Here is a 114481-nt window from a genome sequence, read left to right on the forward strand (position 1 = left end):
CGGCGCATTCGCCGGCAAGCCGAAGAACCTCGACGCGATCGAAGCGATCCTCGACGAAGTCGGCGACGAAATCCCCGTACAGCTCGGCGGCGGCATCCGCAGCCTCGAGACGGTCGAGAAGTATCTCGACGCCGGTTTGTCCTACGTGATCATCGGCACGGCGGCCGTGAAGGACCCGGGTTTCCTGCGGGATGCGTGCACCGCGTTCGCGGGCAACATCATCGTCGGCCTCGATGCGAAGGACGGCAAGGTCGCGACCGACGGCTGGAGCAAGCTGACGGGCCACGAAGTGATCGATCTCGCGCTGAAGTTCGAGGACTACGGCGTCGAATCGATCGTCTACACCGACATCGGCCGCGACGGGATGCTGCAAGGCATCAATATCGAGGCGACCGTGAAGCTCGCTCAGGCGGTCGGCATTCCGGTGATCGCCAGCGGCGGCCTGTCGAACCTCGCGGACATCGACAGCCTGTGCGAAGTGGAAGAGCACGGCGTCGAAGGCGTGATCTGCGGCCGTGCGATCTACTCCGGCGATCTCGATTTCGCGGCCGCGCAAAAGCGCGCGGACGAACTGAACGGCGAACTCGACAACGCGTAAGCGCGGTTGTCCCGTTCGCCGGGGCCGCCTGCGGGCGGCTCCGACCGGAAGCCTCGCGCGAGGCTTCCGTAACCGGCCGTTCCATCGCGGCCTTTGGCGCAACATCATGGCTCTAGCTAAACGCATCATCCCCTGCCTGGACGTGACCGCCGGGCGCGTCGTCAAGGGCGTCAACTTCGTCGAGCTGCGCGATGCCGGCGACCCGGTCGAAATCGCCCGCCGCTATGACGACCAGGGCGCCGACGAACTGACGTTCCTCGACATCACCGCGACCTCCGACCAGCGCGACCTGATCCTGCCGATCATCGAAGCCGTCGCGTCGCAGGTGTTCATTCCGCTGACCGTCGGCGGCGGCGTGCGCGCCGTCGAGGACGTGCGGCGCCTGCTGAACGCGGGCGCGGACAAGGTCAGCATGAATTCGTCGGCGGTCGCGAACCCGCAGCTCGTGCGCGACGCGGCCGATAAATACGGCTCGCAGTGCATCGTCGTCGCGATCGACGCGAAGCGCGTGTCGGCCGACGGCGAGACGCCGCGCTGGGAAGTGTTCACGCACGGCGGCCGCAAGAACACGGGCCTCGACGCGATCGAATGGGCGCGCAGGATGGCCGAGCTCGGCGCGGGCGAGATCCTGCTCACGAGCATGGACCGCGACGGCACGAAGTCGGGCTTCGACCTCGCGCTCACGCGCGGCGTGTCGGACGCGGTGCCGGTGCCGGTGATCGCGTCGGGCGGCGTCGGCTCGCTGCAGCACCTGGCCGACGGCATCAAGGACGGCCGCGCCGACGCGGTGCTGGCCGCGAGCATCTTCCACTACGGCGAGCACACGGTCGGCGAGGCGAAGCGCTTCATGTCCGACCAGGGCATCCCGGTGAGGCTGTGATGAATACGGAAACGAAAGCGCTGCCCGCGTGGCTCGACAAGGTCCGCTGGGACGACAACGGCCTCGTGCCGGTGATCGCGCAGGAAGCGTCGACGAACGACGTGCTGATGTTCGCGTGGATGAATCGCGAGGCGCTCGCGAAGACGATCGAGACGCAGCGCGCGGTTTATTATTCGCGTTCGCGCAAGCGCCTGTGGTTCAAGGGCGAGGAGTCGGGCCACGTGCAGCACGTGCACGAGGTGCGGCTCGATTGCGACGAGGACGTCGTGCTGCTGAAGGTCGAGCAGGTGTCGGGCATCGCATGCCACACCGGCCGGCATTCGTGCTTCTTCCAGAAATTCGAAGGCACGGTGGACGGCGGCGACTGGGTCGCGGTCGACCCGGTGCTGAAAGATCCCGAACACATCTACAAATGACGCAATCGACCGAAGACACGCTGCTGCGCCTCGCGGCCGTGATCGATAGCCGCAAGGGCGGCGACCCCGATCAATCGTACGTATCGCGCCTGTTTCACAAGGGCGACGACGCGGTGCTGAAGAAGATCGGCGAAGAAGCGACCGAAGTCGTGCTGGCCGCGAAGGACGTGCGCCAGGGCGGCGCGCCGACGGCGCTGGTCGGCGAAGTGGCCGATCTGTGGTTCCACTGCCTCGTGATGCTGTCGCATTTCGACCTGAGCCCGGCCGACGTGATCGGCGAGCTCGAGCGCCGCGAAGGGCTGTCGGGCATCGAGGAAAAGGCGCTGCGCAAGCGCCGCGAGCGCGAGGAAAACGGCGGGTGACGGCTCGCAGCCTGCCGCGCCGGCAACAGTGCGGTAAGCTGTAAGAATTGTCATCTAACGGGGGTAGCATCATGACCGATACGCCGAGCGAGTTTCCGACGCCGTCGGTGCCGGGCGCAGCGGACGCCGAGCGGTTGAAGGGCTTGCGCACGCTGACGCACGTGCTGTACGGCCTCTATGCGATTCATTGGCTGACGGGCGGCGTGACCGGCATCATCGCGATCATCATCAACTACGTGAAGCGCGACGACGTGGCCGGCACGCAGTACGCCGACCATTTCGAGTGGCAGATCCGCACGTTCTGGCGCGCGCTGATCGCATACGTGATCGGCTTCGCGCTGATGTTCGTGGTGGTGGGATTCGTGATCATGTTTGTCACGTGGATCTGGACGCTGTACCGTATCATCAAGGGTTGGCTGTACCTGAACGACAACAAGACGCTCGATCCGCAGGCCTGGTTCTGACCGGCGCGCGGGGCGTTTCGCAGGAGCAACATGAGTCACGATCCGAATTGCCTGTTCTGCAAGATCGCGGCGGGCGAGATCCCGAGCGAGAAGGTGCACGAGGATGACGAATTCGTCGCGTTTCGCGACATCCGCCCGGCGGCCGAGACGCACGTGCTGGTGATTCCGCGCCGGCACCTGCCGACGCTGTCGGCGGCGAGCGAGGCCGATGCGCCGATGCTCGGCCGGATGCTGCTGCTCGTCGCGCGTCTGGCTGACCAGCTCGGCGTGGCCTACACGGGCGGCGAAACCGGTTTTCGCACGGTGATCAACACGGGCCCCGGCGGCGGGCAGGAGGTCTACCACCTGCACGCGCATATCCTGGCCGGTCCGCGCCCGTGGCTGCGGATGGGTTGACGTAGCGGGGCGTTTCCCCGCATCGATAGTCGAAGCCGGCGTGCCGCCGGCGATTTGCGCCGCCACGCGGCATGGTTGAGGAGAGGTTTCATCATGGGTGGATTGAGCATTTGGCACTGGCTGATCGTGCTGCTGATCGTCGCGCTGGTTTTCGGTACGAAGAAGCTGCGCAACATCGGCAACGACCTCGGCAGCGCCGTGAAGGGCTTCAAGGACGGCATGAAGGAAGGCGAGACACCGGCGGATGCGCAGCAACTGCCGCGCACGGGTACGGTCGACGTCAACGCGAAGGAAACGACGCGTTCCGACTCGAACAAGGCGTAACGCCGGCAAGCTGACAGGCATACGCGATGCTGGATCTCGGTCTTTCGAAGATGGCGCTGATCGGCGTCGTCGCGCTCGTGGTGCTCGGCCCCGAGCGCCTGCCGCGCGTCGCGCGTACGGCCGGCGCATTGTTCGGCCGCGCGCAGCGGTACATCAACGACGTGAAGGCCGAGGTCTCGCGCGAAATCGAACTCGACGCGCTGCGGACGATGAAGACCGATTTCGAGTCGGCCGCGCGCAACGTCGAGACGACGATTCACGACAACCTGCGCGAGCACGAGAAGGAACTGAACGACACGTGGCATTCCGCGGTCGGCGGTCTTAACGAAGGCTCGGTCGATGCCGGCACATACGGCTCCGACACCCCCGCGGCGCCGTCGTGGCGCGGCAGTACGGCGGCGCTCGCGCGCAAGCGCCGCAACTGGCGTGTGAAGCAGGCGGCGATGCCTGTCTGGTACAAGCGCGCGACGACCCGCCGCACGCACGTGCAGTCGGGCGCCGCGCGTGTCGCGCGCCACCAGCCGGCCAGCCTGCGCCGGCCGACGCGCTTTCTCTGAGCCGAGCGCATGCTCGCTCGTCAATCCTACCGAGGGCCGGCGTGAGCGACCCCCAGCAGAATCCGGGCGACGCCCCGGAAGAAACCTTCATTTCCCATCTCGTCGAGCTTCGCGATCGCATCATTCGCGCGGGGCTGGCCGTGATCGTCGTGTTCCTCGGGCTCGTGTACTGGGCGCCCGACATCTTCCGGCTGCTCGCGCGGCCGCTGATGGAAAACCTGCCGAAGGGCGGCAGGATGATCGTGACCGACGTCACCGGCTCGTTCTTCGTGCCGATGAAGGTCACGATGCTCGTCGCGCTCGTGATCGCGTTGCCGATCGTGCTGTACCAGATCTGGGCGTTCGTCGCGCCGGGCCTGTACCAGCACGAGAAGAAGCTCGTCATGCCGCTCGTCGGCAGCAGCTACTTCCTGTTCCTGTGCGGGATGGCGTTCGCGTACTTCCTCGTGTTCCCGACGATCTTCCGCGTGATGGCGCACTACAACGCGCCGCTCGGCGCGGAGATGTCGACCGACATCGACAACTACCTGAGCTTCGTGCTCGGGATGTTCATCGCATTCGGGGTCACGTTCGAGGTGCCGATCATCGTCGTGCTGCTCGTGCGGATGGGCGTGCTGACGCTGAAGAAGCTGAAGGAGATGCGGCCGTATGTGATCGTCGGCGCATTCGTCGTCGCGGCGGTCGTCACGCCGCCGGACGTGTTCTCGCAGCTGATGCTCGCGCTGCCGCTCATCGTGCTGTTCGAGGTCGGGCTGCTGGCCGCGCGGTTCTTCGTGCCGAAGCCGACGACGGAAGAACCCGAACCGGAGAACGGCGCCGCCAGCTGAGCAGGAAACGGGGCGCGGTGGCCGGCATGCTGGCTGCCGTCGCTGCGGCCTTTCGGCAAGCAACATCGCAGCCGCGCGAGCGGCCCGAAGGGCAGGCGGTGAGGGAGAGAACACGGCTTCACCACGACGAAAGCGTTTCGTTGCAAAGCGGAAGGGCCGCGAATTGAGTCGACCCCCAGGCGTTGGACATCATTCCAGCGCTTGGGGGTTTTTCGTTTCCGGCTGCTGCGTGCGAGCGGCGCGGACGCGCCGCCCGCCGGAGGTCACTCGCTGTCGCTGTCCTGTTCGTCGAGCGCCTGCTTCGGCGGCGGCGGCCGCTTGCCGATCACGACGTTCACGTCGAACTCCTTGCCCTTGCGCACGACGTGCACCTTGGTCGACGTGCCCGGCTTGATCTGCGCGACGGTGTTCAGCAGTTTTGTGGTGTCGGTGATTTCGTCGCCGTTCACGCTCACGAGGATGTCGCCCGGCTTGATGCCGGCCTTGTCGGCCGGACCGCCCTGCAGCACGCCCGCGACGATCGCGCCCGTCTTCTGCTGGAGCCCGAACGACTCGGCGATTTCCGGCGTGACGTCCTGCGGCTCGACGCCGATCCATCCGCGTGTGACCGAGCCCGTCGTGATGATGCTTTCGAGCACGGTGCGCGCGGTCGACACGGGGATCGCGAAGCCGATGCCGAGCGAGCCGCCCGAGCGCGAATAGATCGCCGTGTTGATGCCGAGCAGGTTGCCGTTCACGTCGACCAGGGCGCCGCCGGAGTTGCCGGGGTTGATCGGCGCGTCGGTCTGGATGAAGTTCTCGAACGTGTTGATACCGAGGTGATTGCGGCCGAGCGCGCTGATGATCCCCATCGTGACCGTCTGGCCGACGCCGAACGGGTTGCCGATCGCGAGCACGACGTCGCCGACCCGCGACTGGTCGGAACGGCCGAGCGTGATCGTCGGCAGGTTCGTCATGTTGATCTTCAGTACGGCGAGATCGGTCTCGGGGTCGCTGCCGATCACCTTCGCGGTGGCCGTGCGCCCGTCGGCGAGCGCGACTTCGATCTGGTCGGCGCCGTCCACGACGTGCTGGTTCGTTAGAATGTAACCTTCAGGGCTCACGATGACGCCGGAGCCGAGGTTGGCGGCCGGTTCGTCCTGCTGCTTGCGTGCGTTGCGGTCGCCGAAGAAATAGCGGAACAGCGGATCCTTCGCCCGCGGATCGGGCGGCAGTGAGCCGTCCTTGCTGGAGAATACGTTGACGACGGCGGGCATCGCCTTTTGCGCGGCCTCCGCGTACGACGTGGTCGCCGGCGCTCCGCCAATGCCCGGCGCCACTTCCCGCAGCGCGACGATCGGCGTGGCGAGCTGCTTGCCGAGCTGTCCTTGCCGTTGCAGCCATTGCGGCTTGAGCGTCACGACGATGAACATCAGCGCGAGCAGTACGGTCACCGCCTGCGCGAAGAACAGCCAGAAGCGTCTAAGCATCTGAATGGATTAGAGGTTTATATGGATCGGATCGAACTTGAATTGTACTTGAACAATACCCTTGAAACCGCGCGCTTCAAGGACTATTGCCCGAACGGCCTTCAGGTCGAGGGGCGCCGCAAGATCGAGAAGATCGCCACCGGCGTGACGGCATCGGTCGCGTTCCTCGAAGCCGCGCTCGAATGGGGGGCGGACGCGGTGCTCGTCCATCACGGCTATTTCTGGCGGAACGAGGCGCCGCAGATCACCGGCCGCAAGTACCAGCGCCTGAAGCTGCTGCTCGCGAACGACCTGAACCTGTTCGCGTTCCACCTGCCGCTCGACGCGCACCCCGAACTCGGCAACAACGCGCAGCTCGGCCAGAAGCTCGGGCTGATCGGCGATCAGCGTTTCGGCGACGGCGACCTCGGTTGGATGGCGACGCTGCCGATGCCCGTCACGCTCGAGCACTTCGTCGCGAAGGTCGAGCGCACGCTCGGCCGCACGCCGCTCGTGCTCGGCGATGCGGACATGCAGCTGCGCCGCATCGCGTGGTGTACCGGCGCCGCGCAAAGTTATTTCGATGCCGCGATCGATGCCGGCGCCGACGTGTTCCTGACCGGCGAGGTGTCGGAATCCGTCACGCACGCGGCCGCGGAGAGCGGCGTCGCGTTCGTTGCGGCAGGGCACCATGCCACCGAACGCTACGGAATCCAGGCACTGGGGCGCCACTTGTCCGAGGAATTCGATATCGAACACCTTTTTATCGATATTCATAATCCGGTCTGAACGACGGATTTGCGGCAGCGCATCGAAATTTCACAATGTAGCAAGTGCTTAAAAGTGAAATGATTTAATTGCTCCGATAGTGGGGGAAAACCCTTAACTATCAACCACTTCGAAGGGATTTTCATCTCCGGGCCTTGTAAATGACGACTCCATTCGAGCAAACTAGCGGCGGAATGGAAAGTCGTGACGGAAAATCCAACTCAGAAGTGGGGCGTGTGATGCGAGACAAGGAAGAGAAACGCGTCGACAGCGGCCGCCGTACCTGGCTGATTGCGACATCCGTAGCAGGTGGCGTGGGAGGTGTCGCCACCGTTGTACCTTTCGCGGCGTCGCTTGCGCCGTCCGCGAAAGCGAAAGCGGCCGGTGCGCCGGTCGAGGTCGACATTAGCAGCCTGAAGCCCGGCGAGATGGTCACCGTGCCGTGGCGCGGCAAGCCCGTCTGGATCCTGAATCGCACCGATTCGATGCTGGCCGATGTGGTCAAGGCCGACAAGGAAGTGGCCGATCCGACCACGAAATCCCCGTATTCGATGCCGTTGCCCGCGTATTGCGCGAACGAATATCGCGCGCGCACCGATCGCAAGAACATTCTCGTCGTGATGGCCGTCTGTACGCACCTCGGCTGCACGCCAAGCCAACGCTTCACGCCGGGTCCGCAGCCGAACCTGCCGGACGACTGGCCGGGCGGTTTCCTGTGCCCGTGCCACGGTTCGACCTACGACCTCGCCGGTCGCGTGTTCAAGAACAAGCCGGCGCCTCAGAATCTCGACATCCCGCCCTACATGTTCACGTCGGCGACGACCCTCGTGATCGGCAAGGACGAGAAAGGAGAAGCGTGATGGCCGTCGACAACAAGGAAGTCTCCACCACAGGTCTCACCGGCTGGATCGACCAGCGCTTCCCGCTCACGTCCACCTGGAAGAAGCACGTTTCCGAGTACTACGCGCCGAAGAACTTCAACTTCTGGTACTTCTTCGGCTCCCTCGCGCTGCTGGTGCTCGTCAACCAGATCGTCACGGGCATCTTCCTGACGATGAACTACAAGCCCGACTCGACGCTCGCGTTCGCGTCGGTCGAGTACATCATGCGCGAGGTGCCGTGGGGCTGGCTGATCCGCTACATGCACTCGACCGGCGCATCGATGTTCTTCGTCGTCGTGTACCTGCACATGTTCCGCGGGCTGATGTACGGGTCGTATCGCAAGCCGCGCGAGCTCGTGTGGATCTTCGGCTGCGCGATCTTCCTGTGCCTGATGGCCGAAGCGTTCTTCGGCTACCTGCTGCCGTGGGGCCAGATGTCGTTCTGGGGTGCGCAGGTGATCGTCAACCTGTTCTCGGCGATCCCGTTCGTCGGGCCGGACCTGTCGCTGTGGATCCGCGGCGACTATGTCGTGTCCGACGTCACGCTGAACCGCTTCTTCGCGTTCCACGTGATCGCGATTCCGCTCGTGCTGGTCGGCCTCGTGATCGCGCACCTCGTCGCGCTGCACGAAGTGGGTTCAAATAATCCGGACGGCATCGAGATCAAGGCGAAGAAGGACGCGAACGGCATTCCGCTCGACGGCATCCCGTTCCATCCGTACTACTCGGTGCACGACTTCTTCGGGGTCTGCGTGTTCCTGATGGTGTTCGCGCTGATCGTGTTCTTCTCGCCGGAAATGGGCGGCTACTTCCTCGAGTCGAACAACTTCGTGCCGGCGAACCCGCTGCAGACGCCGCCGGAGATCGCGCCGGTCTGGTACTTCACCGCGTTCTACGCGATGCTGCGCGCGACCACCGACCCGTTCAAGATCGTGCTGATGATCGTGATCGCGCTGCTCGGCGTGCTCGCGTTGGTCCGCGCGCGCGGCAAGTGGAAGATCGGCCTGCCGGTGCTGGCCGCCGCGATCGTCGTGTTCATGTTCCTGACGGAGTCGAAGTTCTGGGGCGTCGTCGTGATGGGCTCGGCGGTGATCACGCTGTTCTTCCTGCCGTGGCTCGACCGCAGCCCGGTGAAGTCGATCCGCTACCGGCCGCTGTTCCACAAGGTGTTCCTCGGGATCTTCGTCGTGGCGTTCCTGACCCTCGCGTTTCTCGGCACACGGCCGCCATCGCCGGCCGCGACGCTGATTGCGCAGGGCTGCGCGCTGATCTACTTCGCGTTCTTCCTCGGCATGCCCGTCTGGACGCCGCTTGGCACGTTCAAGCAGCCGCCGGAGCGGGTGCGCTTCAAGCCCCATTAATGTGAGCGAGGAGAGAACGACATGAAGAAACTGCTTTCGACGCTCGCACTGATCGGCGCGACGGCCGTTGCGCTGCTGGCGGCGCCGGCCGTACGCGCGGAAGGTAATTTTCCGCTCGACCGGGCGCCCGATAACACGGAAAATCTCGTTTCGCTTCAGCACGGCGCGCAATTGTTTGTAAACTATTGCCTGAACTGCCACAGCGCGAACCTGATGCGCTACAACCGTCTGACGGATCTGGGCATATCCCAGAAGGAGATCGAAACGAATCTCCTGTTCACGACCGACAAGGTCGGGAACACGATGTCCGTCGCGATGCGGCCCGAAGACGCGAAGAACTGGCTCGGCACCATGCCGCCCGACCTGTCGGTCGAGGAGCGGGCGCGCGGCCGCGACTGGCTGTACACGTATCTGCGGAGTTTCTACCGCGACGATACGCGGCCGACCGGCTGGAACAACGCGGTGTTCGAGAACGTCGGCATGCCCCATGTATTGTGGCAACTGCAGGGGCAGCGCACTGCCAAATTCGAAGACAAGACGGACGAGGAGACGGGCGAGAAGGTCCACACGCTCGTCGGCTTCCAGCAGGTCACGCCGGGGACGTTGTCGCCGCCGGACTATGACGCTGCGGTGGCCGACCTGGTGGCCTATATGACATGGATGTCCGAGCCGGCCCAGCAGACCCGCAAACGCCTCGGCGTGTGGGTGCTGATCTTTCTCGGTGTCCTGACTTTCCTGGCCTGGCGGCTCAATGCCGCGTACTGGAAAGATATCAAGTAAACACGCCTGACCGGCGTGGGGCCGGCGCAAGGCGGAACCCGTGAAAGGGGTTGCGCCGCGTGCCGGCCCTCGGCTTTTTTGAGGAAACGCAAATATGATGGTTCTGTATTCCGGCACAACTTGCCCGTTCTCCCAGCGTTGCCGGCTGGTGCTGTTCGAGAAGGGCATGGATTTCGAGATCCGTGACGTCGACCTGTTCAACAAGCCGGAAGACATCTCGGTGATGAACCCGTACGGTCAGGTTCCGATTCTGGTCGAGCGCGACCTGATTCTGTACGAATCGAACATCATCAACGAATACATCGACGAGCGCTTCCCGCACCCGCAACTGATGCCGGCCGACCCGGTGCAGCGCGCCCGTGCACGCCTGTTCCTGCTGAACTTCGAGAAGGAGCTGTTCGTTCACGTCAGCACGCTCGAGAACGAGAAGGGCAAGGCGGCGGAGAAGAATCACGAGAAGGCACGCCTCGCGATCCGCGATCGCCTGACGCAGCTCGCGCCGATCTTCGTGAAGAACAAGTACATGCTTGGCGAGGAGTTCTCGATGCTCGACGTCGCGATCGCGCCGCTTCTGTGGCGTCTGGATCACTACGGCATCGAGCTGTCGAAGAACGCCGCGCCGCTGATGAAGTATGCCGAGCGGATCTTCAGCCGTCCGGCCTATATCGAAGCACTGACGCCGTCCGAAAAGGTCATGCGTCGTTGATGATGCAATGAAGGCATGACGGAGCGGGCGGCGCGGCGTGCCGCGTGCCCGCTCCGGGTTCGAGGATTGTGATGCAAGAGATTTCAACGAAGCCATATCTGCTGCGCGCACTGTACGAGTGGTGCACCGATAACGGTTACACGCCGCATATCGCGGTGAGGGTCGACAACTCGACGCGCGTGCCGCGTCAGTTCGTGCGTGACGGCGAGATCGTGCTCAACATCAGCTTCGAGGCGACGAGCCAGCTGCAGATGGGCAACGAGTGGATCGAGTTCACCGCCCGGTTCTCCGGGAAGGCGCACAAGATCGAGATTCCGGTGGCCAACGTGCTCGCGATCTACGCGCGGGAGAACGGGCAAGGAATGGCGTTCCAGGTCGATGCGGTGGCGGGTGAGGGCGAGGATTCGGGTGCGTTCGAAGACGATGCCGCGCCGGCCGACGAGACGTCACGTGACGAGTCGCCTGCCGTATTGACGCCTGTCGTCGATGTCGGCGCGAACGAGGAGCCGTCCGAAGGCGCCGACGAACCGCCGAAAACCGACGGCGATGGCTCGAAAGGCGGTAGCAGACCTCGCCTCAAGATCGTGAAATGAGGTAGAATCTCGCGCTTACGCCGGCTTAGCTCATCTGGTAGAGCAGTTGATTTGTAATCATCAGGTGGCGGGTTCGAGTCCTGCAGCCGGCACCAAATACTAGTATCAAGTAGTACCGGGAAGTCCCAAAACCCGCGTCCAGCCTAGCGCTGACGCGGGTTTTTTGTTTCTGGACGTGCCGAGTGGAACCGGGGCATCCCGGAAATTTGGGGGTAAGATTCGGGGTATGACTTCCCGGATTTGGGGGTATGCCGTACCCCCGACGAATAATGAAAACCAAACCTCTTACCGACGCCAAGTGCCGCAACGCTAGATTCGATGAGGCCGGGGGAAACAAACTCTTCGACGGCGGCGGCCTGTATCTCGATCTGCGCTCCAGTGGTTCGAAGAAATGGCGGCTCAAATACCGGTTCAATGGCAAAGAAAACCTGCTGACGTTCGGCGACTATCCCGCGACGTCGCTCGCTGATGCTCGGTCGAGGCGTGACGAAGCGAAGCGGCTGTTAGCGGAAGGGAAGAACCCTGCGTTCGAGCGTGACGTCGAAAAGCAGACTCGCGCCATTGCCGCACAGAACACCTTCGAGGCCGTCGCGCTGGAGTGGTACGAGGCGCAGCAAGCGACATGGAGCGCTTCGCACGCGAACCGAGTCAAGAAACAGCTCGATCGCGAGGTGTTTCCCCTGATCGGCCAGCGCCCGATTTCTTCGATCGGCGCCCCGGATTTGCTCGCGGTCATTCGACGAATCGAAGGACGAGAGGCGTTCGAGACGGCGCGCAAGACGTTGCAGACATGCGGCCAAGTCTTTCGCTATGCCGTTGCAACGAGCCGTGCCGAGCGAGATCCGTCGCCGGACCTGCGAGGCGCATTGAAGGCGGTGCCCGTCAAACATATGGCGCGAGTCGGCGAAAGCGAGCTGCCGGAGCTACTTCGCTCGATCGCTGCCTATGAGGGCGAGCCGGAGACTCGGCTCGCTCTGAGATTCCTGGCATTGACGTTCGTTCGTACCATCGAACTGCGGCAGGCGGAGTGGACGGAGATTGACGTGGAGCGCCGAGAGTGGCGAATTCCGGCTGAGAAGATGAAGATGCGCCGCGTGCATATCGTGCCGCTCGCTGACCAGACGATCGCGCTGCTTTCCGAGCTGCGCGCGCTGACGGGCCACCGTCGCTGGCTGTTCCCGAACAGCCGTAGACCGTTGCAGCAGATGAGCGAGAACACGATTCTGTACGCTCTGTACCGTATGGGCTATCGCAGCCGCATGACCGGGCATGGGTTTCGGGGTCTGGCTTCAACGATCTTGAACGAGAAGGGATTCAATTCCGACTGGATCGAGCGCCAGCTTGCCCACTCGGAGCAGGATGGCGTGCGGGCGGCATACAACCATGCCGAGTATCTTTCTGAGCGCCATCGCATGATGCAGTGGTGGGCGGACTATCTCGACAAACAGGGTGGGGCGAAGATCATCCCGATCGCGGCGGCAGGATAGATCCGTGCCGCTGCGAGTATGACCCCCTTCCGTGCGTCCTCCACCGGTAAAACGGAAACGGACTAGGCAGAGGGCAAGGCGATGATTTGGCCCCTTATTATTATGTGCCCCCCTATATCCGTCGTCAGTAGAGAAAAGACGCGGGTGTGAGCCCCCGCGTCTTTGCCCTAGACGCAGGGTCCCCCGCTTGCCGGCGATCCCGACACTTGCGGCAGGCGCAACAATGCCCGATCGGTGCGTGTCGGCGGACACCCCCTTCAAAACGCGTTGTCGACACCACTTGAATCCCGGAGAGCCGCGTCCGGTCTAGCTTCGCGGTCGGCGCAGACGGTCGACGCCTGTCCGCTCAGTGCAAAACGAGTTGGAGATTTGGAGATAAACGCCTGAATCGGCCGCAGAGCCTTGTGAGGTAAGGCATCACGTGTCTCCAAACGATTTGGAGAACGCTGGAGATACTGGAGATAAACCAGCCCGGATTGTTACGGCTACGGCAAGATTCGCGGCAATCGCCGACCCTGTTCCGTCTGGCGCGTATCCGCCCAAAGTAACTTTGAAGTGCGGGCCAAAAATGCCGCGCAAAGGAATGCCCGCCACCACCCTACCGGACGGCGGCGGCGTCTTTCACAGCTCAAGCGTGAAGATGGACGGCAACACGCGATAGACCATGAACTTGCCGTGACCGGGGATGTACTCCTGCCGGTACGGATAGCCGTCGCTACGCGGCATCAGCACGCCCCGCTTCATCAGTGCCTTGGCGACGATCTTGTGATCGAAGCCGGCGCACACGTCCTTGCGAAACACGGCCGCTTCGATCAGGTATTCCGTCTCGACGCTTTCCGCATCGTCGGCGCTCATCTTGCCGCCGAACTCGGCGTAATACTCCCGATCGGATGCGATGGGCGTGCGGCGCTCGTCACGCTTCACGTGCTGCTTGAAACCCGCTCGATGCGGCACGTTCGGCCGATGGTCGTCCTGCGCCCGGTTCATCCACACGAAGCGGTTGTCGCCGTGTGCGGCGAGGAAGTGCTGTACCTGCCGCACGGCTTCCGCCTCGTCCGAGTTGCCGGTGCCGCCGCGCAGTTCGAGCCAGCCTTCGAAGCAGCGACGGGCGGCCTCGACCGCTTCGCCCCGCGGCCAGCCAGTCAGCCCGTGCGCCGTCGCCAGCTCGCCGGCCACCGCAACGAGGCAGAACCGTTTAGCCACGCGCGCGACCTGCGAATGCGATCCGTCCGGCACCCATTGCCCGACCAGCTCATCGACGCGCATGCGCAGATGCTCGGCCAGCTCGCCCGCCTGCGACGACACCCATTCGATGAACGCGGGGCCGGCCGTGCCGTAGTGCATGCCGGCGTGCCGCTCTAGATGCTCGATCAGCGCGGCCGGCGTCGGGAAGCCGTGCAGCTTCTCCACGACGCCCATTTCGCCCACCTCGGCCGGGATCGCGGGCAAGCGCACCTCGATACCGCCTTTCATCGGCTTGTTGCCCTCAGCCATCAGCGCGGACACGCTCTTTTCGCCGTTCGACAGGAACAGCAGCCGCCACGTGAGCACGGGCTTGGCCGAGCCACTACGAGACGCGCGGGCCTTGCCCGACTCGTTCGCGAGCATATAAATCACATCGCCGACCAAGCGCGGCTCGACCTGTCCGATTTCATCGAGGATCAGCAGCGCGTCGCTATGCTGCGTCGCGACCGCTTCGAGCGCGTTGTCGGTCGCCTTCCAGCTTCGCACATAATCCGGCGAGCCGAATACGGACGCGGCGATGACGCCGCCGGTCGACTTGCCCTTGGACGTCGTGCCGAGCAAGTGAAAGCCGCCCGACTGAAGCCCGGAGAAGTGCAGCAACGGACCAGCGAAGGCGGTAGCAACGCAGAACAGCAGCCGGCTATTGCCGACGCAGTAGGCCGCGACCTCGCGTTGCCAGTCGTCCAGCGTGCCGCGCTCCTTGAACTGGCTCTGGATCGGCGTATCAGCCTGATAGATCAGCGCCTCTTTGCCGGTACCGATGACGCGATCGGGCAGCACGAACGCGCCGTGATGCCAGCCGACGCGCGGCACGCAGCGCACGCGCTCGTCCGGCTGTGCCATCTGCACATAGTTCGCGATCTGCGTGCGGGCGATCTGCGTCACACCGAGCTTCACGCCCATATCGAGCAGCATGCGGCGCAGCTCCGTACCGTCGCCGGCAAAGAGGCCGGCCGGCACCGCCCATCGTTTCAGGATGCCGTCGCGGTCCGTGAATTCGAGCAGGTAGCCCCACTCGCTGTTCATCTCGTTCCGGGTCTCCGCAATCACATCGATCCGCGTGCTGACCCAATGCGGCGGCAGCGGATCGCCCTGATTGTTGAAGCCGTGAAACCACACGCCCTTGTCGTCGACGACGAACCGAGACTTGCCGTCCTGCGCGCGGGCCGTTTTGGGGCGTTTGGCGGGCTTCGCGGTGACTGGGGCGGCCTTGCCCTTGCCGGCATCTGCCGCGCCGGCCGTCGCGAGCGCAGCGCGCACGGCGGCGGCCACCGCGTCCGGGCCGAGGTGGACAGCCAGGTCGTTGAAGTCGGTGCCGGCTGCCGGGCGGTTCGGACCGAAGTCGGGCACGGCCACGATGCCGGCGACGGCCTCGGCCGCCGCGCGGGCCTTCGTCACGCCCGGATTGCCCTTCGTCGTGTGGTCGTCATCCGCGCATACGACGATGCGGACGTCCGGATACTGGCCGCGCAGCGCCGTTGCCACGGCGTGCAGGTTGCCTGCGTCGAACGCGACGGCGGCCGGATAGCCGGTCGCGGCCGCGAGCGTCGCGCACGTGGCGTAGCCCTCGCCGATCAGCAGCGTGGACGGCGCGGAAGATAGCGGGCCGCCGATCAGCGAGAAGCAGCCCGCCTTGCGGCCGTTCGGCAGATAGCGTTTCTGGCCGTCTGTCAGGACAAACTCCAGCGTCCACAGCTTGCCTTCCGCGTCACGCGCCGGGATGACGAGTGCGCCGTCGCATGCGGCCGTGCCGATGCACAAACCGCCGCGATAGACGCGCAGCGCGTCGACCGGGATGCGCTTGCGAATGAGGTACGGGTGATCGGCCGGCGCAGGCTCGGCCGCCGACCATATCGATTCAGCGAGCGCCGACGCGGCTTGCTGTTTCTCGGTCAGCTCGGCCAGCTCGGCCGCTTCGCGGGCCGCGCGCTCGGCCTTCTGCCGCTCGCGCTCCGCTGGTTCGACCGGCTTCGCTCGATGCGCGCGCGGATCGAAGCCGCCTTGTTTGGCGACGTGGAACAGCGTGTTGATGGTGATCTTGCCGCCCTTGAACGACTTCCACACGTCGCGCGTGTCTTTGGCGTTGTAGTTCTGCGCGCCTTGGCTCCATTCGTTCCAGAGCGCGAAGCCCTCTTCGCCAAACTCGGCCTTGAGCGCCATCCCCACCTGACTCCACGTGTCGCGGTCGTCAGGCGGGACATAGCCGAGCGCGACTCTCGCCCGCTCGAATTCGGATAGGGGTGCGTGACTCATAGGTTCCCACTGGACGCGCGTCGGTCGGCTTCCGATTAGTAGTCCATATCGGGAAAGCACCTACCCGACGCGCGAAGAATTGAAGATGCGATGCCTAACGGCGGACTGTCAGCCGGCCGCGCGAGGCACCGACAGAACCGCCCCGCCGGCCGTGACGTCGTTGCTGTAGACGTAGCGGCCGAGCCGCGACTCGCCGAGGGCGTCGTTGGCCGCCTCCAGCGCCGCGCCGATCGACGGCAGGGACGCGCGGAACAGGCTCAGCACAAGCCAGTAATCGTCATCGGACATGGCCTTGTCAGCCGCCCAATGCAGGCTGTCCAGCAGTTCCATCGCATCGCTGATCCGTGTGCCGACGCGGTTGTGATCGGGGCGATTCACCTCGGCCACGAAATGCGGCGCGAGCGGTTGCACGGCATTCTTGTTCGTCTTTGCCATGGCCGCCCCTCAGTGCGTTATGCGCGGTTCGCGCGTGACGAGGCCGAGCGCCGCGAACAGATGCTGCTGCACGCGCCCCATCAGGCCGGCCGCGAACGCTTGGCGGCTGATCGTCACGCGGTGCGCGTCGACGTCGCCCGAGTCCTGCATGGCGGCTTCCATGCCGCGCGCGAACGCGGCGGCTTGATGCGCTGCGTAGTCGTGCAGCCGCACATCGCCTTTCAGGTCGAGCCATGCGTCGGCGCAGATCGCGCCCAGGTCGACAGCGAATTGCAGCTCGATCGGTGCGCCCGTATCCAACGGCGGTGCGTTGTCGAATCCGTCGACAACCGCGGTTCGGATGCGCTGGTCAGTCATGGCACACCTCCGGCTGCGCAGTGCGGCGCATTTCGGCCGAATACCGGCTCGCAACGCTTTGCCCCATGTCGACGAGCGCCCGCTCGTAGGTGCCCTCCGCAAGATGCGAACGGACAGCATCGAACAGGGCTTCGAGCTGGGCGAACTGATGGGCCGCACACATGGCGATCATCGTGACTTCGTTCGGCAGGCGGAATTTAGACATGGCGCACCTCCAGAATCGATGCGAGGAGTTGCCGGACGTCGACCGTGCAATCCAGCTCCGCTTCGCCGCGAATCGGCGTGAGGTTCCAGTCATGGGCGGCTGCGTGCGTGAAGTCGCCAGACCGGCGACCGCAGACGCTACGCCCCGAGACGGGGCCGCCCAAGATCCGCACACGCCAATCGTGATCGGGCGTCGGGCGAGCCGATGCCACCTCGACCAGCATGCCGATACGCGAGCGAGCATCGCACTTCGTGACGATCGCCAGATCGCCAATCTTGCAGCGCAGGTCAGCCATGACGCACCTCCGCACGGACGAGCGCTGCGATTGCGGCCAGTGCCGCGCCGGTCGCGTCGAGCGCATCTTGATACGTGCTGGCGGTTGCCGCGTCGCGCAGTGCTGCGCGGACGATGGATTGAATAAGGTGGGATTGCTGCCCGGTACGGGCGTGCGACGACTGGCGCATTGGGTGCGACCTCCTTTTGCTGGGTTCGGAACCCGGCCCCCAACGCCAATTGGGGTGGCCGAGCACATGACGGAGTTGGCGTACCGGCGCAAAAGGAAACCGGCGTGCCCGAGGGCACCCCCGCCAAGGCCCGACCATTGAAGGCGCTTAGCGTGCGGACGTAAAAAAACCGCGCTGCGGCGGTTGTCCGCCTTTTGCATGTTCCGGACGCCAATCCGGGTCGCTGTTGTCTCAGCGACGTGCACAGGATACTGCGCGATGCTGGACGACGCAAATCGCGACGCCCCTCGCCGTGTATTGCCAGTGCAAAGCGACTTTGGGCGAGCATCAGGCGGCCTCCCCCTTGAGCACAGCGGTCGCCAGCTTGAGCTGTTCGATATCCAGTCGCGAGCTGCCCTGGGCCAGTGATTGGCCGAGCGCCACGCCCCGCAGCAGGGCGCTAACTTGCAAGCGGCGCGTCCTGTCCGTGCACTGCGCATCGATGTCGTTGTAAAGCGCGCGATAGGCTTTCCGCAGCTGTCGATACTGCCGACGACGATAGTTCTTCGAATCCTGTTCAGCAGCGGCGATCGCCTGGACGAACTTCTCGCAGGCGGTGCCAAGTTGCTTTGTCGTCAGACGCGGGGCTTCGAGCGCGAGCGTCGAGGCAAGCGTGACGGCGATCGCAACGAGCTTCCCGGCGTCGTCGCCACGGTTCCAGAAGCAGCCCTCGATGTCATCGAGGATTCCTGCGAGCTTGCGGAGTCGGGCGTCGCGGCAACGCACGAACACGGCGTCGCGGGCCGTGACGGCCGCGCCCATCGCCCGACCATACGGGCCGCCGCGATCGATCATAAGGGAGGGCGCGCTCATGCCTGCCCCCGTGTGGACTGACGGGATTCGAGCCATTGCTGGACGTCGGTCGCGCGCCAGCCGACGCTACGAGCACCTAACTGGACCGGTGCTGGAAACTTGCCTTCGCGAATCCAGCGATACAGCGTTGTTTTCTTGACGCCGACGCAATCCAGCACACCAATAAGTCGAAGAATCTTAAGAGCCATTTTCTGTTCAGAAATGGCCTGTTCCGCAAGAAGGAGGAAAGCGGCGGCAATAAACCACGCCGTACTATCAAAGTACGGGCACAATGAAGTTTGCGGAAGACGCACAAAGTAATCTTGCAAAGTTACTTTGCACGGCGCGCCGCGCGCGGTATCATTCGTCCTAACAAGAGCTATGCGTTTCCTAGGCGCGGTGGCTCTTGTCGTTCCTCCAATTATGGAACAGGCAGCCAAGCCAAAAAATCGCCGGCGGGATGTGTTGGTAGCACACCCCCGGCACCCTCTCGTCAGCGCGACGAAATATGCTCAACGACTGAGCATTCCCCGCCTTTTTTCCTTGCATCGCCCACAGATTCCTGCAGCCGTGTTCGATTAGGTGCTAACAAGTACTGCAATTATATCGAAAGGTCTGCCCCCAAAAAAGATTTGTCTCGGATTATCTAAGACCGCAATACATGGTGTCACTGTTCAGCCAGTGTCGGACATCGGATTCATCGTCAGACAGTCGCTCGAAAGGCCGTCCCATGTGCAGAAACGGCAGTCTCAATCGTACTGCCGCAGCGGTTGCGCACCTTGATCGGCTTAGAAGCTCGCTCGCGAACCGAGAAACGACCGCCGTCGGGCGAGCTTGATGGCCGGAACTAACTCGCAGCTGAAAAAGGAGGAATCGTCATGTCTCCATGAACAACAATTGAGGCTAGTTCGCAGCGGTCACCAACTTCCCAGTAGTGAAGATGATATTCATGACCCACATCCCTTCGCCAAGCCACCGCGTCACCGTCTCGCCGGCGACCACTATTGCCCCCCTCATTGAGGCGCAACAAATGGGTCTGTGGCAGGTTCATCTTCAAAACCGTCTCTGTGATCGAATCGATTATTGCCCGTGTCGCGGTCAAATCATTCTGAAGATGCAGTGACTCCATGCTTTCAAAAAAATGTGGACCCAAACGCCATTCTCTAGTAATTGCGTTGTTTTCGAGTGCCTTGCGTTCGATCGCAATCGACACGACCGCGGTCAGTTGGTCCGAATTTCGACATCGACTAGCCTCTACCGTCGTATCGATCTCATTTGGTAGTCGCGATATTCGACGTACAAAAGGGAAAAATTCTGCAAATTCCAAAGGATATTGAACTGCCGTTTTTCCATCAAATGATACCGCATCGCCCTGAGCAGCAATTCCTTCTACTTGCGTAATCGCTTCGACTTCAGGTGGATGGGCGGCAAAATCACCAAAGATCAAAAGCTGCTGAGAGCTGAGCCAACCAGATGTCTTCGCCACGGCCGCGCGACCCATTTCAGAATGCTGTGCCGCCCGGATATCTTCATTTTCCAGATCGTTAAGCGATGGATTTATTGATATTTTTGAATATCGAATAGTTCCTTCGATTGGAATTTGCGAGAATGGCATTTTATTATATATAACATCGTATATCTTATTTACGTCTTTCGGCTGATATATTTCAGCCAGTCCTGTTTCGGTCAGAATGTGAGCTAAATCGTTGAAGGCTGGGTACAGGCCAGAATCAAAAAGTGAATCGGCAAGCGTTGGCGAGCTGTAGAACGCGTAAAGCTCTGACTTTATATTATCTCTCAAAAAAACGAGGTCTTCGATGTAGTGCTCCATATCGACCATATCACTCGCATTTTGCACTCCAAGCGGGCACGCAAGAGAGGAAACGTCAATGTAAATATTTATGGTCATTTTAATTATTATTCAAGTTTTTATTTCTCTTTCGCTTAATCATCGCGGCGCGAATGGTCTCGGCCGCAAGCTCTTCGCTTTCGTCAAAAAAACCATCCGGCCAATTAGATATGGCGCCATACTCATTGAAGCGCAGTGGCTCATAAACCGAACCGTCTGCGTGTTTCTCTACGAAATAAACGGTAGTCAATTTCGACACCTCGTCGTCTTTTGCGAGAGCTGCAAGATAACGTAGTTCGTTGATGAGATATTCGCTATGAGTCTCAATAATGCATTGCTTGCCCAAGACGGAGACAGAAAGGAAGAAATCCGCCAGCCTCGTTTGAACTTTCGGATGCAGGTGCAATTCTGGCTGTTCAAAGATGAGGCAGGCACCAGGCTCAACTAAGAGAGCTTGTACCAAGATGGGTAGAACTTGACTAACTCCGACGCCGACGTGTGTGAGATCGTGTAAGCCTCGTGAATTATTGGTCAAGACCCGCAACTCGTGGCCCAACTTGCCTTGGTCTCGCGTATCTACCCGTCGCGCTACTCCCATGTAATCGAGCCAGTCTGAAACCGCAGCCAGTAGTGTTGCCTTAACCGGCAGGACGGAGCCGGGTGCCGTCTTAATCAATTTGCTGGGGATGTAATAGATCTCCGTATCCTTGTGAAGATCTAGCACCGCCGCTGTCGACTCCCCTTTTGTGCCCACGTCTTGTGAGTCGATTGAGCCACCATAAGGATAAATCGGCTTTGGTTCATCCCTCAACGGACCAAGATACCGAATTCTTTCGGAAAAGAATGAATGCACGTAGTTTGCGGAAAAATCAAGATTTTCCGGTAACGGTCCGCTTCCTATCCGCCGATCCTCTCTCTGACCACGTTTAAGTGCCTCAAAAAGTTTGCTTTTGAATGAAGGTTCACTGAAAGCCGCAATGAAATTTTGACGGTAGGAAGACGGTATTTCAGAAAAAAATCCGGCAACTTGTTTCGCGGAAAAGTTATTTTTGAGCTGAGAGAGACTTTTCGCGGTTCTCTGTTTAAGGAAAGTGCTTATACCCTCTCGACTATTTAGTCGCTCGGTATGTTCCGTGAGGACGCCCAAAATAAGGCCGCACGCTTCAGGATTTGAATACAAGAAATCCCCTGCGTCGTACGCCATATAGTGACCGGAAGCCGTCGTCAACGTCTGATAGACAGCATTGCACCGAGCGCTAAGTGCGTCGTACGTGAAGGTCATTGCCCTTGGCAAAAAGTGCTGAAGGTGTGCTCCTAGCGTTATTGGACTTTGAACGGGAGCCCACCTCGGAGTGTAGGAACTTGGCTTTTCGACCTCGAACGCGAAGGATGCTCTTTCCGGCTGCGAGATAGTTCCCGGTTCGATTCTTTCTCGCTTAAATAGTTCGTCAACTTCAATAGGGCGGCGTCTTAGGACCAGTTGATCGTCCGTGTCCACGTCGAACTGTTCGCGCGGCATATAACTCAATGTGATTCTTTCCAGTTCCGGTTGCAACTGAGCAGCCCCAGAAGCGCCGGCACCACCGGAAAAGCGCATCTCAAAATGAATGCATTGAGTCCGAGTGAGTTGATCCTCTGAAAAGAATATGTTTCTTCTATTTTGACTGTAATTAAGTTCGTCGTGCTTCGGCTGCATATCAAAGCCGATGGTAATATATTTGCTTTCGCCGGCAGAGTCCGGTGCGGTATTCGCTGAAAAAATATCGCCAAATGTTCCTAGGCGGATGATTGCCCCGTTCAAAACGATCGATCTCCGATATACGTTGCTCTGAACGGTTTGCGCAAGTAGTAATATGCTTTGCAGAAGTGTGCTCTTTCCAGAGCTATTGGATCCTGCAAAAACAGTCAATGGAGATAACTCGACGGATGTCCTCTTGCCGATTGATTTAAAATTTTCGAGATACAGTTTTGTTAACATTTATTTAAGTCTCTCTCAGAACGGGGCGCGACGGAAATCGCAAGTATCCGTATCTACATCGTCGGCGAAGTATATGTCATTCGATCGCTTAGGAACACGTCAAGTAGGCTGCATCGACGCGCTCGCGGTAGATCCGCGGGTCAGAATTCCGGGCGGTGACGTCGCACGAATGACCGTTGTGTTGAGTAGCGGCCCTTTGGGTTGAAGCCCGGGCGAACGGCTCTTGTGGGTCGAGGCTGTGTGAAAACTCAAAACTTCTAGGTTTACCGGTGTCGCTTTACTCTTCCCGAACCGCTTCCAAGCCAATACACGCCGATCCGACGAGTCGAGTCCGTAGACTGGAGCATTCGGCCATAGCCTCGGTTGGTTGTTGTCGTTCGAATAGTGGCACCTTCCTGTCTGTGCCAGCGACCTACCAGAAAGCAATCGGCCTCCAATCAAATGAGCATGTCCAAAACCGATCCCTTGCGGACATGGGGGCTTAGCCATGTCCGAAAATAAGGCTTTCATATTTACGGACATTCGGTATGATTCGGACATCCTTTTCGAACATATTGAGAGTGCAGCATGTCCCGGACCTTCGCATACGCCCGCGTCAGCACGACCGACCAAACTGCAGCTAACCAACTCCGCGAGATTGAGGCGGCCGGCTTTGCGGTCGACAAGCGTCGGGTGGTTACGGAGAGCATTTCCGGTAGCGTCAGCGCGCAACAGCGCCCGGGGTTCGCCGAGTTGCTTCTCAAGATGGAAGAGGGGGATGTGTTGATCGTAACCAAGCTGGATCGACTCGGTCGGAACGCGATGGACGTGCGCGAGACGGTTGAAGTGTTGGCTGATCGCGGTATTCGGATTCACTGCCTTGCACTGGGCGGCGTTGACCTGACAAGCGCGGCCGGTCGTATGACGATGCAGGTCTTAAACGCTGTTGCGGAGTTTGAACGCGATTTGTTGATCGAGCGAACGCAGGCCGGCATCGCGCGAGCAAAGGCGGAGGGTAAGGCGATGGGCCGCCCGTCTGCGCTGACCAAGCAACAACGGGGCGAAGTGCGCCACCAATTGAGTCAAGGGGCGAGCGTGGCGAGTCTCGCGAAGTGTTATGGCACAAGCCGTCAGACGATCATGCGGGTGCGCGACGCGGCATAACGCGTAATCGAGCAAAGACTGTTTTGCGTGCCGCTTCCTCCATGCGCCTGTCTATATCGACGATGGCCCTGCTCACCAGTTGACGCCGTGATACATTTTCGTTAGCCATATTCACCGGAGTAGGCCAAATGACTTATCGCTGGGTGTCTTTGCTTGAGCCGGTCAACATCACATCGCCGACCAGCTTGTCGTTTCAGGGCAAGACGATTGACTACGTTGATCCAGCGACATCGGAAATCAAGAATGATGGCGCGGCCATTGGAGTTGCGCTGTCCGACGCAAGTTTTAGCGGTGGCACAATCAAAGCGACCTTCAACTTCACCCCTCAGGTGCCTAAGTGTGGTGCCGGGGTGATCATCGGCGCAAACGCGATGACCGGCGCGCACCTAACCGCAGTACTCGGGCTGTGGGGGCTTTGCAGTCTTCGAACTTGGACGGGTAGCGCAATGCCGGGAGCCGGTCTTTCGCCCGGCCGGTGGGTAGAACATGCGACCGTAGGCGCTCCGCAAAACTTGCTGCCGGAGCACCACTATGAGCTAGAGGTAGAAATGCTCGGCTCATTCATCAAAGTCCGGGTGGACGGCGTACCGGTGATCAACTTTGATGTGCAAGAGTCCCTGACTGCTCTGCGTCCTGGCGTTTGGTTCATGTCGCAAGGGAATGTCGATGTCACCGATTTCGCAGTGAAGTCGCGCCTGCCGTCGGCCTTTGTCGTCATGGAGTTTTCGCAAGCGTTCAACGACTTGTATGCGCACGTTATCAAACCAGTCTGCGCAAGTCTCAATGTCTCGCCGGTACGCGCTGATGAGCGCCACGGTCCCGGCATTATTCTCGCCGACATCGAGCGACAGATCCGAGAATCCAATGTGATCATTGCCGAGATAACCCCGACCAACGCGAATGTGTTCTATGAGGTTGGCTACTCGCATGCACTCAAGAAGCCGACTATTTTGCTTGCGCAACGGGGCACAAAGTTACCTTTCGACGTGTCGGGATTCAGGACGATCTTCTACGACAATACGATTGAAGGTAAGGAGCAAGTTGAGGCGGGTTTGAAGAAGCACTTGATCGAGGTGTTCAGCAGAATCGGATAGGTGTGCGTTGAAGCAGTCCAACGTTTCCTAGCCGTCATGATGCTTCGTGTCAGGAGGATCGATCGGTGTCGCCTCGACCACGGCGGTGAATGCAGTGATCCAATCGTACAGAAGGCAATCGTTTATCGCGGCTTGCGTCCGTACGGAAAGCCAGTAGCGCCCCGCCGGGCAGGTGGTGGCGGGGGGAGAGTTTTTGCGCGCAGCGTTCCAGAGCGCGGGGCAACTGTCGAAGGAGCGAGCCGCAGTGCCTTGTCCCGGCGTGTATCTCCAAACTTATCTCCAAGAAAAGAGGGTTTTTGGAGACATACTTGGAGATAGTCGGAGCCTTGCCAGTCGCGGCAGACAGGCAGAAATGAGCGCTTGTCTCCAAATCTCCAACAAAAATTCGTTCCGGCGGCGTACGGAGTGCATGCTTCCTTGGCGGTGCCTCATGGAAAGACGAAAGGAAATTCCGCGAAGCAGCCATCGCGCAATTTTTGCGATAGCTGTTCAGCGTGCTCCAGCTCACCCTCTTCGTGCGTGGCGAGATCCAAGTAATAGTTCGCGCCGTCGTGTTTCGCGTAGATGATCCAATCGCCAGTTAGCCCCCTTTGGGCTCGTTCCTCGAACCCGCCGACTACGAGGCGGTGCGTGAGGTAGGCTTGCCACAGTTCGGGATCTTCGCCGTACGTCTCCGCAACTTCGCGCAGCATCCGATCTAGATCTCTGTTCCCGCCGTCGGCGAGATTCCAGCGAATTCCAATATTTTGGACAAGGTGCCGGGCCGAGCTGAAGTGCTTATGCCAAAAGGGTTGGAGGTGAGGTCCCTTGAATCGTGATTCACGCTTTGTTTTGGATGTCGGGCGGATGCCTTCGAGATAGTCGAGTTCGTCCAACACGGCGAACGGGTCGAAGTACCGATCGCTCTTATCCAGGAGCCGGACAGCGAGGGCGATACTGATGCGCGGCGCGTATGGTCGTTCGCGTACTGCCGTCGTCTTGAGTTTGGCGATCTCGTCCGGGGTCAAACTGACCATCGTTCCTGAATTTTCCACTGTCGGCGTGTGCATGACCTTGACGCCTGAAGCATACACATTTGCTCCGTGAGGTCGCTCTCGCAGCTCTATCGATGTATGGGGGTACGTTTGGGGGGTGTATCGGATATTTGTCTGATACGATTTCTATTTGAATCAGATGGTTAAGGCGTAAATACCATTCCTGCAGCCGCACCAAATCCGAAAAAGGGGTTACGGAATTTTCCGTAACCCTTTTTTCTTTTTGGGCGCAATCCAATCTCCATCTGCCATGTCGCGCTGATGGCCGAGCCTCCCGCGCGCGAGCGCCTCAGCCTGGCGCTGCCTCCACCGCCGTCGACGTCCGTCTATCACTCCAGCTGTACGGTCCGCGAAGCGCTCCCGTCCCCGATTCGTCTATACTTCAGACGAATTTTCTACAGGCCGCTCGCAAGTCGGCAAATTTTCCATACCAACCAGGGCAGGCGACGCGCGAGGCCGCGTCCGGGGACCATCAGTTTCGATAAAACGAAGTGAAAAGGCGAGAATTCATCCTCGCAGCGGCGCTCACGCCGCTGCTCGGCGCGTGCAGCCGCGATCTTGCTGCCAAGCGGTTTCAGCCGCGATCAATTGCCGTTGGCCCTACGCCAAACGACGGTGACAAGCACACATTTGCTTTCGGGGAAGACGGCATCACGTTCTTGCTCGACGGTAAGCCATATCAGATTCGCAGTGGTGAAATGCATCCGCCGCGCATCCCGCGCGACTACTGGCGTCACCGTATTCAAATGGCGAAGGCTATGGGGATGAACACCATCGCCGTCTACGTCATGTGGAATTTTCACGAAACGAGCGAAGGCACATTCGAGTTCGACACTGACGAGCAAGACGTCGAGGCGTTCATTCGCCTCTGCCAGGATGAAGGCATGTGGGTATTGCTGCGCCCAGGCCCGTATATCTGCGGCGAATGGGATTTGGGTGGCTTACCGGCGTATCTGCTTGCGCACGACGACATCCAATTGCGCGTCAGTTCGCAGCGCGATCGACGATACATGGACGCGGCGAAGCGATATATCGCCGAGTTGGTGCCGCGCATCAAACCGTTGATGTCGGAAAACGGCGGCCCAATCCTCATGCTTCAAATCGAAAACGAGTATGCGACGTACGGCAACGACGTCGCGTATCTAGAAGAAATCCGCGACGCATGGGTGCAGGGCGGGATACCCGGCCCATTCTTTACCGACGATGGGGTTAAGCAACTCCAGGAAAGCCGGACAGCGCTTGAAGGCTGCGCAATCGCACTCAGTGGGCCGAAGGCACACGATGTCGCAAAAATCTGCGAAACGTTTCCCGGGTCGACCGTCATGGGCGGCGAACTCTACCCCGGCTTCTTTACGCATTGGGGTGACCGCGAATTCCAAGGCGCAAAGTCCGACATCTCGCGCGAGCTCACGGACTTCATGCGCTATGGCATCTCGTTCAGCATCTACGTGATCCACGGCGGCACGAACTTCGGCTATTCCGCCGGCGCAAACCTCGACTCAAAAACCGGTGAGTATCAACCGGACATCACCAGCTACGACTACAACGCGCCGATCGACGAGCAAGGACGAGCCACCGAGAGTTTCTCGAAATACAGGACCATAATTCAGGCACGTCTCGATACACCGCTCCCCGATGTGCCGGCCGCTCCACCAGCACTTGATCTGTCCGGCGACTACGCGCTGCGTCCGTATCTGCATTCGTCGGTATGGGACAACCTGCCGTCGCCGATCGTCGCGGGCGATGACGCACCGCTCAAGTCGATGGAGCACCACCGCCAGGCGTCGGGCTTCATCCTGTATCGCAAGGCCGACATGCCGGGCATCAGCGGCGCACTGACACTCCGCGACGTGCACGATTACGCAACGGTCTTCGCCGACGGATCGTATATCGGCGGAGTCAGTCGAGCGAAAATGCCTCGTTACTTGGCGGAAGCGTTGCGCGTTGTGACGAATGAGGACCGGCTGCCTATCGCGAGCGGATCGCCTACGCTCGACGTGCTTGTCGAAGCCATGGGGCGCGTGAACTATGGTGACGACATGATTGATCGAAAAGGGATAACAGACGCCGCATACCTCGATGGAACGGAACTCCGTGGATGGCATACATACTGCCTTCCCATGAGTCCCGAGTATGTCGCGGCACTGCGACCGATCTGCACTGATCCACGTCGCCCCGGCTTGTTCTTCAAGGCATCAATGATGCTCAACGAAGTAGGCGACACGTTCCTCGACATGCGCCAATGGATCAAGGGCGTTGTATGGGTCAACGGTCGAAACATTGGCCGTTACTGGAACGTTGGTCCGCAGTTTAGACTCTTCTGTCCCGCCCCATGGCTTCGCAAGGGTTACAACGAAGTGACGATCTTCGATTTGCACCAAGTTGACCCAATGCCGATCGATCTCCGCTCGACCGCCACTTAACCTTCATTGGCCGGCCGGCGTCTCATCGGGAGGAGCCGGCCAAGTCACCTTGAACGGGAAAACCCTCCTGCTCCGGGACGTTTCTTAGGGCCTCACGATACGTGGCCCATGCAACCGCGTGTGCCTTGATAGCGTCGGGAGCGTCAGGCGGCGCGATGGTTTGCTGTCCGTGCTGCGCAGGGCCATGTCCCGAAACAGCCGAACGTGTTCCGCGCGAATGGATTCCTCGTTGGCACGGAAGAATGCTTCGACGTCCGCATCATCCGGCTGTGCGACCGAGTCGCTCGCCCAATACGCAATAAATGGCGGGCCGTTTCTTACCCCGCATTTATGCGTGGCCTACCCCTGAAAAAAATAGCTCCATCAATTACTTACAGCAATAACGAAAGTGCCGAACCGAGAAGATGTACGCGTTTCGATTCCGGCGGATGGAATCGAAAGCCGAATTAATGAGATGTGCCGCCAGATCGGCGGGCGTGGCGCGGCGGCCGTCACGGTCAACATGGCTAAGCCACCGTCGGACTTCGCCATCATCGGGCGCGTGGTCTGGTTTGGCAGGCAGATATAGGCGGTGTGGATAACTTCCGTTTCCCGCTTATTCCGGTGTCAAAATCTTCACGAAATCCGCGCATTTCGCGGTCATTTCTCGCAGAACCTTTCGCGCGTCGCCGCGTTCGCTGAAATCGCCCAACGCCTTGTGACGGGTGTTCGCGCCGATTTCGAGCATGGGTCCTCGCCGTGCCAAATCGAGCATCTCCCCACAGCGCTGCAATTCCGCCGGGCAGAGCGCACCTCACTCCGTCCCCTTCCCCTGTCACGCCCGCGTCACGTTGCGCCCCTAACGTTGCACATTCCCGTCGCGGCACCATCGTCGCGATCCGGGCGTGCGCACCCCGCACGCGACGCCGTGCCCGCGTCGCGCAAGCGGCCAACCGGGATCTCGCTCCCGACAGCGCACCGACCATTTACCGCGCCATTCCATTCGAAAACACGATCGACGCCGATTGAGTTGAATCGCGGACGATCAGGAGACACGGACCATGCTGAGTCCACATGAATTTTCGATGCTGCTGCGCATTGCTCGCGCGCCGGACAGCGTCGACCCGTCGAACCCGGCTTTCGCCGTGCTCGTCGAAAAGCGGCTCGTCGACAATACGCAGGGACGCGTGAATGCGGTGGCTGCACGCCCGGCGCTGACGCCGATCGGACAGCTGCTGCTCGCGCGCTTCGACGAAGCTGCGTGAGGGCAAACGAACAGACCCGCGGAAGAGCGTCACGCCTTCGCCGCAGCGAAGGACGTGACGCGTTGAAAGCGCGGCGAACCGCTTACTGCGCGAGCGGCACCGTCACGTCGCTGCCGAACCAGTGCATCGAGATCTTCTTCAACGTGCCGTCCTTGCGCAGCGAATCCAGCGCATCGTTGATCGCCTTCTCGAACTTCGGATTGCCCTTGCGGAACGGAATCGCCATCTCCTGCTTGCCGCCGTTCAGCACCGCGCCCGAGCGCAGCGGCAGGTTCGACGTCTTGATCATGTACGGCAGCATCAGGCGGTCGTCGAGCGTCGCCTCGATCCGGCCCGCGGCGAGGTCGCGCAGCTTTTCCGGCGCACCCGGATACGTCTGCACCTCGATGCCCGGCACGCTGCGCGCCATCTGGTCGTAGTTGGTGCCGAGCGTCACGCCGAGCTTCTTGCCCTTGAAATCCTCGAGCGACTTGAAGTTGCGCGTGTCGTCCTTGCGCTGGATCAGCTGAGCGGCCGAATATGTGTACGGCTGGCTGAAGTCGAGCACTTCCTTGCGCTGCGGCGTGATCGTGACCTGGTTGACGATCACGTCGAACTTGCCGGCCTGCAGCCCCGCGATGATCCCGCTCCATTCGGTCGGGATGAACTGCGTCTTCACGCCGAGCTTGCCGGCGACCGCATTCGCGACGTCGACGTCGAAACCCTCGAGCTGACCCGAGGTGCCGCGCGAGTTGAACGGCGGATACGTGCCTTCGAGCCCGACGCGCAGCACGCCGGCTTTCTTCACCGAGTCGAGCAGGTCTTCCGCGTGCGCGGCGACGGCCGTGAAACCGAGAGCCGACGCGAGCAGCAGCCCCGACAGCAGAAACTTCGAACGTTTCATCGCAGATCTCCAGTGTTCAGTGTGGTAATGGTGCGCCGGGCATCGAGCGTGCCCGGGCTGGGCCGGAATACGGGCAGGTAGACACTACTCGCAACCAGCGCGCGCCGGAAGTCGAATTGGCCCTGATTGCAATCGATTTCAGCGGGCGGCGGTGGCCGTGCAGCGTGACGTCGCCGCATGATGCATTTAGAAATGCGCTTTTAAATCAGGGGCATTTTCCCTTTCGTGCCGTAATTTGTCTGTAAAATCGCGCAAGCGAAATCGCATCGCGCGCCATCCGAGGACGCGTCACAAGAAGAAAAGGCCGTCGCCATGAACATGCAGAATACGATTGCCGCATTGCGCGGCGGGTTGCTTCAGCAGGACCGGCTGCTGAAGCTCGATACGCCATTGGGGGCCAACGTGCTGACCGTGCAGCGTGCGGTCGGCCGTTCGCGCATCGGGCGCGCATACGAATTCACGCTCGACGTGCTGTCGGCCGATGGTGATCTGGAACTCAAAAAACTGATCGCGCAGCCCGTCACGTTGTGGATCCAGCAAGGCGATCGCAGCTACCGGCCGGTCAACGGCTACGTCCATACCGCGCGCCGCCTCGGCGCCGACGGCGGGCTCACGACCTATCAGCTCACGTTCGCCGATTTCACCCATTTCCTGAAGTTTCGTCGCGACCAGCGCCTCTGGAACGACACGAGCGTCGATCAGATCATCAGCGATGTGCTGAATCAGCATCCGCAGGCGCAGGGGCATTTTCGGTTCGCGCTGTCGAAGCCGCTGCCGAGCCGGTCATACACGCGTCAGCACGATACCGACTGGCATTTCGTGCACCGGCTGATGGAAAGCGAAGGCCTCTACAGCACGTGGCAGCAGGCCGACGACGGCAAGTCGCATACGCTCGTGATCACCGACAACCTGCAAGCGTTCGCGTCGCTGTCGCCGGAAACCGTGCGCTTCTATCGTGGCGGCGCGGCGAGCGAAGCCGACGCGTTCACGCAATGGTCGGGCACGCGCACGCTGCAGAGCGTGACGCGGACGACGCGCACGTTCGACTACAAGAATCCATCGCAACCGTCGAACCCGAAGGGCACGACGCTGCCGACGATGGGTGGCCAGGGCGAATTGCCCGATCAGCTCGAGGTCTACGAGTACACCGGGGCGTACACCTATCTGGACCAGACGCGCGGCGACCATCTGACGAAGATCCACATGGAGGAATGGGAGTCGCAGGCGAAGCGCTTCCATGGCGCGGGCGGCGTGCGCGCGATCGATGCCGGCCGGCGCTTCGTGCTGTCGGATCATCCCGAGCACGATCGCGATCCGGCCGACCAGCGCGAGTTCGCAGCGATCGGTGTCGAGTGGTGGATCGAGAACAACTTGCCCGTCGCGAGCAGCAGCGCGGACTTTCCGTACAGCCTGCGCGACGCGTTGACGCAAGCGCAGGAGGGCTACGGTGCCGATCCCGCGTTTCGCGTGCCGCATGACGATGGCTCGGTCGGCTTCTACCTTGTCGAAGTCGAAGCGCAGCGTGTGAGCGTGCCGTATCGCAGCCCGTTCGAGCACGAGAAGCCAAAGATGCATCTCGAGACGGCGATCGTCGTCGGGCCGCAGGGCGAGGAAGTCTATACCGACGCGTTGAACCGGATCCGCGTGCAGTTCGTGTGGGACCGTCTGAACCCGGGCAACGAGAACGCGTCGTGCTGGGTGCGCGTGGTGCAGTCGGATACCGGTGGCGGCTACGGCGGCGTGCATGTGCCGCGCATCGGCGAGGAAGTGCTGATCGACTATGTTGGTGGCGATTGCGACCGGCCGCTTGCGGTCGGGCGCGTGTACAACGGCGCGAACCAGCCGCAGTGGCACTCCGACGGGATTCTGTCCGGATACCGGTCGAAAGAGTATTCGGGCGGCGGCTACAACCAGCTCGTGATGGACGACGCGACCGGGCAGAACCGCGTGCAGCTGATGAGCAGCAGCGCGAACAGCCTGCTGCATCTGGGCTACATCATCGACCAGAACGGCAATTCGCGCGGCTCGTATCTGGGCAGTGGGTTCGACCTGCGCTCGGATGCGTATGGCGCGGTGCGGGCGAGCCAGGGCCTGTACGTCACCACCCATCCGAAGGCGCCGAACAGCCAGCCGCTCGACGTGAAGGAAGCGCAGCAGCAGCTCGTGACGGGCGAGAGCCTGGTCGAGGCGATGTCGGGCGTGAGCGAGCAGCATCAGGCGGAGAGCCTGAAGGACGCGCAAGACACGATGCGCGCGTTCACCGACGCAACGCAGAACAACGTATCGGGCAACACGTCCGGCGGGCGAACGGCAGGCGGCGGCACGGGCAGCGCGAACGCGTTCAAGGAGCCGGTGATGCTGTTCGGCAGCCCGTCAGGGATCGGGATGTCGACGCAGCAGTCGCTGCACATGGTCGCGAACGATCACGTGAACGTCGCGAGCGGACAGAGCGTACATGTCGCGGCGGGCAAGTCGCTGATCGGCAGCATCGGGCAGAAGCTGAGCCTGTTCGTGCAGAACGCGGGGATGAAGCTGTTCGCGGGCAAGGGCAAAGTCGAGATCCAGGCGCAGTCGGACAACGTCGAGGTGACCGCGCAGAAGGCGGTGAAGGTTGTGTCCGCAACCGACAGGATCGAGATCGCGGCCGATCAAGGGATTCTGTTGACCAGCGGCGGCGGGTATATCCGCATCCAGGGCGGCAACATCGAGATTCATACGCCGGGCGCGGTGGACGTGAAGGGCGCGTCGCATACGTTCGCGGGGCCGGCGAGCATGGGCTATCCGCTGCCGAGCCCGCGGCCGGATCAGCCGGGGCAGCTCGAACTGTTTCACAAGTACGTAAACGGCGAAGCGGTGAAGGGTGGGTTGTTCACGGTGAAAGACGTGAACGGCGCCGTGCTGAAGAAAGGTGCGCTCGACAACAGCGGCTATACGGTGGTGAGCGGCTTGCCGCCCGGCGCGGTACGCGTCGAGTTCGGGAAGGACCCGCGCGAGTCGGATCAGCCGGCGAATTACTTCAAGCAGGCGAAGTGGCCGGCAGAGCCGGTCGAACCGTCGCCGGAAGCCGCGCAGGCAGCGGCGAGCGGTCAGCTCGCGAGCCAGTTGCAGGGAATGGCGCCCGCGGCGACCACGGCGGCGATGGGGCTCGTGAGCGGCGGCAGCGCGGGCGCTGCGCTTGGCGGGCTCGCGAGTTCCGCATTGCCGGCTGCCGCGAGTGCACTCGGTGGAGCGGGCGTCGCGTCGGCGTTGCAGACGGCTTCCAGCCTGAGCGGTGCAGCGAAGCAGGTGGCCGGGATGGTGCAGGCCGCACGTCAGGGTGGGCTTGCGGCGCTGGCCGCGCCGGCCGGGAATGCCGCGTCGGGGGCGCTGCAGGGTGCGTTGCCCGGCGTCACTGGAATCGCGGGCAAGGGCGCCACGACGGTGGCGTCAGCCGCGGGCGGTATGAAACTGCCGACCCCCGGGTTTGGCGGACCGCTGAAATCCTGAGAGGGCGGCTTGTCAGCCGTCTAAAAAAACGAATCGAACGAAAAACAACATGGCACAACAACTTCCACCCGGCGCCGAGAAGGAACAGGCCGTTACCTGGCTCAGCGATGTTTCCCCCAAGGATGTCGCCGCGGGCGGCAACCGCTTCGATGCGTGGTTGCGACGGATCAGCGGCAACCACATCACATTCGAGGACGTGAAGACCTTTGCCGGCGCCGTGCCGATCGTCGGCAACATCATGGCGATGGTCGACGCGCTCGGCGATATCGCAGAGATCGTCGAGAAGCGCGGCGGTCAGGTGCTCGACTACATGAGCCTCGCGATCAACCTGCTCGGCATCATTCCGATTCCGCCGACGCTCGCGCCGTTCCGGATGTCGGCGCGCCCGCTGCTCGCGCTCGTCCGTCACGAATTGCTGGCGACACGCAGCAATCTCGGCGCGGCGATCATCTCGGTGCTGGTCACGCATATCAACGCGACTTGCGCGACCGAGATCGAGGATTTTCTTAACAAGCTGAAGGCCGGCCTCGTCGAGCTGCTCGACGGATGCGCATCGAAAGCCGAGGAGATCATGCTCGCGCTGGCGACGGGCATGGACAAGGCGCTGCACGGGCAGCTCTTCGACGCCAACGCCAATCTGAGGCGCCAGCAGCAGCTCGCCAAAAAGCTGGCGGACGCCCGGCCGTGGTACAGCCCGAGCCGCGTCGGCGACGGCATCCAGTTCGCGTACGAAGGCACCAAGGCGCTCGGGAAGAAGGCCGTGAACAAGACGGCGGGCACCATGGCGGCGCTCGCGCCCGATGCATGGCTCGAGCCGTTTCGCGGCACGGTGACGTTCCTGCGGACCGAGGCGCCGAAGATCGCGACGTCGATCCGTTCGCTCGCCGGCAGCGAAGAAGGCAAGATGATGTGGCTGGTCTTGCAGCTGATCGAGGCTGTCGGGCGCGTGAAGGCACGCGCGAAGCTCCATGAGCAGAGCGCGGACGTCAAGGCGGCAGGGACGAGCCAGGCGAAGAAGACGCGCGGCCAAGAGGGGCTGGAGAAAACCAACGGGCAAGCACCGTCCGAAGGGCCGGGGAAGAGCGCGTGCAAGTCTTGCGGCGTCGGGGCATCGCCCGCATCCATCGATTTCGCATTCGGCGACGAAACGTTCTCGCACGTGGATTTCGACCTGCCGGGCGCGCTGCCGCTCGTATGGGAGCGGACGTACCGTTCCCGGCTTTCCGCGTATGACGACGGCGAACTGGGTGCGCGATGGATCACCCCCTATACGACGCGCATCGACGTCAGGAACGGTCAGTGGATCTATCGCGATGCGGAAGGGCGCAGCATCGAGTATCCGGCGCTTGCGGCCGGCGCGGTGCACGACGACCTGTCGGAGAACCTGACGCTGTCGCGACTCGACGATACGTGGGTGACGATCGCATACGGTCATGCCGTGCTGCATGTGTATGAGCGCCGCGGCGATGCGTTCCGACTCGCGATGCAGAAAGACCGCGCCGGAAATACGATCACGCTCGACTACGATGCGCTTGATCGCCTGGCGCGCCTCGTCGACGCAAGCGGCAATGTGCTCGCGTTCGAGCACGACAAGCATGGCCGGATCCTGCAGATCGAGCACGTGCTCAAGGACGGTGCGCGCCGTACGCTGGCGAGCTACGAATACGATGCGGCAGGCGACCTCGTGCGCGCGGTCGATCGGCACGGCAATGCACGGACGTATCAATATCGCCGTCACCTTGTGACGCGCTATACCGACCGCACCGGCCGCGGGATGACGCTCGAATGGGATGGCGCGGATGCCGACGACAACGCGGACGCGAAATGCATCCGTGAATATGCCGATGACGGCAGCCTCGATCTCCGGCTCGCGTGGAACCCGAATATCCGCCTGACCTATGTGACCGACGCGCTCGGTCAGATGACGCGTTACTACTTCAATATCCATGGCTACGTGTATCGGATCGTGTATCCGGACGGTAATCAGGAGTGGTTCCGGCGCGATGCGCATCACAATCTGGTGCTGCATATCCGGCAGGACGGCAGCATCGAGCGGCGGGAATACGACGCGCGTGGCAATCTGGTCCAGCACGAGCTCGCGGACGGCAGCGTCGTCCAGATGGCATACGATGACAAGGATCAGATGATCCGGCTCGTCGATCCGAACGGACACGTGTGGCAGCGCAAGTACGACGATGCGGGCAATCTCGTCGAGGAAATCAATCCGCTCGAGCACGTGACGAAGTACGAATACAACGACAAGGGATTGCCGACGCAGATCACCGATGCGAAAGGCGGCTCGAAGGCGCTCGAGTACAACGAGGCGAGCCAGGTCACCAGCTATACCGACTGCTCCGGAAAGAAGACGGAGTGGCGGTACGATGATATTGGCCGCGTGATCGAGGCCAAGGACGCATCCGGTGGCGTGGTTGCGTACGGTTATGGTGCGAATGGCCAATTGACGGAGATTCGCTCGCCGGCTGGTGTCGAACACGTGCAGTACGACGCCGAAGGGCGAATGCTCAGGCATACGGATCAACTCAATCGATCGACGCGATATGGCTACGATGCGGTCGGCCGCATTGCGAGCCGCGCGGATGCGCTCGGGCAGACGATTGCGTATCGCTACGACCGTCTCGGCCGGTTGAGTGCGCTGACCGATGCCAACTTCGCGACGTACCAGTTCCACTATGATCCGGCCGGGCGGCTGATCGAGGAAGTTGCGTTCGACAGCAAGTCGACGCGCTATCAATACGATCCGGACAGCGGCCGCCTTGTTTCGGTCGACGAAGCGGGTTGCGTGACGTCGATCGACGTCGACGCAAACGGCCGTCTGCTGAAGCGGGTCGCGGGGGAGAGCGAGGAGCGGTTTGCCTACGACCCGAGCGGCCGGCTGATCGACGCGGCGAATCGATACAGCCGCGTGCAGTTCTTCTTCGATCCGGTCGGCAATCTGGTGCGCGAGCATCACGCGTACGATTTGTTCGGCGAACGACGCAGCTACGTGTGGCATCACGAATACGACGAACTCGGCAACCGGCGACGGACCGTGCGGCCGGATGGGCATGCCGTCGACTGGCTGATGTACGGTTCCGGCCACGTGCACGGGATGCTGCTCGATGGCGAGGAGCGCGTGCAGTTCGAGCGCGATGATCTTCATCGCGAGACGGTGCGCGTGCTGTCGAGCAAGATCGGTCAGCGCACGCATTACGATCCGGCGGGGCGCGTGCTGCAGCAGACGATTCAACGGTCGACATCGCCCGCGCCGCTTGCCGAGCGGCGGTATCGCTATGACGCGGCGGGGCAGTTGTCGCGGATCGAGGATAGCCGCAAGGGCGGGATCGACTATCGATACGATCCGGTCGGACGGTTGATCGAGGCGATCAGTCCGATCGCGAAGGAACGGTTCGCGTTCGATCCGGCGAGCAACATCATCGATCCGGTGCGGACCATGGAGACGCCCGCCTCTCGTCCGAGCCCGGTGCGGCCGGAAAGCACGTTGCCGGTCGAGGTGCCGAAGGTGCTGGGCAACCTGCTGAAGGCGTATGCGGGGATGCACTTCGAGTACGACGCGCGCGGGAATCTGGTGCGCAAGCGTACGCCGGCGGGTGAGCAGGAATACGAGTGGGACGAGTTCAATCGCTTGTTGTCGGCGCGGGTTGCGGAGACGTCGCGGCAGAGTCAGGCGCGGTATTTCTATGACGCGTTCGGTCGGCGCATCGCGAAGGAGGTGAACGGCGAGCGGACGGTGTTCGGGTGGGATGGGGACACGCTGGCGTACGAGAGCGATGGCGAGCGGGGCACGCACTATATCTACGAGCCGGGGACGTTCGTGCCGCTGGCGCAGTATGTGGCGGGGCCGGTCGACGGGATCGCGACGCCGGAGTGGAAGAGTACCGATCGGTATGTGCCGGAGGAGGATCCGCTGCAGAAGGTGCCGGAGCGGCGAGGTGGCGCGGTGCTGTTCTATTATCACTGTGACCAGATCGGCACGCCGCAGCTGCTGACTGATGGCGATGGTGACGTGGTGTGGGAGGCGTCGTACAAGGCTTGGGGGGAAGCGCGCGAGGTTATTGCGCGGGCGTCGAAGGCGGCGGGGATCGTGGCGAGGAACCCGTTGCGGTTTCAGGGGCAGCAGGTTGATGATGAGACGGGGCTGCACTACAACCGGCATCGGTACTATGATCCGAGTAGCAGCCGGTTCGTCAGCAAGGACCCGATCAGCCTCGCAGGCGGCATCAACGTTTATCAATATGCGCTCAACCCTGTTGAGTGGATCGATCCGCTCGGGTTGAGTCGCTTCAAGAAAGGGAGCTGGGGACCGTGTAAGAAGGGCACAGGTCTCGCATACACTGTTTTCCAGCAGGATATTGATTGGGATATGGAACATCGAGGGAAGACTAATTTGCAGCGAGCAATGGAAGGGGGCGCGCCATTTATGATGAAAGATGGTGTGCCACAGCAGATGCAATTGCACCACTCGCGTCAACAGTCGACTGGTCCCTTGTTCGAAGTCACAACCAGCACACATAGAGCCGCCAGTGGCGCCGGTCGCGAGGCATTACATCCGTATGGAAATCAAAAAAACCCTGATTTCCCTGTTGACCGCAGCGCCTTTGACATTGATCGAAAGCAATACTGGCAGGATCGTGCGGCAGAGGCGAACGCCTCAAAAAATGGAGGATGCAATCTGTGATTCCATCAACAGTCGACCAGTATCTGGCAGGATCTACGGGAGATATCGCTAGAGATGATCCGAAAGCAGCCATGAGGGCACTTCAGAATCTGGGCGTTGCTCCAGGTACTGATTTTGGGCAGTTCTACCTTAAGTATCAGGGCAGTTTTATAAGTCCTCGACCTGTTGCGGAGTTGCTTGATATCGAGGGGCCATCTATCCCCGCAATTCCGGACCAAACAGAGTATGTAAGGGATCGATACGGTATTCCGGAGCAGTATTTGGCTTTAACGTCGGATGAAAGCGAAGGGATGTACCTGTACGGTAAGAACGATGGTGCCGTCTATGATCTCGATATTTCTGTTTTAAATGATTTCCTAAAAGGCAAGATCCAAGCCCGTTGGGCTACATTTAACGACTTCTTGATTTGGTATTTTGAGCCCTCGGTATAAGTAAAAAAAGGGCCGCGCGAGCGGCCCTTGGTGTTATTCGGTGGTTGGGGCTGAAGTTGTGGCCGTAGCAACAGCCGCGTGCAGTTTCTTCTTCGATCCAGTGGGCGATCTCGGCGTGAGCATCACGCCTACAATCCGTTCGATGAACGACGTGGCTACGTGTGGCATCACGAATACGACAAGCTCGGCAATCGTCGACGTACCGTGTGACCGGACAGGCATGCCGTTGACTGCCTGATGTGCGGTTGTGGTCATGTGCGCGGGATGCTGTTCGACGACGAGGAGCGCGTGCAGTTCGAGAGTGATGACCTTCATCGCGAGACGGTCCGCCTGTTGTCCAGTACGGCACGACCCGTGCACGATGGGATGGAGGATCACCTACTACTTCAACTGTCGAAACAGGAAATGAATACGACAACGAAGGTGATGAATCCCAAGGCGATCACTTCAATTTATGGAGAATTTCCTTCCCTTGTCGGAACAGAGCTAACCGAGGTTCGTGTCGCTCGAGACGAGCCAAGGATATCAATTAGGCTTGCAACGGGGAAAAAACCAACAAAGCATCCTACGCGGTGGCCGCAGAATTACGATGAGGTTTATATCGGAATTTCGTTTATTGGGGTAAGCGATTTATCGTTTTGTCAGTGGGGATGCGAAAATATCGTTGACGAGGTCGATTTAAAGGATATTGATGATCGAGTGTTCGTTCGGTTCTCGTGCAAGAACAACGTTGCGTTGAAATTCTCGTGCGACTGGATTCGTATTGAGAGCGTTGCTTGCGGGTTCGTCGGGAGCCCTTAATTGATAAATCGAGCGATTCATCCGAGTAGCACCATTGAGCCGGTGCGGTCTGCGGAGACGTCAGCAATTCGTCCGAACCCAGTGCGACCGGAAAGCAGTTGCCGGTTGAGGTGCCGGAGTACATCCCCGCGCCAGGAGGTCTTCCACGTTTTCCCGGTGCCGGCGCGCGAAACCGAAGACGTCAGTGCAGGGCGGTGGTGGTTTACGAAAGCGTTGGAAGCGGGCGAAGGGGTGTATTTGTGAGTGAGACACGCAGCACGGCGAAGTTGAGATGTATAACAAGCGAGGTAAGCACATGGGCGCGTTCGATCCCAACACTGGCGAAGCCATGGCCGGCAACTGCGCAGACGCTACAAGGACTTTGAGCGATTCGAATATTTTCTTTCTTGTGATGCGGTGACGTAGGGCCATTGCACGGGGAAGCCAACAGGGCCGCGCCAGCGGCACGGACACCCGGTAAGGAGCTTGCTCGCGGGCGGGAGCGAAGCAAAGAATGGTCACTGCTACAGACACTCGGAGTTGCAACACGCCGACCTACATAAGACTCAGCATCAAATCGGAGGTTACTAATGTCAGCACATCCAAAGAAGATAGAGAACGTGCTACGACTCGATGCGCAATCCCGATGCGAATATTTCCTCCGTAAGGTCGCCGACTCTGAAGTTGTCTGGAGCCTCTTTGATCAGGGATGGGCCACGGCCAGCGCCGGCGCGACGATGGTGGTGCCTTTCTGGCCTGAGGAGGCGTTCGCAACGTTGTGCGCGACTGATCAATGGCAAGGATTTCGCCCAAAGGCGATTGCCCTAGAGGATTTTCTAGAGCGATGGCTGCCAGGGATGGCGAATGATCAGCGAAGTTGCGCTGTCTTTGCGGCACCGAGTGATCGCGGGACACTCATGTCGCCGATGGACCTCGAAAAATCGATCAGACGGGAACGCGAGCAATATGAGTAACCCCGCGAAGGAACACATCCTTATGAGACGAAGTTGCACCGAACCACATCGGTAGAACGTCCGCACTTGAGACCGTCTATCGCGAAGGATTCGACGTTCGGTCGCCGTATTGCGAAGGAGGCGTACGGCGAGCGGCCGATGTTCGGGTGGGATGGTGACACGTTGGCGTACGAAAGCGATGGTGAGCGGGGGACACACGAAATCTACGAGCGGGGACATTTGTACCGCTGGCGTAGATGTGGCAGAACCGGTTGAGGGGGCACCGCGCCGGAGTGGAACAGTACCGACCGCTATGTACCGGAGAACGATCCGCTGCAAAAAATGCCAATTAGGGGGTGTCAGTGAGTGAAAACCATGCAAGTGAGTACCGGAAGGAGCTTCTTTTCAGGAGGGCCACCGGAAAGAGGATTTGCGGCACTTACCTTTCCAAGGTGGCAGCGTTATTTCCATCGCTTGATCGTCCAGAATTGCTTTCCCTAGAGGAAACAGATTCGATTTTAGAGCGGTTCAGGCTGATTCGTGCTGGACTTAGTCAGGAAACAATACGCACTCCCGTGGAGGGTGTTCGTTCTGAATTTTCGCTCATTAAAAATTTTGAACGCGAATTTTATGTTCTGATTGACGAGGACTGGAAGTATTGCGGCTTGCTGAAGGTTGGGGTGATAGGGTTGCTAAACGTAGCGCTCGAATTTGGGGCTGAGATATTGGAGGATCTGGTTTTTATATCGGCCGACATGTCATTGGCTGTTGATTTCGATTTCTTCGAGATGGAAGGGGTTCGATTGATAGATATAAAAAGATGGAGTAAGGAGTAAAGGTAAAGAGCCGCAGTATGTGGAGTGCTACGCCTTACCGATCTGTTGGTGAATCTCAAAGGCTTGACGCTTGGGGGAGATGAGATCAGGACCGCATGCCCCCGCCGGAATCTCGGATGCTTGCCGCAAGCGTGCCTTGAAGAAGGCGGATAAATACTTCGATCGACTCGGAGCCATCAAATGACGGACTTCACCACATTGCTGGGCGCTGGCTTTCACAGAAACGCCCCGTCCACCCCAGCGGCCATCGGGAGCCTGGAAACGAGTCTAGGTGCTTCGCTCCCACCGAACTATAAGGATCTCCTCCTGTGGTCGGACGGGGGCGAGGGAGAGGTTGGTGACCTCTATCTGGCCCTGTGGACCGTCGTGCAGATCGTCGAACTTAATGCCTTGTATTCAATCACGAAGCGCATGGGGCAGGGGTTCGTGGGTATTGGTACGGATGGCGGGGATTACTGCTTTGCTCTCGATCTCAGAGGAGGCGAACGCTTCGTTGTTGTGCCGCTTGGCGCGCTCACAGAAGATGAAGTCAAGCCTTTGGCGCGCGACCTTGTCGACGGACTGACTAGCATTCGAGACGGCGGCATAACGGGAGATGGTCTATAACCAGCGCGTGATTAAAGTAACGGACAGTTCATCAGCAAAGACCCGATCGGGCTGCAGCAATCGAGGGCCGGTATTGAAAGACGACGATCGGGGATCTTGACTGCGATAAGGTACTTAACGATGCGGGAATTTAATTCGAAGGATTTGGACGCTCTGGATTTCGCGAGCGTTCGCGGTATATTGCTCGGCGGAAAGGGTGGAATTTCCCTCCAAAAAATCGTCTGTTTACCGGAGGCTGATGTTTTGTGTTGTGAGTATATGGGAAAGCAGTTCAATGTGAAATTTGATCTGGATTACGGAGTTTCTCTTGAGGCGGTGAGTGATTTTTCCGTTGATGAGCTTGAGTACATTGCTCGGATTTTGACGTGCTAGAAGATGATGGGCTTCCAAGGAGGTATCCGGAATTTCGTGTGTGAGGCGGATTGAGTTTCAGACTCCAATGTTGAATCGTTCCGGGTAAAGCAGCGCAAACTGGGTCATCGCGCTCTTCCAATCGTGCCGGGAACCGGTCCACTTGGCTACGACGTTGCGCAGCGCTAGCCAGATCAGTTTGAGCGCGGCCTCGTCCGACGGGAAGTGGCCGCGCGCCTTGATGATCTTTCGAAGCTGCATGTGCAGCGACTCGATGGCGTTGGTCGTATATACAATTTTCCGGATATCGGGCGCGAAGGCATAGAACGGAATCACCTGATCCCAGGCTCGTCGCCAGAGGGCGGCAATCGGTGGGTATTTCGTACCCCACGGGCTCGTATCGAACGCATCCAGCGCCACGGCGGCCGCTTCGGCCGACGGTGCCCGATAGACTTCCTTGAGCGCCGCCGCGACGGATTTCCGGTCTTTCCAACTGGCGAAGTCCAGCGAGTTCCGGATCAGATGCACGATGCAGGTCTGGACCGTCGTTTCCGGGAACACCGTGTTGATTGCTTCCGGAAAGCCCTTCAGGCCGTCGACCACGGCAATCAGGATGTCCTGCACGCCACGCAGCTTCAGGTCGTTCACCACCCGCAGCCAGAACTTGGCCCCCTCGGTCTGCTCGATCCAGAGGCCCAGCACGTCACGTGTGCCGTCGCGGCGCACGCCCAGCGCCAAGTAGATCGCCTTGTTGCGGACCACGCCTTCGTCGCGGATCTTGACGCGCAAGGCGTCGAAGAACACCACCGGGTACATCGGCTCGAGCGGCCGCTGTTGCCACTCACGCACTTCGTCGATCACCGCGTCGGTGACGGTGCTGATGAAGTCCGGCGACACCTCAATGCCGTACATCTCCAGCAAGAAGCCCTGAATCTCCCGCACGCTCATGCCGCGTGCGTACATCGCGATGATCTTGTCGTCGAAGCCGGTGAAACGCCGTTCGCCCTTGGCGATCAGCACCGGGTCGAAGGTGCCTTCGCGGTCGCGCGGAATCTCGACGTCGAGCAGGTCGTCATCGGTCGCGATGCGCTTGCGGCTGGTGCCGTTGCGATGGTTCGTGCGGCCGCCCGGTTTGGCTTCACCCTTCTCGTAGCCAAGGTGGTGCGTCAACTCGCCACCCAGCGCGCGCTCGAAGATCGCCTTCTTGAGCGCAGCGAGCTGCTCGTTGATCGTTGCGCGGTCCAACGTCCCGGGCACCAGTTGCTTGATCAGTTCCGGGTCCAGGTTCAAGCCCTTGCCCGGCTCAATCGTCACTTCTTCCTTGCGTTTGCGTGGCATAAAGTGGCTCCTTGGCCATCAGTTTATGCCTCACACACAAAGGTTCGGATAGGCTCGCTTCCAAGGGTGTTGTCGGCGAGCCGCTTCCCTCAGCACTCGCACGACGCACGATGATCAAGCCCGACCAATTCCCCCGTCGCGGAATCGGCATAATGACGGCCTGCCAACGTGACACTGCGGCGCCCAGCAAAACTCATCCTCGTTACAAACGCACTACCCATGTCGACCATCACCGCGACCACCGCGTCGCTGAAGCACATCCTCGAACACCCCGGCGACTTCTCCGGCTGGCTATGTCTGCCGCCGACGCCATGGACGCTCGATACAGAGGGTGCATTCACCGAAGACGCCGACCACACTGAAGCCGACATGCCGCCCGCCACGGCCCCGCAACCCGGCTGGCGCGTCACGCTGAACAGCGCGACGATCGAAGACATCGTGATCAACGCACATGACCAGGTCGACGAACCAACGGTCGCGCAATTGTTCGATGCATTCGTGTTCTACGTCGACAACGACGAGTTCATCCTGCTCTGACGGCGCGCGCAACGTGCCATGCGCCACAGTAAAAAAGGACCGCCGAGCGGTTAATGCCGTTCAGTTAAGCGACTGAACGGCATTTTTGTTTTTGGGAGGAGTGGTTGTAAACGGTGCGCAGAGGTGTTAACTTCTGGCGCGATGCTTTCCAGCCACCTCACCTATCTGAGTGCAGCCCAACAGCCCACGCCGGACCTGAGCCGGCTGGCGGAGCATTTGCCGCAAGAATGGATCGAGCATGCGATCGAGGCGACGGGCACCGCGAGTATCCGCCGTCGGCGCTTGCCGGCCGAACAAGTGGTTTGGCTGGTGATTGCCTTGGCCATGTACCGGCACTGGTCGATCAATGAGGTACTCGACAGTCTCGATCTGGCGCTGCCCAACGAGGTCGTCCCCTTCGTCAGCAAGAGTGCCGTGGCGCAGGCGCGCCAGCGTATTGGCGAAGCGCCGCTGGCGTGGCTGTTCGAACGGACAGCCTGGGCGTGGACCACGCAGGACGCGGCACGCCATGCATTCAAGGGATTGAGTCTATGGGCGATGGACGGCACCACGCTGCGCACGGCCGACAGCCCGGCCAATCGTGAGCACTTTGGCGCGCAACGCTATGCCAGCGGCAAGGTCGCCAGTTACCCGCAGGTGCGGGCCGTGACGCTGACTGCCATTCCGACGCATCTGGTGGCCGATATCAACTTCGGCGCTTATGGCACCAACGAAATGGTGTACGCCCAGGATCTGCTGCCGCAGATACCGGACAATTCACTGACGGTATTCGACAAGGGCTTTCTGGCCGCTCGGATCTTGTGCGGCCTGACGATGAATGGGCACAACCGCCACTTCCTGATTCCGGCCAAATCCCATACCCGATGGGACGTGATCGACGGCACGCCGGACGATGCGACAGTACGCATGCGCGTGTCCCCGCAGGCGCGCAAACAATCTCCCGAACTGCCGGAGTTCTGGCAGGTCCGTGCGATTCGCACCATCGATGCGCGCGGGCGCGAACGCGTGCTGCTGACCTCGCTGGATGATCGCCAACGCTTCAAACCGGCCGATATCGTCGCCTGCTATGGGCGCCGCTGGCAAATCGAAACCAGCTACCGAGAATTGAAGCAGTCGATGCTCGGTGCGGAGCTGAGCTTGCGTAGCCGGACCGTCGAAGGGGTCTATCAGGAGATCTGGGGCGCATTGATTGCCTACAATCTGATTCGCCGCGAGATGGCCACTGCCGCATGGCAGGCGAAACTCGATCCGACCGACATCAGCTTCGTACGGGCATTGCACGTCTTTCAGCACGAAATGATGTGGGCTGCCGTCACCCCGGCCTTCGGCAAGATACCGGCGTGGCTCGACCGCCTGCACGCTCGCCTTGCGTTCGAGACCGTGGAAAAACAACGGGGGCGTGAATGCCCCCGTGTGGTTAAAGCTCGCCCCAAGCGTTACGCCGTTCGGCACATCACTGTCCCTTAACTGAACGGCATTACCGCCGAGCGGTCCTTTTTCGATGAAGCATCAGCCCGGAACGAAGCCTGCCCCTCAAGGCAACGAAATCGTCAAATTCGCAGACTCCGGGCCGACCTTGACGACTTGCGAATAAGGCGCCAACGCCTGCAGCGTCTTGTCCTTCAGATACGTATTGAGCCCGAGATACCCCAGCAGCGCGACCAGCGCGAACACCGCCCCGATCGCCCAAACCGGCACCTCGCGCTTCAACCGATGCGCGATCTGGTCGGGCAGCGGCCAATGCGGCGCGAACGGCGCGCGCTTGCCTTTCATATGCGCGATCTCGTCGCCCAGCCGCGCGGTGAGGTAAGCCAGCTTCTCCGGCCCCTCGAGCAGATACTTGCCCTGGAACCCGAGCAGCAGGCACATATGAAACACCTCGAGCGACTGCAACCGCGCCGCGCCCTGCGCGCGACATTCCTCGAGATACTGAAAGAACTTCTCCCCCGCGAGCTGCTCGCCGAACAGCACGAGCTGCAGCGGCCGGCGCTCCCAGTCGGTCCGGATCTTGAACTGCGACGACAGCACCATTTCATCGACCGCCGCGCAATACGCGAACTTCGCGGCGTACACGTCTTCCGCGGCGATATTCAGCTTCTTCGCGCCGCGCTCGAAATCCGACAGGAATTCCTGGATCTTCGTGCTGAACTCGCTCGCGCTGTCCGGCTCGCGGCCGTTCTTGAGCAGGAACAGCATGAAGAACCCGTCGTACAGCAGGTCGACCAGTGAACGGGCCTGGAACGCGGCGTCGGTCGACGCCGGGGTCTGCAGCGGTGCCGGCGTGTTGTCGCCGAACAGGGAGGGCGCGTAGCTCATGAGGTGACCGCGATCAGTTCGAATTTCAGGTCATTGATGCCAGTCGGCGCGTAGATCATCGCGGACTGGGCCTGCAGCATGCGCTCGTACAGCGCGCCGCGCGAATCGAGCGAGAAATAGCACGCGCCCGGCCGCACGGGGATCGCGGGCGGCACCTGCGGCGTGTACGACAGCCGCACGCCGGGCATCGCAGACAGCACGAGCTTGTCGACGTCGTCGGGCGCACCGACCTTGAAGCGGGCCGGCACGGCATCGATGAGCTCGACGTTCGGCATGTCCGCGGACACGGCCAGGTAGAACTCGGTCTTGTCGTCGATCTTGCCGGAATCGAGGCGCCCGAGGTGGAACGACGGACGCACCTCGTCGAGCGTGATCGCGAAGTAGCGCGTCGAGATCACGGTGTCGAGCAGCTCGCGCAGCATCAGGTCGAGACGCGCGAAGCTCGGGCCCGGATCGTCGTGGCGATACACGGGGAGATCGGCGAGCGTATAGCCCTTCGAGAACGTCATCAATTGCCCCGCGAGGCGCAGCAGTTCCTGGAACAGTCGTTCCGGATGCAGCGCCGCATGCTGGTGCAAGTGCGCGAGCGTCGCGAACGCGGCGTTCGCGGTGTGCAGCAGCCAGAACGATGCGATGTCGCCCGAGCGGAACTCGATGATGTTCTTCGACGGCTCGCGGTGAAAACCGTACAGCGCGTTGACCTTCGCCTGCAGCGCGTCGACCAGTTGGCGCAACCGCTGGTGCAGGATCGGCGAAGCCTCGATCGCGAGGCACGGCGGCACGAAGCTGTCGTCGATCTCGAAGCCGGACGTCGCGGTGCGGCGCACGCGCACGAGCGGCACCGACAGCAACTGGTCGCGCGGCTCGCTGTGCGCGATCAGCTTGACCTGCGTCTTCAGGAACGTGATGTCGGCTTCGGCGGCGTCGGTGAAGTTGTCCGCGACGCTCGTCTGCTCGCTGACGAAACGCGTCATGAAGCCGGCGGCCGGATCGTCGCTGTAGTTGGCGCCGTTCTCGCGCAGCGGGTGCAACGCGAGGTAGAACACGAATTCGTTGATGCCGTCGGGCAGCGTGTCGAGCGCGATCGGCGGCGGCAGGTCGTCGGCCTGCGGCGCGGCATACAGCGCGCCGTCCGGGAACACGAGCGCGAGCTCGGCCACGCGCAGCACGTTGCTGCCGAGCGCATCGCGATCGATGCGCACCGAGCGCACGCCCCAGTTGTACGGCTGGATCGCCTGGATGGATTCGAACAGGCGCGCCTCGTGGTAGGCGTCCTGCCGCTGAAAGTGTTGAGGCCGGAGGAACAGCCCTTCCCCCCACAGCACCTTGGCCGAATAACTCATGTCAAATCCGGTTAATGTGGCGTTGCGATGTAATCGATTTGGTCATGCCCGAATTAACTCGCCAATTGTTAACTCTTGTTAATTGACATTCGCGCGTCATGTCTTTAACCGCAGCTGACGGACGAAAGCAAATTCAGCGGTTGCGAAGGCGCCCCTTGTTGCGGGGCGATCACGGAGCCATCGGTGACCGTCATCGCGCAATTATGCAGGCCGATGATTATGCCGGATTTCTCCGACTTCGCCGGGTCGAACGTCAGTTTCCATCGCTGGATGGCGGGATCGCGGAACAGCGCGACGATGCCGAATGCCTGCGCTTCGCGCGATACCTTTTCGGTCGCGGTATAGCGCTGGCCCGGAATCAGCGTGATTTCACGCACGTTCAGCAGATCGGCGCCCAGCGCGGCCTTTTCCTTGGTCGGATCGGTGAACGCGTCGAACGGCGCCTGCTGGAACGAAGTCGGATCCTTCAGCGCGTAGAGTCTTACCACTAATGCGAGCGGCTTGCGATCGTTCGCGGCATTCAGGTTGGGCGCGGCGGCGAGCGTGAGCCCGATGTTGCGCGGGGGCTTCTGGGCATCCGGCAGCTCGGGCTTGCCGACGCCGGCAGCCTGCAGCACGGCGCTCGCGGCAGAGCCGAGCAACGGGGCGGCCGCGCACCCGGCCAGGAGCGCGCAGGCAATCAGCGGCAGCGCATAGCGAATCATTGATCTCATCGTATTTCCGGCGTGCCGCCTTTAACTCCCCTGTCAAAACTACCGGGCCTTCCGCGCTCTCCGCGCCTGTCCGGCTTATCTGGTGTTCAACTATTAAGCAAACGTGCGGCGCATCGCGCCCCCGGAAAATTTTTCCGTCGCCCCGGCGACGCCTGGCTGGCCAAGTAAAACTTGCGCATTCCGGTCGATGGGAAAGCCGCCGCCGGGCCTTTGCCAGAGGCGTTTCGAGGGGGTAGCGCTCGGTTTTAAAAGGAATTACTCTGCACGCAGCGATTGAATTATGAAAAATTGATCGGTACTATACCCGCGCGCTTCATGCAAAGCAAAAGAACCAGATTCTCAACGATTTTAATACTCACGCGCCGGTGGATATAAGATGAAAGACCGTCTCTTCGCAAAACTTTCTGGGGTAGTGCTGGCTTGCGGCGTGATCGCCGGTTGCGCGAGCCAGCCGCCGGCGCCGACTGCCGAGGTGTTCAACAAGTCGCTGGCCGATGCGGACGCCGTTGCGAAGTCGGGTGACCAGGACAAGGCGCTCGGCCTGTACCAGCAGCTCGCGAAGGCGGATCCGACGCGCGAGGAGCCGTGGTCGCGCATCGCGCAGATCCAGTTTGCCCAGAACCACTATGGCCAGGCGATCGTCGCCGCGCAGGAAGCGCTGCAGCGTGACGCGACCGATCGCCAGGCGAAGAGCGTGCTGGCCGTCGCGGGCCTGCGGATCGCGACGCAGTCGCTCGGCGAGTTGCGCCAGGACGCGTCGCTCGCGGGCGACGCGAAGTCGGACGCGCAGGCGCTCGCGAAGCAGCTGCGCGACACGCTCGGCGAATCGGCGCTGTTCCCGCCGGAGCAACGCGTCACGAAGGCACGTACGCCGCGCCGTATCGTTCATCGTCCGAAGGCTGGTGCGGCACCGGCCGCTGAAGCGGCAACGACCGCGCCGACGCCGCCTGCGGCACCGCAGGCCGCCGCGGGGCAGAAGGGCGGAGCCGATCCATTCAGCGCGCTGCGCAACTGACCGCAACTGACGCGATAACCACAACTAACCTGGGAGCCGTCGAGATGGCCAAGAAAGAAAGCATTCAGAAAAGCTTGCAGAAAATTCGGCCGCCGCGCGTCCAATTGACCTACGAGGTCGAGAAGGGCGACGCGATCGAGGTGAAGGAACTGCCGTTCGTCGTCGGGGTCGTCGGCGATCTGGCGGGCCAGTCGGAAATCGAGCAGCCGAAGCTGCGCGACCGCAAGTTCGTCAATATCGACCGCGACAACTTCGACGACGTGATGAAGGCGATCGAGCCGCGCGCCGCGTTTCAGGTGGAAAACCGCCTGAGCCCGGAAGGCGGCAAGTTCGCGGTCGACCTGAAGTTCCGTTCGCTGTCGGATTTCAGCCCGGACGAAGTCGTCGAACAGGTCGAGCCGCTGCGCCGCCTGCTCGACGCGCGTTCGAAGCTCGCCGACCTGCGCAACAAGCTCGCCGGCAACGACAAGCTCGAGGATCTGCTGTCGGAAGTGCTGAAGAACACGCAGCAGCTGCAGGAGCTCGCGAAGGGCACGGGCGGCGACAAAGACGGCGAATGACGACGGAGTATTGAGATGAACCAGCAAACGGCTGCGGCCCAAGCGAGCGGCGCGGAATACGCCGCCGGGACTTCGTTGCTCGACGACATCGTCGAGAAGAGCAAGGTCGCGAAATCCGATTCCGAGCATGCGCGTGCGAAGGACCTGATCGGCGAACTCGTGCACCAGGTGCTCGACGGCACGGTGATCGTGTCGGACAACCTGTCGGCGACGATCGACGCGCGCGTCGCGGAGCTCGACCGCCTGATCTCCACGCAGCTCTCCGCGGTGATGCATGCGCCGGAATTCCAGCGCCTGGAAAGCACGTGGCGCGGGATGGACTACCTGGTCAAGGAAAGCAACACGGGCCAGACGATCAAGATCAAGGCGCTGCACGCCCCGAAGCGCGACCTCGTGCGCGACTTCAAGGGCGCGAGCGAGTTCGACCAGAGCGCGCTGTTCAAGAAGGTCTACGAAGAAGAGTTCGGCACGTTCGGCGGCTCGCCGTTCGGTGCGCTGATCGGCGACTACGAGATCTCGCGCCAGCCGGAAGACATGTACTTCATCGAACAGATGTCGCACGTCGCGGCGGCCGCGCATGCGCCGTTCATCGCGTCGGCGTCGCCGGAGCTGCTCGGCCTCGAGTCGTTCTCCGACCTCGGCAAGCCGCGCGATCTCGGCAAGGTGTTCGACACGGTCGAATACGCGAAGTGGAAGTCGTTCCGCGATTCCGAGGATTCGCGCTACGTCGGCCTCACGCTGCCGCGCTTCCTCGGCCGCCTGCCGTTCAATCCGAAGGACGGCCAGACCGCGGAGAACTTCAACTTCGTCGAGGATGTGGACGGCACCGAGCACGACAAGTACCTGTGGTGCAACGCGGCGTGGGCGTTCGCGGCACGCCTGACCGCCGCGTTCGACGACTTCGGCTGGTGCGCGGCGATCCGCGGCGTCGAAGGCGGTGGCCTCGTCGAGGATCTGCCGACCCACACGTTCAAGACCGACGACGGTGAAGTCGCGCTGAAGTGCCCGACCGAAATCGCGATCACCGATCGCCGCGAGAAGGAGCTGAGCGACCTCGGCTTCATCCCGCTCGTTCATTGCAAGAACTCGGATTACGCTGCGTTCTTCGCCGCGCAATCGGTGCAGAAACCGAAAAAATACAGCACCGACAGCGCGAATGCGAATGCCGTCCTGTCCGCCCAGCTTCAGTACATCTTCTCGGTATCGCGCGTCGCGCACTACCTGAAGGCGATGATGCGGGACAAGATCGGCAGCTTCGCATCGGCGCAGAACGTGGAGACTTTCCTCAACCGGTGGATTTCGCAGTACGTCCTGCTCGACGACAACGCATCGCAGGAACAGAAGGCGCAATTCCCGCTGCGCGAGGCATCCATACAAGTGTCAGAGATTCCGGGGAAGCCGGGCTCGTATCGTTCGGTCGCGTTCCTGCGCCCGCACTTTCAGCTCGACGAACTCTCGATTTCTCTGCGACTTGTCGCTGATCTGCCCAAACCGGCAAATTCATAAGCGAGCAAATCGCCCGGGCGGGCCGCCTGGGTAGGACGTTAAAACCACCTCTTTGGGGAGTCGAAGGGCCATGTTACATATGCACTTGCAGTTTGGTAGTCCCGCGGTGAAGGGCGAGTCCGCGGACAAGGACCACCAGGGCTGGATCGAGCTGAAATCGTGGGATCACTCGATCGTTCAACCGCGTTCGGCAACCGCATCGACCGCTGGCGGTCACACGATGACGCGTTGCGAGCACGGCGACATGATTTTCACGAAGGAAATCGATTCGTCGAGCCCGCTGCTGTACCAACACGCTTCGGGCGGCACCACGTTCGACGAGGTGACGGTCCATTTCTCGCGCGCTGACGGTGAAGGCAAGCGCGTGCAGTATCTGGAAGTCAAGCTCAAGTACGTGATCATCTCGAGCATCGCCCCGAGCGTTCGCGAAGAAGGTCTGCCGCTCGAGACGTTCTCGCTGAAGTACGCAGCTGTGCAGTGGAAGCAAACCCAGCAGAAGATCGGCGGCAACCAGGGCGGCAACACGCAGGGCGCCTGGAGTCTGACGAAGAACGACAAGACCTACGCGGTCTAAGGTCGGTTGCGGCAACGGGGCGCGCTGCGTCCCGTTGCCGTTTTCGCTGTGCGAGCCGGCTGATGAAACGATTCGAACCCAGTTTTCTCGACAAGCTGTTCGACGACGAACCGCACCTGCCGGCCTCGGCAGCGATGCGGCAATTGTCGCTGGACGAGCTCAAGAACACGGTTGCCCGCGACGTCGAGGCGATCCTCAACACCCGTATCGCGCACACCGAACTCGAACTGGCGGAGCTGCCGGAATGCCAGAAGTCGGTGCTGACCTACGGGCTGAACGATTTCGCGGGGCTGAGCCTCGCGAGTCATTACGACCGCGCGTTCATCTGCAAGTCGATCCAGCAGGCCATTGCGCGCCACGAGCCGCGGTTGCAGCAGGTGCAGGTGACGTTCGAGCTGAACGAGCAGTCGACCAACGCGCTTTACTTCGCGATCCAGGCGCTGCTCGTCGTGCATCCGGCCGAGGAGCCGGTGAATTTCGACGCGATGCTGCAGCCGTCGACGCTGCAGTATTCGGTCACGCGCACACGCGCGGCAAGAATGCTGTGAGTCAAGCCGCCGAGCGGGCCGGACCGCCCGGTGGAGGAACAGGGTCCGGCAGGAAATATTGAGGTTCGGGGTCGTCGATGGAAGAATTGCTGCCGTATTACGAGCGCGAATTATCGTTTTTGCGGCGCTATTCGCGAGATTTCGCCGAACGCTATCCGAAGATCGCCGCGCGGCTCGCGTTGTCCGGCGAGCACTGCGAGGATCCGCACGTCGAGCGGATGATCGAGTCGTTCGCGCTGCTGGGCGCGCGCATCAACAAGAAGCTCGACGACGACTACCCGGAATTCACCGAAGCGCTGCTGGAAGTGCTGTATCCACACTACCTGCGGCCGTTCCCGTCGTGCTCGATCGCGCAATTCACGCCGGCTTCGCCCGGCCAGCAGACCGAACCGGTCGTGATCGACCGCGGCACCGAGCTGAAGAGCCGTCCGATCCGCGGCGTGCAGTGCCGGTTCCGCACCGCATACGACGTGACGCTCGCGCCGATCCGCATTTCGGAGGCGCGCTACATGCCGGTCGCGCTCGCGCCGAGCGCGACGGTGCTGCCGTCCAACGCGACGGGCGTGATCTCGATCACGTTCGAATCGCTTGCCGCGCAGCTCGATCTCGGCGCGCTGAAGCTGCCGACGCTGCGCGCGCACCTGCACGGCGAACAGTCGTTCGTCGCCGCGCTGACCGACTGCCTGTTCGTCAACGTGCTCGGCGCGTATGTCGAGCCCGAGCGCAACGGCCGCTGGACCGCGCTGCGCAAGCTGCCGATCGCGCACGCCGGCTTCGACGAGGACGACGCGCTGATCGACTACCCGGCGAAGTCGCACCCCGCCTATCGCCTGCTCACCGAATACTTCGCGTTCCCCGACAAGTTCGATTTCGTCGATTTCGACGTCGCGGCGATCGCGCGCGCGGCGGGCCGCTGCCAGCGCGCGACGCTGCATCTGGTGCTGCAGGACGTGCGCAGCGATTCGCACGTCGCGCGGCTGCTCGAGCTGCTGACGGCCAGCCATTTCCGGCTGTTCTGCACGCCGATCGTCAACCTGTTCCGCCAGCACGGCGAGCCGATCCGCATCACGCACCGCGCGGTGTCGTACCCGGTGATCGCCGAGGCGCGCCGGGCGTTCGCGTACGAGGTGTATTCGATCGATTCGGTGAAGCTCGTCCGGCAGCAGGCGCACGAGGAATCGGTGATCGAGTTCCGGCCGTTCTATTCGCTGCATCACGGCGAATCGGCGCGGATCGGTCATTACTGGTTCGCGCGCCGCAACGACTGGGTCGCGCAGAAAAGCCCCGGATACGAAACGGAGATCTCGATCGTCGACATCGACTTCGAGCCGACGTCGCCGCAGACCGACACGCTGAGCCTCGACCTCACCTGCACGAACCGCGATCTGCCGTCGATGCTCGCGTTCGGCCTCGAAGGCGGCGACCTGTTCCAGGAAGGCGGCGCGCAGACGAGCGGCATCTCGCTGCTGCGGCGCCCGACCCAGAGCGTGCGTTTCGAGCGCGGCCGCGCCGCGCACTGGCGGCTCGTGTCGCACCTCGCGCTGAACCACGTGTCGCTGGTCGCGCACGGGCTCGCACCGCTCAAGGAAATGCTGACGCTGTACGACCTGCGGCGCACCGCCGTGTCGATGCGCCAGATCGACGGCCTCGCCGGCGTCGAGCAGCGCGGCGCCGTGCAGTGGCTGCCCGGGAAGCCGTTCGCGACCTTCGTGCGCGGCATCGAGATCCGGCTGACGATCGACGAGGAGCACTTCGTCGGCGCGAGCCTCGCGTCGTTCGTGCGCGTGCTCGACAGCTTCTTCGGGCTGTATGTCCACCTCAACAGTTTCGTTCAACTAGTCGTGGTGTCGAAGCGCACCGGCGAGGAGATCATCCGATGCAAGCCCCGAACCGGCGAATCGATCCTGGCGTAGTCGACGCGCTGCTCGACGAGCCGCACCGCTTCGAATTCTTCCAGGCGGTGCGCGTGCTCGAAGGGCTGTTCGCACGGCAGGCGTCCGATGCGCCCGGCGCATGGCGGCAGGGCGACGTCGTCGCGCAGCACATCGAATTCCGCAACACGCTGTCGCTCGGCTTTCCGCCGAGCGAGATCGAAGGCGCGCGCTCGTTCCACGACGGCGGCGCGCTGCTCGATTCGGGGGATGAACGCGACGCCGCGCTCGCGGCCGGCGAGCTCGGTCACGTCGAGCTGACGCCGGCGTTCTTCGGGCTGCTCGGCGCTCAGGGCGCGCTGCCGCTGCACTACACCGAGCAGATCGTCGCGCGCGAGCACCTGAAGCGCGACCACGCGGCGCGCGCGTTCTTCGACGTGTTCTCGAACCGCGCGACCGCGCTGTTCTATGCGGCGTGGAAGAAATACCGGCTGCCGTTCCATTACGAACTCGATCGCGACGAGCGCTACCTGCCGCTCTTGCTCGCGATCGCCGGCGTGCCGAGCGACGAGATCCGCGACAACCTCGCGGCCGGCGCGGGAGGCGTGCTCGACGAGGCCGTCGCCGGCTACGCGCTCGCCGCGCGGCACCGGCCGATGTCGGCCGCGTACCTGCAGCGCGCGCTGTCCGACTACTTCCGCGTGCCGGTGAAGATCGACCAGTTCGTCGGCAAATGGTACGACGTGCCGCCCGACCAGTTGAGCGTGCTCGGCGAGGTCAACGTGGTGCTCGGCGCGACGGCGCTCGTCGGCGAACGTGTGTGGCAGCGCGACATGCGCGCGCGGATCGTCGTCGGCCCGCTGTCCAAGCGCGACTACGAGGCGTTCCTGCCCGGCGGCGCGCACGCCGTCGCGCTCGAACGGATGCTGACGCTGCTCGCCGGCGTCACGCTCGAATACGAGGTGAAGCTCGTGCTGAAGCGCACCGAGGTGGGCGCGAGCGTGCTCGGCGCAGGCTCGCGGCTCGGCTGGGACGCGTTCCTCTGCACGCGCGACGCGCTCCACGACCGCTCGGACGCCCGCTACGAACTGCACGTGATTCACTGATTCCAAACGACAATAAACACCAATCGAACCTGAGATCGACGCCATGAGCACGCCTCTGAAGACCCTGATCACGAAACTGAACCCGCTGTGCCGGCACGCGACCGAGCGTGCGGCGAGCGCGTGCCTGGCGCGCGGCCATTACGAGGTCGATCTGGAGCACCTGTTCCTCGCGCTGCTCGACGAAGCGACGGGCGACCTGCCGCTCGCGCTGCGCGCAAGCCGCGTCGATCCGCATGCGCTGCGTGCCGACCTCGAGCGCGAGCTCACGCGGCTGAAGACGGGCAACACGCGCACGCCGGTGTTCTCCGTGCATCTGATCGCGCTGTTCGAGCAGGCGTGGCTGATCGCGTCGCTCGATTCGCAGCTCGGCCGCATCCGCTCGGGGCACCTGCTGCTCGCGCTGCTGACCGCGCCCGATCTCGCGCAGTTCGCGCAGCGCATGTCGCCGCAGTTCGCGGAAATGAACGTGACGGACCTGAAGCACAAGTTCGACGAGATCATGGGCGGCTCGAGCGAGGCCGAGCCGCGCCAGCCGGATGCGGAAGACGGCGACGTCGCGCCGGCTGCCAACGGCGCCGCGCCCGCGGCCGGCCCGTCGAAGACGCCCGCGCTCGACACGTACACGACCAACCTCACCCAGCGTGCGCGCGACGGCAAGATCGATCCGGTGATCGGTCGCGAAGCGGAGATCCGCCAGGCGATCGACATCCTGATGCGCCGCCGCCAGAACAACCCGATCATGACCGGCGAGGCCGGCGTCGGCAAAACGGCGGTCGTCGAGGGTCTCGCGTTGCGGATCGCGGCCGACGACGTGCCGCCGCCGCTCTCCGGCGTCGCGCTGCACGTGCTCGACATGGGCCTGCTGCAGGCCGGCGCGAGCGTGAAGGGCGAGTTCGAGAACCGTCTGAAGAGCGTGATCGACGAGGTGAAGAAGAGCGCGCATCCGATCATCCTGTTCATCGACGAGGCACACACGATCATCGGCGCGGGCGGCCAGGCCGGCCAGAACGACGCGGCGAACCTGCTGAAGCCGGCGCTCGCGCGCGGCGAGCTGCGCACGATCGCCGCGACGACGTGGAGCGAATACAAGAAGTACTTCGAGAAGGATGCGGCGCTGGCGCGGCGTTTCCAGGTCGTGAAGGTCGAGGAGCCGAGCGAGCCGCTCGCGGCCGCGATGCTGCGCGGGATGTCCGGGCTGATGGAGAAGCACTTCAACGTGCGGATCCTCGACGACGCGATCACCGAGGCGGTGCGCCTGTCGCATCGCTACATCAGCGGCCGCCAGCTGCCGGACAAGGCGATCAGCGTGCTCGACACCGCGTGCGCGAAGGTCGCGCTCGCGCACAGCGCGACGCCGGCGGCGATCGACGACACGAAAAAGCGCATCGAGCGCATCGACGCGGAAATCGCGTCGCTGGAGCGCGAATCGGCGGGCGGCGCGTCGCACGACGAGCGGCTCGGCGAACTGCGCGGCGCGCGCGACACGGCGCTCGCGCAATTGGCAGAGAACGAAGCGCGCTATGAAGCCGAGCGCGTGATCGTCGCCGAGATCACCGAACTGCGTGATGCGCTCGACAAGGCGCGTGGCCCGTCGGAAGACGGCGAGCCGGTCGACGTGCCGGCCACCCGCGAGAAGCTGGCCGAGCGCGTCGCTGCGCTGCACGCGCTGCAGGGCGGTGAGCCGATGGTGCCGCTGCAGGTCGACGGCCACGTCGTCGCCGAGATCGTCGCCGCGTGGACCGGCATTCCGCTCGGCCGGATGGTGAAGGACGAGATCGACACCGTGCTGAACCTGCAGCCGCTGCTGAGCGCGCGCGTGATCGGCCAGGACCATGCGCTCGACGCGATCGCGCAGCGCGTGCGCACCGCGACCGCGAACCTCGAGGATCCGAACAAGCCGCGCGGCGTGTTCATGTTCGTCGGGCCGTCGGGCGTCGGCAAGACCGAGACGGCGCTCGCGCTGGCCGACATCCTGTACGGCGGCGAGCGCAAGATGGTCACGATCAACATGAGCGAGTACCAGGAAGCGCACAGCGTGTCGGGCCTGAAGGGTTCGCCGCCGGGCTACGTCGGCTACGGCGAAGGTGGCGTGCTGACCGAGGCCGTGCGCCGCAACCCGTATTCCGTCGTGCTGCTCGACGAGGTCGAGAAGGCGCACCCGGACGTGCTCGAGATGTTCTTCCAGGTGTTCGACAAGGGCACGATGGACGACGCCGAAGGGCGCGAGATCGACTTCCGCAATACGCTGATCATCCTGACGTCGAACGTCGGGTCGGCCGCGGTGATGCAGGCGTGCCTGAACAAGCCGGCCGAGGAGCTGCCCGATCCGGACGCGCTCGCCGAGGCGCTGCGCCCGCAGCTGTACAAGACGTTCAAGCCCGCGTTCCTCGGCCGGATGAAGGTCGTGCCGTACTACCCGATTTCCGACGACGTGCTGGCCGAGATCATCGAGCTGAAGCTCGAACGGATCCGCCGCCGCATCGACGCGAACCACAAGGCCGCGTTCGAGTGGGACGAATCGCTCGTCGATGCGGTGCTCGCGCGCTGCACCGAGGTCGACTCGGGCGCCCGAAACGTCGACCACATCCTGAACGGCACGCTGCTGCCGGAGATCGCGGGCCACGTGCTCGGCCGGATCGCCGACGGCGCGGCCATCGCGCGCATCGCGGTGCGCGCGGACGAGGCCGGCGAATTCGCTTACACCGTCGAATGAGCACGGCCGCGCAACACGCATTGATGAACTGACCGAACCATGCCGATCAATCTTCCCGAGCTGCTGACGCCGATCAGCGATGCGTCGCCCAGCGGCGACGACCTGCTGTTCTCGAACGAATTCGACGCGATCCAGGACGCGCGGCGCTACGACGATCCGACGCTCGACCAGGGCGAGTGGGTGACCGAGATCAAGGAGGCCGACTGGGGCTTCGTCGTCGATCACGCGGGCGAGCTGCTGCGCACGCGCACCAAGGACCTGCGGCTCGCCGTATGGCTGACCGAGGCGCTCGCGCTGGAGGACGGCATCACCGGCCTCACCGAAGGCTATGCGCTGCTGGAAGGCCTGTGCCGCGACTATTGGGACACCGTACATCCGCTGCCGGAAGGCGACGACGTCGAATACCGGCTCGGCAACGTCGCGTGGCTGTCCGGCCGCACGGCCGAGTTGCTGCGCGGCATTCCCGTGACGGAAGGCGCGTCGAACGCGTTCACCACGCTCGACTGGGAAGTCGCGCAGCATGTGGCGCAGGCCGTGAAGCGCGACCCCGAACACGCGGACGACATCGCGCGCGGCAAACCGTCGGTCGAGCAGGTCGATGCGTCGCGGCGCGTGACGCCGATCGCGTTCTACACGACGCTGCTCGCGAACCTGAAGGCGTTCGAGTTCTCGCTCGATGCGTTCGAGGAGCGGCTCGTCGAACGCGCGGGCGATTCGGCGCCGAGCTTCCGGCAGGCGCGCGACGCGTTCGAGACCGTGTACCGGCTCGCCGAGCGCTTTGCGCGCGAGCAGGGCTATACGGGTAGCGCGCCGCATGCGCCGTCGGCACCGCAGGCGCAGCCCGAGCGCCTCGAGCCGAGCTTCGGCGACGCGTTCCCGATCCAGGAGACCCATGTGCAGTCGCAGACCGCTCCGCGTCCTCCGATGACGCAAATGATTGCCGGTATCCAGAACCGCGCGCAGGCTGTCGACCAGCTACGCGCCGTCGCGCGTTACTTCCGGCAGACCGAGCCGCACAGCCCGGTCGCGTATCTCGCGGACAAGGCCGCCGAATGGGCCGACATGCCGCTGCACAAGTGGCTCGAGAGCGTCGTGAAGGACGACGGATCGCTGTCGCATATCCGCGAGCTGCTGGGGGTGAGGCCCGACGAGCAGTCGTGAGGTAGTCGTGGGCGACGGGTTTGAGACCTGAGAGCGCGCGCCTGGCAGGCTCGCGATGAACGAGAAGAAAGGGTGACGCATGAACGTGACCGAACTGGCACAGGCGATTCGCGGCGGCCTGATTCAGCGCGACCGCCTGCTGAAGACGGACATCCCGTCGCTGCCGAGCAATGCGCTCGTGCCGCGCCGCGCGGTGACGCGTTCCGAGCTCGGCCGCGACTTCGGGGTTGTTCTCGACCTGGTATCCACCGCGAGCGACATCGAGCTCAAAATGCTCATCGCGCAGCCGATCACGCTGTGGATCCAGCAGGCCGACAAGTCGTATCTGCCGATCAACGGTTATATCCACACGGCGCGCCGGCTCGGCGCGGACGGCGGCCTGTCAAGTTACCAGCTGCGCTTTGCGTCGTGGATGCACTTCCTCAAGTTCCGCAGCGACATGCGGTACTGGCAGGACAAGTCCGTCGACGCGATCCTCGCCGATGTGTTCGACAACCATCCGCAGGCAAAGGGCCAGTACCAGTTCGCGCTGTCGAAGCCGTTGCCGTCCCGGTCCTACTGCCGGCAGAGCGAAACCGACTGGAACTTCGTGCACCGGCTGATGGAGGACGAAGGGCTGTTCGGTTTCTGGCGGCACAGCGAAGACGGGAAGGCGCACACGCTCGTCATCACCGATGACCTGCATGCGATCGACGCGCTGTCGCCGAATGCCGTAACCTTCGACCGGTCGGGGACGGGCACCGAAACGGCCGGTTTAACGCAATGGGCCGCGTCGCGGACGTTGCAAAGCACGCAGCACACGACGCGTACGTTCGACTACAAATCGCCGTCGTCGGCGGGCAGTCCGAACGGTACGACGCTGCCGACGAAGGCCGGCCAGGGTGATCTGCCGGGCCAGGCGGAAATCTACGAATACACGGGCGCGTATACGTATCCGGGCCAGGCGCGCGGCGAACATCTGTCGAAGATTCGTCTCGAGGAGTGGGAGTCGCGCGCGAAGCGCTTCTTCGGCGCGGGCGGCGTGCGCGCGATCGATGCCGGCCGACGCTTCACGCTGACCGGTCATCCCGAGCACGATCGCGATTCGGCCGGCGATCGCGAGTTCGCGGCCATCGCCGTCGCGCGATACATCGAGAACAATCTGCCGATCTCGGACCACGAGGCGACCTTCCCGCATAGCCTGCAGGACCAGCTGGCGCAGGTGAAGGCCTGTCATGCAGATGCGGCTGCGTTCGAGGTCGGGCATGACGACGGCTCCGCCGGGTTTTATCTCGTCGAGGTCGAGGCGCAGCGCGCGAGCGTCCCGTATCGGAGCCCCTTCGAGCATCGCAAGCCCGCGATGCAGCTCGAGACGGCCGTCGTCGTCGGCCCGAAGGGCGAGGAGGTTTACACGGACGAGCTGAACCGGATCAAGGTCATGTTCGTCTGGGATCGGCAGAGCGAAGGGCGCGAGAATGCGTCGTGCTGGATGCGCGTCGTGCAGTCCGATACCGGTGGCGGTTACGGCGCCGTTCATATTCCGCGAGTCGGAGAGGAAGTGCTGATCGGCTACATCGGCGGCGACTGCGACCGGCCGATCGTGATGCACCGCGTCTACAACGGGGCCGTCAAGCCGCAATGGCATAGCGACGGGATCCTGTCGGGCTTCCGCTCGAAGGAGTATGCGGGATCGGGGCACAACGAGATGGTGCTCGACGACGCGACCGGGCAGAACCGCGCGCGCCTGTTCAGCAGCAGCGCGAATTCGCTGCTTCATCTCGGCTATCTGATCGAGCAGAACGGCAACACGCGCGGCGCGTATCTCGGCTCGGGCTTCGATCTGCGCACGGACGCGCACGGCGCGATGCGTGCCGGGCAGGGCTTGTACGTGACGACGCATCCGAAGCAGGCCAACAGCCAGCCGCTCGACGTGAGCGAAGCGCAGCAGCAGCTCGCCAATGCGGACGGGCTGATCGAGTCGATGTCGCAGGTCAGCGAGACGCACCAGGCGGAGAGTCTCGACACCGGTCACGATGCGCTGAAGCAATTCACCGATGCGACGCGGAACAGCGTGCCGGGCTCGACGGCGGGCGGTGGCCGGACCGCCGGCGGCGGGACGGGGAACGCGAATGCGTTCAAGGAGCCGGTGATGCTGTTCGCCAGCCCGGCGGGGATCGGGGTGGCGTCGCAGCAGTCGGTGCATCTGGCGAGCGATCGGCAGACCAATATCGTCAGCGGGGAAAGCACGTTCATCACCAGCGGGAAGTCGCTGATCGCCGGCATCCGGGATCGCATCAGCCTGTTCGCGCAGAACGCGGGTATGAAGCTATTTGCGGCGAAGGGCAAGGTCGAGGTCCAGGCGCACGCGGACAACATCGAACTTACCGCGCAGAAGACCGTGAAGATGATGGCGGCGACCGAGGCCGTCGACGTGGCCGCGAAGCAGGAGATCCTGCTGACGTCGGGCGGCGCGTATATCCGGATCAAGGGCGGCAACATCGAGATTCACGCGCCGGGGAAGATTGATTTCAAGGGGGGACAGCATCAGTTCAGCGGTCCGGCGAGCATGCAGTATCCGCTGCCCGCGATGCCGGGCGGCACGTGCAAGCAATGCGTGCTGAATGCGCATAGCGGTCGGGAATCGATGGTCGAGGCGGATTGATGGACGAAGTCAACGATATGGGCGACGTGGGCGAGGTAGTCGACGAAGCGCCGAATCAGCGTGAGCCGGAGTGGCCCGTGTTTCTGGAGACGCTGAAGGTCTCGCTTGAGCGCAAGGCCGACGACGGTAGGGCGATGCGGCTTTATGTGCTCGTCGACACGCGCGGCTATCAGGAACTGGACACGCAGCTCGCAGCCATGCGCGGCCTGCGCCATGCATCGCTCTGGACCGATACCGGGCTCGATGCCTATACGGATATCGCGCCGTACCTGATCGCGCTCGACCGTCAGGCGCTCGACGACGAGGAGGCCGAGCAGCATCGGCTGCTTCGCCAGCTATGGCTGGAGGCTGTCGATCTGCATGCGGTGACGTGGTTGTGTTCGGCGTGGTCGTTCGACGCGCTCGATGCGCATTTGCGGCAGTACGTGAAATACGCGCTGCCGAACGGTCGTGCGTACTACCTGTTCTTCTTCGACAACCATGTATTCGCACGGCTTCGGCAGGTGTGGAGCGATACGCAGGCGCAGCAGTTTGTCGCGCCGTTAGCCGAGATCCGGTATCGCGACCGGCGGCTCGATGAGGTCGTATGGTTCAACGAAACGCCAGCGGTCGAAGGCTCGCTGACGCCGGGCGACGCGCCGGGCCTCAGCGAGCGGCAACATGCGCAACTGATCGAGCTCGGGTATCCGGACAAGCTCGTGCTGAAGTTTCGGGAGACGATGGCGGCGGTCGTCGATCATCTGTCCGATGCGGAACTGCATGACCTGGTTGTCGAGCAGCTCGGACGCGCGGCGGCGCACGGGATCGGCGACGAGGTCGGGCTGCTCTGCTATGTCGTGACGGGCGTGCAGGTTGCGCCGCAGTTCGACGAGCATCCGGCCGTACAGTCGCGTCTCGAAGCCGTGGCGCGCGGAGAAACTAGTGTCGATGCGGCGCTGGCGTCCATCGACGATGCGACCTGGGATGCGATTCGCGATGCGCACGATCGTGGGATGCCGGAGGCGCGTAGTGCTGTGGCGTAGGTCCGTGCTGGTGGCTGGGCTGCTTGCGGTGGCTTTGAGCTCGAACGGGTGTGGCGAGTCGGAGCCGACCTATAGCGGGATTTCCATAATGACCCGAATCACCATTACCGACGCGTATGGGGTGCAGGAGGTACGACATGGCTGAGTCGGGTGTGTTCGATCGGGATCGCAGGCAGGTGCCCGTCGGCATCGCATACCGGACGGCCTTCGGGGGGAGTGCGAAGATGGTCGATCACAAATGCAAAGCAGGCACTTGCTCGCCATGGAACGGCATGCAAGATGTCACTCAGTAGGGAAAACTTCGATGCATAGACGAACGAAGCTGGCACGTACGACGGGTCATGTTCTGGCGACTTGCCTGTTGTTCGCAGCCGTGACGGCTTGCGGTAAATCTGAGCCGAGCTACAGCGGAATTTCCATCATGGGCCGGAACTATCTGCCGTACAACATGAACGGCTTCACCATCACTGATGCTTATGGCAACAAGGCAAGCGGTGGTGGAGACGACCCGCCCGGCGCAGGCGGCGGCAGCGTCGCGTGTTGTTACAAGCTCAAGGGCACGGAATTTACGGTCAAGTGGAAGTACTACGATGCAGATCGATGGACGATGGACGACTCGCATGCGCAGCAAGTCGAGACCAAAGTGGTAATGCCACCGTCAGCCGTTCCCGAGAAAGTCGGCAGCCGTATTCTTGAGGTTCATTTCTATCCGGATCGTCACGTCGAGTTTCAGTTCCCCGGGCAACTTCTGGACGAATCGCGAATTCCAGTCGTGGATGTTTCCAGGTGGATGGCGACGCATTATCAGGAGCAACTAGACAAGAAATTCGACGATACGGATGGACAGTCGCATCGGCGCATTGCGCGGGCCGTAGCGGCCGCGTGGCTGAAATACCGGTTGACCGACCGGAATGACCTCGAGCAGTACGCGTATTTCAGTTTGCTCGTGAACAGTCGATTCGACGCGCATCCGGAGGTGCAGCGGATCCTTCGGGCAGCCGCCGGAAGGCCTGGTGCGTTCGCCAAGGCGGTGCAAGCGCTGCCGAAGAACGTGTTGTCCGAACTGGCGAGCGGCAAGTTCAAGTCGGTGAACGTACCGACGATTCCCGAGGGCCTGATGCCGCCTCCGCGCGCAGAGGAGAAGCAGCATGGCTGAGAGAATCAAGCTCGATCCGGATGACGCGACGCCGATGTCCGCGTACATGCAGCTCGTCTGCCAAGACGCGAACATGTATCCGAAAGGGGATTGTCTGCCATGCGGCGCGACGATTCGCATGGGATTCTTCTTCGATGCATTCGGCAGAAATCGCGATATCGATGACAAGTCGAGCTCGCAATACTCGAACATCTGCCGTTTGTGGGAAGCGCACCGCGACAACGACGACCGGCATCGGCCAGTCAATCAGTTCTGGTTCCGTTTCTATTATTCGGGTCTCGGTACTCCGCTCAACGAGTCGGCCAAGGCCAATGAGTGGATCAATGCGGGCGTAGCCGCAGCCAAGATGGGCGGCAAGAAGGCGATGAGCGGGGCGCAGGCGGTTGCCAAGTCTTTCACGCGCGTCAATACGCCTCTCAAACAGGCCGGCGTGAAAAAGCGCGTCGACGACGTAAAGAAGCAGTTCATCGAGGGTTTTCTCGAGGGGGATTTTTCGCTTCGGCCAATCGATAAGGCATTTCAGGATCTTCGGAAGGATATCGAACGGCTTCCCGCTCAGGCGCGGCGCGTCATGAATGTGCTGAATGCGTCGCCTGACCGATATTGGGAACGCACCAAGGCTACCGGAACGCTGCTGTGGCGCAACGCGAAGAACGATTTCAAGAGCAACGTTAAAGGCGCCCCGATGAAGGCGGGCTGGGCGGTTGCGCGCAGTCTTTTTGTCGGTATAGCGATGGAGAACGCGCCGATCGTGCGTGACAATTCCGTCATGGCGAAGGCTTTCGGCACGGGTGTCGATACGCGGTTGATCGCAGCCAAAGACCAGTTCGAGGCTGCGTACCACGCAGTCAAGAAACAGATGCCGAAAGTTCGGGCCATCGAGGTGTCGGTATTCGGCGCCGACCGGGGGTGCGTGCTCGCGCGTGCGTTCATCAACGATCTGGCGGAGAAATACAAGCGCAGGGACGACATGGATCTCGCAATTGACGGCGTATCGATCCAGATCAAGTTTGTCGGACTGCTCGATGCCGTTTCGTCTGCCATGTCGGAAGAGACGGGCGAGCTGATCGGCATGGTGCCGTATCTGGGAATGATCAAAACCAGCTACAAGGATCGAGCACTCGGAATACCGGCCAGTGTGCAGCGCTGTGTTCATTTCGCCGCGGCGCACGAGATGCGCTTTTATCAGCGTCTCGACAGTCTCGAGAAGACCCGTGGCGAGCAATTCCTTTATCCGGGTACGAGTTGCGATGTCGTAGGCGGCGCGCCCACGGGGTCGCTGGGTTTCAACGCCGAATTGATGCGGATTCCTCTGCGAGACATGCTGCTGGAAGCATTGAAGGCGGGTGCCGTCATGGATACGATGGAGGACCTGCGGGACAAGAAGCCGGACACCTTCCGGAAGTTCACGATCGCACAACCGATCAACGTGGACGGCAAGCAATACCGCATCAAGCAACTGGTCGACGCGTACTACGCGCTCGTGCCTCGCAAACCTGGTGCCGACTTCGTTCCGCACGCCAGGGTATTCATGCGCTGGATTGCTGCTCGTTACATGGACCCGGAATTCCGTCGCACGATTTCGGATCCGGTTGCCGACTGGAAGCGCAACACGGCCGACGCCGACCTGCAGCGCAAGACGACGAAGTCGCAGCTCGACTGGGAACTGCAGCGGCAAGGCATCAACATGAGCATGGTGGCCAGTCGCAGCCAGGCGGATCAGGAGAAGCTGCGGGGGATGAAGGCTGCGAGCGACGCGGCGCAAAAACGCTATGAGCAGCTAGTCGCGGAAGCGCCGAAGGATTACTCGACGGTCTGGGAGCGGCTTGAGAGAGAAGCGGCAAAGAAGCTGCGTCGCGCGCCATACCAGGACGGTCTGAAGCAAGCCGCGGAGCGCATTCGAAATCTGCCGGAGACGTGGGATTCCGATAACAAGGCCAGCGCGGCCGCGGTTGAGGCGGCCATGCTGCCAGAAGCTGAAATGGAGCTCGTGTCGGCCTGGAAGGAAGGTATCGAAGGCAAGCATCCGCTTCCGCCAGACGTCATGGTGCTATTTGACATGCTGGTCCACGACACGTTGTTGACGAGCTGGCAGGATCACGTGCTGGCACCGTCGCTATACTTCCGGACGCGCGACAAGGATACGTTCGGGGCGAGCAATCTCGCAAAGGAAGCGCAGCAGCGCAAGAAAGATGATCTCGCAGCGGCGCGTATCGAACAGGCAGCCAAACAGAGTCAGGAATGGGCGCGGGGATACAAGGGCGGCGCAACGCCCCCCGTTCATTGAACCGGTGATGCGGACGAGCGCGCTTGTCTTAGTGTGTCGGAGACATGCGCTTCCCGCCGATGCGGATGATTGCTCCCACGTAAGGCAGTCTGCCTCCGGATAATTCGCGGCAATCAACTTGTCGACTGCAATGCGAACGGTCTGTAGTGTCGCATCATCCTGATCGAGCCGGATTCGTTTCGATCATTAGGTCCGGCCGTGCCCATTCTCCTCTCGTGATGCTGGCAATAGCCCTGTCGCAATCGGCGGCACCGAAACTGCTTGAAACCGGTCGGTCCCGAGCTCCTTCGTAACAGCAGCGGGCAGGGTTGCAACCGCCTTCGCGAATGCTCCCGGCTTCCCTTTGCACGACTCGATCAGCTTGTGCACCTCGGGGTGCGCATCGAACCGCGGATTCACCAGCAGCACGTAATACGCGTATTGCTCGAGATCACTGCGGTTGGTAAAGCGGTACTTGAGCCATGCTTGCGCGACAACTCTCGAAATGCGACGGTGCAGCTGCGCGTCATTGTCCTCATACCTCTTTTCCAGCCGGTTTGCGTAACGTTTCGTCAGGTCGCGTGACACGTCCACGATCGGCAATCGCGTACTTCCCAATATCTGGCCAGGAAAGGACAGTTCGACATGGCGGTCCGGATAGAAATGCACTTCGAGAATGCGTGAACCGATTGAATCGGGCACCGCGGCCGGCGGCAACGACACGCTCGTCTCGCCCTGCTGCTTCTTTACCTGCTCTCCCGGCCGCCAATCGTCCGCGTCGTAATAAATCCACTGAACCTTGAATTCGGTTCCTTTCAGCAGGTAACAGCAGGTGATGCTGCCTTCACCGGTGCCGGGTTCCAGATCGCCACCACCACGTGCCTTGTTGCCGAATTGATCAGTGATCGTGAATCGAACCAGGTTATACGGCAAGTAGTTCAGGGCCTCCGTTGAAACGCTGGTGTACGTAGGTTCGGTCTTGCTGCACGCAGCTATCGAGACGAACATCATGCTTGCGGCAGCGACTCGCAGCGCAGTCGACAATCGTTCGCCGGTCCGACGGGTGTCTCGATAGCGAGGAGCGGCCGCTATGCATGTTTGAGCAGCCGGTTGTATCAAATCAGGCATCGGCAGTCTTTGCATTGGCACGGCGGCACGCCGCCTGGAATGCACGAGTGCCTCACTGATTTGACGGAGCAACGAACGAAGGCTCTTCGGGATTACCTGAAACAGGCACATGATCAGTGAATGGCGATTCTCGCGCTACACACCACGGCGATCAGCCGCATGACATGTGCGGAGGCAGCGAAGCAGAATCCGAAACCAGTCTTTCCGTATGCGTCATGAACCGCTGACGCGACCGCATGTTCGCCGCGTTCTGCGCTTTGCCGCGTTCCTTTTGCGCTCCTCAATCCACGGCAGCAGCGAAATACCCGCCGCACACAACACCAGCCCGCCGACCACAGCGAACAGACCGAATCCGATTTCCCGTACCCACGCCCCGCCCACCACCGCTTCGTTTCGCCGGGCAATGCCCGGAAACATCGACGAAACGCGCAGGCCGTCGTTCGCAGCCGCGCTGCAATACGTCTTCGTGAACGCGACAAACTGTTCACGGCTGATGTTCGAGGCGGCCGAACGCGAATACACCGGCGACCCGGCAGGCTGCCACGTCGTATCGTACTGCTGCGTCTGTCCCGCGCCATAGCGGAAGAGGGCGCGCGCCTCCCACGTCACACTGGATTTGCCATATCGCAGCGACAACTCACATCGCTCGACAATGGCGGGGACGTGAGGCCACGCACGAGCGCGAACGAGGATGGCCGAATTGATCGTGGCAGCTGCACCCGCCAGCACGAGGAAGCCACCGGCGAACAGAAGAATGGCCGACCGAAAGCAGCGCAGTGCGTATTTCACTGGAATATGGCTGGATTCAGTAGTCTGTCGGCGCCGGCGACCGGCGCGTTGATACAGCGGAGCAGATGGGGCCTGCGCAATCCGCGGAACGCGTCTACCGGTATCCTGCCCCCGGTTCGCCATGTCGCGGAATCGCCGCTTACTGCCCCACCCGAAACTCGATCCGTCGATTCCTCGCCCGTCCCTCCGCCGTATCATTCGGCGCAATCGGCTGATCCGGCCCGACTCCCGTCGTCGTCATCTGCTGCGGCGGGATGCTCTTCGTGATCAGATATCCCTTCACCGCATCCGCGCGCGCCTGGCTCAGCGCGATGTTCGACGTCCGGTTCCCCGAGTTGTCGGTGTGGCCGATGATGTCGACCGTGCGGTTCTGCAACTTCGACAGCGCGGCGGCCATCTGATCGAGAATCTGCCTGCCTTGCGGCGTGAGCGTCGCGCTGCCCGTCTCGAACTCGATCGTGCGGTTCGCGAGCGTCTGGTCGAGCAGCCCCTGCTCGGACGCCGACACGCGCAGCCCGTTCTTGATCGTATACGTCGGGTTCAGCGTGTTCGCCATGTCGCTCGCGAGCTGCTGGCGCTGCGCCTCGTTGTGCACCTCGCCCTTCACCTCGATCTGCGTGCCGTTGATCTTCAACTGGCCCTTGCTGATCTGCTTGAGCTGCGCGCCGAGCAGTTTCTGCACGTTCGCGCTCCAGTTCGGCGGCGTCGCGACGTCGCCGACCTCGATCTGGTCGACCACGTTCGCCGCGCCATAGGTGTCGCGCAGCTTCTGCAGCACGGCGGCCTTGGTCGCCTCGTCGGGCACCTTGCCGCCGGCCACCACCTGGCCGGGCGTCGCGTTCGCGGGCGGCGGCGCGATCGTGCCGGCCGTGCCGTGCACCACCGTGCCGGACCCGGCGGCCGGCGCGGCGGCGGGGTTGGAATTCGCGGGCAGGGCGGCGGTCGCGACCGTGCCGTTGCCGACCGGCGTGACGGTCGCACCGCCCGTATTTTGCGCGTAGGCCGCGCCGCTGCCGACGAGGCCGGCAGCGACGAGGGCGGCCACGAAGCGCGAGAAGCGCGCGCGGCGGATGTGAATCGTGCGTTGCATCCGGTCAGCCTCCGATGAACGCTTCGCGGAATGCGTCGATGGCGACGCGCAGCGAGAGTTGCGGTTGGTCGAGATAGCTGACGAGCTTGCTGATCTGGTGATCGTTTTGCGCATGGGCGTCGATCCACTCAGGATCGTCGATGTCGATGTTGTGGGCGGCGTAGGTCTGCGGGTCGACGACGCTCAGCAGCGTCTTCGAAGACGCGCCGTTGAAGCCGATGATCAACCGCTCGCGCTCGGCGATCGAGCCGATGAAGATCGCGAGCTCGAAGTCGGCCTGCGCGACGAACGGAGCGATCAGTTCGAGCCAGAACGCGGCGACGAGGCTGCGGTAGAACGGATCGACCGGCAGCGGCAGCGTGAGGCCGCGTTCGATGTGCGACGAACCGCTCTGCATCACGGGCCGCAACAGCGAGCCGAGCGCGAGCATCGCGCCGCGCAGCCGGACCGGATGGCCGCTTTCGAGCAGCATCTGCTGCAGGCCGTACAGCGACTGGTGTTCGATGAAGTCGTTGAAGGTGCCGTCATGCGACGTGCCGGGGCCGCCGACGTCGATCGGCACCTGCGTGTCGCCGAGCGCCTGCAGCGCGCCGGGCGGCTCCTCCTTGGCCAGCAGCGGCGGGATCTGCGCGGCGACGCGCGACCACAGCCGCGCGAACGCGAGCGGGCTGCGCGCGAGGAACGCGAGCGGCCGGTCGACTTCCAGCGCGGTCGCGCCGAGGAACGGGAAGCGGCGCATCGACACGTCGTGGCTCGCGACCATGTGGCCTGCGATCGCGAGCTTGCTGCGCGAGCCGAGGAACGCGAAATGCATCGGCTTCGCATCCTCGTAGACGATCTTCCAGCGCGGATCTTCCGCGAGCAGTTCGAGCGCCTGCGCGATCCAGCGATCGAGCGTCTGCAGCAACTGCGGATTGTGCGGGCTCTTCACGAAGTCGCCGCGCGACGGAATCTTGCCGAAGTAGGCGATCTGCGCCTGAACGGTTTGCGTCATTGCGCCCCCTGTGCATTCGTTGCGGTGGCGGCCGTGACGGCCGGTGCCGCGGCCGGCGCGCCGTTGCCGGCCTGCGTCGCGTTCTGTGCCGCGCCCGCGCTCGCGTCGGCGACCGACGACGGCAGCTGCAGGCCACGCAGGCTCTGCTGCTGCGGCTGGTCGCCGCCGCCGCCCGTCGGCTGCGACGTGCTGATGATACGCATCGTCACCGACACGTTCACGCTGCCCTGGACCCACGTGAGGTCGAAGGTGCCGTCCGGGCGGCGCTTGCGCTGCGCGGAGTTGATCAGCTTCTCGAGACCGTAGCGGCCCGGCTCGTTGACGAGCTGCACCGTGCGGCCGTCGAAGGTCGTCGCGGACAGCGTCGCGCCCGGCGAACCCTGCGGGTTCGGCCACACGAAATTGGTCCACTGCGGCGGCGTGTTGCGGTAGCGCAGTTGCTGGCCGTCGATCGCGATCGTGTATTCCGTCGTGCCCGTGCTCGGCTGCGGCAGGATCTGGAACACGGTCTGCGGTTCGGCCGCCGCGGCCGCGCCGCCTGCGGCGCCGCCGGCGAGCGGGGCGACCCAGCGCGCGAAGCCGTTCGTGAAGTCAGGCGTGAGGCCGATGCCCATGTCGCCCCACGTGCGGGCCGCGAGCGTGTCGCCGCGGCGCACCGCGAGCGGGCCCAGCGTCGTGCCGACGAACTTGGCGATCGCACCGTCCGGGCCGAACACCTGCGCGATTTCACCTGCGCCGGCCTCGACCTTCGCATTCGCGGCGAACGGGTACTTCGTCGCGAGCGAGCTCTGGAACGGCTGGTAGACCTGCGCGTTCCACACCTTGTTGACTTCGGCGCTGGCCGGCTGGATCACCACCGAGAACGCCTGCATCAGCGGGCGCACCAGCAGCGGACGCAGCGACTTGCGTTGCGAATCGGTGAGGCCGGTCAGCATCTGCTCGTCGACGAACTTCAGCGAATCGGCGAGTTCCGAGCCGTTGCCGTCGAGCGTCTGCTGCATCAGCTGGCGCGCGCCGGGGCCGGGGTCGCCCTGGTTCTTGATCACGTTGAAGCGCGTGCGCACCTTCGACAGCGAATCCATGTAGCCCTTGAGCATCGACGTGCCGTCGTGCGTCGCGACGATCCGCGCGAGCCCGATGAACTCCTGGCCGATCGGACCCATCGGCACCTCGGCCGGATTGCCGTTGATGTCGATGTTCGCGGCCGCCATCTGGCCGGCCTGCGAGCGCGTGAACAGTTGCTTGACCCAGTTCACGACACCCGTCTGCGCCTTCTTGATCGTCACGTTCGCGAGCGACGGGTTGTCCCACGACGTCTGGTCGTACGCGGTCTCGAGGATCTTGCGGATCGGCGAATCCTGCGGGTCGCCGAGGCGGTTCATCCCGTCGACGGCCTGGCCGAAGCTGCTGAAACCCTGCACCGCGATGCCCTGCATGAACTTCTGCCAGTGCTGCGCGTACTCGGTCTTGTACATCCCGACGAGCGTCTTCTGGATCTGCTCGGGGCTGCCTTCCAGCGTCAGGTCGTCCTGCGTCGACGTGTTCAGCACCCAGTCCTTCGCCTGCAACTCCTTGGTCGCCGCGTCGCGGATCGCCGGCTGCACGTAGTCGAACCAGGCTTCACGCGTGAACGTGCCCGGAATCGCGTAGCTGCCGGCGACCAGCCCCTGATTGCCGTCGCCGACGATGCGCGCGATGGTCATCGGCGCGAAACGGGTCGACGCGCGCGCCTTGATTTCCTCGTAGACGCGCTGGCGGGCCGGCATGCCGCGCACGACGCGGCGCAGGTTCTCGCGGGTCTGGTCGACGAGCGCGAGGTTCGCGTCGATCATCGGCCAGTCATCGTCGGTCACGCGCGACAGATAGAACGAGATCATGCGCTCGGCGCTCTTGATCATCTCGTCGCGCGGCATGTTGCCGCGATTCGTCTCGAGCCAGCCGCGCCAGAAGCGGGCGAGTTGGTCGGTCAGGTGCGCCTGTTCGACATGACGCTTGTCGGACAGCATCAGGTAGGTCTTCAGCGCGTTGTACGCGTCCTGCACGTTGGTCGGCGACGCGTCGCTGTACAGCCCGCCCTGCGGCGCAGCCGGCTGTTGCGGCGCGGCAGCCGTCGCGGCGGATGCGCCTTGCGCGGCGCCGGCCGGCGGTGCGGCGCCCGGCGGGTTCGTCGAGACCGGCAGCGCGCCGCCCTGCACGGCACCCGATTCGGGCGGGCGCGTCATCGGCACGAGCTGTTCGGGGTGCGCGTTCACGTCCTTCATGAACGACGCGAGGTTCTGCGAGACCGGCGCGAGCAGGATCTGGCGCACGCCGTTGTAGTACTCGGTCAGCAGATGCTGCTCGAGACGGTCGCCCTGGTACAGGCCGAGCGACACCGATACCGGCTTGTCGCGGCGGAACTGCTCGAGCTGTTCGATACGGTCTTCCAGGATGTCCATCGCCTGCAGGCGCGACTGCAGGTCGTTGCGGCCCTGCTGAAGGCGCGTGACGTTGTCGAGGTCGGCCTGCACGTTCGCGACGAGCTGCTGGTTGCCGATCGTCGACCAGGTCCAGCCGCCGAGGGCGAGCGCGAGGGCCGCGACGAAGCCGAAGAAGGTCGCGTAGCGCAACCGGGTCTTGGTCGGGCTCGCGAACTGGCGCACAGTCTGGCGATCCGCGAAGATCACCTTGGAGAACAGGTCGCGCAGGAAGAAGCCGTTCTTCGAGAACGCGCTGTGCGGCTTCGGCAGCGCGCTCGCGTCGAGGCCGAAGCGGTGCGCGATGCGCTGCGCGGCGGCGCTGTTGGTTTCGCCTTCCTGCAGCGCGCTGGTGAAGTAGAAGCCGCGGAAGATCGGCTTGTACTGGAACGGGTTGTTCTCGAACAGCGTCGCGAGGAACGCGCGCAGCGACGGCTTGATCGTCGAGAATTCGAGCGGGAAGCTCAACTGGCCGGGCGACAGCTGGTTGCCGCGCGACAGCGACAGCTGCGCGACGCTGATTTCCTTCAGCCCTTCGTACAGTTCCTCGAAGCGCTCGTCGAACAGCGCGACCACGTCACGCTTCTCGTCCGGCTCGTAGGGCAGGGTGGCGCCCCACACACGGTCGTACTCGTGCTTGTCGCTGCTGCTGAAGAATTCGGTGAAGCCGGTGATCAGGTCGGCCTTCGTGAACATCACGTAGACCGGCGCGAACACCTCGAGCTTTTCCGTGAGCTCCTGAACGCGCTGACGGAGGTTTTTCGCGAGGTTGATCGCAAATTCGGGGCGGTTGCCGGTGAGTTCGGCGATGCTCGCGGTGACGATGATGCCGTTGATCGGCGCCTTCGGACGGTAGCGCTTGAGCAGGCCGAGGAAGCCGAGCCATTCGCTGCGGTCTTCCTCGTGCACCGAGTAGCGGCCGGCCGTGTCGAGCAGGATCCCCTCGGTCGTGAAGAACCAGTCGCAGTTGCGCGTGCCGCCGATGCCGTGGATCACGGCGCTGTTCTTGTCCGCGAACGGAAACTGCAGGCCGGAGTTCAGCACGGCGCTGCTCTTGCCCGCGGCCGGGTTGCCGATCACGATGTACCACGGCAGTTCGTACAGCGCGGAGCCGCCCGACACCTGGCCGATCTTCGACGTCTTGATCGTCTTCACCGCGTCGGACAGGCGCGTGCGCAGCACGTCGAGGTCGGCGGTCTTCGAGTCGGGCGCGAGCGCGGCCGCGGCCGGCGCGGCGATCTTGCCGGTTTCCGCCTGCTCCTCCAGCACCTGGCCGAGTTGCTGGTTCGCGCGCTTCACGCGCCAGCGGCGCCACAACGCGACGCCGAGCCACAGCACGAGGATCGCCGCGAAGGCGAGCGCCGCCCACAGGAGCGGCAGCTGCAGCATGTCGGCGACGATGAAGAGAATCGCCGCTAGCGCGACGATCCCGACAATCGAGAGCGTACGCGGATGAGTCAGCACGTTGAGGATGCGTTGCATAGGACGTTCAGGTTCCGGTGCGATTCAGTGAGGCGACGCAGGCGCGCCGAGCGGCAAGGGTGGCGCTGCGATGTGTCGCCATGCTGTCAAACGGGATGAAGGAGGCTGGCATCAATGCGCCCGCGGCATCGGAGAAGGCGCGCGCAATAACGAAAGGACGCTGTGAGAATTAAAACGGATGCGGCGGCCTGAAAAAATCGCGCACCGGAATGCCCGATCGATTGCGCCGCCCAAATCGTTTCCTGCCGGGTGATTAAAAAGCCCCATGCCGCCCTCATTATTTGTTGTCCGGCAGCCGTGACTAGCTGCCGCGTCCCAGTTTAAAACCGGGTTTATGGTATTCCACGTGCCCGAGATCCATCATCTTCCATCGGCCTCCCCAGGTCAGTCCGACCTGCTCGGCAACCTGACCGTACAACTGGTAGCCGCGCATCGCCCAGGGATCTTTCTCGGAAATGACCAGCTTGCCGTCGCGCAGGAACGCGTTGTCCGCTGCGAGCCCGAACTGGTGATAACTCTGGAAGGCCGCCGCATTGGTCACGTTGGTGCCCATCTGCGCGAGCCGGTTCTGCCGTTCCGGACTCCGATAACCTTCCAGCAGCGCCATCTCGTAACCATATTGTTCGTGCATGATCTTGTAGACCAGCAGCAAACGCGTACGGAAATCGGGATCCAGCAGGTTCCAGTCGCGGCTCGCATCCTTCAGCGCCGGCCGCACCTGTTCGACTTCCTTCGTGGCAAAGACTTCCGGCGGCAACGGCGGCGGCGGCACGAGTTGTTCGCCCTGCAGCAGCGCGGCGATCTTCTCGTCTGGCACGCGCGCCGTGTCGTCGTACTGAAATAATTGCCGACCGCGTAACGCAATGGCCACCAATGGCGGCGTCGCAAGAATACCTGCCGACACCATAATCATCAAGCGCCGCCGAACCAGTAAATTTTGCACGCCACTTAATGCGCCGCGCGTCGCGGTTGCCGATTTAACAATTTGACTGCGCGTGCGTGCGGCGCGATCGTTCGCGCGGCGCGTCATGCGGCCGTGAAACTGGGCCACGGATTCGAAAACGGTCGCCCGGATACCCGGTAAAAGCAACAGGGCCGCGACCGCGACGGCAAGGGCGAAATAGGCGACGAGTGCGACGGCAATCAAGGAAATCCCCGGAAATTGGAATTGATTGTGTTTTGCAATGCTTGCTCTTAGAATCAGGCTGCCTTGAGAGGCCGGGCTATATTATCGCGGTGAATTAAACCAGGATTCAATGAGACGCTGAATGAGTGCGCCGGAAAATTCAAATTCGAAAACCCCGCCCAGCCTGCTGTCCGATACCAAACCGGCAGGCGGGGGCGGGCCGCAGCAATCGCGCATTCTCGCGAATCTGGAAGGACGTGTCACGCCGCCAGCCGAGGCCCCGCGCCGTTCGCTGAAGGGGCCGATCGCAGCCGTCGTCGCGCTCGTGGTCGCCGTCGGCGGCTGGGGCGCGTGGCGCTGGCAGCAGCAATCGGGCGAGCAGGCCGTCGTGACCGCGGCATCCGTGCCGGCACCGGTGAAGGCCGAGACGGCCAGCGGTGCCGCCGCGCAGGTCGCGCAGAATGCAGCGTCGGCCGCGCCCGCCGCGCAACCCGCGACGATCGTCAATGACGATGCCGCGTCCCAGACCGTTGCGTCCGCATCCTCTGCGTCAGGCGCGGACAGCAGCCGCTTGTCGCGCGCGCTCGCGAGCGGTGCGGACGATGCGTCGGGCGCAGCCACGGCAGGCGCCGCCGCCACGACGGCCGCCGCAGCAGCAGCGGCGACGAAAACGGCGAAGGCCGACACCGCGAAGAGCGACAAGGTCGCCGCACGCGGCAAGGCCGATGCGAAGGCCGAAACGAAGGAGGCCCGCAAGCACCACAAGGAACAGCAGGCGGAGCTCGCGCAGGCGAAGAAGCGTCGCGAAGCGACGACCCGTACCGCGAGCGCGAAGGCGGCCGGCAAGGACGATCCGGATGCGGATCTGCTCGCCGCGCTCGTCGCACGCACGAAGCCGGCTGACAAGAAGGCCGCCGCACAGAAGGGGCAGGCCGTGCCGACCAAGACGGCCGCCACGACGGGCGGTTCGCTCGCATCGCGCGTGAAGGATTGCTCGGAGCGCGGTTTCTTCGAGGATCAGCTGTGCCGCTGGCGCGTCTGCGACGGCCACTGGGGCAAGGATCCGGCCTGCCCGACCGCCGCGCAGTCGGAGCCGCGGCAGTAATCCACGGCTTCGCGCCGGCCCGCCCATCGCACATGCGCCGCCCAATGGGCGGCGCGTTGCTTTTTGGGATCAGCTGGCGAGGCCGGGACGGGCATATGTGACAGTGTCACGAGAACGTCACATACGTCGGGCATACGTTTCGTTTCATTTCCCGGCGTGGCGCCGCGATGCGCGATGCGCGGCGCGGCGCGCGCCGCACGACCTTCGACACGATGGACCTGATCGTACAGACTTACGGTGCCGATACGTCCGGCATGGTGTGCGGATTCCGCTTCGTCCCGGGCGGAGCGGGCGTGATGCTCGACGCCGAAGCGGCCGCGGCATGGCTGCGCACGTGCCGCGAGCGCGATGCGAGCGCATCGGACGATTTCGTCTGGCTGCATTTCAATCTCGCGCACGGCGCGAGCGAGCGCTGGATGCGCACCCACCTCGGATTGCCCGACAGCTTCTTCGAATTCCTGCACGAAGGGTCGCGCTCGACGCGCATCGAGCAGGAGGACGGCGCCTTGCGTGCGATCGTCAACGACGTGATGTTCAACCTCGAGCTGACGCCGTCGGAAATCGCGACGCTGTTCGTCCACGTCGAACGGCGCATCATGGTCACCGCGCGGCTCAAGCCGCTGCGCTCGGTCGACACGCTGCGCGCAGGCGTGCGCGACGGCGAGCGGTTCCGGTCGCCGGTCGAACTGCTCGTGCACCTGCTGCACGACCAGGCCGACCTGCTGATCCAGATCATGCGGCGCACGAGCGTCGATGTCGATCGCATCGAGGATCGCTTCCTGTCGCAACGGCTCACGTCGAATCGCGTCGAACTCGGCGCGATGCGCCGCACGTTGACGCGCCTGCAGCGCATGCTGGCGCCCGAGCCCGGCTCGATCTTCCGGCTGCTCGCGAAACCGCCCGCGTGGTTGCATCCCGAAGACGTGCAGGAGCTGCGCGAGTCGACCGAGGAGTTCTCGCTCGTGCTCGCCGATCTGTCGGGGCTCAACGAGCGGATCAAGCTGCTGCAGGAAGAGATCGGCTCGCGGCTCGACGAGCAGAACAACCGGACGCTGTTCACGCTGACGCTCGTCACCGTGATCGCGCTGCCGATCAACATCGTCGCGGGCTTCTTCGGGATGAACGTCGGCGGCGTGCCGTTCTCCGAGAACAAGCACGGCTTCTGGCTGATGGTGCTGCTCGTCGCGGGCTTTACCGCGCTCGCCGCATGGTGGGCGTTTCGTCGGCGCGACGATCGCTAGCCCTTGCCGGTGCGGCGCGAGCGGACCCGACAAAAAAACAGGCCCCGCATGCGGGGCCTGCCGAAGGACGTGAGCATTTGAACGCCGGCCGGCACCGCGAACCGCGCGGCACCGGCCGACCGGACAACGTTACTGAACCAGCGTCTTGCGCGGCTTGAACATGCCCTGATAGCGCAGCGACGGACGTTCCTTCGCCGTCGGCGCGATGCCGCCGAAGCTCGGCGTCTGGCGCAGCTTCATCGCGGCCGGCGAAGCGACCGAGCCGATCGACGTCGAACGCGAAGCCGGCGCGAGGTTGTTCGCGACGAGCAGCGCGGCCTCGCTCTTCAGGTTCGCGAGCAGCACCGGATCGGTCGAGCCGTTGACCTGCGTGAGCAGGCCGCTCCACGCGGCGTCGCTGTAGTTCACGACGTAGTAGTCGAGACCGCTCGGATCGGCGACCACGCCCGTGCAGCCGTCGATTCGCGTCTGCGCCTGCGTATCCTTCAGCGCGAGCGTCGTGTGTTTCGCGAGACCCTGGCCGTACGCGAGCGTGATCGGCACCGTCCATTGCAGGCCCGGATACGCGTTCTTGTTCGGGAACGGCTGCTGTTTGAGCGTGACGATCGTCTGGTTCTTCGTCATGTCGCACTGCGTGTCGAGCGAGATCAGCGGCACGCCCGTCTGGCGCACGTAGCTGTCGCCGATCGGGCCGACCGACTGGCCGCTCGCCTTCGACAGCGCATCCCACAGGCGCTTCGGCGTGCCGTTGCCGAACGAGTAGTCGACCAGATACTGCTGCAGGCCCTGGCGCAACGTCTGCTCGCCGAGATAGTTCTCGAGCGTCTTCAGCACGTGGCCGCCCTTGTCGTACGTGAACGCGCTCGCGCTCAGCACGAAGTCGTTCGACGCCCAGTCGTTGAAGTTCGGCGCGACCGGGAACGCGTTCGGGCCGATGTCGCGATTGATCACGCGGTACTTGTTCTTCACCTGGTCGAGCCAGCTGAACTCGTCGGGGAAGAACTGGATCGTCGTCTTCGTCTCGAAGAACGTCGCGAACGACTCGTTGAGCCAGACGTTGTCCCACCAGTCGGTCGTGACGAGGTCGCCGAACCACTGGTGCGCGACTTCGTGCGTGAGCACCTCGTTACCGTAACGCGACATCGGCTGGCCCGGCTGCGGCAGGATGTCGTCGGCGAACTCGAGGATCGACCCCCAGTTCTCCATCCCGCCGAAGTTCAGGTCCTTCTGCTCCTTGAACGCGTCGTTCGCGGCGACCGTGTCGAACTTCGTCAGCGGCAGCGGGATGCCCGTGTAGCGGTAGTAGTAGTCGAGCGCCTGCTTGGTGCGGTCCATCGCGGGCTTCGCCCAGTCGCTCATGCCCGGCGGCGTGAACACGCGCAGGTGCAGGCCGCCCTTGCCGCCCGGCAGCGGGCTCGAGAAATCGTCCTCGTAGGTGTCGAACATGCCGCCGCCGAAGAACAGCAGGTACGACGGCATCGGCGGGGTCTTCTCGAACTGCACGAGCTTGTAGCCGCCGCCGACGTTGGTCGACGGCTTCTCGGCCGCGTTCGACACGACGCGCCAGCTTTGCGGCACTTCGGCCGTCACTTCATAGGTCGGTCGGAACGCCGGCTCGTCCCAGCCCGGGAACCACTGGCGCGACAGGTTGGTTTCGCCCTGCGTGAGGATCGCGCCGCTCGTCTTGCCGTCGGTACCCTTCAGGTCGACGCGGAACACGCCTTCCGCGGCCGAGCAGCCCGGATACGGATCGTCGCCGCAACTGCCGCCCGTCTGCGTGGCCGGATCGTCGTACGACTTGAAGTTGATGATGCCCGACCACTCCATGTGCAGCGAATAGTTGCCCGGCGCGATCGTGCCGGCGACGGGGCGCAGCTGGTAGAAGTCGCCCTTGTCCTGCGGCGTCGCGATCAGCTGGATGTTGCCCGGCTGCAGCGTGATGCGGCCGTTCGTAAACTTGATCCGGTGGCCGGCGATCACGATGTTGTTGACCGGCTTCAGCACCTTGATTTCGACGTCGGCGCGCCCGTCGAACGCGTCCAGCGCGTCGTTGGGGCGGAACCACAGCCGGTAGTTGACCGGCACCACGGTGTCCGGCAGCTCGACGGGCGACACGCTCTTGTCGACGTTGGAGGCACTCGGCGGCGTGTTGGCGGCGGGCGCCGAGCCCGAGTGCGGCGCGCCGGCCGAGCTGAGTGCGGAAGCCGAGCCCACGCCGCCGTCGTCGCCGCCGCAACCGGCGAGTGCGAGTGCGGCGACCAGCGGTAGATAACGCATCTTGTGAATGTTGATCGACATGACTGAAACCTCGATTGTTGAAAGAATCGTTCAGTGCTGCGAAAACGCCGGCAAAGACAATCCCTCGCCGTTAATCAGCGGCGATGAGAAATGCCAATGGCGGATTATTCGAAAAGACGGTCGGCCGACTACGTGAAGGTAATCATCGTTTACTGCCCCCTCTGTGTTTCCGGATGTCGGTTAACTTGCCGGTTCAAAATGGCCGTGCGCGTGTTGTACTGAATTGATTTCGCGCGCACGACACGCGGCCGCCCGCCCTGCACGGGCGTGCATTCCCTTTGAACCGACGACCCACGGGGCTGGCCGTACCAGGCCGCCGGACGGAAGGACGGCGTGTCGCCGTTCCGTAAAATCGCCGTCATGCGGCATCAAGGTTTGTCGGCCTGCTCGAAGGATGCGTAAATATACTTGATGGTTTTGGGTTAAGGAAACGAAAAAATTAGAAAGTGGCTCGATTGAGTTTTTTGTGTGCCATTGAATGCCGGCAGGCATTAATTCACTTTCCGTTTAGCTGCCGCTTTCCGTAGTTTTAATCTATTAACGATCTCGGCGCTGCGCGAAAACTACGAACTCCGGGGTGGCGGGGGCGCGCTCGGTACAATGCATCGACGACCTGTCGATCGATTGCCGCAAGGAGGCCAGCCGATGCCACGAGCCCTGTTCCTAATCGCGCCGCTGCGCGCCGTGTTGCTGCTGTTCGCCGCCGCCTTCGCGCTCGGCGGTTGCGCGGGCTTCACGCGCGAGCCCGTGAGCGTGTCCGTCGCCGGGCTCGACCCGCTGGTCGGGCAGGGCCTCGAGATGCGCTTCAGCCTGAAGCTGCGCGTGCAGAACCCGAACGACGCGCCGATCGAATACAACGGCATTTCGGTCGCGCTCGACCTGAACGGCACGCCGTTCGCGAGCGGCGTCAGCGATCGCTCAGGCGTCGTGCCGCGTTTCGGCGAGGCGGTGATCGACGTGCCGGTTTCGGTGTCGGCGTTCGCCGCCGCGCGGCAGGCGTGGAACCTGCCCGGCGCGGCGGCCAGCGGCGAGCTGCCCTACGCGCTGCGCGGGCGGCTCGCGGGCGGTGCGCTGGGCACCGTGCATTTCCGCGACGCGGGCACGTTGCGCATGCCGGCGACGCCGGGATGGGGCGGGTAAGCGATGTGCCGGCGGGGCGGCCGAACGGTACCGGAGCCCGCGCTTTGCCGCGCGGGCAAAGCGCGGTATGGTGTGGTCCGCGCGGCCCACACCTGTAGCGCCGCCTGTCTGAAGCCAACCGTAGCCGAGCCCGCGTGACCGATTTCCCCGTTTTCCACTGGACCGACGCCGACGGCGCCGAACATGCCGTGCGCTGGCGCTCCGAAGCCGGCGTGCAGCCGCCGAAGCGCGCCGTGCCCGCTGACGACCGCCTCACCGCCGATGCCGCGTACCGCCTCGCGTGCGAGGGCACCGCGCTCGTCTGGCAGGGCGACTTCCAGAATGCGCGCCAGCTCGTGCAGGCGATGGCCCGCCGCGTCGAACGCAAGCCGAAGAAGGCGAAGGCCGCGGCCGGCGCCGACGCATTCAACCTGCACCGGCTCGCGCAATCGCAGCGCGCCCGCACGCTCGGGATGCTGCTGATCCCGCTCGATGCCGACTACGCGATCCCGCTGCGCCGAGCGCCCGACGTGCGCGCCGCATGCGAGGAAGCGTACGGGCCGGGCGGCGCGCCGTCGGTCGTGTCGCTGCGCGAACTGCTCGGTCTCGTCGGCGCGCACGAATGGCGCAAGAAGGGCGTGCCGATTCCGGCGCTCGGCGGTGCGCCGATCCATCCGCATTACGGCGTGTTTTCGCCGGTGCGCGGCGAATACGTCGAGCTCGTCGCGCGTGCGCCGCTGCCGGCGACGTCGCTCGCGTTCGACATCGGCACCGGCACCGGCGTGCTCGCGGCCGTGCTCGCGTCGCGCGGCGTCGAGCGCATCGTCGCGACCGACCAGGATCCGCGCGCGCTCGCATGCGCCCGCGAGAACATCGCGCGGCTCGGCCATGCCGATCGCGTCGACGTCGTCGAAGCCGACCTGTTTCCGGCCGGCCGCGCGCCGCTCGTCGTGTGCAACCCGCCGTGGGTGCCGGCCCGCCCGAGCGCGCCGATCGAATACGCGGTCTACGATCCCGACAGCCGCATGCTGCGCGGTTTCCTCGTCGGGCTCGCCGACCATCTCGAACCGGGCGGCGAAGGCTGGCTGATCCTGTCCGATTTCGCCGAGCATCTCGGCCTGCGGCCGCGCGACACGCTGCTGCAGTGGATCGATGAAGCCGGTCTCGTCGTGCTCGGCCGCGAAGACATCCGCCCCGCGCATCCGAAGTCGACCGACGCGGACGATCCGCTGCACGCGGCACGCCGCGCCGAGGTCACGTCGCTCTGGCGGCTCGGCGCGCGGGCCTGATCGCGCATTTTCGGTAAACTGTCACCATTCCTCACGAATTCACGCCGCCGGGCCGTGGTCACCCGACCATGGCCCGGCGCCGCTTCACGATGTCGAACAAGACCTACGAAATCCGTCCGGAGCAGTCCGTCGAGCTGTTGAAGGAACTGCACATCCTGACCCGCGACGGCAAGCTGAATCAGGACAGCCGCCGCAAGCTGAAGCAGGTCTATCACCTGTTCCAGTTCATCGAGCCGCTGCTCGCGAGCGTGCAGGCCGACAAGGGCGCCGTCACGCTCGTCGATCACGGCGCCGGCAAGTCGTATCTCGGCTTCATCCTGTACGACCTGTTCTTCAAGCAGCAGCCGGGGCACGGCACGCCGGCGTTCGCGTCGCACGTGTACGGCATCGAGACGCGCGAGGAGCTCGTCACGCGTTCCGCCGAACTCGCCGCCCGACTCGGGTTCGGCGGGATGTCGTTCCTGAACCTGTCGGTCGCCGACTCGATCACGTCGCCGCAGCTGCCCGAAACGGTCGATGTCGTGACTGCGCTGCATGCGTGCGACACGGCGACCGACGATGCGATCCGGTTCGCGCTCGCGAAGCGCGCGCAGCACATCGTGCTGGTGCCGTGCTGCCAGGCGGAGGTCGCGGGCGTGCTGCGCAGGAACAAGGGCAAGTCGCTCGCGAATGCGCTGACGGAAGTGTGGCGGCATCCGCTGCATACGCGCGAATTCGGCAGCCAGATCACCAACGTGCTGCGCTGTCTGCAGCTCGAGGCGCACGGCTACCAGGTCAGCGTGACCGAGCTGGTCGGCTGGGAGCACTCGATGAAGAACGAGTTGATCATCGCGCAGTACAAGAACCTGCCGCGCCGCAAGCCCGGCGAGCGGCTGAACGAGATCCTCGGCATGTTCGGACTCGCCGAACTGAACGAGCGCTTCTTCGTGCCGGCGCCCGCGGCGGCGGACGACGAGGCCGTCGAGCCGGCCGCGGACTGAGGCCGACTGCGGTCGACTGACGCGCGCGGCCCGTCGGCCGCGCGGTAGCCGGCCCTTCCCGCGACGCGTCAGACGTCGTCGCCCGGCCGGCGCATCCATTCACGCCAGCCGTCGTGGCCGAGGCGGCGCAGCGTTTCCTGGTTTTTCTCGTAGATCGAGGACGCGTCCGGAAACGCGTCGACCGCGCGCGCGATGCTGTCCTCGCGCAGCAGGTGCAGGATCGGATACGGCGCGCGGTTCGTGTAGTTCTCGATGTCGTCGGCTTCGCTGCCTTCGAACCGGTATTCGGGGTGGAAGCTCGCGATCTGCAGCACGCCGTCGAGCCGCAACTGCTGCACGAGCCGCTCGGCGAAGAGCAGCGCGTCGTTGTAGTCGACGAAATCCGCGAACGCGCGCGGATAGATCACGAGCGTCGTGTCGACCTGCTGCGGATCCGCCGCCTCGAGCGCGCGCAGCTCGGTTTCGAGGTCGGCGAGTGCGTCCTCGAGCGTCGTCGCTTCGCTGATCGCATAGCGCACCTGTTCCTTCACATAGACGCTCTTCGCGAACGGGCACAGATTGAGCCCGATCACCGCGCGCGCGAGCCAGTGCCGCGTGGCGGCGAGGATGTCGTCGTGCGAGTCGGGGCGGGTGTCTGTCATGGCGAAGGCAATCGGGCGAAGCGGCAGCGAGGGCCGCATTGTAGCTGGAGCGGACCGGCGGGGTTCGGGCATGCGGCGCCCGTCACGCGCAGCTGGCTTCGATCAGCTGCGTGACCAGCGCGGGCGCGGTGCCGATCGGCGTTTCGCCGTGCCGGTAGGTCTGGCTGGCCGCGTAGATGCCTTCGACCACCAGCGCGAGCGCATCGGCGAGCGCTTGCGGCTGCCGTGCGCCGGCGCTTTCGCACAACGCGACGAGCCGCTTCATCAACTGTTCCTTGTTCTGCGCGACGCGCTCGCGCGCCGGGTGCGACGCATCGGGGAATTCGGCCGCGACGTTGACGAACGGGCAGCCTCGATAGTCCTTCTGCGTCGCGCGCTCCGCGAGATCGACGAAATACTGGATCAACTGCGCCTTCGGCTGGCCCGGATGCTTCGCGATGCTCGAATCGAAGCGCTCGAAGAAGCACGCATCCATCCGTTCCAGATACGCGAGGATCAGCTCGTCCTTCGACGAGAACTGGCGGTACAGGCTCATCTTGTTGACGCCCGCGAGTTCCACGACCGCCTCGACACCGACCGCGCGCACCCCTTCCTTGTAAAACAGCTCCTCGGCGGCGCGCAGCAGGTGTTCGTGCGCCGCGGCCGCGGCGATCGGCCGGCGCGTGCGGCGTGCCGGCGGCTTGTTGACGGCCTCGATGCCCGACATGATGACCCTCGACTGCGTGATGGAATTGCTTGACATGTTACCGACTGGTAACTACGATCGCAACAAACTTGTGACCGAGCGGTAACAATGCCGGGCGGATCCACGGACAAATGCCAGGTGTCGGCCCGGGTCAGCCGATACAGCGTGCGGCGGAGGTGGCCTGGTGGTGAGGCGGGGCGGGCGCGCGGGCGCCGGGCCGCCAACTGGAGAGCGACAACATGAACTGGGCGGTGACACGAATCGGCGGGCGCTTCCACTACGGATGGCTCGCGGCGGCGGTGGTTTTCCTGATCCTGCTGGCGGCGGCCGGCACGCGCGCGACACCGAGCGTGCTGATGGTGCCGCTCGAGCGCGAACTCGGCTGGAGCCGCGCGGCGATTTCGCTGGCGATTTCGGTGAACATCGCGCTGTACGGCCTGACGGGCCCGTTCGCCGCCGCGGCGATGCAGCGTTTCGGACTGCGGCCGACGATCCTGACCGCGCTGGTGACAATGAGCGCGGGCGTCGCGCTGTCGTCGATGATGACGCAGAGCTGGCAGATGGTCGTGATCTGGGGGCTGATGGTCGGCTGCTCGACCGGCGTCGTCGCGTTGACGCTGTCCGCGACCTTCGTCACGCGCTGGTTCCATGCGCGGCGCGGCCTCGTGATGGGCATCCTGACCGCGAGCACGGCCACCGGCCAGCTCGTGTTCCTGCCGATGCTCGCGGCGATCGCGCAGCGCCACGGCTGGCGGCCGGTCGTGCTCGTCGTCGCGGTGGCGGCCGCGATCGTGATTCCGCTGGTTGCATTCCTGCTGCCCGAGCGGCCGGCCGACGTGCAGCTGCGCCCGTACGGCGAGCCGGCCGATGCGCCGGCCGCGCCCGACGCGACGAAGGAGAACCCGCTCGCGGTCGCGTTCCGCACGCTGCTGATGGCGAGCCGCTCGCGCGACTTCTGGCTGCTGTTCTTCAGCTTCTTCATCTGCGGCGCGAGCACCAACGGCTATGTCGGCACGCACCTGATCGCGATGTGCAGCGACTACGGGATGACCGAAGTGCAGGGCGCGTCGCTGCTCGCCGCGATGGGCGTGTTCGACCTGTTCGGCACGACGCTGTCGGGCTGGCTGTCCGACCGCTACGACAACCGCGTGCTGCTGTTCTGGTACTACGGGCTGCGCGGGCTGTCGCTGATCTACCTGCCGCATGCGTTCGGCATCGATTTCTTCGGGCTGCCGCTGTTCGCGATGTTCTACGGGCTCGACTGGATCGCGACCGTGCCGCCGACCGTGCGGCTCGCCACCGATGTGTTCGGCAAGGCCGCAGCGCCGGTCGTGTTCGGCTGGATCGTCGCCGGGCACCAGCTCGGCGCGGCATTCGCGGCGCTCGGCGCGGGCTTGCTGCGGGCGAGCCTCGGCACCTATACGATCGCGTCGATGATCTCGGGCGGGCTCTGCATCGTCGGCGCGCTGATCGTGCTGCGGATCAACCGCGGCCCGTCCCGCGCCGCCGCGCAGGCCGCCTGAGCGCGGCGCTCCGGCCGGCCCATGCGCGACTGCGCGGCCGGGGCGGCTGCGTCGAGGGAGCCGAGCCGTCGTTCCGAGGTGGGACGGCAGACGGGACTCCCTCTAGCCGAAGGGAAGTTGGGCGGCCGGTCAATGCAGGATCGGTGATTTGCATTGCGCGGGACGAGCGGGCGCGTGATTGCTCAAGCGGTTATGCTTGCGGTTCGGCGCGCGTTCGCGCCCCTTCATCGATGTCAGCGAGGAACCGCATGTCTGTCAAACCTGCTCCCACCACTGTTTCGATTCACGACCTGATCGCGGGCCGCTGGAGCCCGCGCGCGTATTCGGACGAGCCGATCAGCGCCGCCGATCTGCACGCGGTGCTCGAAGCCGCGCGCTGGGCGCCGTCCGCGTACAACGCGCAGCCGTGGCGCTTCATCGTGTTCGATCGCACGCGGGACGAAGCGGCGTTCAAGCGCGCATTCGCGACGCTGGTGCCGTTCAACCAGGCGTGGAACGCGCCGGCGCCGGTGCTGATCGCCGTGACTTCGCACACGCTCACGCCGAAGGGCGAGCCGGCGTCGACCGCGCTGTACGACGCGGGCGCCGCCGCGATGTCGCTGGTGCTGCAGGCGCACGCGCTGGGCCTGGCTGCCCACCAGATGAGCGGCTTCGACGCGAAGGCGTTCCGCGACGCGTTCGAGATTCCGGCCGACGTCGCCATTCCGGCGCTCATCTCGCTCGGCCACTACGGCAACGTCGACAAGCTCGATCCGGTGCTGCGCGACCGCGAAAAGGCGCCCCGCACGCGCCATGCGCTCGGCGAGGTCGTCTATGCGGGCGCATGGAAGAAGGGTTTCGAAGCGGCAGCCTGATTCCCCGGGCAGGCTGCGGGGTGCGTTTGGCTCCCGACTGCACCTGTCGCCCCTGACGCGCCTGCCGGCGCGCCCCCATCTGCGCCCCCGGGCCGGTTGCGCCGTACCGCTGGCCGGCCCCGGTTGTGATCCGGCGGGCTTCATGTTAAAAAGCCCGTCCTTTCCGTTTTCCGCGCCGGCCATGCTGCGGCACCTTCCGATGACTTACTGCGCGATCGATTTCGGCACGTCCAATTCCGCCGTGGCGCTGCCCGACGGCGATGGAATGCGCCTCGCGCCCGTCGAGGGCGACCACCTGACGCTGCCCACCGCGATCTTCTTCAACAACGACGAGCAGACGGTCGAATACGGCCGGGCCGCGCTCGCGTCGTATATCGACGGTTTCGACGGCCGGCTGATGCGCTCGATGAAGAGCATTCTCGGCTCGCCGCTCGCGGAAACCACGACCGATCTCGGCGACGGCAGCGCGATGGCGTACACGGAGATCATCGCGCGCTTCCTGACGCACCTGAAGCGCAAGGCCGAGGCACGCGCGGGCGCGCCGATCGGCCGCGCGGTGCTCGGCCGCCCGGTGTTCTTCGTCGACGAGGATCCGCGTGCCGACCGCCTCGCGCAGGACCAGCTCGAAGCGGCCGCGCGGTCGGTCGGTTTCACCGACGTGCATTTCCAGTACGAACCGATCGCGGCCGCGTTCGACTACGAGTCGCGCCAGCAGGCCGAACGGCTCGTGCTGGTTGCCGACATCGGCGGCGGTACGTCGGACTTCTCGCTCGTGCGGGTCGGGCCGGAGCGGATGGCGCGCCTCGAGCGCAAGGACGACGTGCTCGCGCACCACGGCGTGCACGTCGCGGGCACCGATTACGACCGCCGCGTCGAACTGGCGGCGATCCTGCCGGCGTTCGGCTATCGCGCGCTCGATCCCGAGGGGCGCGAACTGCCGAACCGGATCTACTTCGACCTGGCGACCTGGCACCTGATCAACACGGTCTACACGCCGAAGCGGCTGGGCGAGCTGAAGCTGATGAAGCACCTGTACCAGGATGGGCGGCAGTACGACCGGCTCACGCGCGTGGTCGAACAGCGGCTCGGGCATGCGCTGATGGCACGCGCGGAAGAGGCGAAGATCGGCGTGGCGGCGGGCGGGGAGACGATGATCGACCTGAACGACGTGGAAGAGGATCTGCAGATCGCGTTCGACGCCGAACGCCTCGTCGAGGCGAGCGTCGACGACACCGCGCGCATCGTCGACGCCGCGCGCGAAACGATGCGGCTGGCGGGCGTTGCGCCGCGCGATCTCGGCGCGCTGTATTTCACCGGCGGCTCGACCGGGCTCGCGTTTCTGTCGGGTGCGCTCGCCGGCGCATTTCCGGACGCGCAGCCCGTGTTCGGCGATCGCCTCGCGAGCGTCGCGACGGGCCTCGGCATTCACGCGCAGCGGCTGTTCGGCTGACCGAAGATTAGCCGGACGGGCGGCGGCCGAATCGCTGCCGCGCCATAAAACAAAAAGCCCCGCCGAAGCGGGGCTTTTTTACACGAAATAATCGCGCCGAACTTAGACCGGACGGATGTTCGCAGCTTGCAGACCCTTCGGGCCCGTCTTCACTTCGAATTCAACCTTCTGGTTTTCTTGCAGCGTCTTGAAGCCTTCGACGCGGATTTCCGAGAAGTGCGCGAACAGATCGTCGCCGCCGCCTTCCGGGGTAATGAAGCCGAAGCCCTTTGCGTCATTGAACCACTTGACGGTACCGGTTGCCATGTTACTTATTCCTAAAAAGATAAAACGGGGCCGAGGCCCATGGGGTGCGGAAAATCAAGGAAGGGGGTAATAGGACCAACCGGAGTACCGTTGATGGGCGAACTACGAAAGAACCAATTCACTCGCCGCTTGAAATCCTGCAACGTTGTTTATACGGCTAATCGCTCACGCGGTCAACCGGATTTCCATACACTCAGGGTTATTGCGGAGTTCAGGTTTACAAACCTTGCAAACGACGCGACTTTTTTGTAGGGGACGAACGATTTTGGCGCCATCTTGCAGGTGCAACCGTTAAACTACGCGCCGCTGGAGGGGTTGCCCCGATCGGGTAATCCCTCCCCCCAAAATGACGCGCGCGGTGCTGTCCGAGCCGATCCCGGACAGCTGGCCGACCACGCTTTTTGAGACACAGGAGAGGATGTGAAGAGTTCTATTCAACGGAACATCGGCCCGTTTGCACTGATGCTGACGGGACTGGGTTCGATTATCGGCTCGGGCTGGCTGTTCGGCGCCTGGAAGGCCGCGAAGATCGCCGGTCCGGCGGCGATCTGCGCATGGATCATCGGCGCGGTCGTGATTCTCGCGATTGCCCTGACGTACGCCGAACTGGGCGCGATGTTCCCCGAGTCCGGCGGCATGGTGCGCTATGCGCGCTACTCGCACGGTTCGCTGGTGGGCTTCATCAGCGCATGGGCGAACTGGATCGCGATCGTCTCGGTGATTCCGATCGAGGCGGAAGCGTCGATCCAGTACATGAGCACGTGGCCGTATCCATGGGCGCACGCGTTGTTCGTGAACGGCGAGTTGACGACACCAGGCCTGCTGCTGTCGGCCGTGCTGGTGGTCATCTATTTCATGCTGAACTACTGGGGCGTCAAGGCCTTCGCGCGTGCGAACACCGCGATCACGATCTTCAAGTTCCTGATCCCCGGCCTCACGATCCTCGGCCTGATGCTCGCGAGCTTCCACTCGGAGAACCTCGGCACCTCATCGAACGCGAGCTTCGCGCCGTACGGCTGGTCGGCCGTGCTGACCGCGGTCTCGACGAGCGGCATCGTGTTCGCGTTCAACGGCTTCCAGAGCCCGGTGAACCTGGCCGGCGAAGCGCGCGATCCGTCGCGCAGCGTGCCGTTCGCGGTGATCACGTCGATCCTGCTCGCACTCGTGATCTATGTGCTGCTGCAGATGGCGTACATCGGCTCGGTGAATCCGGTCGACGTCGCGAAGGGATGGGAGCACTTCAACTTCTCGTCGCCGTTCGCGGAACTCGCGATCGCGCTGAACCTGAACTGGCTCGCGATCCTGCTGTATGTCGACGCGTTCGTCAGCCCGAGCGGTACCGGTACGACCTACATGGCGACGACCACCCGCATGATCTACGCGATGGAGCGCAACAACACGATGCCGAAGATGTTCGGCAACGTGCACCCGATCTACGGCGTGCCGCGCCAGGCGATGTGGTTCAACCTGCTCGTGTCGTTCATCTTCCTGTTCTTCTTCCGCGGCTGGAGCTCGCTCGCGGCGGTGATCTCGGTGGCGACAGTGATTTCGTACCTGACCGGCCCGATCAGCCTGATGGCGTTGCGCCGCGCGGCGACCGACATCGAGCGTCCGCTGTCGATTCCGCTGATGAAGCTGATCGCACCGTTCGCGTTCGTCTGCGCCTCGCTGATCCTGTACTGGGCGAAGTGGCCGCTGACCGGCGAAATCATCCTGCTGATGATCGTCGCGCTGCCGGTGTACTTCTTCTTCCAGGCCAAGTCGGGCTGGAGTGGCTGGGGCGCCGACCTGAAGGCCGCATGGTGGCTGGTCGCGTACCTGCCGACGATGGCCGTGCTGTCGCTGATCGGCAGCAAGGAGTTCGGCGGCCATGGTCTGATGCCGTACGGCTGGGACATGGTGATCGTCGCGGCGATCTCGCTGGTGTTCTACTTCTGGGGCGTGAACACGGGCTACCGGACCCAATATCTCGACGAGCGCGAAACGCATGACGAGATCCTCGAAGGGGTCGGTGTCTGACGGCTGACCAGCCACCGGAATCGGCGGTGGCGGAAAGCGCAAAAAGCCCGTCCGAGCGATGCTCGGGCGGGCTTTTTGTTTGGGGCGCCGATTGTACCGGTGCCGGGGGACTCAGGCCGCCGCGCTCGAGAACACGTAGTTCGTCATCGCGAGCACGCGTTGATACGTGCCGAGCGACTGGATGCCGAGCCGGTAGTCGTCGTCGGCCGCACCCAGAGCGGTGAACACCGGCAGCAGGTGCTCGTCGGTCGGATGCATCAGCACCGCGTGCGGAGCCTGCCGGCGATAGTCGAGCAGCGCGTCGACATCGCGCGCGGCGAGCTTCGCCTCGAACCAGTCGGTGAATTCCGCGACGCGCGGGTCCGCATCCTCGGGCGCCGCGCCGAAATCGGCGGCGCGCAGGTTGTGCGTGATCTGGCCCGAGCCGATCACCATCACGCCTTCGTCGCGCAGCGGCCGCAGCGCGCGGCCGAGCGCGAAGTGATGGGCGGCGTCCGCGCGCGGCTGGATCGACAATTGCGCGACGGGCACGTCGGCCTCCGGGAACATCAGCAACATCGGCACCCACGCGCCGTGGTCGAGGCCGTGCTCGGTCGTCGCGGTCGCGATGCCGGCCGCGTTCAGCAGTGCGGCCGCCCGCTCGGCGACCTCGGGCGCGCCCGGGGCCGGATAGCGGATCTCGTACAGCGCGCGCGGGAAGCCATGGAAGTCGTGGATCGTTTCAGGATGCGTGGCCACGCTCGCGACCGGCTGCTGCGTGCCCCAGTGTGCGGACAGCATCAGTACCGCGCGCGGGCGCGGCAATTCGGCACCGAGGTGCGTGAACGCGCCGGACGGCAGCGACGGGTCGATCGGCAGCGTCGGCGCGCCGTGGGACAGGTAAAGCGAAGGCAAGCGGTTCATGGTGGGGAGCCTGCAGAAGGGTTTGCCTGTGACTATAGGCGCGTACCAAAAATTGATAAACCGGCTGCGGGGAATTTGATTGAATCGCCTTGGTTGTTAATGCGGACAGTTCCGCGTGCGCGACGGGCAGGCGGTGCTGGAGATGGCCGGATCGAGCCGGAAGGCGACAAAATCGACGAAGATGCGCGAGGGAACGACGCAGAAGCGCCGCGTCGAGCAGCTTACTGTGCGGGCCGGATGCCGGCCCATGGCGTCGTCATTGGCGCACTGAGCGCGAACAGGTCGAGCACGCGCGTGACGGTCTGGTCGACGAGTTCCTCGATCGTCTTCGGCATCGCGTAGAACGCGGGCAGCGGTGGGAATACGATGCCGCCCATTTCGGTCACGGCGGTCATGTTGCGCAGATGCGCGAGGTTGAACGGCGTTTCCCGCACCATCAGCACGAGACGGCGGCGTTCCTTCAGCGTGACGTCGGCCGCGCGCGTGATCAGGTTGTCCGACAGCCCGTGCGCGACGCTCGCAAGCGTCTTCATCGAGCAGGGTGCGATCACCATTCCGTCGGTCGCGAACGAGCCCGACGCGATCGTCGCGCCGACATCGCGCACCGAATGCACGACATCCGCACGGCTTTCGACCTCGGCCTTCGACAGCTTCAGTTCATGCTGGATATTGAGCCAGCCGGCGTTCGAAACGAGCAGATGCGTTTCGACGCCGCCGGCGGCGCGCAGCAATTCGAGCAGCCGCACGCCGTAGACCGCGCCGGTGGCGCCGGTGATCGCGACGATCAGCCGGCGTGGCGGCGCGCTGGGAGATGCCATCGGGAAGGACGTTACGCGGCGGCGAACAGTTGCTGCAGTTCGCCCGACTGGTACATCTCCATCATGATGTCCGAGCCGCCGACGAATTCACCCTTCACGTACAGCTGCGGGATGGTCGGCCAGTTCGAGAATTCCTTGATGCCCTGGCGGATTTCGTCGTCCTCGAGCACGTTGACCGTCTTGAACTGGTCCACGCCGCAGGCTTTCAGCACCTGCACGGCGCGGCCCGAGAAGCCGCACATCGGGAACTGCGCGTTGCCCTTCATGAAGAGCACGACCTGGTTTTCGTCGACGATTTGCTTGATACGTTGTTGGGTGTCCATGACTGACCTTGCGTTTGCGGGGCGTTAGATCGAAATGATAGCGGATTTCAACCGGGCGAGCCGGCCGTCAGCCGGGCCGGCGGCCGCCGGTCGTGCGTTCGATCGCGGCCAGATCGGCGAGCGATTCGACCGCGACGAAGCCGCGCGACACGAGTAGCGCGCGCACGGCTTCGGCCTGATCGTAACCGTGCTCGATCCAGAGCGTGCCGCCCGGTTTCAGGAAAGCGCCGGCGCCTGCGACGATCGTGCGGATCGCGCTGAGGCCGTCGGCGTCGTCGGTGAGCGCGCCGCGCGGCTCGAAACGCAGGTCGCCCTGCGCGAGGTGCGGATCGTGCTGCGCGATGTAGGGCGGGTTGCTGACGATCGTGTCGAACGCGAGCGCCGGGTCGAGCGCCGCGTACCAGTCGCTCTGCAGCCAGTGCAGCGGGCCGCCGGGGCGGCGCGCGTCGAGCAGCTTGTCCGCGTTGCGCCGGGCGACGTCGAGCGCGGCCGGCGACCGGTCGAGCGCCCATACGCGTGCGTCGGGCCGTTCCGCAGCGATCGACACGGCGATCGCGCCGCTGCCGGTGCCGAGATCGAGCACGGCCGGATGCGGCCGTCCGTCGATCGCGTCGAGCGCGGCTTCGACGAGCAGTTCGGTTTCCGGACGCGGAATCAGCACGTCGGGCGTCACATCGAACGGCCGGCCGAAGAATTCGCGCATCCCGACGAGCTGCGCGACCGGCTCGCCGGCCACGCGGCGCGCTTCGAGTGCGCGGTAGCGCTCGATCGACGCGGGCTCGAGCGGGGCGTCGCCGCGCGTGATCAGCTGCGTGCGGGTCCAGCCGAGCGCGTACGCGAGCAGCACGCGCGCATCGACCGCGTCGAGCGGCGACGCGCGCAGCAGGTCGTCGGCGGTGGTGTCGGGCATAGCGGCCTCAGTCGGTGTCGCCGAGCGACGCGAGCAGTTCGGCCTGGTGCTCGGTCACGAGCGCGCCGATCAGTTCGTCGAGATCGCCGTCCATCAGCGCCTCGAGCCGGTACAGCGTCAGGTTGATCCGGTGGTCGGTCATCCGGCCTTGCGGGAAGTTGTACGTGCGGATCCGTTCCGAGCGGTCGCCCGAGCCGATCAGGCTCTTGCGCGTCGCCGCTTCCTTCGCGTGCTGCTCGTGATACTGCTTGTCCTTGATGCGCGCGGCGAGCACCTTCAGCGCGCGGTCCTTGTTCTTGTGCTGCGAACGGTCGTCCTGGCACTCGACGACGATCCCGGTCGGGATGTGCGTGACGCGCACCGCCGAATCGGTCTTGTTGATGTGCTGGCCGCCCGCGCCCGACGCGCGGAACGTGTCGATCCGCAGGTCGGCCGGATTGATCTCGACCTCGCCGATCTCGTCCGCTTCCGGCATCACCGCGACCGTGCATGCGGACGTGTGGATGCGCCCCTGGGTTTCAGTGGCCGGCACGCGTTGCACGCGATGGCCGCCCGACTCGAACTTCAGGCGCGAGTACGCGCCCTGGCCGGCGATCCGCACGATCACTTCCTTGTAGCCGCCGAGATCCGACGCGCTTTCCGACATCATCTCGACCTGCCAGCGCTGGCGCTCCGCGAAGCGCAGGTACATGCGCAGCAGATCGCCCGCGAACAGCGCCGATTCATCGCCGCCGGCGCCCGCGCGGATTTCGAGGAAGATGTTGCGGTCGTCGTTCGGGTCCTTCGGCAGCAGCATCTTCTGCAATTCGGCTTCGAGACGGACCATGCGCTCACGTGCGCTGCGGATTTCGTCTTCGGCGAAATCGCGCATCGATGCATCGGCGAGCAGTTCCTGTGCGGCCGTCTCGTCGTTGCGCGACTGGCGCCACAGCGCGTACTGCTCGACGACCGGGCCGAGTTCCGCGTGTTCGCGCGTGAGCCTGCGGTACTGGTCGAGGTCGGCCGTGACGTTTTCGCGGCTCAACAGGTCGTTCAGTTCGGCCAGCCGGGTAGACAGCTGGTCGAGCTTGCGTTGCATGCTCGTCTTCATGGTGTGGAGCGGCGCTCCCGGGCAAAAGGGGTATTCGGAAAGGATAGGCCGGCTCGCGGCCGGCGGCAGGGCAACCGGGCGGCGCTAGTGGCCGGACTGGTCGTTCGAGCGCGGCGCGTGCTGGTAGAAGCCGCGCATCAGGTCGATCAGCGAATCGCGGTCGGCGCCGTTCACGCGGTTGAGCGCGCTCGTCGGGCCGTGGATCAGCTTGTTGGTGAGCGCCTGCGACAGCGCTTCGAGGACGGCGGCCGGATCGTCGCCGCGTGCGAGCAGCTTCTGCGCCTTCTCGACTTCCGCACGGCGCAGCGCGTCGGCCTGCGTATGCATGTGACGAATCACCGGCACGACGCTGCGCGTGTCGAGCCATTGCATGAAATTCTGGACCCGCGTCTCGATGATCGTCTCGGCCTGCGCGACCGCGGCCTGGCGCGATGCGTTGCCTTCGCGCACGATCGCGCCGAGATCGTCGACGGTGTAGAGGAATACGTCCTTCAGCTTGCCGACTTCGGGCTCGATGTCGCGCGGCACCGCGAGGTCGACCATGAAGATCGGCCGGTGGCGGCGCGCCTTCACCGCGCGCTCGACCGCGCCGAGGCCGATGATCGGCAGCGTCGACGCGGTGCACGACACGATGATGTCGAACTCGTGCATCCGCGTGGGCAGGTCCGACAGCGGCATCGCGCGGCCGTTGAAGCGTTCGGCGAGCCGCTGGCCGCGTTCGGCCGTGCGGTTCGCGATCACGAGCTCGCGCGGGTTTTGCGCGGCGAAGTGCGTCGCGCACAGCTCGATCATTTCGCCGGCGCCGATGAACAGCACGCGCTGATCCGACACCGTTTCGAAGATGCGCTGCGCGAGACGGACCGCGGCGGCGGCCATCGACACCGACTGCGCGCCGATCTCGGTCGTGCCGCGCACTTCCTTCGCGACGGCGAACGTGCGCTGGAACAGCTGGTTCAGGTAGGTGCCGAGTGCGCCGGCTTCCGTCGCGGTGCGCACCGCGTCCTTCATCTGGCCCAGAATCTGTGTTTCGCCGAGCACCATCGAATCGAGGCCCGACGCGACGCGGAATGCATGCCGGACCGCTTCCGACTGCGGCAGCGCGTAGACGTGCGGCGCGAGTTCGTCTACGGGAATCCGGTGGTACTCCGACAGCCAGCGAATCGCCCCCTCGCGGGCGGCCCGATCGTCGGTCGCGCAATAGAGTTCGGTGCGGTTGCAGGTGGAGAGGATCGCCGCTTCCGGCGCATTGGGCGCGTGAGGGCCGAGGAACACGTTCTTGAACGTGACGAGAGCCGGCTTGATTTGCTCGAGCGGAAACGCCACGCGTTCGCGCAGGGCGACAGGCGCAGTGTGGTGGTTAATTCCGATCGTGAGGAGTTGCATATCGAGGGCTATCGTTTAGCCCCATATTATAGCCTTTCAGCGATTTCCTCACTCGCGGCATACCGGGCATCAGCGTGGCGTGGCCTCGAATTTGGGGGCTCGATCGGCACGCGGTCGAGCTGATAGCCGTAGCCATAGAGCGGCAGAAGCCGGTAGCCGTGCTCCGGAAGCAGCTGCAGCTTGCTGCGCAGCCGGGACGCATGCGTGTCGAGCGTGCGCGACTTCATGTCGCGGCGGCAGGCCCAGACGGTTTCGAGGATATGGGCGCGCGATACGGGCCGCGACAGATTCGCGAACAGCAACTGCGCGAAGCGGAACTCCTTCGGCGTGAGCGCGACGACCGCGTCGCCGAAGCGCACGAGGCTATGGGTCGCATCGAATGCGTATTCTCCATACATTTCGCGCGAGCGATTCGGCGGCCGCCGGACCCCGGCGCGGCGAATCAGCGCATTGACCCGTGCAAGCAGCTCGGGCCCGCTCACCGGGCGCACAAGGCAATCGTCGGCGCCTGCGTGCAGGCAGGACACGACCTCGCTTTCGCGCGGCAACTGCATGACGGCGATGGCCGGCAGCCCGGGCAGGATCGCCTGCGCGCGCGGAATGACTTCCTCGGCGGGCTGATCGCCGGCCCAGTTGCCGGTGATCAGCATGTCGCAGGTATCGGTGGCGAGCCACTCGAAGAACGCCGCGCTGGACGGAAACGCGTGACACACATGACCGCCGGCGAAGAGCAGGCGGTTCAGGAGCGCAGCATGACGCGCCTCCGGATCGATCAGGGCGATTCGCATGAGGATTTCTTCAATACGGCTGCCGGTGCGCGCTTGCCATAACGTGGGGCCGACCCCTACACTCGAATGTTCGCGGCGCCCGGCTGGTCTCGGGTTCGATGGATGAATCGATGCTAGCCGCTGGCAACGTTCACGCCTATGGGACGAATCTGAATTTATAGAAGGCGTCGAATGAACTGGTTTGGAATCCTTGTCCTGGGAGCGGCCGTCGGGCTGTTCGGCCGGTGGCTGCATCCGATGCGGCGCACGGGCCGGCCGGCATGGTGGATCGTGGTGCTGGTCGGCATCGCAGGGGCCGCCGCCGCGCGCATGGCCGGCAACCTCTCTGGACTGTTTTACGATGGCGAAACGCTCGAATGGCCGGTCTGCACCGGTGTCGCGTTTCTCGCCGTAGCCGTGACGGTCGCCCTGTCGGCCCGTCGCGAAAGCGCTCAGGTGAAATCATGAATGCCCGTCTCCCCGAAGTCTCGCCGGTGCCGGCCCGCCTCGCGCTGCTGCGCGGCGCGATGGTCCGCGAGGATCTGGCCGCCTATCTCGTGCCGTCCGCCGATCCGCACCTGTCCGAGTACCTGCCCGAGCGCTGGCAGGCGCGCCGCTGGCTGTCCGGTTTCACGGGCTCGGTGGGCACGCTGGTCGTGACCGCGGATTTCGCGGGCTTGTGGGTCGACAGCCGTTACTGGGTGCAGGCCGAGGCCGAACTCGCCGGCACGGGCGTCGAGCTGATGAAGATGACGGGCGGCCAGCAGAGCGCGCCCCACGTCGACTGGCTCGCGCAGAACGTGCCGGCCGGTGAGACGGTCGGCGTCGACGGCGCCGTGCTCGGCGTCACGGCGGCGCGCGCGCTGACTGCCGCGCTGAGCGCGCGCGGCATCGCGCTGCGCACCGATCTCGACCTGCTCGACGCGATCTGGCCGGAGCGCCCGGGGCTGCCGGGCGACGCGGTGTTCGAGCATCTGGCGCCGCAGGCCGACACGACGCGCGCGAGCAAGCTCGCCGAAGTGCGCCGCGCGATGCAGGCGCAGGGCGCGCAATGGCATTTCGTGTCGACGCTCGACGATCTCGCGTGGCTGTTCAACCTGCGCGGCGCCGACGTCAACTTCAACCCCGTGTTCGTCGCGCACGCGCTGATCGGCGCCGATCGCGCGACGCTGTTCGTCGCCGACGGCAAGGTATCGCCGGCGCTGGCCGCGTCGCTCGCGCGGGACGGCGTCGAGGTCCGTGCGTACGACGCCGTGCACGCGTCGCTCGCGGCGCTGCCCGACGGCGCGTCGCTGCTGATCGATCCGCGCCGCGTGACGTTCGGCACGCTCGAGGCCGTGCCGGCCGGCGTGAAGCTGATCGAGGCGGTGAACCCGTCGACGTTCGCGAAGTCGCGCAAGACGTCCGCCGAGATCGAGCACGTGCGCGTGACGATGGAGCACGACGGCGCCGCGCTTGCCGAATTCTTCGCGTGGTTCGAGCAGGCGGTGAACCGCGAGACCGTCACCGAGCTGACGATCGACGAGCAGCTCACGGCCGCGCGCGCACGGCGCCCCGGCTACGTGTCGCCGAGCTTCGCCACCATCGCCGGCTTCAATGCGAACGGCGCGATGCCGCACTATCGCGCAACACCGGCGTCGCACGCGACGATCGCCGGCGACGGCCTGCTGCTCGTCGACTCGGGTGGCCAGTACACGACCGGGACCACCGACATCACGCGCGTCGTGCCGGTCGGCACGCTCAGCGACCTCCAGCGCCGCGATTTCACGATCGTGCTCAGGTCGATGATGGCGCTGTCGCGCGCACGCTTTCCGCGCGGCATCCGCTCGCCGATGCTCGATGCGATCGCACGCGCGCCGATGTGGGCGGCCGGGCTCGACTACGGCCACGGCACCGGCCACGGCGTCGGCTACTTCCTGAACGTGCACGAGGGCCCGCAGGTCATCTCGCACTATGCGCCAGCCGAGCCGTACACGGCGATGGAAGAGGGAATGATCACGTCGATCGAGCCGGGCGTGTACCGGCCCGGCAAATGGGGCATCCGGATCGAGAACCTGGTCGTGAACCGCGCAGGCGGGCAGACCGAGTTCGGCGACTTCCTCGCGTTCGAGACGCTCACGTTGTGCCCGATCGACACGCGCTGCGTACTCGTCGAGATGCTGCACGAAGAAGAGCGCGCGTGGCTGAACGCGTATCACGCGACCGTGCGCGAGCGTGTCGGCCGGCACGTGAGCGGCGACGCGAAGGCGTGGCTCGACGCGCGCACGCAGCCGATCTGACGCAACACGCGATGCCGGCCGCACGACGGCCGGACCATGACCGGGAGGGCAACCGATGGCAGACACCGCAGTGATCGTGGTCGACATGCAGCGCGGGCTGGTGCAGCGGGCGAGGCCCGCGTACCGGCTCGACGACGTCGTGTCGGGCATCAACCGGCTGACGGCAGCGGCGCGCGCGGCCCACGCGCCCGTATGCTTCGTGCAGCACGACGGCGATGCGGACGACGACATCGTGCCCGGCACGCCCGGCTGGGAACTGCATGAGGCGTTGATCGTCGGAGGCGCCGACTGGCGCATTCGCAAGCAGGTGAGCGATTCGTTCCACGACACGCCGCTCGCCGCGCAGCTCGACGGCCACGGTGTCCGTTCGGTGCTGATCTGCGGCTATGCGACCGAGTTCTGCGTCGATTCGGCCGCCCGCCGCGCGGCACTGCTCGGCTATCGGACGACCGTCGTCTCCGATCTGCACACGACGAACGAGCGCACGCACCTGTCGGCCGCGCAAATCGTCGCGCATCATCACTTCGTGTGGGAAAACAATTCGCTGTCGGGCAACTCGGTGCGCCCGCGTCCGCTCGCGGACGTGCTTGCAACGGAGTTCGCATGACGATCAAGGCCGTGGTGTTCGATTTCGGCGGCGTGCTGATCGACTGGAGCCCCGACTATCTGTACCGGCAACTGATTCCGGACGAAACCGAGCGTCGCTGGTTCCTCACGCACGTGTGCGCGATGGACTGGGTGATCCGCCAGGACGGCGGGCAGACGATCGACGAGGGAACGAGCGAGCTCGTCGCGAAGTTTCCGGAGCACGAGGCGCTGATCCGCGCGTTCTACGCACGCTGGCACGAGATGATCGGCGGCGTGCTCGACGAAGGCGCCGCGCTCGTCGACCGCCTCGACGCGCAGGGGATGCCGCTCTTCGGGTTGACCAACTGGTCCGCGCAGACCTTTCCGTATGCGTGGGACAACTTCCCGGTGCTGCGGCGCTTCAAGGACATCGTCGTGTCGGGCCGCGTGAAGCTCGTGAAACCCGATCCGGCGATCTATCGCGAAATGCACGCGCGGATCGATCCGCATCTGCCGGGCATCGCGCCGCACGAGCTCGTGTTCATCGACGACAACGCGAAGAACGCAGCGGCCGCGACCGCGCTCGGCTGGCATGGCATTCATCACACGAGCGCGGCGGCGACCGAGGCGCGCCTGCGCGAACTGGGCGCGCTCGCGTAGGCGGCAGAACGCCAGCCGGATGAAAAAAGCGGGCCAGCGGCCCGCTTTTTTCATTTTGCCGATCCGGCGGCGGCCGCTGTCGGCACCGGCCCCGCGTCGCCGCAGTGCCGGGTGCCCGGGCCGCGCCGTTCAGCGGCTGATCGGCTTGTAGCGCAGGCGCTTCGGCTTCGCGGCTTCCTCGCCGAGGCGTGCACGCTTGTCGGCTTCGTATTCCTGGTAGTTGCCGTCGAAAAACGTGACCTGCGAATCGCCTTCGAATGCGAGGATGTGCGTCGCGATCCGGTCGAGGAACCAGCGATCGTGCGAGATCACCATCACCGAGCCGGCGAACTCGAGCAGCGCGTCTTCCAGCGCGCGCAGCGTTTCGACGTCGAGGTCGTTCGACGGTTCGTCGAGCAGCAGCACGTTGCCGCCGGAGATCAGGGTCTTCGCGAGGTGCAGGCGGCCGCGTTCGCCGCCGGACAGGTTGCCGACGATCTTCTGCTGGTCGCCGCCCTTGAAGTTGAAGCGGCCGATGTACGCACGCGACGGCGTTTCGTACTTGCCGACCGTCAGCACGTCGGCGCCGCCCGAGATCTCCTCGAACACCGTCTTCGAGCCGTCGAGCGCGTCGCGGCTCTGGTCGACGTACGCGAGCTTCACGGTCGGGCCCATCACGACTTCGCCAGAATCCGGCTGTTCCTTGCCGGTCAGCATCCGGAACAGCGTTGACTTGCCGGCGCCGTTCGGGCCGATGATGCCGACGATCGCGCCGGCGGGGATCTTCAGGTTCAGGTTGTCGATCAGCAGGCGGTCGCCGAACGCCTTGCTGACGTTCTTGAACTCGATCACTTCATTGCCGAGGCGGTCGCCGACCGGAATGAAGATTTCCTGCGTTTCGTTGCGCTTCTGGTATTCCTGGCTATTCAGTTCCTCGAAGCGCGCGATACGCGCCTTCGACTTCGCCTGGCGGCCCTTCGGGTTCTGGCGCACCCACTCCAGCTCCTTCTTGATCGCCTTCTGACGCGCCGATTCCGATGCTTCTTCCTGTTTCAGGCGTTCTTCCTTCTGGTCGAGCCAGCTGCTGTAGTTGCCCTTCCAAGGAATGCCGTGGCCACGGTCGAGTTCGAGAATCCACTCGGCCGCGTTGTCGAGGAAGTAGCGATCGTGCGTGACGGCGACGACGGTGCCCGGGAAGCGCACCAGGAACTGCTCGAGCCAGTCGACCGATTCGGCGTCGAGGTGGTTGGTCGGCTCGTCGAGCAGCAGCATGTCCGGCTTCTCGAGCAGCAGCTTGCACAGCGCGACGCGGCGCTTTTCGCCGCCCGACAGGTGCTCGATCTTCGCGTCCCACGGCGGCAGGCGCAGCGCATCGGCGGCCACTTCGAGTTGCTGCTCCGGGCTGCCGCCGTCGCTCGATGCGAGGATCGCTTCGTATTTCGCCTGCTCGGCCGCGAGCGCGTCGAAGTCGGCGTCCGGCTCCGCATACGCGGCGTAGATTTCCTCGAGCTTCTTGTTCGCCTGGAACAGGTCGCCGAGGCCTTCCTCGACGGCTTCGCGCACCGTCTTCGTCGGGTCGAGCTGCGGTTCCTGCGGCAGGTAGCCGATGTTCAGGTTCGGCATCGGCGTTGCTTCGCCTTCGATGTCCTTGTCGACGCCCGCCATGATGCGGATCAGCGTCGATTTGCCCGAGCCGTTCAGGCCGAGCACGCCGATCTTCGCGCCGGGAAAGAACGACAGCGAGATGTCCTTCAGGATCTGGCGCTTGGGCGGCACGATCTTGCCGACCCGGTTCATCGTGAAAACGTATTGGGCCATTTGGGTGTGAAAGTCAGAATGGGTTGAGACTGCCTCGCGGCGCATGGGCCTGCGTGGCGTCGGGTGATTCGGTACGGAGCGTGCCGCGCGGGGCGCGGCGGTGTCGCCGCGGGTTGGCGGCGCGAGCGCGTATTGTACTTCGCCGCCGGCTGCCGCTGGCACCGCGCCGGCCATTCGGCCGACCCGCGTTCACAGCCACGCGGCGACGCCGCCGTGCCCCGAACAGGTGCCGCGCCGATGGCGGCTGAAGCTGTACGTGCCGTCGCGGCAGCGCGCGCTCGCGCCCTCGGGCACGCGGCCCGATTTCGAATGGGCCGGCGCATGGACGGCGTCGCCGTCGCGATTGCGGTACGTGTCGTGCCGGTCGAGGTCGGCTTCGTTGCCGTAGCCGTAGCCGGGTGACGCGCGATACGCGTGCGCCGCAGGCGGCACGGCGGCGCACGCGGCGAACAGCGCGGCGGACAGGGTCGCGATGCGCATCGCGCGTCGGAGCTGGGCAGGCATGGTCTCTCTCCGGATGTTGTTATCTGCTGTCGATCCCGGGCCGCATGTTAGCCGATCGGCTGAAGATCGGTGCCGCTGCGCCGACGTGCGCCGACGCTACGCCGCGCCGGTCATCGATGCCGCGCCGTCGGCTTGCGCGGCCTCGAGAATCCACCGGCGGAACGCCGCGACTTTCGTGCGTTCCGCGTGATGCGGCGGATAGACGAGGTAGTACGCGAAGTCGTCGAGCCACGCGATGTCGGCAAGCTGCACGAGCCGGCCGCTCGCGAGCTCGTCGCGCACCATCGCCGCCGGCAGCAGGCCGGCGCCCTGGCCGGCGAGAATCGCCTGCAGCAACAGGCCGGAATCGTCGAACGCGGGGCCGCGCGGCGGACCGAAATCGTCGATCCGCTGCGCGTCGAACCAGATGTGCCAGCCCTTGCGCTCGGCGTCGTGCAGATGCGGCCATCGGGCCAGGTCGGCGGGCGTGGCCGGCATGCCCAGCCGCGCGACGAGGGCCGGTGCCGCAAGCGCGACGATCTCCACCGTCAGCAGCCGTTCGCTGCACAAGCCGATGTAACGGCCGAGACCGTGGCGGATCGCGACGTCGACGCCGTCGCGCGAGAAATCGGCGAGCGCATGGCTCGTGGCGATCTGCAGGTCGATGTCCGGGCACGCGTCGCGGAACTGCGCGAGGCGCGGCACGAGCCATGCGGACGCGAAAAACGGCGTGACGCTCACCGTCAGCACGCCGCTGTCGGCGGCCCCCGCCACGCGCTGCGACGCGTCGGCGATCTGCCGGAACGCGTTGCGCACAGGCGGGAGGTAGTCGCGGCCCGCGGCAGTCAGCAGAATGCCGCGGTTCACGCGCTCGAACAGCTGCACGCCGAGGTGGCGCTCGAGCGTGCGGATCATCTGGCTCACCGCGCCGGGCGTGACCGACAGCTCTTGCGCCGCGGATTTCACCGACAGGTGGCGGGCCGCCGCCTCGAACGCACGCAGCGCGTTGAGGGGCGGCAGGCGGGAACGGTTCATTCAGTTTTTCTAAAGTGAAAGGCCGACGAAATATCGTTTGAAGCAATGGGTACGCGCGAGTACCGTTTTCGCATCGAATCGCATTCGTCGCGACTGACTGCGGCGACCGCTGCGACCAACATGGTTCAACTATATCCATGAGGCAATCCGGGCGCCGCGCGGCGTCCGGCGGAACCCGGGAGGAGCATCGTCATGAGCGGCCCGCGCGCATCGCGCGTCTTCTACGGCTGGTATGTGGTGGCGGCCGCGTTCGCCGTCACGTTCGTCGGCTTCGGCAGTGCGTACACGTTCAGCGCGTTCGTCGAATCGCTGCAGCGGGACTTCGCCGCGTCGCGCGGGCAGATCTCGCTCGTGTTCTCGCTGGCCGGCTTCCTGTATTTCGGCTTCGGCATCGTCAGCGGCCCGCTTGCCGATCGCTTCGGCTCCCGGCGGCTCGCCGTCGCCGGCATGTTGCTGACGGCCGGCGGTCTCGCCGCGGCCGGTGCCGCGCATACGTTGCTGCAGGTCTATGTCGCATATGGGCTCGGTGTCGGCTTCGGCGTCGGCTGCGCGTATGTGCCGGCCGTCGGTGCCGTGCAACGCTGGTTCGTGCGGCGGCGCGGCTTCGCGTCGGGGCTCGCGGTCGCCGGGATCGGCGTCGGCACGCTGGTGATGCCGCCGCTCGCGTCCGCGCTGATCGCGCACGTCGGCTGGCGCGGTGCTTATTTCACGCTGGCAGTGATCGCGGCGGCCGTCGGGGTCGGCATGTCGTTGCTGATCGAGAACGATCCGCGCGGGCGCGGGTTGCTGCCGGACGGCGATGCCGGCGGCGACGGCCGCCGCAATGGAGGCGCTGCCGCAGCCGATGCGGCCGCCGCAGCTCTGCACGCCGGCGCGACCGTGCGCGAGGCCGTCATGTCGCGGCCGTTCGCGAGCCTCTACGCCGCATGCCTCGTGTGCTCGTTCGGCGTCTTCGTGCCGTTCGTGCATCTCGTGCCGTACGCGCTTGATCATGACGTCGCGCCGTCGACGGCCGTGCTGCTGCTCGGCGCGATCGGCGTCGGCAGCACCGCAGGGCGCTTCTTCCTCGGCGGCCTTGCCGATCGCTTCGGCCGCCGCGCGTCGCTGCTCGCGATGTTCGCGGGCATGGCCGTCTCGCTCGTTGCGTGGGCCGGTGCCGCGAGCGTCGCGACGCTCGCCGCGTTCGCACTTGTGTTCGGCGTGTTCTACGGTGGCTGGGTCGCCGTCCTGCCCGCCGTCGTGATGGACTATTTCGGCGGCCGCAACGTGAGCGCGATCATCGGCATCCTGTACACGAGCGTTGCGTTCGGCACGCTGATCGGGCCCGCCGCGGCCGGTTTCATCTACGACGCGGGCGGCGGCTATCTCGTGCCGATCCTTGCCAGCGCGGCAGCCAATGCGATCGCGTTCGCGATCGTCGCCACTACCGGGCGCGCGCCGCTGGCGGCGCGGGCGGCCGGCCGCTAGTCGCGCGTCGCCGGCCGCGCGGCCAGGCACTTGCGGCTAGGCGTCATCCATGATTTCCGCTACGGTGTGCGGGCGTCGATCATCGACGGACGGAGGCGCATCGTGACATTCGACGAAGTGCGACGGATCGCGCTGGCATGGCGCGGTGTCGAGGAGGGCACGTCGTACGGCACGCCCGCGCTCAAGGTGAAGGGCAAGATGCTCGCGCGCCTGCGCGAGGACGGCGACACGCTCGTCGTGAAGGGCGTCGGCCCCGACGAGCGCGCGTGGCTGATCGAATCGGAGCCCGACGTCTATTACGTGACGGACCACTACGCGGGCTGGCCCATCGTGCTGGTGCGCCTGTCGGCCGCGCATCCCGACGCCGTGAAAAATCTGCTTCTGCGAGAATGGCAGGCGATCGCGCCGGCCAAATGGCGGGACGAAGGGCCAGGCGCGGCGAACTGAGCGTCCGGCGCGACGCCCTGAGGGCGGCGAACGAACCTCTTCGACGGAAGGTTCGTCGCGATACCGGGGAGCCGCCTCGCCTTCGATTGCCCGATCCCGGCGGGCGCGCCGAGGAGATGCCAACCGGACCAACCGTTGCATCGATTCATATCGATGCAACAAGTGGTTCCATCGAAATTCTTCAATTGGTTCTTAGTGAAGAACCGTTTGATGCTTACACTCGTTCGCTTCGAAGGCGGCTGACCGACAGCCGACGGACAGGGCGCACGCGATGTGCCGGCATCCCCGCGTGCCGCATCGCACCCGCAGCTTCGCAGACTGCGTCGCGCACCGACCGAAACAGGCTCGATCCGGCTTTCTGCCCGCATGCCGCGCACGCGCGGCGGGCTACCGGATTCAACAACGACAACTCCCAGCGCCGCCTTCACGAGACCCCCGGTCGTACCGGAACCGTTTTTTGGAGAGAGACATATGAGTGGAAGCAACACAGGCCTCGGCACGGGCCTGAAGCAGCGTCACGTGACGATGATGTCGATTGCCGGCGTCATCGGCGCGGGCTTGTTCGTCGGCTCCGGCCACGCGATCGCCGAGGCCGGCCCGGCGTCGATCCTCGCGTATGCGATCGCGGGCGTGCTGGTCGTGCTGGTGATGCGCATGCTCGGCGAGATGGCCGTCGCGCATCCAGACAGCGGTTCGTTCTCGACCTATGCCGATCGCGCGATCGGCCACTGGGCAGGCTTCACCATCGGCTGGCTGTACTGGTGGTTCTGGGTGCTCGTGATCCCGATCGAGGCGACGGCCGCCGCGACCATTCTCAATGCGTGGTTCCCCGGCGTCGCGACCTGGATCTTCGCGCTCGGCATCACGCTGCTGCTGACGATCACTAATCTCTTCTCGGTCAAGAACTACGGCGAATTCGAATTCTGGTTCGCGCTGATCAAGGTCGTCGCGATCGTCGTGTTCCTGTGCATCGGCGGTGCGGCGATCGTCGGCATCGTTCCCGCCCCGGCCGTGTCGGGCGTGTCGAACCTGTTCGCGCATGACGGCTTCATGCCGCACGGCGCCGGCGCGGTGCTCGCGGCGATGCTGACGACGATGTTCTCGTTCCTCGGCACCGAGATCGTGACGATCGCGGCCGCCGAATCGGATAACCCGCAACGCCAGATCGTGCGTGCGACGAACTCGGTGATCTGGCGGATCACGCTGTTCTATCTCGGCTCGATCCTCGTCGTCGCGGCCATCGTGCCGTGGAACGATCCGCTGCTGCCGAAGCACGGCTCGTATCAGCGGGCAATGGAGCTGATCGGCGTGCCGAACGCGAAGGCGATCATCGACGTGATCGTGCTCGTGTCGGTCGCGAGCTGCCTGAATTCCGCGCTGTACACCGCGTCGCGGATGCTGTTCTCGCTGTCCCGGCGCAAGGACGCGCCCGCGTTCCTGCACCGCACCGATTCGACCGGCACGCCGCGTGCGGCCGTGCTCGCATCGACGGCGTTCGGTTTTCTGACCGTGATCGCCAACTACCTGATGCCGGAACAGGTGTTCGGCTTCCTGCTGGCGACGTCGGGTGCGATCGCGCTGCTCGTGTATCTCGTGATCGCGATCTCGCAGCTGCGGATGCGCAAGACGCTCGAATCGGGCGGCGCCGACCTGCCGCTGCGGATGTGGCTGTTCCCGTGGCTCACGTGGGCGGTGATCCTGTTCATTTGCGGCACGCTGACCGTGATGTTCGTCAGCGAGGAACACCGGATGGAAGTGGGGGCGACGGCCGTGCTCGCGCTGATCGTGTTGTTTGCCGCGTGGTTGAACAAGCGCGGTCGCGATGCGCGGGCCGGGGCGGGGCGGCGGGTGTCGGCGACCTGATGAACCGACGAGCCGAAGGCGGGCATGGTGCTCGCCTTCGGCTCGCGGAGCGGGCACCGCGATGAAAAATGGGCCGATTGGCGTTTGCCAATCGGCCCATTTGCTTTTCGTGCCGGACGCGCATCATGCGACGCCGTGCATATCGCACGGCATCGCGATTCGCCTATCAGACGTTGAACAGGAAGTTCATCACATCCCCGTCGTGCACGACATATTCCTTCCCTTCCGCGCGCATCTTGCCGGCTTCCTTCGCCCCCTGTTCGCCCTTGTAGGAAACAAAGTCGTCGAACGCGATCGTCTGCGCGCGAATGAAGCCGCGCTCGAAGTCGGTGTGGATCACGCCGGCCGCTTGCGGCGCCGTGTCGCCGATGTGGATCGTCCACGCGCGCACTTCCTTCACGCCCGCGGTGAAGTAGGTCTGCAGGCCGAGCAGCTTGAAGCCCGCGCGAATCACGCGGTCGAGGCCCGGCTCTTCCATGCCCATGTCGGCGAGGAACGCTTCCTTGTCCGCATCGTCGAGATCGGCGATTTCCGCCTCGATCGCCGCACACACCGCGACCACCGGCGAATTCTCGCTTTCCGCGTACTTGCGCACCGCATCGAGGTGCGGGTTGTTCTCGAAGCCGTCGTCCTTCACGTTCGCGACGTACATCGCCGGCTTCGCGGTGATCAGGCAGAACGGCTTGAGCAGTGCCTGCTCTTCGTCCGACAGGTCGAGGCCGCGCACGGCCTTGCCCTGGTCGAGGTGCGCGCGCACCTTCTCGAGCACCGCGGCGAGCTTCACCGCTTCCTTGTCGTTGCCCGATTTCGCGGCCTTCGAGTAGCGCGTGAGCGCCTTCTCGACGGTGGCGAGGTCGGCGAGCGCGAGCTCGGTGTTGATCACTTCGATGTCGTCGATCGGGCTGACCTTGCCGGCGACGTGGATGACGTTGTCGTCCTCGAAGCAGCGCACGACGTGCGTGATCGCATCGGTTTCGCGGATGTTCGCGAGGAACTGGTTGCCGAGGCCTTCACCCTTGCTCGCGCCCGCGACGAGGCCGGCGATGTCGACGAATTCGACGACGGCCGGCACGACGCGCTCGGGCTTCACGATTTCCGACAGCGCCTTCAGGCGCGTGTCGGGCACTTCGACGATGCCGACGTTCGGCTCGATCGTGCAGAACGGGTAGTTCTCGGCGGCGATGCCGGCCTTGGTCAGCGCATTGAACAGGGTGGACTTGCCGACGTTGGGCAAGCCGACGATGCCGCATTTGAGGCTCATGGAATCCTTCGGACCGGTGAGGCGGCGCGGCCGGACAAAGCGCGGCGGCGCGGGAAAAATAGGGACGGCCGGCGCCTGGGGCGCGGCGGGCCGATGTTCGAAGCCGCTATTGTACCGTGCCGACGCCCCGGTTTCCGGCCTTCCCCCGAACGCCCGATGCGACGGGCCGCCCCGCCGCCGGGCCAGCCCGCGATTCTGCTGATTTCCCGCAAAGTCCGGCCGCGTAAGGGATTGGCCCCGCGGCTATAATGCCCGCCATGACTGCCCACCACACCTTCGACGTCGCCGTGGTCGGCGGCGGGCTCGTCGGCAAGACGGCCGCGCTCGCGCTGACCCAGTCCGGCTACAAGACCGCCTTGCTCGCCCAGCCGGCGGCGCCCCGCCCCGCCGATCTCGCGTTCGACACGCGCATCTACGCGCTGTCGTCCAGCTCGCAGGCATTGCTGGAGCGGCTGCGGGTCTGGCAGGCGCTCGACCATGGCCGGCTCGCGCCGGTCTACGACATGCGGGTGTACGGCGACGCGCATGCGGAACTGCATTTCTCCGCCTATCAGGCGTCCGTACCGCAGCTTGCGTGGATCGCCGAATCGTCGCTGATCGAGACGTCGCTCGACGCCGCGCTGCGGTTCCAGCCGAACCTCACGTGGTTCGATGCGCGCGCACAAGGCTTCGACGTGCGCGACGACGCGGCCGTGCTCACGCTGTCGTCGGGGCAAGTGCTCGAAGCGGATCTCGTGGTCGGCGCGGACGGCGCGCATTCGTGGGTGCGCTCCCAGATGGGGGCGAGGATCGAGCGGCGCGATTACCGGCAGACGGGCGTCGTCGCCAACTTCAAGGCATCGCTTCCGCACCGCGAGACCGCCAGCCAATGGTTCCGCGACGGCGAGATCGTCGCGCTGCTGCCGCTGCCGGACGGTCACGTGTCGCTCGTGTGGTCCGCGCACACCGCGCACGCGGACGAACTGCTCGCGCTCGATCCCGCGCAACTCGCGGCCGAAGTCGAGCGCGTGTCGCACGGGCAGCTCGGCACGCTCGAATGCGTGACGCCGGCCGCCGGTTTCCCGCTCGCGCTGCAGACCGTCGACAAGCTGATCGCCCCGCGCGTCGCGCTCGTCGGCGATGCCGCACACCTGATCCATCCGCTCGCGGGGCAGGGGATGAATCTCGGCTTGCGCGACGTCGCGGCGCTCGCCGATGCGATCGCGAACAAGGAACCCTTCCGCAACCTCGGCGACACGGTGCTGCTGCGCCGCTACGAGCGTTCGCGCCGCGAGGACATCCGCGCGCTGATGGTCGCGACCGACGGGCTGCAGCGGCTGTTCGCGGTGCCCGGCTCGTTCGCGAAGGCGGTGCGAAACGCGGGCATGGCGTTCGTCGGCGCGCAACCGCTCGTGAAGCGCTGGCTCGTGTCGGCCGCGCTCGGCTGATCGAACCTTCGCGCGCCCGGCCTGTCGGACAGGGCTCCGTTACGGCGTACACTGTGACGTGCACTCCGATTGAGCTGAAGGAACAACAGGATGAAAAAAACGATCCGCATCGCATCGCTGGCGCTGGCCGTCACGATGGCGACGCTTGGCTGCACCGCGCAGGCCGACCAGACCACCGACAAGTTGAAAGCCACGCTGCAAGCGCGTCTGGGCAGCGACGCGCCGATCAAGAGCGTGTCGAAATCGCCGGTCGCGGGCCTGTACGAAGTCAACCTCGGCACGCAGATCATCTATAGCGATGCAGCCGGCGACTACGTGCTGCTCGGCGATCTCGTCGACACCAAGACGCACAAGAACCTGACCGACGCGCGCCTGTCCGACCTGAACAAGATCGACTTCGCGAGCCTGCCGCTCGCGAACGCGATCAAGGTGGTCAAGGGCAACGGCGCACGCAAGATCGCGGTGTTCTCCGATCCGAACTGCCCGTACTGCAAGCGGCTCGAGACGACGCTTCAGTCGGTCGACAACGTGACCGTCTACACGTTCCTGTATCCGGTGCTGTCGCCCGATTCGACCACGAAATCGAAGGCGATCTGGTGCGCGACCGACCGCGCGAAAAGCTGGGAGGGCTGGATGCTCGAGCATCGCGCACCGTCCGGCGCCGGCAATTGCGATACGAGCGCGCTCGACAAGAACCTCGCGCTCGGCCGCGGGATGAACGTCACGGGCACGCCGACGATCTTCCTGCCCGACGGCCGTCGCCTGCCGGGCGCGGTATCGGCCGATCAGCTGAATCAGGCGCTCGCGTCGAGCAAGTAACCGACCGGCACGCCGGGCCGCATGGCCCGGCCAGCGAGGGGCGCCCGTGGTATCTGCCGGCGCCTCTCTTCGTTTCCGCCGCCATATTCCGTCCGATTTCCGACCGATTGCCACGATGACCCAGCCGATCCGTTATTCGATTGCCCCGAAAGATCTTGCCGCGCACCTGTTCGAAGTGTCGGTGACAGTCACCGATCCCGATCCCGAAGGCCAGCGCTTCTCGCTGCCGGTATGGATTCCCGGCAGCTACCTCGTGCGCGAGTTCGCGCGCAACATCGTGACGCTCGCCGCGTTCAACGACGCGGGCCGCAAGGTGCGGATCGCAAAAACCGACAAGAACACGTGGCAGGCGGCGCCGGTGAGCGGCACGCTGACGCTGCGCTACGACGTGTACGCGTGGGATCTGTCGGTCCGCTCCGCGTATCTCGACGAATCGGGCGGCTTCTTCAACGCGACGGCCGTGTTCCTGAGCGTCGCCGGTCGCGAGGATGCACCGTGCGAAGTCGACATCGCGAAACCGGCGGGCGCGGCGTTCCGCACGTGGCGCGTCGGTACGTCGCTGCCCGAGGCGCGCGGCACCAGGCGCTACGGGTTCGGCGCATATCGGGCCTCGAACTATGACGAGCTCACCGACCATCCGGTGACGATCGGCGAATTCGCGCTGGCGACGTTCGACGCGCACGGCGTGCCGCACGATATCGTGATCGCCGGTCGCGTGACGCAGCTCGACATGGAACGGCTGCGCGCCGACCTGAAGCGCGTGTGCGAAGCGCAGATCGCGCTGTTCGAGCCGAAATCGAGGAAGGCGCCGATGGACCGCTACGTGTTCATGACGCTCGCGGTCAGCGATGGCTACGGCGGCCTCGAGCACCGTGCGTCGACCGCGCTGATCTGCAACCGCACCGACCTGCCGGTGAAGGGCCGGCCGGAAACGACGGAAGGCTATCGCACGTATCTCGGCCTGTGCAGCCACGAGTATTTCCACACGTGGAACGTGAAGCGCATCAAGCCGGCCGCGTTCGTGCCGTACGACCTCGCGCGGGAGAACTACACGTCGCTGCTGTGGCTGTTCGAGGGCTTCACGTCGTATTACGACGACCTGATGCTCGTGCGCAGCGGGCTGATGTCGCAGGACGACTATTTTGCGGCGCTCGGCCGTACCGTCGGCGGCGTGCTGCGCGGCACGGGGCGCCTGAAGCAAAGCGTCGCGGACAGCTCGTTCGACGCGTGGATCAAGTATTACCGCCAGGACGAGAACGCAACCAACGCGATCGTCAGCTATTACACGAAGGGTTCGCTCGTCGCGCTCGCGTTCGATCTCGCGATCCGCGCGCAGACGCGCGACCGCAAGTCGCTGGACGACGTGATGCGTCTGCTGTGGCAGCGCTACGGCCGCGAGTTCTATCGCGGCAAGCAGGCGGGCGTCGAGGAAGACGAGGTCGAGGCGCTGATCGAGGAAGCGACGGGTGTGGCCCTTGGCCGACTGTTCGCCGACGCCGTGCACGGCACGCGCGACCTGCCGCTCGCCGATTTGCTCGCGCCGTTCGGCGTGACGCTCGTGCCCGAGGTCGCGGCTGGCGCGGCCGCGAAACCGACGATCGGCGCGCGTCTGCGCGGCGGGGCGGACTGTACGCTGGCGGCGGTGTACGAGGGCGGCGGCGCGCATCGTGCGGGGCTGTCGGCCGGCGACACGCTGATCGCGCTCGACGGGCTGCGCGTCACCGGCACGAATCTCGACACGCTGCTCGCGCGCTACCGGCCGGGCGACAAGGTCGAGGTGCACGCATTCCGCCGCGACGAGCTGCGGACCGCGAAACTGAAGCTGGACGGGCCTGAGGTCATGCGCTACCGGCTCACGGCGGCCGCGAAACCGGCCGCCGCGCGCAAGTCCCGGGAAATCTGGCTGAAGGGCTGATCCTGCACGAGCGGCTTTAGGGGTGCGACCATCGATTGTTCTGCTGGTGCAACAATCCGTCGCCCCTGAGCCGCTTTTTCGCGACGATGCGGCCACGCACAATGGCGTCACTCGCGCTACCGAAGCGCAGCCCAACTGGAGCCTGACATGACGACCATTCTGCAAATCAATTCCGCGGCGCGCTCGCAAGGTGCGCAATCCACGCTGCTGGCCAACGAACTGACGGCAAAGCTGCAACAATCGAACGCCGGCGCCAAGGTCGTGGTTCGCGACCTGCTGGCCGATGGGCTGCCGCACCTCGACGAGTCGGTGCTCGGCGCATTCTTCACGCCGGCCGACCAGCGCAGCGCGGAACAGAATGCGATCGTCGCGAAGAGCGATGCGCTGATCGCCGAACTGCAAGCCGCCGACATCATCGTGATCGGTGCGCCGATGTACAACTTTGGCGTCTCGTCGCAACTGAAGACGTATTTCGACTGGATCGCCCGCGCAGGCGTCACGTTCCGCTACACCGAGAACGGTCCGGAAGGGCTGATCAAGGGCAAGAAGGTTTACGTGGTGACGGCGCGCGGCGGCAAGTACCTCGGTACCCCGAATGACAGCCATACGCCGTACCTGCGCACGTTCCTCGGCTTCATCGGCTTGACCGACGTGAGCTTCATCCACGCGGAAGGCCTGAACCTCGGGCCGGATTCGCAGAGCGCGGCACTCGCCAGCGCACGCGAAGCGATCGCTGCCGCGTAAGGCCGGCGCGGGTGCATCGCCCCCGCGTTGCGTCGCCGGATGAAAGAACGCCGCGTCCCGAAAGGGCGCGGCGTTCTTGCGTGGTGCGGGTAAAAGCGGAACGCGATTACGCGAGCGTTTCGGCCACTTCCGGCAAG

The 114481-nt window shown here is 64.0% G+C and carries 103 protein-coding genes, 1 tRNA gene and 3 pseudogenes (2 of these 107 cut by a window edge); 66 read left to right on the forward strand and 41 right to left on the reverse strand.

Going from position 1 to position 114481, the window contains the following annotated elements; translation table 11 throughout:
- From hisA to tatC, 9 genes are all read left to right on the forward strand, one after another.
- A protein-coding gene (gene hisA / locus FFI87_RS01920) for a 1-(5-phosphoribosyl)-5-[(5-phosphoribosylamino)methylideneamino]imidazole-4-carboxamide isomerase (RefSeq protein ID WP_006751801.1) crosses the window boundary here: on the forward strand, positions 1 to 598 show its 3' portion. It extends 158 nt beyond the left edge of the window; the window shows 598 of its 756 coding nt (coding positions 159-756); its start codon lies off the left edge, out of view; its stop codon occupies positions 596 to 598.
- 106 nt (positions 599 to 704) lie between these two features.
- Entirely contained in the window at positions 705 to 1478 is a 774-nt protein-coding gene (gene hisF / locus FFI87_RS01925) for an imidazole glycerol phosphate synthase subunit HisF (RefSeq protein ID WP_012362933.1), read from the forward strand.
- Positions 1478 to 1894, forward strand: a complete 417-nt coding sequence (gene hisI / locus FFI87_RS01930; protein ID WP_006751799.1) for a phosphoribosyl-AMP cyclohydrolase — start codon at positions 1478 to 1480, stop codon at positions 1892 to 1894. The genes hisF and hisI overlap by 1 nt, the downstream gene beginning before the upstream one ends.
- Positions 1891 to 2256, forward strand: a complete 366-nt coding sequence (locus tag FFI87_RS01935) for a phosphoribosyl-ATP diphosphatase (protein WP_006751798.1) — start codon at positions 1891 to 1893, stop codon at positions 2254 to 2256. The genes hisI and FFI87_RS01935 overlap by 4 nt, the downstream gene beginning before the upstream one ends.
- A gap of 71 nt (positions 2257 to 2327) precedes the next feature.
- The gene (locus FFI87_RS01940) at positions 2328 to 2720 is read left to right on the forward strand and encodes a DUF4870 family protein (protein ID WP_012362934.1); all 393 of its coding nucleotides are present in this window, start codon (positions 2328 to 2330) and stop codon (positions 2718 to 2720) included.
- Positions 2721 to 2750: 30 nt separating this feature from the next.
- The gene (locus FFI87_RS01945) at positions 2751 to 3116 is read left to right on the forward strand and encodes a histidine triad nucleotide-binding protein (protein ID WP_012362935.1); all 366 of its coding nucleotides are present in this window, start codon (positions 2751 to 2753) and stop codon (positions 3114 to 3116) included.
- Positions 3117 to 3209: 93 nt separating this feature from the next.
- Complete coding sequence (gene tatA / locus FFI87_RS01950) at positions 3210 to 3440, forward strand: Sec-independent protein translocase subunit TatA (RefSeq protein WP_006751795.1); 231 nt, start codon at positions 3210 to 3212, stop codon at positions 3438 to 3440.
- A gap of 26 nt (positions 3441 to 3466) precedes the next feature.
- A complete protein-coding gene (gene tatB, locus FFI87_RS01955; protein ID WP_006757065.1) occupies positions 3467 to 3997 on the forward strand; it encodes a Sec-independent protein translocase protein TatB in 531 nt (176 codons plus the stop codon).
- Positions 3998 to 4038: 41 nt separating this feature from the next.
- On the forward strand, positions 4039 to 4824 hold the full coding sequence (gene tatC, locus FFI87_RS01960; RefSeq protein ID WP_006751793.1) for a twin-arginine translocase subunit TatC: 786 nt from the start codon (positions 4039 to 4041) through the stop codon (positions 4822 to 4824).
- Positions 4825 to 5087: 263 nt separating this feature from the next.
- On the opposite strand, the gene FFI87_RS01965 is transcribed toward tatC, so the two are convergent.
- Positions 5088 to 6293: a Do family serine endopeptidase gene (locus FFI87_RS01965; RefSeq protein ID WP_006751792.1), complete on the reverse strand. Its 1206-nt coding sequence runs from the start codon at positions 6291 to 6293 to the stop codon at positions 5088 to 5090.
- Between the two features lie 21 nt (positions 6294 to 6314).
- Between FFI87_RS01965 and FFI87_RS01970 the strand changes: the two genes are divergently transcribed.
- The 8 genes from FFI87_RS01970 to FFI87_RS02010 all read left to right on the forward strand — a co-directional run bounded on the left by FFI87_RS01970 (position 6315) and on the right by FFI87_RS02010 (position 12848).
- Positions 6315 to 7061, forward strand: coding sequence for a Nif3-like dinuclear metal center hexameric protein (locus FFI87_RS01970; protein ID WP_011655806.1), 747 nt, complete (start codon positions 6315 to 6317; stop codon positions 7059 to 7061).
- A gap of 218 nt (positions 7062 to 7279) precedes the next feature.
- The gene (gene petA, locus FFI87_RS01975; protein WP_012362938.1) at positions 7280 to 7900 is read left to right on the forward strand and encodes a ubiquinol-cytochrome c reductase iron-sulfur subunit; all 621 of its coding nucleotides are present in this window, start codon (positions 7280 to 7282) and stop codon (positions 7898 to 7900) included.
- Positions 7900 to 9282 (forward strand): cytochrome b, encoded by a 1383-nt coding sequence (locus tag FFI87_RS01980; protein WP_012362939.1) that lies wholly within the window; start codon positions 7900 to 7902, stop codon positions 9280 to 9282. Before petA ends, FFI87_RS01980 begins: the two co-directional genes overlap by 1 nt.
- A 21-nt stretch (positions 9283 to 9303) precedes the next feature.
- Positions 9304 to 10062, forward strand: a complete 759-nt coding sequence (locus FFI87_RS01985; protein ID WP_012362940.1) for a cytochrome c1 — start codon at positions 9304 to 9306, stop codon at positions 10060 to 10062.
- 94 nt (positions 10063 to 10156) lie between these two features.
- Positions 10157 to 10768 (forward strand): glutathione S-transferase N-terminal domain-containing protein, encoded by a 612-nt coding sequence (locus FFI87_RS01990; protein ID WP_006400565.1) that lies wholly within the window; start codon positions 10157 to 10159, stop codon positions 10766 to 10768.
- Between the two features lie 71 nt (positions 10769 to 10839).
- Positions 10840 to 11361 (forward strand): ClpXP protease specificity-enhancing factor, encoded by a 522-nt coding sequence (locus FFI87_RS01995; protein WP_012362941.1) that lies wholly within the window; start codon positions 10840 to 10842, stop codon positions 11359 to 11361.
- A 19-nt stretch (positions 11362 to 11380) separates the two neighbouring features.
- Positions 11381 to 11456 (forward strand) — tRNA-Thr (locus tag FFI87_RS02000).
- A 174-nt stretch (positions 11457 to 11630) separates the two neighbouring features.
- Entirely contained in the window at positions 11631 to 12848 is a 1218-nt protein-coding gene (locus FFI87_RS02010; RefSeq protein ID WP_138848339.1) for a tyrosine-type recombinase/integrase, read from the forward strand.
- A 621-nt stretch (positions 12849 to 13469) separates the two neighbouring features.
- On the opposite strand, the gene FFI87_RS02020 is transcribed toward FFI87_RS02010, so the two are convergent.
- From FFI87_RS02020 to FFI87_RS02065, 10 genes are all read right to left on the reverse strand, one after another.
- Positions 13470 to 16346, reverse strand: coding sequence for a DUF927 domain-containing protein (locus FFI87_RS02020; RefSeq protein ID WP_138848338.1), 2877 nt, complete (start codon positions 16344 to 16346; stop codon positions 13470 to 13472).
- 108 nt (positions 16347 to 16454) lie between these two features.
- Positions 16455 to 16781 carry a hypothetical protein gene (locus tag FFI87_RS02025; RefSeq protein WP_138848337.1) on the reverse strand — a complete coding sequence of 109 codons (327 nt, stop codon included), beginning with the start codon at positions 16779 to 16781 and terminating at the stop codon, positions 16455 to 16457.
- 9 nt (positions 16782 to 16790) lie between these two features.
- Positions 16791 to 17138, reverse strand: coding sequence for a hypothetical protein (locus FFI87_RS02030; protein ID WP_138848336.1), 348 nt, complete (start codon positions 17136 to 17138; stop codon positions 16791 to 16793).
- Complete coding sequence (locus FFI87_RS02035) at positions 17131 to 17343, reverse strand: hypothetical protein (RefSeq protein ID WP_004522499.1); 213 nt, start codon at positions 17341 to 17343, stop codon at positions 17131 to 17133. Before FFI87_RS02035 ends, FFI87_RS02030 begins: the two co-directional genes overlap by 8 nt.
- Positions 17336 to 17638 (reverse strand): hypothetical protein, encoded by a 303-nt coding sequence (locus FFI87_RS02040; protein WP_138848515.1) that lies wholly within the window; start codon positions 17636 to 17638, stop codon positions 17336 to 17338. Before FFI87_RS02040 ends, FFI87_RS02035 begins: the two co-directional genes overlap by 8 nt.
- The gene (locus tag FFI87_RS02045; RefSeq protein ID WP_122652590.1) at positions 17631 to 17807 is read right to left on the reverse strand and encodes a hypothetical protein; all 177 of its coding nucleotides are present in this window, start codon (positions 17805 to 17807) and stop codon (positions 17631 to 17633) included. Before FFI87_RS02045 ends, FFI87_RS02040 begins: the two co-directional genes overlap by 8 nt.
- A gap of 327 nt (positions 17808 to 18134) precedes the next feature.
- Positions 18135 to 18659, reverse strand: a complete 525-nt coding sequence (locus tag FFI87_RS02050) for a hypothetical protein (protein WP_138848335.1) — start codon at positions 18657 to 18659, stop codon at positions 18135 to 18137.
- Positions 18656 to 18967, reverse strand: coding sequence for a helix-turn-helix transcriptional regulator (locus FFI87_RS34750; RefSeq protein WP_261378491.1), 312 nt, complete (start codon positions 18965 to 18967; stop codon positions 18656 to 18658). The genes FFI87_RS02050 and FFI87_RS34750 overlap by 4 nt, the downstream gene beginning before the upstream one ends.
- A 518-nt stretch (positions 18968 to 19485) precedes the next feature.
- On the reverse strand, positions 19486 to 20547 hold the full coding sequence (locus FFI87_RS02060; protein ID WP_138848334.1) for a hypothetical protein: 1062 nt from the start codon (positions 20545 to 20547) through the stop codon (positions 19486 to 19488).
- A gap of 1 nt (position 20548) precedes the next feature.
- Positions 20549 to 22465, reverse strand: coding sequence for an AAA family ATPase (locus FFI87_RS02065; RefSeq protein WP_138848333.1), 1917 nt, complete (start codon positions 22463 to 22465; stop codon positions 20549 to 20551).
- Positions 22466 to 23032: 567 nt separating this feature from the next.
- On the opposite strand from FFI87_RS02065, the gene FFI87_RS02070 reads away from it, so the two are divergent.
- Both FFI87_RS02070 and FFI87_RS02075 read left to right on the forward strand, forming a co-directional pair.
- Complete coding sequence (locus FFI87_RS02070; protein ID WP_138848332.1) at positions 23033 to 23608, forward strand: recombinase family protein; 576 nt, start codon at positions 23033 to 23035, stop codon at positions 23606 to 23608.
- A gap of 128 nt (positions 23609 to 23736) precedes the next feature.
- Complete coding sequence (locus FFI87_RS02075; protein WP_138848331.1) at positions 23737 to 24702, forward strand: hypothetical protein; 966 nt, start codon at positions 23737 to 23739, stop codon at positions 24700 to 24702.
- 428 nt (positions 24703 to 25130) lie between these two features.
- Here FFI87_RS02075 and FFI87_RS02080 read toward each other — a convergent pair whose 3' ends face one another.
- Complete coding sequence (locus tag FFI87_RS02080; RefSeq protein WP_138848330.1) at positions 25131 to 25751, reverse strand: hypothetical protein; 621 nt, start codon at positions 25749 to 25751, stop codon at positions 25131 to 25133.
- Between the two features lie 476 nt (positions 25752 to 26227).
- On the opposite strand from FFI87_RS02080, the gene FFI87_RS02085 reads away from it, so the two are divergent.
- Complete coding sequence (locus FFI87_RS02085) at positions 26228 to 28159, forward strand: beta-galactosidase (RefSeq protein ID WP_138848329.1); 1932 nt, start codon at positions 26228 to 26230, stop codon at positions 28157 to 28159.
- A 22-nt stretch (positions 28160 to 28181) separates the two neighbouring features.
- Here FFI87_RS02085 and FFI87_RS35200 read toward each other — a convergent pair whose 3' ends face one another.
- Entirely contained in the window at positions 28182 to 28403 is a 222-nt protein-coding gene (locus FFI87_RS35200; RefSeq protein ID WP_315852893.1) for a phage tail assembly chaperone, read from the reverse strand.
- A gap of 351 nt (positions 28404 to 28754) precedes the next feature.
- Positions 28755 to 28886: a hypothetical protein gene (locus FFI87_RS34760; RefSeq protein WP_261378492.1), complete on the reverse strand. Its 132-nt coding sequence runs from the start codon at positions 28884 to 28886 to the stop codon at positions 28755 to 28757.
- A gap of 313 nt (positions 28887 to 29199) precedes the next feature.
- Here FFI87_RS34760 and FFI87_RS02095 point away from each other — a divergent pair, with 313 nt between their 5' ends.
- Positions 29200 to 29403 (forward strand): hypothetical protein, encoded by a 204-nt coding sequence (locus FFI87_RS02095; protein ID WP_138848328.1) that lies wholly within the window; start codon positions 29200 to 29202, stop codon positions 29401 to 29403.
- An 82-nt stretch (positions 29404 to 29485) separates the two neighbouring features.
- Here FFI87_RS02095 and FFI87_RS02100 read toward each other — a convergent pair whose 3' ends face one another.
- Entirely contained in the window at positions 29486 to 30286 is an 801-nt protein-coding gene (locus FFI87_RS02100; RefSeq protein WP_006751250.1) for a cystine ABC transporter substrate-binding protein, read from the reverse strand.
- A 312-nt stretch (positions 30287 to 30598) separates the two neighbouring features.
- Between FFI87_RS02100 and FFI87_RS02105 the strand changes: the two genes are divergently transcribed.
- The 10 genes and pseudogenes from FFI87_RS02105 (at position 30599) to FFI87_RS02150 (ending at position 42074) form a co-directional block, all read left to right on the forward strand.
- A complete protein-coding gene (locus tag FFI87_RS02105; RefSeq protein ID WP_138848327.1) occupies positions 30599 to 33772 on the forward strand; it encodes a type VI secretion system Vgr family protein in 3174 nt (1057 codons plus the stop codon).
- A 49-nt stretch (positions 33773 to 33821) separates the two neighbouring features.
- On the forward strand, positions 33822 to 38468 hold the full coding sequence (locus FFI87_RS02110) for an RHS repeat-associated core domain-containing protein (protein WP_138848326.1): 4647 nt from the start codon (positions 33822 to 33824) through the stop codon (positions 38466 to 38468).
- Positions 38456 to 38899 carry an SMI1/KNR4 family protein gene (locus tag FFI87_RS02115; protein ID WP_138848325.1) on the forward strand — a complete coding sequence of 148 codons (444 nt, stop codon included), beginning with the start codon at positions 38456 to 38458 and terminating at the stop codon, positions 38897 to 38899. The genes FFI87_RS02110 and FFI87_RS02115 overlap by 13 nt, the downstream gene beginning before the upstream one ends.
- Before the next feature lie 85 nt (positions 38900 to 38984).
- A pseudogene (locus tag FFI87_RS35310) lies at positions 38985 to 39241 on the forward strand (type IV secretion protein Rhs); the annotation flags it as partial.
- A gap of 84 nt (positions 39242 to 39325) precedes the next feature.
- Positions 39326 to 39700, forward strand: coding sequence for an immunity 50 family protein (locus FFI87_RS02125; RefSeq protein ID WP_409995109.1), 375 nt, complete (start codon positions 39326 to 39328; stop codon positions 39698 to 39700).
- Between the two features lie 184 nt (positions 39701 to 39884).
- Positions 39885 to 40100, forward strand: a pseudogene (locus FFI87_RS35205) (colicin E3/pyocin S6 family cytotoxin).
- 169 nt (positions 40101 to 40269) lie between these two features.
- Positions 40270 to 40653 carry a DUF2750 domain-containing protein gene (locus FFI87_RS02140; protein ID WP_138848324.1) on the forward strand — a complete coding sequence of 128 codons (384 nt, stop codon included), beginning with the start codon at positions 40270 to 40272 and terminating at the stop codon, positions 40651 to 40653.
- A 96-nt stretch (positions 40654 to 40749) separates the two neighbouring features.
- A pseudogene (locus FFI87_RS35315) lies at positions 40750 to 40986 on the forward strand (type IV secretion protein Rhs); the annotation flags it as partial.
- Between the two features lie 8 nt (positions 40987 to 40994).
- A complete protein-coding gene (locus tag FFI87_RS02145) occupies positions 40995 to 41468 on the forward strand; it encodes a hypothetical protein (RefSeq protein WP_138848323.1) in 474 nt (157 codons plus the stop codon).
- Between the two features lie 180 nt (positions 41469 to 41648).
- Positions 41649 to 42074 carry an SMI1/KNR4 family protein gene (locus FFI87_RS02150; protein WP_138848322.1) on the forward strand — a complete coding sequence of 142 codons (426 nt, stop codon included), beginning with the start codon at positions 41649 to 41651 and terminating at the stop codon, positions 42072 to 42074.
- 429 nt (positions 42075 to 42503) lie between these two features.
- On the opposite strand, the gene FFI87_RS02160 is transcribed toward FFI87_RS02150, so the two are convergent.
- Positions 42504 to 43763 carry an IS256 family transposase gene (locus FFI87_RS02160; protein ID WP_138848321.1) on the reverse strand — a complete coding sequence of 420 codons (1260 nt, stop codon included), beginning with the start codon at positions 43761 to 43763 and terminating at the stop codon, positions 42504 to 42506.
- A 219-nt stretch (positions 43764 to 43982) separates the two neighbouring features.
- Here FFI87_RS02160 and FFI87_RS02165 point away from each other — a divergent pair, with 219 nt between their 5' ends.
- Together FFI87_RS02165 and FFI87_RS02170 are read left to right on the forward strand one after the other, a co-directional pair.
- A complete protein-coding gene (locus FFI87_RS02165; protein WP_138848320.1) occupies positions 43983 to 44300 on the forward strand; it encodes a hypothetical protein in 318 nt (105 codons plus the stop codon).
- A gap of 141 nt (positions 44301 to 44441) precedes the next feature.
- Positions 44442 to 45767 (forward strand): IS4 family transposase, encoded by a 1326-nt coding sequence (locus tag FFI87_RS02170; RefSeq protein ID WP_138847259.1) that lies wholly within the window; start codon positions 44442 to 44444, stop codon positions 45765 to 45767.
- A gap of 66 nt (positions 45768 to 45833) precedes the next feature.
- On the opposite strand, the gene icmH is transcribed toward FFI87_RS02170, so the two are convergent.
- From icmH to tssJ, 3 genes are all read right to left on the reverse strand, one after another.
- On the reverse strand, positions 45834 to 46616 hold the full coding sequence (icmH, locus tag FFI87_RS02175; RefSeq protein ID WP_006751242.1) for a type IVB secretion system protein IcmH/DotU: 783 nt from the start codon (positions 46614 to 46616) through the stop codon (positions 45834 to 45836).
- On the reverse strand, positions 46613 to 47959 hold the full coding sequence (gene tssK / locus FFI87_RS02180) for a type VI secretion system baseplate subunit TssK (protein ID WP_012362961.1): 1347 nt from the start codon (positions 47957 to 47959) through the stop codon (positions 46613 to 46615). Before tssK ends, icmH begins: the two co-directional genes overlap by 4 nt.
- 104 nt (positions 47960 to 48063) lie before the next feature.
- Positions 48064 to 48672 (reverse strand): type VI secretion system lipoprotein TssJ, encoded by a 609-nt coding sequence (gene tssJ, locus FFI87_RS02185; RefSeq protein ID WP_105785629.1) that lies wholly within the window; start codon positions 48670 to 48672, stop codon positions 48064 to 48066.
- Between the two features lie 376 nt (positions 48673 to 49048).
- Here tssJ and FFI87_RS02190 point away from each other — a divergent pair, with 376 nt between their 5' ends.
- The 13 genes from FFI87_RS02190 (at position 49049) to FFI87_RS02250 (ending at position 66832) form a co-directional block, all read left to right on the forward strand.
- Positions 49049 to 49687, forward strand: a complete 639-nt coding sequence (locus FFI87_RS02190) for a tetratricopeptide repeat protein (protein WP_011655822.1) — start codon at positions 49049 to 49051, stop codon at positions 49685 to 49687.
- A 44-nt stretch (positions 49688 to 49731) separates the two neighbouring features.
- Positions 49732 to 50247 (forward strand): type VI secretion system contractile sheath small subunit, encoded by a 516-nt coding sequence (gene tssB / locus FFI87_RS02195; protein ID WP_006751238.1) that lies wholly within the window; start codon positions 49732 to 49734, stop codon positions 50245 to 50247.
- 15 nt (positions 50248 to 50262) lie between these two features.
- Positions 50263 to 51753, forward strand: a complete 1491-nt coding sequence (gene tssC, locus FFI87_RS02200) for a type VI secretion system contractile sheath large subunit (RefSeq protein WP_006751237.1) — start codon at positions 50263 to 50265, stop codon at positions 51751 to 51753.
- Between the two features lie 70 nt (positions 51754 to 51823).
- Positions 51824 to 52327, forward strand: a complete 504-nt coding sequence (locus tag FFI87_RS02205) for an Hcp family type VI secretion system effector (protein WP_006477093.1) — start codon at positions 51824 to 51826, stop codon at positions 52325 to 52327.
- A 62-nt stretch (positions 52328 to 52389) separates the two neighbouring features.
- Entirely contained in the window at positions 52390 to 52875 is a 486-nt protein-coding gene (tssE, locus tag FFI87_RS02210) for a type VI secretion system baseplate subunit TssE (RefSeq protein ID WP_012362963.1), read from the forward strand.
- Positions 52876 to 52952: 77 nt separating this feature from the next.
- Positions 52953 to 54788: a type VI secretion system baseplate subunit TssF gene (tssF, locus tag FFI87_RS02215; protein WP_105834610.1), complete on the forward strand. Its 1836-nt coding sequence runs from the start codon at positions 52953 to 52955 to the stop codon at positions 54786 to 54788.
- A complete protein-coding gene (gene tssG / locus FFI87_RS02220) occupies positions 54752 to 55852 on the forward strand; it encodes a type VI secretion system baseplate subunit TssG (RefSeq protein ID WP_012362965.1) in 1101 nt (366 codons plus the stop codon). The genes tssF and tssG overlap by 37 nt, the downstream gene beginning before the upstream one ends.
- A 43-nt stretch (positions 55853 to 55895) precedes the next feature.
- A complete protein-coding gene (tssH, locus tag FFI87_RS02225; protein WP_138848319.1) occupies positions 55896 to 58565 on the forward strand; it encodes a type VI secretion system ATPase TssH in 2670 nt (889 codons plus the stop codon).
- Between the two features lie 39 nt (positions 58566 to 58604).
- A complete protein-coding gene (gene tssA / locus FFI87_RS02230; protein ID WP_011655827.1) occupies positions 58605 to 59726 on the forward strand; it encodes a type VI secretion system protein TssA in 1122 nt (373 codons plus the stop codon).
- Positions 59727 to 59805: 79 nt separating this feature from the next.
- Complete coding sequence (locus FFI87_RS02235; RefSeq protein ID WP_138848318.1) at positions 59806 to 62367, forward strand: type VI secretion system Vgr family protein; 2562 nt, start codon at positions 59806 to 59808, stop codon at positions 62365 to 62367.
- Positions 62367 to 63389 (forward strand): DUF4123 domain-containing protein, encoded by a 1023-nt coding sequence (locus tag FFI87_RS02240; protein WP_138848317.1) that lies wholly within the window; start codon positions 62367 to 62369, stop codon positions 63387 to 63389. The genes FFI87_RS02235 and FFI87_RS02240 overlap by 1 nt, the downstream gene beginning before the upstream one ends.
- A gap of 304 nt (positions 63390 to 63693) precedes the next feature.
- Positions 63694 to 64545, forward strand: coding sequence for a DUF3304 domain-containing protein (locus tag FFI87_RS02245; protein WP_012362971.1), 852 nt, complete (start codon positions 63694 to 63696; stop codon positions 64543 to 64545).
- Positions 64538 to 66832, forward strand: a complete 2295-nt coding sequence (locus FFI87_RS02250; protein ID WP_012362972.1) for a DUF2235 domain-containing protein — start codon at positions 64538 to 64540, stop codon at positions 66830 to 66832. Before FFI87_RS02245 ends, FFI87_RS02250 begins: the two co-directional genes overlap by 8 nt.
- Before the next feature lie 186 nt (positions 66833 to 67018).
- On the opposite strand, the gene FFI87_RS02255 is transcribed toward FFI87_RS02250, so the two are convergent.
- From FFI87_RS02255 to FFI87_RS02280, 6 genes are all read right to left on the reverse strand, one after another.
- Positions 67019 to 67954: a DUF3304 domain-containing protein gene (locus tag FFI87_RS02255; RefSeq protein ID WP_138848316.1), complete on the reverse strand. Its 936-nt coding sequence runs from the start codon at positions 67952 to 67954 to the stop codon at positions 67019 to 67021.
- Between the two features lie 198 nt (positions 67955 to 68152).
- Complete coding sequence (locus FFI87_RS02260; protein ID WP_186381713.1) at positions 68153 to 68728, reverse strand: hypothetical protein; 576 nt, start codon at positions 68726 to 68728, stop codon at positions 68153 to 68155.
- Between the two features lie 139 nt (positions 68729 to 68867).
- A complete protein-coding gene (locus FFI87_RS02265; RefSeq protein ID WP_138848315.1) occupies positions 68868 to 69818 on the reverse strand; it encodes an OmpA family protein in 951 nt (316 codons plus the stop codon).
- Positions 69819 to 69822: 4 nt separating this feature from the next.
- Complete coding sequence (gene tagF, locus FFI87_RS02270) at positions 69823 to 70812, reverse strand: type VI secretion system-associated protein TagF (RefSeq protein WP_006755789.1); 990 nt, start codon at positions 70810 to 70812, stop codon at positions 69823 to 69825.
- Positions 70809 to 74750 (reverse strand): type VI secretion system membrane subunit TssM, encoded by a 3942-nt coding sequence (gene tssM / locus FFI87_RS02275; RefSeq protein ID WP_138848314.1) that lies wholly within the window; start codon positions 74748 to 74750, stop codon positions 70809 to 70811. The genes tagF and tssM overlap by 4 nt, the downstream gene beginning before the upstream one ends.
- A gap of 301 nt (positions 74751 to 75051) precedes the next feature.
- A complete protein-coding gene (locus FFI87_RS02280) occupies positions 75052 to 75897 on the reverse strand; it encodes a M15 family metallopeptidase (protein WP_012362977.1) in 846 nt (281 codons plus the stop codon).
- 121 nt (positions 75898 to 76018) lie between these two features.
- On the opposite strand from FFI87_RS02280, the gene FFI87_RS02285 reads away from it, so the two are divergent.
- A complete protein-coding gene (locus tag FFI87_RS02285; RefSeq protein ID WP_138848313.1) occupies positions 76019 to 76981 on the forward strand; it encodes a phage tail protein in 963 nt (320 codons plus the stop codon).
- A 212-nt stretch (positions 76982 to 77193) separates the two neighbouring features.
- Positions 77194 to 78222 carry a transporter gene (locus FFI87_RS02290; protein WP_041489895.1) on the forward strand — a complete coding sequence of 343 codons (1029 nt, stop codon included), beginning with the start codon at positions 77194 to 77196 and terminating at the stop codon, positions 78220 to 78222.
- Between the two features lie 129 nt (positions 78223 to 78351).
- On the opposite strand, the gene FFI87_RS02295 is transcribed toward FFI87_RS02290, so the two are convergent.
- Entirely contained in the window at positions 78352 to 80520 is a 2169-nt protein-coding gene (locus tag FFI87_RS02295) for a M1 family metallopeptidase (RefSeq protein WP_138848312.1), read from the reverse strand.
- A 645-nt stretch (positions 80521 to 81165) separates the two neighbouring features.
- Here FFI87_RS02295 and FFI87_RS02305 point away from each other — a divergent pair.
- The 3 genes from FFI87_RS02305 (at position 81166) to FFI87_RS02315 (ending at position 83908) form a co-directional block, all read left to right on the forward strand.
- Positions 81166 to 81660, forward strand: a complete 495-nt coding sequence (locus FFI87_RS02305; protein ID WP_012362981.1) for an LEA type 2 family protein — start codon at positions 81166 to 81168, stop codon at positions 81658 to 81660.
- A gap of 134 nt (positions 81661 to 81794) precedes the next feature.
- Positions 81795 to 82928 carry a methyltransferase gene (locus FFI87_RS02310; RefSeq protein WP_138848311.1) on the forward strand — a complete coding sequence of 378 codons (1134 nt, stop codon included), beginning with the start codon at positions 81795 to 81797 and terminating at the stop codon, positions 82926 to 82928.
- 89 nt (positions 82929 to 83017) lie between these two features.
- Positions 83018 to 83908 (forward strand): class I SAM-dependent methyltransferase, encoded by an 891-nt coding sequence (locus FFI87_RS02315; protein ID WP_138848310.1) that lies wholly within the window; start codon positions 83018 to 83020, stop codon positions 83906 to 83908.
- Positions 83909 to 83976: 68 nt separating this feature from the next.
- Here FFI87_RS02315 and FFI87_RS02320 read toward each other — a convergent pair whose 3' ends face one another.
- The gene (locus FFI87_RS02320; protein WP_138848309.1) at positions 83977 to 84549 is read right to left on the reverse strand and encodes a DUF1415 domain-containing protein; all 573 of its coding nucleotides are present in this window, start codon (positions 84547 to 84549) and stop codon (positions 83977 to 83979) included.
- An 82-nt stretch (positions 84550 to 84631) separates the two neighbouring features.
- The gene (locus FFI87_RS02325; RefSeq protein ID WP_138848511.1) at positions 84632 to 85255 is read right to left on the reverse strand and encodes a TetR/AcrR family transcriptional regulator; all 624 of its coding nucleotides are present in this window, start codon (positions 85253 to 85255) and stop codon (positions 84632 to 84634) included.
- Positions 85256 to 85473: 218 nt separating this feature from the next.
- On the opposite strand from FFI87_RS02325, the gene FFI87_RS02330 reads away from it, so the two are divergent.
- The 3 genes from FFI87_RS02330 to FFI87_RS02340 all read left to right on the forward strand — a co-directional run bounded on the left by FFI87_RS02330 (position 85474) and on the right by FFI87_RS02340 (position 89061).
- Positions 85474 to 86757, forward strand: coding sequence for an MFS transporter (locus FFI87_RS02330; RefSeq protein ID WP_138848308.1), 1284 nt, complete (start codon positions 85474 to 85476; stop codon positions 86755 to 86757).
- 248 nt (positions 86758 to 87005) lie between these two features.
- Entirely contained in the window at positions 87006 to 87611 is a 606-nt protein-coding gene (locus tag FFI87_RS02335) for a nitroreductase family protein (RefSeq protein WP_012362987.1), read from the forward strand.
- Positions 87612 to 87810: 199 nt separating this feature from the next.
- The gene (locus FFI87_RS02340) at positions 87811 to 89061 is read left to right on the forward strand and encodes an Hsp70 family protein (protein ID WP_138848510.1); all 1251 of its coding nucleotides are present in this window, start codon (positions 87811 to 87813) and stop codon (positions 89059 to 89061) included.
- A 102-nt stretch (positions 89062 to 89163) separates the two neighbouring features.
- Here FFI87_RS02340 and FFI87_RS02345 read toward each other — a convergent pair whose 3' ends face one another.
- Entirely contained in the window at positions 89164 to 89367 is a 204-nt protein-coding gene (locus FFI87_RS02345; RefSeq protein WP_006477070.1) for a cold-shock protein, read from the reverse strand.
- A 420-nt stretch (positions 89368 to 89787) separates the two neighbouring features.
- On the opposite strand from FFI87_RS02345, the gene FFI87_RS02350 reads away from it, so the two are divergent.
- Positions 89788 to 91386, forward strand: coding sequence for an APC family permease (locus FFI87_RS02350; protein WP_012362989.1), 1599 nt, complete (start codon positions 89788 to 89790; stop codon positions 91384 to 91386).
- Positions 91387 to 91497: 111 nt separating this feature from the next.
- Here FFI87_RS02350 and FFI87_RS02355 read toward each other — a convergent pair whose 3' ends face one another.
- From FFI87_RS02355 to FFI87_RS02385, 7 genes are all read right to left on the reverse strand, one after another.
- Entirely contained in the window at positions 91498 to 92289 is a 792-nt protein-coding gene (locus FFI87_RS02355) for a DODA-type extradiol aromatic ring-opening family dioxygenase (RefSeq protein ID WP_012362990.1), read from the reverse strand.
- A 221-nt stretch (positions 92290 to 92510) separates the two neighbouring features.
- Positions 92511 to 93107: a UbiX family flavin prenyltransferase gene (locus FFI87_RS02360; protein ID WP_006759426.1), complete on the reverse strand. Its 597-nt coding sequence runs from the start codon at positions 93105 to 93107 to the stop codon at positions 92511 to 92513.
- Between the two features lie 11 nt (positions 93108 to 93118).
- The gene (gene grxD / locus FFI87_RS02365; protein ID WP_006753626.1) at positions 93119 to 93430 is read right to left on the reverse strand and encodes a Grx4 family monothiol glutaredoxin; all 312 of its coding nucleotides are present in this window, start codon (positions 93428 to 93430) and stop codon (positions 93119 to 93121) included.
- A gap of 67 nt (positions 93431 to 93497) precedes the next feature.
- Entirely contained in the window at positions 93498 to 94340 is an 843-nt protein-coding gene (gene prmC / locus FFI87_RS02370; RefSeq protein WP_138848307.1) for a peptide chain release factor N(5)-glutamine methyltransferase, read from the reverse strand.
- Positions 94341 to 94347: 7 nt separating this feature from the next.
- Positions 94348 to 95430, reverse strand: coding sequence for a peptide chain release factor 1 (gene prfA, locus FFI87_RS02375; protein WP_006755622.1), 1083 nt, complete (start codon positions 95428 to 95430; stop codon positions 94348 to 94350).
- Positions 95431 to 95514: 84 nt separating this feature from the next.
- Positions 95515 to 96813 (reverse strand): glutamyl-tRNA reductase, encoded by a 1299-nt coding sequence (gene hemA / locus FFI87_RS02380; RefSeq protein WP_138848306.1) that lies wholly within the window; start codon positions 96811 to 96813, stop codon positions 95515 to 95517.
- Between the two features lie 26 nt (positions 96814 to 96839).
- Positions 96840 to 97601, reverse strand: a complete 762-nt coding sequence (locus FFI87_RS02385; RefSeq protein ID WP_138848305.1) for a response regulator transcription factor — start codon at positions 97599 to 97601, stop codon at positions 96840 to 96842.
- 171 nt (positions 97602 to 97772) lie between these two features.
- Between FFI87_RS02385 and FFI87_RS02390 the strand changes: the two genes are divergently transcribed.
- From FFI87_RS02390 to FFI87_RS02405, 4 genes are read left to right on the forward strand one after another with little or no spacing between them, the layout of a single operon-like run.
- Positions 97773 to 98048 carry a hypothetical protein gene (locus FFI87_RS02390; protein ID WP_006755625.1) on the forward strand — a complete coding sequence of 92 codons (276 nt, stop codon included), beginning with the start codon at positions 97773 to 97775 and terminating at the stop codon, positions 98046 to 98048.
- Positions 98045 to 99859 carry an aminopeptidase P family protein gene (locus tag FFI87_RS02395; RefSeq protein WP_012362994.1) on the forward strand — a complete coding sequence of 605 codons (1815 nt, stop codon included), beginning with the start codon at positions 98045 to 98047 and terminating at the stop codon, positions 99857 to 99859. Before FFI87_RS02390 ends, FFI87_RS02395 begins: the two co-directional genes overlap by 4 nt.
- A gap of 55 nt (positions 99860 to 99914) precedes the next feature.
- A complete protein-coding gene (locus FFI87_RS02400; RefSeq protein WP_012362995.1) occupies positions 99915 to 100466 on the forward strand; it encodes a cysteine hydrolase family protein in 552 nt (183 codons plus the stop codon).
- The gene (locus FFI87_RS02405; RefSeq protein ID WP_012362996.1) at positions 100463 to 101086 is read left to right on the forward strand and encodes an HAD family hydrolase; all 624 of its coding nucleotides are present in this window, start codon (positions 100463 to 100465) and stop codon (positions 101084 to 101086) included. Before FFI87_RS02400 ends, FFI87_RS02405 begins: the two co-directional genes overlap by 4 nt.
- A 129-nt stretch (positions 101087 to 101215) precedes the next feature.
- On the opposite strand, the gene ettA is transcribed toward FFI87_RS02405, so the two are convergent.
- The 3 genes from ettA to gcvA all read right to left on the reverse strand — a co-directional run bounded on the left by ettA (position 101216) and on the right by gcvA (position 104401).
- Positions 101216 to 102883: an energy-dependent translational throttle protein EttA gene (ettA, locus tag FFI87_RS02410; protein ID WP_041489753.1), complete on the reverse strand. Its 1668-nt coding sequence runs from the start codon at positions 102881 to 102883 to the stop codon at positions 101216 to 101218.
- 189 nt (positions 102884 to 103072) lie between these two features.
- Positions 103073 to 103387 carry a DUF3761 domain-containing protein gene (locus tag FFI87_RS02415; RefSeq protein ID WP_012362998.1) on the reverse strand — a complete coding sequence of 105 codons (315 nt, stop codon included), beginning with the start codon at positions 103385 to 103387 and terminating at the stop codon, positions 103073 to 103075.
- A 96-nt stretch (positions 103388 to 103483) separates the two neighbouring features.
- Positions 103484 to 104401, reverse strand: a complete 918-nt coding sequence (gcvA, locus tag FFI87_RS02420; RefSeq protein ID WP_012362999.1) for a transcriptional regulator GcvA — start codon at positions 104399 to 104401, stop codon at positions 103484 to 103486.
- Positions 104402 to 104593: 192 nt separating this feature from the next.
- Between gcvA and FFI87_RS02425 the strand changes: the two genes are divergently transcribed.
- The 3 genes from FFI87_RS02425 to gabP all read left to right on the forward strand — a co-directional run bounded on the left by FFI87_RS02425 (position 104594) and on the right by gabP (position 108178).
- Positions 104594 to 105868 carry an MFS transporter gene (locus tag FFI87_RS02425; RefSeq protein WP_138848304.1) on the forward strand — a complete coding sequence of 425 codons (1275 nt, stop codon included), beginning with the start codon at positions 104594 to 104596 and terminating at the stop codon, positions 105866 to 105868.
- A gap of 102 nt (positions 105869 to 105970) precedes the next feature.
- Positions 105971 to 106315: an MmcQ/YjbR family DNA-binding protein gene (locus FFI87_RS02430; RefSeq protein WP_138848303.1), complete on the forward strand. Its 345-nt coding sequence runs from the start codon at positions 105971 to 105973 to the stop codon at positions 106313 to 106315.
- Positions 106316 to 106786: 471 nt separating this feature from the next.
- Positions 106787 to 108178 (forward strand): GABA permease, encoded by a 1392-nt coding sequence (gabP, locus tag FFI87_RS02435; RefSeq protein WP_126227088.1) that lies wholly within the window; start codon positions 106787 to 106789, stop codon positions 108176 to 108178.
- Positions 108179 to 108344: 166 nt separating this feature from the next.
- Here gabP and ychF read toward each other — a convergent pair whose 3' ends face one another.
- A complete protein-coding gene (ychF, locus tag FFI87_RS02440; protein ID WP_011655864.1) occupies positions 108345 to 109439 on the reverse strand; it encodes a redox-regulated ATPase YchF in 1095 nt (364 codons plus the stop codon).
- Between the two features lie 248 nt (positions 109440 to 109687).
- Here ychF and FFI87_RS02450 point away from each other — a divergent pair, with 248 nt between their 5' ends.
- The 4 genes from FFI87_RS02450 (at position 109688) to FFI87_RS02465 (ending at position 114344) form a co-directional block, all read left to right on the forward strand.
- Positions 109688 to 110866: a UbiH/UbiF family hydroxylase gene (locus FFI87_RS02450; RefSeq protein WP_138848301.1), complete on the forward strand. Its 1179-nt coding sequence runs from the start codon at positions 109688 to 109690 to the stop codon at positions 110864 to 110866.
- 90 nt (positions 110867 to 110956) lie between these two features.
- Positions 110957 to 111685, forward strand: coding sequence for a DsbC family protein (locus FFI87_RS02455; protein ID WP_012363004.1), 729 nt, complete (start codon positions 110957 to 110959; stop codon positions 111683 to 111685).
- 115 nt (positions 111686 to 111800) lie between these two features.
- A complete protein-coding gene (locus FFI87_RS02460; RefSeq protein WP_138848300.1) occupies positions 111801 to 113600 on the forward strand; it encodes a M61 family metallopeptidase in 1800 nt (599 codons plus the stop codon).
- 147 nt (positions 113601 to 113747) lie between these two features.
- Positions 113748 to 114344, forward strand: a complete 597-nt coding sequence (locus FFI87_RS02465) for an FMN-dependent NADH-azoreductase (protein WP_012363006.1) — start codon at positions 113748 to 113750, stop codon at positions 114342 to 114344.
- Between the two features lie 106 nt (positions 114345 to 114450).
- Here FFI87_RS02465 and FFI87_RS02470 read toward each other — a convergent pair whose 3' ends face one another.
- Positions 114451 to 114481 carry the end of a uracil-DNA glycosylase gene (locus tag FFI87_RS02470; RefSeq protein ID WP_138848299.1) on the reverse strand. It continues 884 nt past the right edge of the window, so the window shows 31 of its 915 coding nt (coding positions 885-915); its start codon lies beyond the right edge, outside the window — the gene reads right to left on this strand; its stop codon occupies positions 114451 to 114453.

The sequence above is a fragment of the Burkholderia sp. KBS0801 genome, assembly GCF_005937855.2.
Classification (GTDB): domain Bacteria; phylum Pseudomonadota; class Gammaproteobacteria; order Burkholderiales; family Burkholderiaceae; genus Burkholderia; species Burkholderia ambifaria.

Bases quoted from the DNA above. Each gene is read 5' to 3' on its own strand.
- FFI87_RS02170 (WP_138847259.1), top strand. From the start codon at position 44,442: ATGCTTTCCAGCCACCTCACCTATCTGAGTGCAGCCCAACAGCCCACG.
- prfA (WP_006755622.1), bottom strand. From the start codon at position 95,430: ATGAAGACGAGCATGCAACGCAAGCTCGACCAGCTGTCTACCCGGCTG.
- FFI87_RS02345 (WP_006477070.1), bottom strand. From the start codon at position 89,367: ATGGCAACCGGTACCGTCAAGTGGTTCAATGACGCAAAGGGCTTCGGC.
- FFI87_RS02460 (WP_138848300.1), top strand. From the start codon at position 111,801: ATGACCCAGCCGATCCGTTATTCGATTGCCCCGAAAGATCTTGCCGCG.
- tssF (WP_105834610.1), top strand. From the start codon at position 52,953: ATGGAAGAATTGCTGCCGTATTACGAGCGCGAATTATCGTTTTTGCGG.
- prmC (WP_138848307.1), bottom strand. From the start codon at position 94,340: ATGCCCGACACCACCGCCGACGACCTGCTGCGCGCGTCGCCGCTCGAC.
- tssH (WP_138848319.1), top strand. From the start codon at position 55,896: ATGAGCACGCCTCTGAAGACCCTGATCACGAAACTGAACCCGCTGTGC.
- FFI87_RS02010 (WP_138848339.1), top strand. From the start codon at position 11,631: ATGAAAACCAAACCTCTTACCGACGCCAAGTGCCGCAACGCTAGATTC.
- FFI87_RS01985 (WP_012362940.1), top strand. From the start codon at position 9,304: ATGAAGAAACTGCTTTCGACGCTCGCACTGATCGGCGCGACGGCCGTT.
- FFI87_RS02150 (WP_138848322.1), top strand. From the start codon at position 41,649: ATGACGGACTTCACCACATTGCTGGGCGCTGGCTTTCACAGAAACGCC.
- FFI87_RS01945 (WP_012362935.1), top strand. From the start codon at position 2,751: ATGAGTCACGATCCGAATTGCCTGTTCTGCAAGATCGCGGCGGGCGAG.
- FFI87_RS02095 (WP_138848328.1), top strand. From the start codon at position 29,200: ATGCTGAGTCCACATGAATTTTCGATGCTGCTGCGCATTGCTCGCGCG.
- hemA (WP_138848306.1), bottom strand. From the start codon at position 96,813: ATGCAACTCCTCACGATCGGAATTAACCACCACACTGCGCCTGTCGCC.
- FFI87_RS02115 (WP_138848325.1), top strand. From the start codon at position 38,456: ATGCAATCTGTGATTCCATCAACAGTCGACCAGTATCTGGCAGGATCT.
- FFI87_RS02400 (WP_012362995.1), top strand. From the start codon at position 99,915: ATGGCAGACACCGCAGTGATCGTGGTCGACATGCAGCGCGGGCTGGTG.
- FFI87_RS01980 (WP_012362939.1), top strand. From the start codon at position 7,900: ATGGCCGTCGACAACAAGGAAGTCTCCACCACAGGTCTCACCGGCTGG.
- FFI87_RS02240 (WP_138848317.1), top strand. From the start codon at position 62,367: ATGGACGAAGTCAACGATATGGGCGACGTGGGCGAGGTAGTCGACGAA.
- FFI87_RS02450 (WP_138848301.1), top strand. From the start codon at position 109,688: ATGCCCGCCATGACTGCCCACCACACCTTCGACGTCGCCGTGGTCGGC.
- FFI87_RS02455 (WP_012363004.1), top strand. From the start codon at position 110,957: ATGAAAAAAACGATCCGCATCGCATCGCTGGCGCTGGCCGTCACGATG.
- FFI87_RS02160 (WP_138848321.1), bottom strand. From the start codon at position 43,763: ATGCCACGCAAACGCAAGGAAGAAGTGACGATTGAGCCGGGCAAGGGC.
- FFI87_RS02040 (WP_138848515.1), bottom strand. From the start codon at position 17,638: ATGGCTGACCTGCGCTGCAAGATTGGCGATCTGGCGATCGTCACGAAG.
- FFI87_RS02065 (WP_138848333.1), bottom strand. From the start codon at position 22,465: ATGTTAACAAAACTGTATCTCGAAAATTTTAAATCAATCGGCAAGAGG.
- FFI87_RS02425 (WP_138848304.1), top strand. From the start codon at position 104,594: ATGAGCGGCCCGCGCGCATCGCGCGTCTTCTACGGCTGGTATGTGGTG.
- tssC (WP_006751237.1), top strand. From the start codon at position 50,263: ATGAACCAGCAAACGGCTGCGGCCCAAGCGAGCGGCGCGGAATACGCC.
- FFI87_RS02330 (WP_138848308.1), top strand. From the start codon at position 85,474: ATGAACTGGGCGGTGACACGAATCGGCGGGCGCTTCCACTACGGATGG.
- FFI87_RS02140 (WP_138848324.1), top strand. From the start codon at position 40,270: ATGTCAGCACATCCAAAGAAGATAGAGAACGTGCTACGACTCGATGCG.
- gcvA (WP_012362999.1), bottom strand. From the start codon at position 104,401: ATGAACCGTTCCCGCCTGCCGCCCCTCAACGCGCTGCGTGCGTTCGAG.
- ettA (WP_041489753.1), bottom strand. From the start codon at position 102,883: ATGGCCCAATACGTTTTCACGATGAACCGGGTCGGCAAGATCGTGCCG.
- FFI87_RS02290 (WP_041489895.1), top strand. From the start codon at position 77,194: ATGGACCTGATCGTACAGACTTACGGTGCCGATACGTCCGGCATGGTG.
- FFI87_RS02405 (WP_012362996.1), top strand. From the start codon at position 100,463: ATGACGATCAAGGCCGTGGTGTTCGATTTCGGCGGCGTGCTGATCGAC.
- FFI87_RS02355 (WP_012362990.1), bottom strand. From the start codon at position 92,289: ATGAACCGCTTGCCTTCGCTTTACCTGTCCCACGGCGCGCCGACGCTG.
- tssK (WP_012362961.1), bottom strand. From the start codon at position 47,959: ATGAGTTATTCGGCCAAGGTGCTGTGGGGGGAAGGGCTGTTCCTCCGG.
- hisF (WP_012362933.1), top strand. From the start codon at position 705: ATGGCTCTAGCTAAACGCATCATCCCCTGCCTGGACGTGACCGCCGGG.
- FFI87_RS01935 (WP_006751798.1), top strand. From the start codon at position 1,891: ATGACGCAATCGACCGAAGACACGCTGCTGCGCCTCGCGGCCGTGATC.
- FFI87_RS02235 (WP_138848318.1), top strand. From the start codon at position 59,806: ATGAACGTGACCGAACTGGCACAGGCGATTCGCGGCGGCCTGATTCAG.
- FFI87_RS02060 (WP_138848334.1), bottom strand. From the start codon at position 20,547: ATGACCATAAATATTTACATTGACGTTTCCTCTCTTGCGTGCCCGCTT.
- FFI87_RS02025 (WP_138848337.1), bottom strand. From the start codon at position 16,781: ATGGCAAAGACGAACAAGAATGCCGTGCAACCGCTCGCGCCGCATTTC.
- tatA (WP_006751795.1), top strand. From the start codon at position 3,210: ATGGGTGGATTGAGCATTTGGCACTGGCTGATCGTGCTGCTGATCGTC.
- FFI87_RS02080 (WP_138848330.1), bottom strand. From the start codon at position 25,751: ATGCACACGCCGACAGTGGAAAATTCAGGAACGATGGTCAGTTTGACC.
- tssJ (WP_105785629.1), bottom strand. From the start codon at position 48,672: ATGAGATCAATGATTCGCTATGCGCTGCCGCTGATTGCCTGCGCGCTC.
- FFI87_RS02050 (WP_138848335.1), bottom strand. From the start codon at position 18,659: ATGAGCGCGCCCTCCCTTATGATCGATCGCGGCGGCCCGTATGGTCGG.
- FFI87_RS02105 (WP_138848327.1), top strand. From the start codon at position 30,599: ATGAACATGCAGAATACGATTGCCGCATTGCGCGGCGGGTTGCTTCAG.
- FFI87_RS02360 (WP_006759426.1), bottom strand. From the start codon at position 93,107: ATGGCATCTCCCAGCGCGCCGCCACGCCGGCTGATCGTCGCGATCACC.
- hisI (WP_006751799.1), top strand. From the start codon at position 1,478: ATGAATACGGAAACGAAAGCGCTGCCCGCGTGGCTCGACAAGGTCCGC.
- gabP (WP_126227088.1), top strand. From the start codon at position 106,787: ATGAGTGGAAGCAACACAGGCCTCGGCACGGGCCTGAAGCAGCGTCAC.
- FFI87_RS02340 (WP_138848510.1), top strand. From the start codon at position 87,811: ATGACTTACTGCGCGATCGATTTCGGCACGTCCAATTCCGCCGTGGCG.
- icmH (WP_006751242.1), bottom strand. From the start codon at position 46,616: ATGAGCTACGCGCCCTCCCTGTTCGGCGACAACACGCCGGCACCGCTG.
- FFI87_RS02045 (WP_122652590.1), bottom strand. From the start codon at position 17,807: ATGCGCCAGTCGTCGCACGCCCGTACCGGGCAGCAATCCCACCTTATT.
- FFI87_RS02250 (WP_012362972.1), top strand. From the start codon at position 64,538: ATGGCTGAGAGAATCAAGCTCGATCCGGATGACGCGACGCCGATGTCC.
- FFI87_RS02030 (WP_138848336.1), bottom strand. From the start codon at position 17,138: ATGACTGACCAGCGCATCCGAACCGCGGTTGTCGACGGATTCGACAAC.
- FFI87_RS01990 (WP_006400565.1), top strand. From the start codon at position 10,157: ATGATGGTTCTGTATTCCGGCACAACTTGCCCGTTCTCCCAGCGTTGC.
- FFI87_RS02305 (WP_012362981.1), top strand. From the start codon at position 81,166: ATGCCACGAGCCCTGTTCCTAATCGCGCCGCTGCGCGCCGTGTTGCTG.
- FFI87_RS02295 (WP_138848312.1), bottom strand. From the start codon at position 80,520: ATGTCGATCAACATTCACAAGATGCGTTATCTACCGCTGGTCGCCGCA.
- FFI87_RS02075 (WP_138848331.1), top strand. From the start codon at position 23,737: ATGACTTATCGCTGGGTGTCTTTGCTTGAGCCGGTCAACATCACATCG.
- petA (WP_012362938.1), top strand. From the start codon at position 7,280: ATGCGAGACAAGGAAGAGAAACGCGTCGACAGCGGCCGCCGTACCTGG.
- grxD (WP_006753626.1), bottom strand. From the start codon at position 93,430: ATGGACACCCAACAACGTATCAAGCAAATCGTCGACGAAAACCAGGTC.
- FFI87_RS02315 (WP_138848310.1), top strand. From the start codon at position 83,018: ATGTCGAACAAGACCTACGAAATCCGTCCGGAGCAGTCCGTCGAGCTG.
- FFI87_RS02255 (WP_138848316.1), bottom strand. From the start codon at position 67,954: ATGCAAAGACTGCCGATGCCTGATTTGATACAACCGGCTGCTCAAACA.
- FFI87_RS02110 (WP_138848326.1), top strand. From the start codon at position 33,822: ATGGCACAACAACTTCCACCCGGCGCCGAGAAGGAACAGGCCGTTACC.
- tssA (WP_011655827.1), top strand. From the start codon at position 58,605: ATGCCGATCAATCTTCCCGAGCTGCTGACGCCGATCAGCGATGCGTCG.
- FFI87_RS02285 (WP_138848313.1), top strand. From the start codon at position 76,019: ATGAGTGCGCCGGAAAATTCAAATTCGAAAACCCCGCCCAGCCTGCTG.
- FFI87_RS02320 (WP_138848309.1), bottom strand. From the start codon at position 84,549: ATGACAGACACCCGCCCCGACTCGCACGACGACATCCTCGCCGCCACG.
- FFI87_RS02465 (WP_012363006.1), top strand. From the start codon at position 113,748: ATGACGACCATTCTGCAAATCAATTCCGCGGCGCGCTCGCAAGGTGCG.
- FFI87_RS02190 (WP_011655822.1), top strand. From the start codon at position 49,049: ATGAAAGACCGTCTCTTCGCAAAACTTTCTGGGGTAGTGCTGGCTTGC.
- ychF (WP_011655864.1), bottom strand. From the start codon at position 109,439: ATGAGCCTCAAATGCGGCATCGTCGGCTTGCCCAACGTCGGCAAGTCC.
- FFI87_RS02265 (WP_138848315.1), bottom strand. From the start codon at position 69,818: ATGCAACGCACGATTCACATCCGCCGCGCGCGCTTCTCGCGCTTCGTG.
- FFI87_RS01965 (WP_006751792.1), bottom strand. From the start codon at position 6,293: ATGCTTAGACGCTTCTGGCTGTTCTTCGCGCAGGCGGTGACCGTACTG.
- FFI87_RS02335 (WP_012362987.1), top strand. From the start codon at position 87,006: ATGTCTGTCAAACCTGCTCCCACCACTGTTTCGATTCACGACCTGATC.
- FFI87_RS02020 (WP_138848338.1), bottom strand. From the start codon at position 16,346: ATGAGTCACGCACCCCTATCCGAATTCGAGCGGGCGAGAGTCGCGCTC.
- FFI87_RS01940 (WP_012362934.1), top strand. From the start codon at position 2,328: ATGACCGATACGCCGAGCGAGTTTCCGACGCCGTCGGTGCCGGGCGCA.
- tagF (WP_006755789.1), bottom strand. From the start codon at position 70,812: ATGACGCAAACCGTTCAGGCGCAGATCGCCTACTTCGGCAAGATTCCG.
- FFI87_RS02125 (WP_409995109.1), top strand. From the start codon at position 39,326: ATGAATCCCAAGGCGATCACTTCAATTTATGGAGAATTTCCTTCCCTT.
- FFI87_RS02245 (WP_012362971.1), top strand. From the start codon at position 63,694: ATGCATAGACGAACGAAGCTGGCACGTACGACGGGTCATGTTCTGGCG.
- FFI87_RS02165 (WP_138848320.1), top strand. From the start codon at position 43,983: ATGTCGACCATCACCGCGACCACCGCGTCGCTGAAGCACATCCTCGAA.
- FFI87_RS02070 (WP_138848332.1), top strand. From the start codon at position 23,033: ATGTCCCGGACCTTCGCATACGCCCGCGTCAGCACGACCGACCAAACT.
- FFI87_RS02390 (WP_006755625.1), top strand. From the start codon at position 97,773: ATGAACTGGTTTGGAATCCTTGTCCTGGGAGCGGCCGTCGGGCTGTTC.
- FFI87_RS02100 (WP_006751250.1), bottom strand. From the start codon at position 30,286: ATGAAACGTTCGAAGTTTCTGCTGTCGGGGCTGCTGCTCGCGTCGGCT.
- FFI87_RS02205 (WP_006477093.1), top strand. From the start codon at position 51,824: ATGTTACATATGCACTTGCAGTTTGGTAGTCCCGCGGTGAAGGGCGAG.
- FFI87_RS34760 (WP_261378492.1), bottom strand. From the start codon at position 28,886: ATGCTCGAAATCGGCGCGAACACCCGTCACAAGGCGTTGGGCGATTTC.
- tssG (WP_012362965.1), top strand. From the start codon at position 54,752: ATGCAAGCCCCGAACCGGCGAATCGATCCTGGCGTAGTCGACGCGCTG.
- tssE (WP_012362963.1), top strand. From the start codon at position 52,390: ATGAAACGATTCGAACCCAGTTTTCTCGACAAGCTGTTCGACGACGAA.
- FFI87_RS02385 (WP_138848305.1), bottom strand. From the start codon at position 97,601: ATGCGAATCGCCCTGATCGATCCGGAGGCGCGTCATGCTGCGCTCCTG.
- FFI87_RS01995 (WP_012362941.1), top strand. From the start codon at position 10,840: ATGCAAGAGATTTCAACGAAGCCATATCTGCTGCGCGCACTGTACGAG.
- FFI87_RS02035 (WP_004522499.1), bottom strand. From the start codon at position 17,343: ATGTCTAAATTCCGCCTGCCGAACGAAGTCACGATGATCGCCATGTGT.
- FFI87_RS02415 (WP_012362998.1), bottom strand. From the start codon at position 103,387: ATGCCTGCCCAGCTCCGACGCGCGATGCGCATCGCGACCCTGTCCGCC.
- tssM (WP_138848314.1), bottom strand. From the start codon at position 74,750: ATGCAACGCATCCTCAACGTGCTGACTCATCCGCGTACGCTCTCGATT.
- FFI87_RS02395 (WP_012362994.1), top strand. From the start codon at position 98,045: ATGAATGCCCGTCTCCCCGAAGTCTCGCCGGTGCCGGCCCGCCTCGCG.
- tatB (WP_006757065.1), top strand. From the start codon at position 3,467: ATGCTGGATCTCGGTCTTTCGAAGATGGCGCTGATCGGCGTCGTCGCG.
- FFI87_RS02325 (WP_138848511.1), bottom strand. From the start codon at position 85,255: ATGTCGGGCATCGAGGCCGTCAACAAGCCGCCGGCACGCCGCACGCGC.
- FFI87_RS01970 (WP_011655806.1), top strand. From the start codon at position 6,315: ATGGATCGGATCGAACTTGAATTGTACTTGAACAATACCCTTGAAACC.
- tssB (WP_006751238.1), top strand. From the start codon at position 49,732: ATGGCCAAGAAAGAAAGCATTCAGAAAAGCTTGCAGAAAATTCGGCCG.